The organism is Solibacillus sp. NPDC093137, assembly GCF_050280445.1.
Taxonomy (GTDB): Bacteria; Bacillota; Bacilli; order Bacillales_A; family Planococcaceae; genus Solibacillus; species Solibacillus isronensis_B.
The window spans coordinates 576,716-691,394 of record NZ_JBNNVH010000001.1 but is presented as its reverse complement, the minus strand read 5'-3'; the positions used below and the strand labels follow the sequence as shown (position 1 = coordinate 691,394).

At 35.0% G+C, this 114,679-nt stretch carries 142 protein-coding genes, 2 pseudogenes and 1 other annotated feature (2 of these 145 cut by a window edge); of the genes and pseudogenes, 33 read left to right on the top strand and 111 right to left on the bottom strand.

Features of this window, described 5'->3' with window-relative positions:
* The 9 genes from ACQKN3_RS03585 to ACQKN3_RS03545 form a co-directional block, all read right to left on the bottom strand.
* On the bottom strand, positions 1-500 hold the start of the coding sequence (locus ACQKN3_RS03585; protein WP_427711577.1) for an MFS transporter. Its footprint begins 712 nt before the window's first position; the window shows 500 of its 1,212 coding nt (coding positions 1-500); it begins with the start codon at positions 498-500; its stop codon lies off the left edge, out of view.
* A gap of 325 nt (positions 501-825) precedes the next feature.
* Positions 826-1,992 carry an acyl-CoA dehydrogenase family protein gene (locus ACQKN3_RS03580; RefSeq protein ID WP_008404007.1) on the bottom strand — a complete coding sequence of 389 codons (1,167 nt, stop codon included), beginning with the start codon at positions 1,990-1,992 and terminating at the stop codon, positions 826-828.
* Between the two features lie 268 nt (positions 1,993-2,260).
* Positions 2,261-3,031 (bottom strand): hypothetical protein, encoded by a 771-nt coding sequence (locus ACQKN3_RS03575; RefSeq protein ID WP_427709432.1) that lies wholly within the window; start codon positions 3,029-3,031, stop codon positions 2,261-2,263.
* A 154-nt stretch (positions 3,032-3,185) separates the two neighbouring features.
* Positions 3,186-3,575: a DUF2500 domain-containing protein gene (locus tag ACQKN3_RS03570; protein ID WP_427709430.1), complete on the bottom strand. Its 390-nt coding sequence runs from the start codon at positions 3,573-3,575 to the stop codon at positions 3,186-3,188.
* 180 nt (positions 3,576-3,755) lie between these two features.
* Positions 3,756-4,322, bottom strand: a complete 567-nt coding sequence (gene thpR / locus ACQKN3_RS03565; RefSeq protein ID WP_427709428.1) for an RNA 2',3'-cyclic phosphodiesterase — start codon at positions 4,320-4,322, stop codon at positions 3,756-3,758.
* Positions 4,323-4,495: 173 nt separating this feature from the next.
* Complete coding sequence (locus tag ACQKN3_RS03560) at positions 4,496-4,786, bottom strand: hypothetical protein (protein WP_340718574.1); 291 nt, start codon at positions 4,784-4,786, stop codon at positions 4,496-4,498.
* A gap of 107 nt (positions 4,787-4,893) precedes the next feature.
* The gene (locus ACQKN3_RS03555) at positions 4,894-5,265 is read right to left on the bottom strand and encodes a hypothetical protein (RefSeq protein ID WP_340718575.1); all 372 of its coding nucleotides are present in this window, start codon (positions 5,263-5,265) and stop codon (positions 4,894-4,896) included.
* Positions 5,262-5,453, bottom strand: coding sequence for a helix-turn-helix transcriptional regulator (locus ACQKN3_RS03550; protein WP_413079630.1), 192 nt, complete (start codon positions 5,451-5,453; stop codon positions 5,262-5,264). The genes ACQKN3_RS03555 and ACQKN3_RS03550 overlap by 4 nt, the downstream gene beginning before the upstream one ends.
* A 195-nt stretch (positions 5,454-5,648) precedes the next feature.
* The gene (locus ACQKN3_RS03545; protein WP_427709426.1) at positions 5,649-6,131 is read right to left on the bottom strand and encodes a nucleoside deaminase; all 483 of its coding nucleotides are present in this window, start codon (positions 6,129-6,131) and stop codon (positions 5,649-5,651) included.
* Positions 6,132-6,321: 190 nt separating this feature from the next.
* Here ACQKN3_RS03545 and pdxS point away from each other — a divergent pair, with 190 nt between their 5' ends.
* A complete protein-coding gene (pdxS, locus tag ACQKN3_RS03540) occupies positions 6,322-7,206 on the top strand; it encodes a pyridoxal 5'-phosphate synthase subunit PdxS (RefSeq protein WP_427709424.1) in 885 nt (294 codons plus the stop codon).
* A 1-nt stretch (position 7,207) separates the two neighbouring features.
* Positions 7,208-7,795: a pyridoxal 5'-phosphate synthase glutaminase subunit PdxT gene (gene pdxT, locus ACQKN3_RS03535; protein WP_427709422.1), complete on the top strand. Its 588-nt coding sequence runs from the start codon at positions 7,208-7,210 to the stop codon at positions 7,793-7,795.
* A 42-nt stretch (positions 7,796-7,837) separates the two neighbouring features.
* On the opposite strand, the gene ACQKN3_RS03530 is transcribed toward pdxT, so the two are convergent.
* Positions 7,838-9,097, bottom strand: a complete 1,260-nt coding sequence (locus ACQKN3_RS03530; RefSeq protein WP_427709420.1) for an S-layer homology domain-containing protein — start codon at positions 9,095-9,097, stop codon at positions 7,838-7,840.
* A gap of 324 nt (positions 9,098-9,421) precedes the next feature.
* Between ACQKN3_RS03530 and ACQKN3_RS03525 the strand changes: the two genes are divergently transcribed.
* A complete protein-coding gene (locus ACQKN3_RS03525; protein ID WP_427709418.1) occupies positions 9,422-9,949 on the top strand; it encodes a DUF2179 domain-containing protein in 528 nt (175 codons plus the stop codon).
* Positions 9,950-10,065: 116 nt separating this feature from the next.
* Here ACQKN3_RS03525 and hydA read toward each other — a convergent pair whose 3' ends face one another.
* The 7 genes from hydA to ACQKN3_RS03490 all read right to left on the bottom strand — a co-directional run bounded on the left by hydA (position 10,066) and on the right by ACQKN3_RS03490 (position 17,339).
* Positions 10,066-11,490, bottom strand: coding sequence for a dihydropyrimidinase (gene hydA / locus ACQKN3_RS03520; RefSeq protein ID WP_339262137.1), 1,425 nt, complete (start codon positions 11,488-11,490; stop codon positions 10,066-10,068).
* 31 nt (positions 11,491-11,521) lie between these two features.
* Positions 11,522-12,535, bottom strand: a complete 1,014-nt coding sequence (locus ACQKN3_RS03515) for an NAD-dependent epimerase/dehydratase family protein (RefSeq protein WP_427709416.1) — start codon at positions 12,533-12,535, stop codon at positions 11,522-11,524.
* Positions 12,536-12,563: 28 nt separating this feature from the next.
* On the bottom strand, positions 12,564-13,820 hold the full coding sequence (locus tag ACQKN3_RS03510) for a M20 family metallo-hydrolase (protein ID WP_427709414.1): 1,257 nt from the start codon (positions 13,818-13,820) through the stop codon (positions 12,564-12,566).
* Positions 13,821-13,840: 20 nt separating this feature from the next.
* Positions 13,841-14,896: an ABC transporter substrate-binding protein gene (locus ACQKN3_RS03505; protein ID WP_427709412.1), complete on the bottom strand. Its 1,056-nt coding sequence runs from the start codon at positions 14,894-14,896 to the stop codon at positions 13,841-13,843.
* Positions 14,897-14,919: 23 nt separating this feature from the next.
* The gene (locus tag ACQKN3_RS03500; protein ID WP_427709410.1) at positions 14,920-15,771 is read right to left on the bottom strand and encodes an ABC transporter permease; all 852 of its coding nucleotides are present in this window, start codon (positions 15,769-15,771) and stop codon (positions 14,920-14,922) included.
* An 11-nt stretch (positions 15,772-15,782) separates the two neighbouring features.
* Positions 15,783-16,535, bottom strand: coding sequence for an ABC transporter ATP-binding protein (locus ACQKN3_RS03495; RefSeq protein ID WP_427709408.1), 753 nt, complete (start codon positions 16,533-16,535; stop codon positions 15,783-15,785).
* Positions 16,536-16,664: 129 nt separating this feature from the next.
* Positions 16,665-17,339 (bottom strand): FadR/GntR family transcriptional regulator, encoded by a 675-nt coding sequence (locus tag ACQKN3_RS03490; protein WP_427709406.1) that lies wholly within the window; start codon positions 17,337-17,339, stop codon positions 16,665-16,667.
* A 205-nt stretch (positions 17,340-17,544) separates the two neighbouring features.
* Between ACQKN3_RS03490 and ACQKN3_RS03485 the strand changes: the two genes are divergently transcribed.
* Positions 17,545-17,859 carry a MerR family transcriptional regulator gene (locus ACQKN3_RS03485; protein ID WP_079527314.1) on the top strand — a complete coding sequence of 105 codons (315 nt, stop codon included), beginning with the start codon at positions 17,545-17,547 and terminating at the stop codon, positions 17,857-17,859.
* 82 nt (positions 17,860-17,941) lie between these two features.
* Here the strand turns inward: ACQKN3_RS03485 and ACQKN3_RS03480 are convergent, their stop codons facing one another.
* The 23 genes from ACQKN3_RS03480 to ACQKN3_RS03370 form a co-directional block, all read right to left on the bottom strand.
* Complete coding sequence (locus ACQKN3_RS03480) at positions 17,942-18,400, bottom strand: NUDIX hydrolase (RefSeq protein WP_427709403.1); 459 nt, start codon at positions 18,398-18,400, stop codon at positions 17,942-17,944.
* A gap of 27 nt (positions 18,401-18,427) precedes the next feature.
* Positions 18,428-18,841: a C39 family peptidase gene (locus tag ACQKN3_RS03475; protein WP_427709401.1), complete on the bottom strand. Its 414-nt coding sequence runs from the start codon at positions 18,839-18,841 to the stop codon at positions 18,428-18,430.
* Between the two features lie 420 nt (positions 18,842-19,261).
* Positions 19,262-19,918 (bottom strand): hypothetical protein, encoded by a 657-nt coding sequence (locus ACQKN3_RS03470; protein WP_427709399.1) that lies wholly within the window; start codon positions 19,916-19,918, stop codon positions 19,262-19,264.
* A gap of 213 nt (positions 19,919-20,131) precedes the next feature.
* Positions 20,132-20,623: a fructose-bisphosphate aldolase gene (locus ACQKN3_RS03465; RefSeq protein ID WP_427709397.1), complete on the bottom strand. Its 492-nt coding sequence runs from the start codon at positions 20,621-20,623 to the stop codon at positions 20,132-20,134.
* Positions 20,624-20,634: 11 nt separating this feature from the next.
* On the bottom strand, positions 20,635-21,087 hold the full coding sequence (locus tag ACQKN3_RS03460; RefSeq protein ID WP_014823579.1) for a GNAT family N-acetyltransferase: 453 nt from the start codon (positions 21,085-21,087) through the stop codon (positions 20,635-20,637).
* A gap of 23 nt (positions 21,088-21,110) precedes the next feature.
* Positions 21,111-21,290, bottom strand: coding sequence for a hypothetical protein (locus ACQKN3_RS03455; protein ID WP_427709395.1), 180 nt, complete (start codon positions 21,288-21,290; stop codon positions 21,111-21,113).
* A gap of 125 nt (positions 21,291-21,415) precedes the next feature.
* Positions 21,416-22,288, bottom strand: coding sequence for a pirin family protein (locus ACQKN3_RS03450; RefSeq protein ID WP_427709393.1), 873 nt, complete (start codon positions 22,286-22,288; stop codon positions 21,416-21,418).
* Between the two features lie 67 nt (positions 22,289-22,355).
* A complete protein-coding gene (locus ACQKN3_RS03445; RefSeq protein ID WP_427709391.1) occupies positions 22,356-22,778 on the bottom strand; it encodes a VOC family protein in 423 nt (140 codons plus the stop codon).
* Between the two features lie 58 nt (positions 22,779-22,836).
* A complete protein-coding gene (locus ACQKN3_RS03440) occupies positions 22,837-23,313 on the bottom strand; it encodes a helix-hairpin-helix domain-containing protein (protein ID WP_427709389.1) in 477 nt (158 codons plus the stop codon).
* 87 nt (positions 23,314-23,400) lie between these two features.
* The gene (locus tag ACQKN3_RS03435; protein WP_427709387.1) at positions 23,401-24,174 is read right to left on the bottom strand and encodes a class I SAM-dependent methyltransferase; all 774 of its coding nucleotides are present in this window, start codon (positions 24,172-24,174) and stop codon (positions 23,401-23,403) included.
* A 113-nt stretch (positions 24,175-24,287) separates the two neighbouring features.
* Entirely contained in the window at positions 24,288-24,785 is a 498-nt protein-coding gene (locus ACQKN3_RS03430) for a GNAT family N-acetyltransferase (RefSeq protein ID WP_427709385.1), read from the bottom strand.
* 195 nt (positions 24,786-24,980) lie between these two features.
* Positions 24,981-25,115: a hypothetical protein gene (locus ACQKN3_RS03425; protein WP_427709384.1), complete on the bottom strand. Its 135-nt coding sequence runs from the start codon at positions 25,113-25,115 to the stop codon at positions 24,981-24,983.
* 380 nt (positions 25,116-25,495) lie between these two features.
* Positions 25,496-25,948, bottom strand: a complete 453-nt coding sequence (locus tag ACQKN3_RS03420; protein ID WP_427709382.1) for an SRPBCC family protein — start codon at positions 25,946-25,948, stop codon at positions 25,496-25,498.
* Between the two features lie 82 nt (positions 25,949-26,030).
* Positions 26,031-26,225 carry a hypothetical protein gene (locus tag ACQKN3_RS03415; protein ID WP_427709380.1) on the bottom strand — a complete coding sequence of 65 codons (195 nt, stop codon included), beginning with the start codon at positions 26,223-26,225 and terminating at the stop codon, positions 26,031-26,033.
* A gap of 271 nt (positions 26,226-26,496) precedes the next feature.
* Complete coding sequence (locus ACQKN3_RS03410; protein WP_427709378.1) at positions 26,497-26,955, bottom strand: GNAT family N-acetyltransferase; 459 nt, start codon at positions 26,953-26,955, stop codon at positions 26,497-26,499.
* A 338-nt stretch (positions 26,956-27,293) separates the two neighbouring features.
* Positions 27,294-27,611: a hypothetical protein gene (locus ACQKN3_RS03405; protein ID WP_427709376.1), complete on the bottom strand. Its 318-nt coding sequence runs from the start codon at positions 27,609-27,611 to the stop codon at positions 27,294-27,296.
* Positions 27,612-27,845: 234 nt separating this feature from the next.
* Positions 27,846-28,508: a hypothetical protein gene (locus tag ACQKN3_RS03400; protein ID WP_427709374.1), complete on the bottom strand. Its 663-nt coding sequence runs from the start codon at positions 28,506-28,508 to the stop codon at positions 27,846-27,848.
* Between the two features lie 103 nt (positions 28,509-28,611).
* Positions 28,612-29,298 carry a DUF3600 domain-containing protein gene (locus tag ACQKN3_RS03395; RefSeq protein ID WP_251687352.1) on the bottom strand — a complete coding sequence of 229 codons (687 nt, stop codon included), beginning with the start codon at positions 29,296-29,298 and terminating at the stop codon, positions 28,612-28,614.
* Positions 29,282-29,815: a sigma-70 family RNA polymerase sigma factor gene (locus tag ACQKN3_RS03390; RefSeq protein ID WP_251687350.1), complete on the bottom strand. Its 534-nt coding sequence runs from the start codon at positions 29,813-29,815 to the stop codon at positions 29,282-29,284. Before ACQKN3_RS03390 ends, ACQKN3_RS03395 begins: the two co-directional genes overlap by 17 nt.
* Positions 29,816-29,985: 170 nt before the next feature.
* Positions 29,986-30,420: a DMT family transporter gene (locus tag ACQKN3_RS03385; protein WP_251690002.1), complete on the bottom strand. Its 435-nt coding sequence runs from the start codon at positions 30,418-30,420 to the stop codon at positions 29,986-29,988.
* Positions 30,421-30,487: 67 nt separating this feature from the next.
* A complete protein-coding gene (locus ACQKN3_RS03380) occupies positions 30,488-30,955 on the bottom strand; it encodes a DinB family protein (RefSeq protein WP_427709371.1) in 468 nt (155 codons plus the stop codon).
* Positions 30,956-31,045: 90 nt separating this feature from the next.
* Entirely contained in the window at positions 31,046-32,245 is a 1,200-nt protein-coding gene (dpaL, locus tag ACQKN3_RS03375; protein ID WP_427709369.1) for a diaminopropionate ammonia-lyase, read from the bottom strand.
* A gap of 31 nt (positions 32,246-32,276) precedes the next feature.
* Entirely contained in the window at positions 32,277-32,810 is a 534-nt protein-coding gene (locus ACQKN3_RS03370) for a helicase (RefSeq protein WP_427709367.1), read from the bottom strand.
* 189 nt (positions 32,811-32,999) lie between these two features.
* On the opposite strand from ACQKN3_RS03370, the gene ACQKN3_RS03365 reads away from it, so the two are divergent.
* Entirely contained in the window at positions 33,000-33,647 is a 648-nt protein-coding gene (locus ACQKN3_RS03365; protein ID WP_427709365.1) for a DUF421 domain-containing protein, read from the top strand.
* A 94-nt stretch (positions 33,648-33,741) separates the two neighbouring features.
* On the opposite strand, the gene ACQKN3_RS03360 is transcribed toward ACQKN3_RS03365, so the two are convergent.
* The 10 genes from ACQKN3_RS03360 to ACQKN3_RS03315 form a co-directional block, all read right to left on the bottom strand.
* Positions 33,742-34,272 carry a D-glycero-alpha-D-manno-heptose-1,7-bisphosphate 7-phosphatase gene (locus tag ACQKN3_RS03360; RefSeq protein ID WP_251687340.1) on the bottom strand — a complete coding sequence of 177 codons (531 nt, stop codon included), beginning with the start codon at positions 34,270-34,272 and terminating at the stop codon, positions 33,742-33,744.
* Positions 34,273-34,438: 166 nt separating this feature from the next.
* Positions 34,439-34,915 (bottom strand): CarD family transcriptional regulator, encoded by a 477-nt coding sequence (locus ACQKN3_RS03355; protein ID WP_251687338.1) that lies wholly within the window; start codon positions 34,913-34,915, stop codon positions 34,439-34,441.
* A gap of 262 nt (positions 34,916-35,177) precedes the next feature.
* Positions 35,178-36,122 carry an alpha/beta hydrolase gene (locus ACQKN3_RS03350; protein ID WP_427709363.1) on the bottom strand — a complete coding sequence of 315 codons (945 nt, stop codon included), beginning with the start codon at positions 36,120-36,122 and terminating at the stop codon, positions 35,178-35,180.
* Between the two features lie 50 nt (positions 36,123-36,172).
* On the bottom strand, positions 36,173-37,819 hold the full coding sequence (locus tag ACQKN3_RS03345) for a flavin-containing monooxygenase (protein WP_427709361.1): 1,647 nt from the start codon (positions 37,817-37,819) through the stop codon (positions 36,173-36,175).
* A 740-nt stretch (positions 37,820-38,559) separates the two neighbouring features.
* Complete coding sequence (locus ACQKN3_RS03340; protein ID WP_427709359.1) at positions 38,560-39,477, bottom strand: phosphotransferase; 918 nt, start codon at positions 39,475-39,477, stop codon at positions 38,560-38,562.
* Positions 39,478-39,566: 89 nt separating this feature from the next.
* On the bottom strand, positions 39,567-40,052 hold the full coding sequence (locus ACQKN3_RS03335; protein ID WP_427711574.1) for an HIT family protein: 486 nt from the start codon (positions 40,050-40,052) through the stop codon (positions 39,567-39,569).
* 44 nt (positions 40,053-40,096) lie between these two features.
* Complete coding sequence (locus ACQKN3_RS03330; RefSeq protein ID WP_427709357.1) at positions 40,097-40,564, bottom strand: GNAT family N-acetyltransferase; 468 nt, start codon at positions 40,562-40,564, stop codon at positions 40,097-40,099.
* A gap of 145 nt (positions 40,565-40,709) precedes the next feature.
* The gene (locus ACQKN3_RS03325; protein WP_427709355.1) at positions 40,710-41,258 is read right to left on the bottom strand and encodes a hypothetical protein; all 549 of its coding nucleotides are present in this window, start codon (positions 41,256-41,258) and stop codon (positions 40,710-40,712) included.
* 189 nt (positions 41,259-41,447) lie between these two features.
* The gene (locus tag ACQKN3_RS03320) at positions 41,448-42,701 is read right to left on the bottom strand and encodes a DUF4179 domain-containing protein (protein ID WP_427709353.1); all 1,254 of its coding nucleotides are present in this window, start codon (positions 42,699-42,701) and stop codon (positions 41,448-41,450) included.
* Positions 42,698-43,195: a sigma-70 family RNA polymerase sigma factor gene (locus tag ACQKN3_RS03315; protein WP_427709351.1), complete on the bottom strand. Its 498-nt coding sequence runs from the start codon at positions 43,193-43,195 to the stop codon at positions 42,698-42,700. The genes ACQKN3_RS03320 and ACQKN3_RS03315 overlap by 4 nt, the downstream gene beginning before the upstream one ends.
* A gap of 216 nt (positions 43,196-43,411) precedes the next feature.
* Here ACQKN3_RS03315 and ACQKN3_RS03310 point away from each other — a divergent pair, with 216 nt between their 5' ends.
* Positions 43,412-43,642 (top strand): hypothetical protein, encoded by a 231-nt coding sequence (locus ACQKN3_RS03310; RefSeq protein ID WP_251687326.1) that lies wholly within the window; start codon positions 43,412-43,414, stop codon positions 43,640-43,642.
* 54 nt (positions 43,643-43,696) lie between these two features.
* On the opposite strand, the pseudogene ACQKN3_RS03305 reads toward ACQKN3_RS03310, so the two are convergent.
* Positions 43,697-44,041 (bottom strand): annotated as a pseudogene (locus ACQKN3_RS03305) (phosphoribulokinase); the annotation flags it as partial.
* 147 nt (positions 44,042-44,188) lie between these two features.
* Between ACQKN3_RS03305 and ACQKN3_RS03300 the strand changes: the two are divergent.
* Positions 44,189-44,356, top strand: a complete 168-nt coding sequence (locus tag ACQKN3_RS03300) for an aspartyl-phosphate phosphatase Spo0E family protein (protein WP_251687323.1) — start codon at positions 44,189-44,191, stop codon at positions 44,354-44,356.
* A 203-nt stretch (positions 44,357-44,559) separates the two neighbouring features.
* Here ACQKN3_RS03300 and ACQKN3_RS03295 read toward each other — a convergent pair whose 3' ends face one another.
* Positions 44,560-45,759, bottom strand: a complete 1,200-nt coding sequence (locus ACQKN3_RS03295; protein WP_427709349.1) for an MFS transporter — start codon at positions 45,757-45,759, stop codon at positions 44,560-44,562.
* Positions 45,760-46,459: 700 nt separating this feature from the next.
* On the opposite strand from ACQKN3_RS03295, the gene ACQKN3_RS03290 reads away from it, so the two are divergent.
* Both ACQKN3_RS03290 and ACQKN3_RS03285 read left to right on the top strand, forming a co-directional pair.
* A complete protein-coding gene (locus ACQKN3_RS03290) occupies positions 46,460-46,612 on the top strand; it encodes a YrzI family small protein (protein ID WP_427709347.1) in 153 nt (50 codons plus the stop codon).
* A 240-nt stretch (positions 46,613-46,852) separates the two neighbouring features.
* Positions 46,853-47,047 (top strand): DUF4017 family protein, encoded by a 195-nt coding sequence (locus ACQKN3_RS03285; RefSeq protein WP_427711572.1) that lies wholly within the window; start codon positions 46,853-46,855, stop codon positions 47,045-47,047.
* Positions 47,048-47,127: 80 nt separating this feature from the next.
* Here ACQKN3_RS03285 and ACQKN3_RS03280 read toward each other — a convergent pair whose 3' ends face one another.
* Together ACQKN3_RS03280 and ACQKN3_RS03275 are read right to left on the bottom strand one after the other, a co-directional pair.
* Positions 47,128-48,153 carry a CAP domain-containing protein gene (locus tag ACQKN3_RS03280; protein WP_427709345.1) on the bottom strand — a complete coding sequence of 342 codons (1,026 nt, stop codon included), beginning with the start codon at positions 48,151-48,153 and terminating at the stop codon, positions 47,128-47,130.
* A 683-nt stretch (positions 48,154-48,836) separates the two neighbouring features.
* Entirely contained in the window at positions 48,837-49,190 is a 354-nt protein-coding gene (locus ACQKN3_RS03275; protein ID WP_427709343.1) for a hypothetical protein, read from the bottom strand.
* A gap of 426 nt (positions 49,191-49,616) precedes the next feature.
* On the opposite strand from ACQKN3_RS03275, the gene ACQKN3_RS03270 reads away from it, so the two are divergent.
* Positions 49,617-49,883 carry a YesK family protein gene (locus ACQKN3_RS03270; protein ID WP_427709341.1) on the top strand — a complete coding sequence of 89 codons (267 nt, stop codon included), beginning with the start codon at positions 49,617-49,619 and terminating at the stop codon, positions 49,881-49,883.
* 242 nt (positions 49,884-50,125) lie between these two features.
* On the opposite strand, the gene ACQKN3_RS03265 is transcribed toward ACQKN3_RS03270, so the two are convergent.
* Entirely contained in the window at positions 50,126-50,518 is a 393-nt protein-coding gene (locus ACQKN3_RS03265; protein WP_427709339.1) for a DUF5412 domain-containing protein, read from the bottom strand.
* A 177-nt stretch (positions 50,519-50,695) separates the two neighbouring features.
* On the bottom strand, positions 50,696-51,532 hold the full coding sequence (locus ACQKN3_RS03260) for a DUF2268 domain-containing putative Zn-dependent protease (RefSeq protein WP_427709337.1): 837 nt from the start codon (positions 51,530-51,532) through the stop codon (positions 50,696-50,698).
* Between the two features lie 376 nt (positions 51,533-51,908).
* On the opposite strand from ACQKN3_RS03260, the gene ACQKN3_RS03255 reads away from it, so the two are divergent.
* Entirely contained in the window at positions 51,909-52,280 is a 372-nt protein-coding gene (locus tag ACQKN3_RS03255) for a hypothetical protein (protein WP_251687310.1), read from the top strand.
* A gap of 303 nt (positions 52,281-52,583) precedes the next feature.
* Here ACQKN3_RS03255 and ACQKN3_RS03250 read toward each other — a convergent pair whose 3' ends face one another.
* From ACQKN3_RS03250 to ACQKN3_RS03230, 5 genes are all read right to left on the bottom strand, one after another.
* On the bottom strand, positions 52,584-53,054 hold the full coding sequence (locus tag ACQKN3_RS03250) for a hypothetical protein (RefSeq protein WP_427709335.1): 471 nt from the start codon (positions 53,052-53,054) through the stop codon (positions 52,584-52,586).
* A gap of 410 nt (positions 53,055-53,464) precedes the next feature.
* On the bottom strand, positions 53,465-54,004 hold the full coding sequence (locus tag ACQKN3_RS03245; protein ID WP_427709333.1) for a PadR family transcriptional regulator: 540 nt from the start codon (positions 54,002-54,004) through the stop codon (positions 53,465-53,467).
* Positions 54,001-54,843, bottom strand: a complete 843-nt coding sequence (locus ACQKN3_RS03240) for a sialate O-acetylesterase (protein ID WP_427709331.1) — start codon at positions 54,841-54,843, stop codon at positions 54,001-54,003. The genes ACQKN3_RS03245 and ACQKN3_RS03240 overlap by 4 nt, the downstream gene beginning before the upstream one ends.
* A gap of 327 nt (positions 54,844-55,170) precedes the next feature.
* Positions 55,171-55,806 (bottom strand): pentapeptide repeat-containing protein, encoded by a 636-nt coding sequence (locus ACQKN3_RS03235; RefSeq protein ID WP_427709329.1) that lies wholly within the window; start codon positions 55,804-55,806, stop codon positions 55,171-55,173.
* Positions 55,807-55,913: 107 nt separating this feature from the next.
* Complete coding sequence (locus ACQKN3_RS03230; protein ID WP_251687302.1) at positions 55,914-56,300, bottom strand: molecular chaperone; 387 nt, start codon at positions 56,298-56,300, stop codon at positions 55,914-55,916.
* Positions 56,301-56,672: 372 nt separating this feature from the next.
* Between ACQKN3_RS03230 and ACQKN3_RS03225 the strand changes: the two genes are divergently transcribed.
* From ACQKN3_RS03225 to ACQKN3_RS03205, 5 genes are all read left to right on the top strand, one after another.
* Positions 56,673-57,389, top strand: a complete 717-nt coding sequence (locus tag ACQKN3_RS03225) for an ABC transporter ATP-binding protein (RefSeq protein ID WP_427709327.1) — start codon at positions 56,673-56,675, stop codon at positions 57,387-57,389.
* On the top strand, positions 57,386-58,120 hold the full coding sequence (locus ACQKN3_RS03220; RefSeq protein ID WP_427709325.1) for an ABC transporter permease: 735 nt from the start codon (positions 57,386-57,388) through the stop codon (positions 58,118-58,120). The genes ACQKN3_RS03225 and ACQKN3_RS03220 overlap by 4 nt, the downstream gene beginning before the upstream one ends.
* A gap of 9 nt (positions 58,121-58,129) precedes the next feature.
* Complete coding sequence (locus tag ACQKN3_RS03215; protein ID WP_427709323.1) at positions 58,130-58,867, top strand: MerR family transcriptional regulator; 738 nt, start codon at positions 58,130-58,132, stop codon at positions 58,865-58,867.
* Between the two features lie 150 nt (positions 58,868-59,017).
* Positions 59,018-59,227 (top strand) — a binding site (T-box leader).
* A gap of 38 nt (positions 59,228-59,265) precedes the next feature.
* Entirely contained in the window at positions 59,266-60,171 is a 906-nt protein-coding gene (locus ACQKN3_RS03210; protein ID WP_427709321.1) for an EamA family transporter, read from the top strand.
* Between the two features lie 581 nt (positions 60,172-60,752).
* Positions 60,753-61,310, top strand: coding sequence for a hypothetical protein (locus ACQKN3_RS03205; protein ID WP_251687292.1), 558 nt, complete (start codon positions 60,753-60,755; stop codon positions 61,308-61,310).
* A 259-nt stretch (positions 61,311-61,569) separates the two neighbouring features.
* Here the strand turns inward: ACQKN3_RS03205 and ACQKN3_RS03200 are convergent, their stop codons facing one another.
* A complete protein-coding gene (locus ACQKN3_RS03200; RefSeq protein WP_251687290.1) occupies positions 61,570-62,010 on the bottom strand; it encodes a hypothetical protein in 441 nt (146 codons plus the stop codon).
* Between the two features lie 604 nt (positions 62,011-62,614).
* On the opposite strand from ACQKN3_RS03200, the gene ACQKN3_RS03195 reads away from it, so the two are divergent.
* Entirely contained in the window at positions 62,615-62,815 is a 201-nt protein-coding gene (locus tag ACQKN3_RS03195) for a cold-shock protein (protein ID WP_191703434.1), read from the top strand.
* A 403-nt stretch (positions 62,816-63,218) separates the two neighbouring features.
* Here the strand turns inward: ACQKN3_RS03195 and ACQKN3_RS03190 are convergent, their stop codons facing one another.
* The 4 genes from ACQKN3_RS03190 to ACQKN3_RS03175 are packed head-to-tail and all read right to left on the bottom strand — an operon-like array spanning position 63,219 to position 65,865.
* Positions 63,219-64,085, bottom strand: a complete 867-nt coding sequence (locus ACQKN3_RS03190) for an ABC transporter permease (protein ID WP_427709318.1) — start codon at positions 64,083-64,085, stop codon at positions 63,219-63,221.
* 1 nt (position 64,086) lies between these two features.
* Positions 64,087-65,007, bottom strand: coding sequence for an ABC transporter ATP-binding protein (locus ACQKN3_RS03185; protein WP_251687286.1), 921 nt, complete (start codon positions 65,005-65,007; stop codon positions 64,087-64,089).
* 1 nt (position 65,008) lies between these two features.
* Positions 65,009-65,413, bottom strand: a complete 405-nt coding sequence (locus ACQKN3_RS03180) for a DUF3021 domain-containing protein (RefSeq protein ID WP_251687284.1) — start codon at positions 65,411-65,413, stop codon at positions 65,009-65,011.
* A complete protein-coding gene (locus tag ACQKN3_RS03175; protein ID WP_251687282.1) occupies positions 65,410-65,865 on the bottom strand; it encodes a LytTR family DNA-binding domain-containing protein in 456 nt (151 codons plus the stop codon). Before ACQKN3_RS03175 ends, ACQKN3_RS03180 begins: the two co-directional genes overlap by 4 nt.
* 814 nt (positions 65,866-66,679) lie before the next feature.
* Between ACQKN3_RS03175 and ACQKN3_RS03170 the strand changes: the two genes are divergently transcribed.
* Positions 66,680-67,024 carry a multidrug DMT transporter permease gene (locus tag ACQKN3_RS03170; RefSeq protein WP_427709315.1) on the top strand — a complete coding sequence of 115 codons (345 nt, stop codon included), beginning with the start codon at positions 66,680-66,682 and terminating at the stop codon, positions 67,022-67,024.
* A gap of 137 nt (positions 67,025-67,161) precedes the next feature.
* Here ACQKN3_RS03170 and ACQKN3_RS03165 read toward each other — a convergent pair whose 3' ends face one another.
* A complete protein-coding gene (locus ACQKN3_RS03165) occupies positions 67,162-68,055 on the bottom strand; it encodes an SDR family oxidoreductase (RefSeq protein WP_427709313.1) in 894 nt (297 codons plus the stop codon).
* 175 nt (positions 68,056-68,230) lie between these two features.
* On the bottom strand, positions 68,231-69,847 hold the full coding sequence (locus ACQKN3_RS03160; RefSeq protein ID WP_427709311.1) for a thiamine pyrophosphate-binding protein: 1,617 nt from the start codon (positions 69,845-69,847) through the stop codon (positions 68,231-68,233).
* A gap of 212 nt (positions 69,848-70,059) precedes the next feature.
* Here ACQKN3_RS03160 and ACQKN3_RS03155 point away from each other — a divergent pair, with 212 nt between their 5' ends.
* On the top strand, positions 70,060-70,611 hold the full coding sequence (locus ACQKN3_RS03155; RefSeq protein ID WP_251687272.1) for a hypothetical protein: 552 nt from the start codon (positions 70,060-70,062) through the stop codon (positions 70,609-70,611).
* A gap of 118 nt (positions 70,612-70,729) precedes the next feature.
* On the top strand, positions 70,730-71,155 hold the full coding sequence (locus ACQKN3_RS03150) for a hypothetical protein (RefSeq protein ID WP_427709309.1): 426 nt from the start codon (positions 70,730-70,732) through the stop codon (positions 71,153-71,155).
* Positions 71,156-71,255: 100 nt separating this feature from the next.
* Here the strand turns inward: ACQKN3_RS03150 and ACQKN3_RS03145 are convergent, their stop codons facing one another.
* The 18 genes from ACQKN3_RS03145 to ACQKN3_RS03060 all read right to left on the bottom strand — a co-directional run bounded on the left by ACQKN3_RS03145 (position 71,256) and on the right by ACQKN3_RS03060 (position 83,549).
* Positions 71,256-71,735 (bottom strand): GNAT family N-acetyltransferase, encoded by a 480-nt coding sequence (locus ACQKN3_RS03145; RefSeq protein WP_251687268.1) that lies wholly within the window; start codon positions 71,733-71,735, stop codon positions 71,256-71,258.
* Positions 71,736-71,919: 184 nt separating this feature from the next.
* On the bottom strand, positions 71,920-72,063 hold the full coding sequence (locus tag ACQKN3_RS03140; protein WP_251687266.1) for a hypothetical protein: 144 nt from the start codon (positions 72,061-72,063) through the stop codon (positions 71,920-71,922).
* Positions 72,064-72,196: 133 nt separating this feature from the next.
* A complete protein-coding gene (locus ACQKN3_RS03135; protein ID WP_251687264.1) occupies positions 72,197-72,607 on the bottom strand; it encodes a hypothetical protein in 411 nt (136 codons plus the stop codon).
* 79 nt (positions 72,608-72,686) lie between these two features.
* The gene (locus ACQKN3_RS03130; RefSeq protein ID WP_427709306.1) at positions 72,687-73,256 is read right to left on the bottom strand and encodes a dihydrofolate reductase family protein; all 570 of its coding nucleotides are present in this window, start codon (positions 73,254-73,256) and stop codon (positions 72,687-72,689) included.
* A 26-nt stretch (positions 73,257-73,282) separates the two neighbouring features.
* Positions 73,283-73,795 (bottom strand): GNAT family N-acetyltransferase, encoded by a 513-nt coding sequence (locus ACQKN3_RS03125; protein ID WP_427709304.1) that lies wholly within the window; start codon positions 73,793-73,795, stop codon positions 73,283-73,285.
* A gap of 129 nt (positions 73,796-73,924) precedes the next feature.
* A complete protein-coding gene (locus ACQKN3_RS03120) occupies positions 73,925-75,580 on the bottom strand; it encodes an alkaline phosphatase (RefSeq protein ID WP_427709302.1) in 1,656 nt (551 codons plus the stop codon).
* Between the two features lie 162 nt (positions 75,581-75,742).
* Positions 75,743-76,528 (bottom strand): sulfite exporter TauE/SafE family protein, encoded by a 786-nt coding sequence (locus ACQKN3_RS03115; RefSeq protein ID WP_427709300.1) that lies wholly within the window; start codon positions 76,526-76,528, stop codon positions 75,743-75,745.
* 143 nt (positions 76,529-76,671) lie between these two features.
* Positions 76,672-76,899, bottom strand: a complete 228-nt coding sequence (locus tag ACQKN3_RS03110; protein WP_251687253.1) for a sulfurtransferase TusA family protein — start codon at positions 76,897-76,899, stop codon at positions 76,672-76,674.
* 125 nt (positions 76,900-77,024) lie between these two features.
* Positions 77,025-78,152, bottom strand: a complete 1,128-nt coding sequence (locus ACQKN3_RS03105) for an MBL fold metallo-hydrolase (RefSeq protein WP_427709297.1) — start codon at positions 78,150-78,152, stop codon at positions 77,025-77,027.
* Positions 78,153-78,196: 44 nt separating this feature from the next.
* Complete coding sequence (locus tag ACQKN3_RS03100; protein ID WP_427709295.1) at positions 78,197-78,592, bottom strand: DsrE/DsrF/DrsH-like family protein; 396 nt, start codon at positions 78,590-78,592, stop codon at positions 78,197-78,199.
* 1 nt (position 78,593) lies between these two features.
* The gene (locus tag ACQKN3_RS03095) at positions 78,594-79,154 is read right to left on the bottom strand and encodes a sulfurtransferase TusA family protein (RefSeq protein ID WP_427709293.1); all 561 of its coding nucleotides are present in this window, start codon (positions 79,152-79,154) and stop codon (positions 78,594-78,596) included.
* A gap of 50 nt (positions 79,155-79,204) precedes the next feature.
* Positions 79,205-79,501, bottom strand: coding sequence for a rhodanese-like domain-containing protein (locus tag ACQKN3_RS03090; RefSeq protein ID WP_427709291.1), 297 nt, complete (start codon positions 79,499-79,501; stop codon positions 79,205-79,207).
* A gap of 13 nt (positions 79,502-79,514) precedes the next feature.
* Positions 79,515-79,856 (bottom strand): rhodanese-like domain-containing protein, encoded by a 342-nt coding sequence (locus ACQKN3_RS03085; RefSeq protein WP_427709289.1) that lies wholly within the window; start codon positions 79,854-79,856, stop codon positions 79,515-79,517.
* A 10-nt stretch (positions 79,857-79,866) separates the two neighbouring features.
* Entirely contained in the window at positions 79,867-80,364 is a 498-nt protein-coding gene (locus ACQKN3_RS03080) for a DsrE/DsrF/DrsH-like family protein (RefSeq protein WP_427711570.1), read from the bottom strand.
* A gap of 30 nt (positions 80,365-80,394) precedes the next feature.
* Complete coding sequence (locus ACQKN3_RS03075) at positions 80,395-80,655, bottom strand: metal-sensitive transcriptional regulator (protein WP_008404135.1); 261 nt, start codon at positions 80,653-80,655, stop codon at positions 80,395-80,397.
* Between the two features lie 703 nt (positions 80,656-81,358).
* Positions 81,359-82,132, bottom strand: a complete 774-nt coding sequence (locus ACQKN3_RS03070) for a GNAT family N-acetyltransferase (RefSeq protein ID WP_427709286.1) — start codon at positions 82,130-82,132, stop codon at positions 81,359-81,361.
* A gap of 408 nt (positions 82,133-82,540) precedes the next feature.
* Positions 82,541-82,870, bottom strand: a complete 330-nt coding sequence (locus ACQKN3_RS03065; protein WP_427709284.1) for a hypothetical protein — start codon at positions 82,868-82,870, stop codon at positions 82,541-82,543.
* Positions 82,871-83,048: 178 nt separating this feature from the next.
* Complete coding sequence (locus ACQKN3_RS03060; protein WP_427709282.1) at positions 83,049-83,549, bottom strand: GNAT family N-acetyltransferase; 501 nt, start codon at positions 83,547-83,549, stop codon at positions 83,049-83,051.
* A gap of 413 nt (positions 83,550-83,962) precedes the next feature.
* Between ACQKN3_RS03060 and ACQKN3_RS03055 the strand changes: the two genes are divergently transcribed.
* Positions 83,963-84,298, top strand: coding sequence for a hypothetical protein (locus ACQKN3_RS03055; protein ID WP_427709280.1), 336 nt, complete (start codon positions 83,963-83,965; stop codon positions 84,296-84,298).
* 141 nt (positions 84,299-84,439) lie between these two features.
* A complete protein-coding gene (locus ACQKN3_RS03050; RefSeq protein ID WP_427709278.1) occupies positions 84,440-84,715 on the top strand; it encodes a hypothetical protein in 276 nt (91 codons plus the stop codon).
* Positions 84,716-85,039: 324 nt separating this feature from the next.
* Here the strand turns inward: ACQKN3_RS03050 and ACQKN3_RS03045 are convergent, their stop codons facing one another.
* On the bottom strand, positions 85,040-85,480 hold the full coding sequence (locus ACQKN3_RS03045) for an NUDIX hydrolase (protein WP_251687235.1): 441 nt from the start codon (positions 85,478-85,480) through the stop codon (positions 85,040-85,042).
* 228 nt (positions 85,481-85,708) lie between these two features.
* On the bottom strand, positions 85,709-86,074 hold the full coding sequence (locus ACQKN3_RS03040; RefSeq protein WP_427709276.1) for a DUF3139 domain-containing protein: 366 nt from the start codon (positions 86,072-86,074) through the stop codon (positions 85,709-85,711).
* Positions 86,075-86,692: 618 nt separating this feature from the next.
* On the opposite strand from ACQKN3_RS03040, the gene ACQKN3_RS03035 reads away from it, so the two are divergent.
* Complete coding sequence (locus ACQKN3_RS03035; protein WP_427709274.1) at positions 86,693-87,655, top strand: S8 family peptidase; 963 nt, start codon at positions 86,693-86,695, stop codon at positions 87,653-87,655.
* 451 nt (positions 87,656-88,106) lie between these two features.
* Entirely contained in the window at positions 88,107-88,442 is a 336-nt protein-coding gene (locus ACQKN3_RS03030) for a hypothetical protein (protein ID WP_427709272.1), read from the top strand.
* A 592-nt stretch (positions 88,443-89,034) separates the two neighbouring features.
* Here the strand turns inward: ACQKN3_RS03030 and ACQKN3_RS03025 are convergent.
* The 8 genes from ACQKN3_RS03025 to ACQKN3_RS02990 form a co-directional block, all read right to left on the bottom strand.
* A complete protein-coding gene (locus ACQKN3_RS03025; protein ID WP_427709270.1) occupies positions 89,035-90,153 on the bottom strand; it encodes a hypothetical protein in 1,119 nt (372 codons plus the stop codon).
* Complete coding sequence (locus ACQKN3_RS03020) at positions 90,140-90,637, bottom strand: RNA polymerase sigma factor (protein ID WP_427709268.1); 498 nt, start codon at positions 90,635-90,637, stop codon at positions 90,140-90,142. Before ACQKN3_RS03020 ends, ACQKN3_RS03025 begins: the two co-directional genes overlap by 14 nt.
* Before the next feature lie 696 nt (positions 90,638-91,333).
* Entirely contained in the window at positions 91,334-93,253 is a 1,920-nt protein-coding gene (gene thrS / locus ACQKN3_RS03015; protein ID WP_427709266.1) for a threonine--tRNA ligase, read from the bottom strand.
* Between the two features lie 535 nt (positions 93,254-93,788).
* A complete protein-coding gene (locus ACQKN3_RS03010; protein ID WP_340735045.1) occupies positions 93,789-94,178 on the bottom strand; it encodes a hypothetical protein in 390 nt (129 codons plus the stop codon).
* Positions 94,179-94,449: 271 nt separating this feature from the next.
* Positions 94,450-95,508, bottom strand: a complete 1,059-nt coding sequence (locus tag ACQKN3_RS03005; RefSeq protein WP_427709263.1) for an S-layer homology domain-containing protein — start codon at positions 95,506-95,508, stop codon at positions 94,450-94,452.
* Between the two features lie 471 nt (positions 95,509-95,979).
* A complete protein-coding gene (locus ACQKN3_RS03000; protein ID WP_427709261.1) occupies positions 95,980-96,546 on the bottom strand; it encodes a DUF2812 domain-containing protein in 567 nt (188 codons plus the stop codon).
* The gene (locus ACQKN3_RS02995; RefSeq protein WP_427709259.1) at positions 96,533-96,850 is read right to left on the bottom strand and encodes a PadR family transcriptional regulator; all 318 of its coding nucleotides are present in this window, start codon (positions 96,848-96,850) and stop codon (positions 96,533-96,535) included. Before ACQKN3_RS02995 ends, ACQKN3_RS03000 begins: the two co-directional genes overlap by 14 nt.
* A 436-nt stretch (positions 96,851-97,286) precedes the next feature.
* On the bottom strand, positions 97,287-97,469 hold the full coding sequence (locus ACQKN3_RS02990) for a hypothetical protein (protein ID WP_427709257.1): 183 nt from the start codon (positions 97,467-97,469) through the stop codon (positions 97,287-97,289).
* Positions 97,470-97,889: 420 nt separating this feature from the next.
* Between ACQKN3_RS02990 and ACQKN3_RS02985 the strand changes: the two genes are divergently transcribed.
* The gene (locus ACQKN3_RS02985; RefSeq protein WP_427709255.1) at positions 97,890-98,078 is read left to right on the top strand and encodes a hypothetical protein; all 189 of its coding nucleotides are present in this window, start codon (positions 97,890-97,892) and stop codon (positions 98,076-98,078) included.
* A 125-nt stretch (positions 98,079-98,203) separates the two neighbouring features.
* Here the strand turns inward: ACQKN3_RS02985 and ACQKN3_RS02980 are convergent, their stop codons facing one another.
* Positions 98,204-98,890 (bottom strand): alpha/beta fold hydrolase, encoded by a 687-nt coding sequence (locus ACQKN3_RS02980; protein ID WP_427709253.1) that lies wholly within the window; start codon positions 98,888-98,890, stop codon positions 98,204-98,206.
* Between the two features lie 290 nt (positions 98,891-99,180).
* On the opposite strand from ACQKN3_RS02980, the gene ACQKN3_RS02975 reads away from it, so the two are divergent.
* Positions 99,181-99,525: a short-chain dehydrogenase gene (locus ACQKN3_RS02975; RefSeq protein WP_427709251.1), complete on the top strand. Its 345-nt coding sequence runs from the start codon at positions 99,181-99,183 to the stop codon at positions 99,523-99,525.
* Positions 99,526-99,684: 159 nt separating this feature from the next.
* Positions 99,685-100,221: a hypothetical protein gene (locus tag ACQKN3_RS02970; protein WP_014823688.1), complete on the top strand. Its 537-nt coding sequence runs from the start codon at positions 99,685-99,687 to the stop codon at positions 100,219-100,221.
* A 205-nt stretch (positions 100,222-100,426) separates the two neighbouring features.
* Here ACQKN3_RS02970 and ACQKN3_RS02965 read toward each other — a convergent pair whose 3' ends face one another.
* The 3 genes from ACQKN3_RS02965 to ACQKN3_RS02955 all read right to left on the bottom strand — a co-directional run bounded on the left by ACQKN3_RS02965 (position 100,427) and on the right by ACQKN3_RS02955 (position 102,023).
* Positions 100,427-100,690 carry a hypothetical protein gene (locus tag ACQKN3_RS02965; RefSeq protein ID WP_427709249.1) on the bottom strand — a complete coding sequence of 88 codons (264 nt, stop codon included), beginning with the start codon at positions 100,688-100,690 and terminating at the stop codon, positions 100,427-100,429.
* Positions 100,691-100,894: 204 nt separating this feature from the next.
* Complete coding sequence (locus tag ACQKN3_RS02960; protein WP_427709247.1) at positions 100,895-101,317, bottom strand: PhoU family transcriptional regulator; 423 nt, start codon at positions 101,315-101,317, stop codon at positions 100,895-100,897.
* Between the two features lie 142 nt (positions 101,318-101,459).
* Positions 101,460-102,023: a GNAT family N-acetyltransferase gene (locus ACQKN3_RS02955; RefSeq protein ID WP_427709245.1), complete on the bottom strand. Its 564-nt coding sequence runs from the start codon at positions 102,021-102,023 to the stop codon at positions 101,460-101,462.
* A gap of 498 nt (positions 102,024-102,521) precedes the next feature.
* Between ACQKN3_RS02955 and ACQKN3_RS02950 the strand changes: the two genes are divergently transcribed.
* The 3 genes from ACQKN3_RS02950 (at position 102,522) to ACQKN3_RS02940 (ending at position 104,705) form a co-directional block, all read left to right on the top strand.
* Positions 102,522-102,998, top strand: coding sequence for an RNA polymerase sigma factor (locus tag ACQKN3_RS02950; RefSeq protein WP_251687195.1), 477 nt, complete (start codon positions 102,522-102,524; stop codon positions 102,996-102,998).
* Positions 102,991-103,827 carry a zf-HC2 domain-containing protein gene (locus tag ACQKN3_RS02945; RefSeq protein ID WP_427709243.1) on the top strand — a complete coding sequence of 279 codons (837 nt, stop codon included), beginning with the start codon at positions 102,991-102,993 and terminating at the stop codon, positions 103,825-103,827. The genes ACQKN3_RS02950 and ACQKN3_RS02945 overlap by 8 nt, the downstream gene beginning before the upstream one ends.
* 443 nt (positions 103,828-104,270) lie before the next feature.
* On the top strand, positions 104,271-104,705 hold the full coding sequence (locus ACQKN3_RS02940; protein ID WP_251687191.1) for an NUDIX hydrolase: 435 nt from the start codon (positions 104,271-104,273) through the stop codon (positions 104,703-104,705).
* 181 nt (positions 104,706-104,886) lie between these two features.
* Here ACQKN3_RS02940 and ACQKN3_RS02935 read toward each other — a convergent pair whose 3' ends face one another.
* From ACQKN3_RS02935 to ACQKN3_RS02925, 3 genes are all read right to left on the bottom strand, one after another.
* Entirely contained in the window at positions 104,887-105,255 is a 369-nt protein-coding gene (locus tag ACQKN3_RS02935) for a hypothetical protein (RefSeq protein ID WP_427709241.1), read from the bottom strand.
* Positions 105,256-105,660: 405 nt separating this feature from the next.
* Positions 105,661-106,497 carry a hypothetical protein gene (locus tag ACQKN3_RS02930; protein ID WP_427709239.1) on the bottom strand — a complete coding sequence of 279 codons (837 nt, stop codon included), beginning with the start codon at positions 106,495-106,497 and terminating at the stop codon, positions 105,661-105,663.
* Positions 106,498-106,818: 321 nt separating this feature from the next.
* Entirely contained in the window at positions 106,819-106,992 is a 174-nt protein-coding gene (locus tag ACQKN3_RS02925; RefSeq protein ID WP_427709237.1) for a Fe3+ hydroxamate ABC transporter substrate-binding protein, read from the bottom strand.
* 272 nt (positions 106,993-107,264) lie between these two features.
* Between ACQKN3_RS02925 and ACQKN3_RS02920 the strand changes: the two genes are divergently transcribed.
* Positions 107,265-107,951 (top strand): HAD family hydrolase, encoded by a 687-nt coding sequence (locus ACQKN3_RS02920; RefSeq protein WP_427709235.1) that lies wholly within the window; start codon positions 107,265-107,267, stop codon positions 107,949-107,951.
* Between the two features lie 330 nt (positions 107,952-108,281).
* On the opposite strand, the gene ACQKN3_RS02915 is transcribed toward ACQKN3_RS02920, so the two are convergent.
* Positions 108,282-109,109 (bottom strand): SMI1/KNR4 family protein, encoded by an 828-nt coding sequence (locus tag ACQKN3_RS02915; protein ID WP_427709233.1) that lies wholly within the window; start codon positions 109,107-109,109, stop codon positions 108,282-108,284.
* A gap of 519 nt (positions 109,110-109,628) precedes the next feature.
* Here ACQKN3_RS02915 and ACQKN3_RS02910 point away from each other — a divergent pair.
* Positions 109,629-110,033 (top strand): hypothetical protein, encoded by a 405-nt coding sequence (locus ACQKN3_RS02910; protein ID WP_427709231.1) that lies wholly within the window; start codon positions 109,629-109,631, stop codon positions 110,031-110,033.
* A 391-nt stretch (positions 110,034-110,424) separates the two neighbouring features.
* On the opposite strand, the gene ACQKN3_RS02905 is transcribed toward ACQKN3_RS02910, so the two are convergent.
* A complete protein-coding gene (locus tag ACQKN3_RS02905) occupies positions 110,425-110,895 on the bottom strand; it encodes a hypothetical protein (protein ID WP_340735048.1) in 471 nt (156 codons plus the stop codon).
* 373 nt (positions 110,896-111,268) lie between these two features.
* Here ACQKN3_RS02905 and ACQKN3_RS02900 point away from each other — a divergent pair, with 373 nt between their 5' ends.
* Complete coding sequence (locus ACQKN3_RS02900) at positions 111,269-111,679, top strand: hypothetical protein (RefSeq protein ID WP_427709229.1); 411 nt, start codon at positions 111,269-111,271, stop codon at positions 111,677-111,679.
* 261 nt (positions 111,680-111,940) lie between these two features.
* Here ACQKN3_RS02900 and ACQKN3_RS02895 read toward each other — a convergent pair whose 3' ends face one another.
* The 6 genes and pseudogenes from ACQKN3_RS02895 to ACQKN3_RS02870 form a co-directional block, all read right to left on the bottom strand.
* Positions 111,941-112,231, bottom strand: a complete 291-nt coding sequence (locus ACQKN3_RS02895; RefSeq protein WP_427709227.1) for a hypothetical protein — start codon at positions 112,229-112,231, stop codon at positions 111,941-111,943.
* Positions 112,228-112,542, bottom strand: a pseudogene (locus ACQKN3_RS02890) (tyrosine-type recombinase/integrase); the annotation flags it as partial. The gene ACQKN3_RS02895 and the pseudogene ACQKN3_RS02890, both read right to left, overlap by 4 nt.
* A 67-nt stretch (positions 112,543-112,609) precedes the next feature.
* Complete coding sequence (locus ACQKN3_RS02885) at positions 112,610-113,125, bottom strand: amino acid oxidase (RefSeq protein WP_427709225.1); 516 nt, start codon at positions 113,123-113,125, stop codon at positions 112,610-112,612.
* A 281-nt stretch (positions 113,126-113,406) separates the two neighbouring features.
* On the bottom strand, positions 113,407-113,739 hold the full coding sequence (locus ACQKN3_RS02880) for a hypothetical protein (protein WP_427709223.1): 333 nt from the start codon (positions 113,737-113,739) through the stop codon (positions 113,407-113,409).
* A 130-nt stretch (positions 113,740-113,869) separates the two neighbouring features.
* Positions 113,870-114,313, bottom strand: a complete 444-nt coding sequence (locus ACQKN3_RS02875) for an HIT domain-containing protein (RefSeq protein WP_427709221.1) — start codon at positions 114,311-114,313, stop codon at positions 113,870-113,872.
* Between the two features lie 119 nt (positions 114,314-114,432).
* Positions 114,433-114,679, bottom strand: partial view of an NADPH:quinone oxidoreductase family protein gene (locus ACQKN3_RS02870; RefSeq protein ID WP_427709219.1) — the final stretch only. Its footprint extends 743 nt past the window's final position; the window shows 247 of its 990 coding nt (coding positions 744-990); its start codon lies off the right edge, out of view — the gene reads right to left on this strand; its stop codon occupies positions 114,433-114,435.

Sequence of the window (114,679 nt, the reverse complement as noted above, 5' to 3'; positions counted from 1 at the left end):
GCTAGTGATCCTGCAATAATAAAAGGTACTACGACTCCAAAGGGAGAAAATAACCCTCCAATAGCTGGACCACACAAAAAGCCAAGTCCATTCACTGCCCCCATTTTCGCGATAGTTTGATTTCTAAACTCTTTTCTAGTGTGATCAGCTACCATCGAAAAAGCTGCAGTTTGAGTACCAGATGATATTGCTGCACCAATTAATCGAACTAAAAGCAATTGCCAATAATTTTGAGCCAAAATTAGTAACAGGAATGCTACACCAAAGCCAAAAACGCCAATCATTAGAACGGGTTTTCTCCCTATTTTGTCAGCTAAACGACCCCATATCGGTGCAGTGATTAACTGGGAAACTGCCCAAATTATGATTAACGATGACATTTGAACTGATGAAAGCCCCAAATCATCTGCTAAGAATGGTAATGTAGGAAGTACTATTCCATAACCTGTCATCGTTAAAAACATTATGAATCCTAGTAGAAAGAACGCCTTCCTTTCCATCATCTATATTCATCTTCTTTCAATTTAATAAAAAAGCGGGGACGCTCGCTTAGCCCTGACACAAGTTGGAGACTCTGACATGGAGGCGGTTTTGCCTCCATCGGAAGAGCCGAAGCGCAAGGCGGTGCTGGCATTTACTTTAATCTGAAAAATATAGTAATGATAATTGTTATTCTACCCACACTATTTCGGATTAAATTTTTTTATTTGGCAAACTAACTATTCATCTAGAGCCACACTTATTAACTAACCGGTTAGTATTACTACCGCATAATAACTGACTAGTTAGTATGTTAAAGAAATATATGAGTAGAAGCTGCCTTAATTAAAGTAACTCTCCAACTTTTGCATGACCTTTCAATAAATTTCTTGCAATCGTTCTGCGCTGAATTTCATCTGTTCCTTCGAAAATTCGGTATAATCTTAATTCTCTATACCATCGTTCAATCGGTAATTCCTTTGTATATCCCATTCCACCATGGATCTGAAGAACACGATCGACCACTTGATTTGCCATAATTGCGCCATTTAGTTTTGCCATAGATGATTGATGACGTGGATCCATACCATTTTCAGCCATCCATGCAGCTCTAAATACGATCCATTTTGCTGCTTCAATTTCAACTGCTGAATCTGCAATCATCCATTGGATTGCTTGACGTTCTGCAATAGGTTTACCAAAAGTAACTCGTGTTTTTGAATAGTCGATGGCCATTTGCAATAAGCGTTCTGCAGCACCGATTGCACCAGCAGGAATCATATATCTCCCTTGACCTATCCACTGCATACCTAAATTAAAACCTTGACCCAGTTCTCCTAAAATATTTTCTTCAGGAACACGAACGTTATCAAATACTAATGTTGCTGGTCCCCATTCGCCCATTGTGTAAATATATTCCGACTTCCAACCCATTTCTTTATCTACAAGGAAACAAGTTACTCCGCCATTCGCGCCTTTTTCTTTATCTGTCACTGCAAATACCATGGCAAAGTCTGCTTCATTTCCATTTGTAATAAATACTTTCTCACCATTTAACACCCAATGGTCGCCATCTTTAACTGCTCTCATTTGAATACCTCTTGCATCTGACCCCGCATCAGGTTCGGTTAAAGCAAAGCAAGAACGTCTTTCACCATTAATGGTAGGGATTAAATATTTCTGTTTCTGTTCCTCGTTACCTAAATAAAGGATATTATCAGCAGAACCACCAAAGTTGAATGGTACAAATGTTCTTCCTAATTCCATTGCAATCAACACTGACATAATTGGTCCTAAATTTGCTCCACCGTATTCCTCAGGCGTATTAATGCCCCAAAATCCAATTGCCTTTGCCTTTTCTCTTAATTCTTTTATTTTTTCATTAGAGATACCAGGTCTGCCTTCCCTTTCATTTTTTAATACTTCTTGCTCCAAAGGCTTCAGTTCTTTATTCACAAAATCTCTAACTGTTTTTTGAATCATTTTTTGTTCATCATTTAGCGTAAAATCCATTAATAACATCTCCTTGTAAATGAAATTATTTGAGTACGAAATTGTTAAATAATATTCACAATTTTATAGAATACTCAGTTACAACACGTTATGAATCTAACGGTTTATATATGCGAGAAATTTTAAAGCGCTTTCATTTTTAAAACTGGACTTTTAATAAAAAAAGAAACCCAAAAGAATGAAAACTTCCGGGTTTCTTAACAGATTTCGTATCAAATTATTTTTGTTCGAAGCGTATAAAATTTGCTCTTTAAATGCGTATAAATATTTATTTAAACTTCACAATCCAAGGTAATGTATCTTCACCAAAATCCGTCATTGTGTATAAATAATTTTCCTTTTGCCATTTCGCCATTGTGCCTGTTTGTTCGGCATCTACATGTAAATAACCATAATCTTTTGGTACCGGAAGCATATTCGTTTCTAAAAATTCGACTGTTTCCTTTGCTGTGAGCAAGCTTTCCTCAGCTTTTTCCGTCAATGACCGTGCAATAATTGCCCAGCGCCCTTCATTCCAACTAGTAAATTGAGAGCCAACTCCCGCATCCTGGTAACCTGTAATTCCATATCCTAAATCGACAGCTTGTCCACTATCGAAAACGGTTTGATCAATCTCATCACTCGCCAAATCCTTTGAATCGTAATTGGTAATTGTTAATTGACCGATGTAAGTCCCATCTTGTTTAATCGCCTTATCGTTTATCGACATTTTAGAGGGCGTTTCATAGAAATTTAATGTTATGACATCACTATCAGTCGTTGTTATCGCTGTTAAATAGCTGCCCTTTGAAACAGGAAAATCAGTTGGTATATCGACATCCCAATTGCTCGGAATAATACTTTGAAAATCTTCAGTTGTTGAAGAAACTTCTGTCGGTTGACTCGAACCCGACTCATCCTTACTCGGAGAATTTGTTGTATCTACTTCACTAGACTTTGTATCTGTTGCAGAATCCTGATCGGCTGTTGTGCTATTATTCGTTTCTTCACATGCTGCAAGAAGAAAAATGCTTAATATAAATGGTACATATTTTTTCAAGATCTCACTCCTCAAGTTTGGCTTGTATAAATTATCATACAATTTTCAAACTACTTGCACAAATGATGGATAGCACATTACCACCAAAAAAGCGCTGATTCCAATACAGAATCGCGCTGTCTTTATATTGTTAGGCCTAGTGAAATTACGGGTGCTATACTCGAGTAAAGTCAAGATATCTTGTTCCTTGGAAAGTTAACTTGCCGATATCCCCTTCTGCAAGCATACCGTACTCCTTTCCCGAAACGTGAAACTCTGATCGGTCACCACTTTCGAACTCAAATGTAATAAAATAATTTGTAGAGGTACTGTGCGAGTGGTTGTTATTATCATGATGGTGATGGGTACGTCTCGTTACATTTGTACGTTTAACTTTTACGACGGCCGGAACTGTTAGCCGAGGTGAGTTCTCATTTTTCTTCCATTGCTTGAATCCACTGAATAGACCCCCAATTATTGAGATAAATATGATAATAAAAATAAGGGCGATGAATATTGGTCCAAAGTTGAATAACCAATCCCCACTTCCTGGCATGTCATACATGAAATTCCCCCCTTGCTATGATATTTAAATTATACGGATAAAATGGAAGAAAGTTTCAGACTGATGATTGAATCCCCGGCAACTTTACTTCAGCATAAATTCACTAATTAAAAACGAGTGCTGATTCTTATTAAGAATCGCACCCGCGCAGTAATACACTATAGAATTGAATGAAAACCATTATACTAATGAAAACGACACAACTGGTTCATATTTCGGTGTATTTTCCACATTTGATTTATATAGGACGATTTCATTTACTTCAAAAGATAAAGGCTTTTCTTTAAATGGGTTTTGTGTGGCTAAGTTGTCCACTATGAAATCTTCATTAGCTCCCCATTTTCGGGCCAATGTAATATGCGGATGATAAGGGCGTGTTTCTAACTTAAAACCTTCATCTAGACAAGTTTGATGAACAATTTCCTGAATTTTATATAAAGCATCTGATTCACTCACTGCCCCCCAAAATATACGAGGTGATTTTTGAGCTCCAAACACACCCAATCCTTTGATATCTAATTTAAAAGTTTTTTGATTCTCTATGGCCTCCCCAACCGATTCAATAACGGATGTTAGTTGCTTTGGTTTTACAGTACCAAGGAATGCAAGCGTTATATGATAATCATTTAAATCCACCCATCGCTTAAACTGGAATTTTGGTTTAATTCGTGTCAGTTCCTCATAAATGGATTGTTTTACCTCATCTGGAATCCGAACCGCACAAAAGTAGTGCGCCACTCTCTCCATATTCTTCACCTCTTCTATAACAGAATTGACATTATTAAAAAAACTAATACAAATACAATGATGATATGTAATTATATATCCAAAAGTTATCCAAAATCATTTATAAACTTGTCCGAAGAAAAGTAGAAATTAACAAAAATAAGCGCAGACCCTTGTACAGAATTGCGCTCATACTAGCAGATACTGGCTTCGATCACCTCAATTTCACCATTTTGATTTACGCTGTCTACCCCACGTTCACAGTTGCCTTTTATTTCCCACTCAATGTAGTATTTATTATTTTTTAATTTAACAGATATTATTTCAGTTTTACCATTATGGTTATAGTGATTATCTAAGACCAATAGTTCTGCTTCATCTTCTGTTATGACATTTTGAATAGATGAACAGCCTGCCAATACTAAGACTGCAATTAATAGATGACGTTCAAAATATATTTTCACCGCTTTATGATTTTGTTTCATTCCTTACCCCTTTTTTATATTTCACATAGATTTATGTAGGTCCTAAAAAAATAACGCGTTCTTTTTATTAAACTACGTCTGTTAATTTTCACATATGTAAAGATTCATTAAATCCGTTTCGAATAAAAAATCATCGTTAGAGGAATTGAGGTAACCATAATACAAAATAAAATCGTTAAAACTTCTGATGCAGTTAGAGTTTTAGCTAATGTAATAAATAGCAGTGTGATAGTTGCAAACAGCGTAAAATAGTTTGCTGTCATACTTTTACCTATAATTTCTTTTGTACGCTCATCTTTCGGAAACAAATGTGGCGATAAATAAGCCATCATTAATGAACTAGTTCCCAAGAAAAAGGTCATCATGCCTACTGGAAAATCGCCATTTGCAATATATGGGTAATTAATATATATACTTAATGGAATTATAATAATAGCTAAAAATAAATACCCCAGTTGATTTTTCCGAGCTTCTTTCATTCAATTTCCCCCTCATAAATAAATATATCTTCAATCTTACAATTAAAAATTTCTGCCAATTTAAATGCTAAAATTATCGACGGATTATATTTTTCTTTTTCCAGCGAAATAATAGTTTGTCTAGAGACAGAAAGTTTTTCTGCCAACTGGTCTTGTGTCATACTGCGCTGAGCCCGTAAAACCTTAATTTTGTTTTTAATAATAAATCCTCCTAATATGTAAAGTAAGTTTTACTTAAAGTAAAGTTTACTTTACACATTATCAAATTGCAAGTCACCAAAAAGTTATTTCTTCCAATTTCAACTTCAAAATAAAAACAAGCGCCGATTCTTAAAACAGAATCGCGCTCGCTTGGCTTCATATCAACCATCTACATATTTTATTCATGATTTTATTTCGTGAAACTGACGATGAAGTTGATGGACTTCCTCCGCTAACTCAGGAACAGGACCATCTATAATTGCATCATTAATAACTTCTTGAATAGACAAATTGCGTACACGGGAAGGAGCTTGGCCGAATTCTGCTAGCCACTTTGCCAACTGTTTAGATGAACTTGCATAAACAATCCGCCCTAAACCTACCCAACCATGAGCAGCGGCGCACATCGGACAATGTTCCCCGGAAGTATATACTGTCGCATTGATTCTTTCTTCAGGTTCCATATTATTCGCTGCCCATCGCGCTATCGCAAACTCGGGATGCTGTGTATGGTCACCGCCTGCCACATGATTATGATCCTCAAAAAGCACTTCTCCCTCAGCGGAAACAAGTACTGATCCAAATGGCTCGTCACCTTTCTCTAAGGCAGTTTTTGCTAATTCTACACAACGTTGTAAGTGCTTTAAATCTAAATTATTTATCATATTAGTATCCTCCTTATCCTGTAAGTAGAAACCTTTTCACCCATCATTATAACAGAACTATCAGATTATTTTAGGTATAAGTTTTGATGTATCATTGTAACTGACCTTATAATTTTATTTAAAATTGACTATTTTAACATGGTCAATTTTCATTATACTAAGAGTTATTACAGGAATGGAGGTTATTTACATGGTACAAGTTGGAACAGATCGAGTAAAACGAGGAATGGCAGAAATGCAAAAGGGCGGCGTTATTATGGATGTCATTAACGCGGAACAAGCAAAAATTGCGGAAGCTGCAGGTGCAGTAGCAGTGATGGCGCTGGAACGTGTGCCTTCCGATATTCGGAAAGCTGGCGGTGTTGCCCGTATGGCTGATCCACGGATTGTGGAGGAAGTGATGAATGCCGTAACGATTCCTGTTATGGCAAAAGCACGAATTGGTCACATTGTAGAAGCACGTGTATTAGAGTCAATGGGTGTGGATTATATCGATGAAAGTGAAGTTTTAACACCGGCTGATGAAGAATTCCATTTACTTAAGAGTGATTATACAGTGCCCTTTGTTTGTGGCTGCCGTGACTTAGGAGAAGCAGCTCGACGTATTGGTGAAGGGGCTTCTATGCTCCGTACGAAAGGTGAACCAGGTACAGGCAACATTGTAGAAGCAGTTCGTCATCTTCGAAAAGTTAACGCTCAAGTACGCCGTGTTGTTGGAATGAATGTGGATGAATTAATGACAGAGGCTAAAAACTTAGGTGCGCCATTTGAATTACTATTGGAAATTAAGCGTTTAGGTCGTTTACCTATTGTGAATTTTGCCGCGGGTGGTGTGGCAACTCCTGCAGATGCCGCGTTAATGATGGAGCTTGGTGCAGATGGTGTGTTTGTTGGTTCCGGTATATTTAAATCAGAGAATCCCGAAAAATTTGCGCGTGCCATTGTGGAAGCAACAACGCATTATACAGACTACAAACTGATTGCTGAAATCTCAAAGGAACTTGGAACGCCGATGAAAGGAATTGAAATAGCTACCCTGAATGTTAATGAACGTATGCAGGAGCGTGGCTGGTAGTATGGCAAAAATAGGAGTGCTTGCATTACAAGGTGCGGTAAAAGAGCATATTCAACAAATTGAAACTCTTGGTCATGATGCTGTTGCAGTAAAAACATGCGATGACTTACGTGGTGTTGACGGTCTAATTTTACCTGGTGGAGAAAGTACGACAATCGGTAAAATGTTAGAACGAAATGACATGGTAGAACCAATAAAAACATTGGCACAACAAGGTGTTCCAATGTTCGGGACATGTGCAGGTCTTATACTATTGGCCAAAAATATTAAGAATTCCAATCCCCCTCACCTCGGTTTAATGGAATTGGAAGTAGAAAGAAATTCTTTCGGTCGACAAATAGACAGCTTTGAAGTTCCATTATCTATTCCATCAATTGGTGATGAAATAACAGCAGTTTTTATTAGAGCTCCACATATTGTATCGGTCGGTGAACATGTTGAAATACTTGCTACATATGAAGAACGGATTGTACTAGCTAGAGATGGGCAATTTTTAGGGTGCTCTTTTCACCCCGAACTGACCGATGATGTACGGATACTAGAATATTTTATCGGTATGGTAAATGAATTTATTAAGGTCTCTAGATAAAACAAAAAGAAGCACAATACTGTGCTTCTTTTACTTGCTGGATTATTTGTTCAAGCCTTTTTCATGTATCCGATAAATCATAGCTGCCATATGTGCCCTTGTTGTCGGATTATTTGGACCAAAACGGCTAGCGGTATAGCCAGCCATAATTCCTTCTTGTTTCATCGTTTCAATCGCAAGAGATGCCCAAAAATTTTGGTCCACATCTTTAAATGAATTTACACCTTTGTTCGCAGATTGGCTATAAAATTCTGCATTATAGAAAATTTGAGCCATTTGCGCCCTTGTTAAAGACGTATTAGGTGAAAAACGTCCATCACCGATGCCGTTGATTATTTTATGTTGCGCTACTAAACGAATTGAGTCTGATGCCCAAAAGCTCTTTTCCACATCACTGAATGAAATATCTTTATTTGTTGTAGTCAGCGCTAAAAAATTACTTATAATAGCTGCTGCTTGAGCTCTTGTTATCGATTGATTCGGTTTATATGTACCATCTGGATAGCCGGAGATCCAGCCTTTTTCAGTTAAGAATAGAATCTGTTGTTCGGCCCAATGCCCACCTATGTCTTTTAAATTTCTATCATCAAATTGATATAAATCACGTTCGTCCATGATGGCGCCTACTTTATTTCGATAGTATGCCCCACCCAAATGGATATAGCCGGCGTTGGCAATGTCGAACAAATATTCTTTAGATGCTCGCTCATAACTCCATCCTTTTTTCAATCTTTCTTCGTAATTGTTTTTTGCGAACCGATATCTATCGTTTAACAGTAAGTTTCCTGCCAAATAATCGACCGCTTCTTTATAGGTACTAAAAGCCCGATACCAGTTATCCCTTCTTTTGCTTTCATCGTATATTTTACGGTCTTGTCCGTAATCAGTAAGTACAGGAACCGGTTCATAATCTTCATCAGGTTGTCCCTTCAACTGCCAGGCATTCTTCGGATTATATCCCCAAACCTTTATTCCGAAAAGGTTATTTGCATTCATTGCTATTCTTGTTGTTCCAAAGCCGCTTTCCAAAGCAGCCATTCCAATAATGGCACTAGCAGGGATTCCCCACTTTTCAGTTGCTTTCATCGCATATGTAGATATTTCATCAATAAAGTCTTCCTTCATTTTAGTTGAAGGAAATTCGTATGTTGATAAGTAAGCGTTACTGTTTCTTCCAGACTTTTCATCTTCAAAAGGGAGAAGATTAACGCCTTTAGCACTCGTGGTCAATGAGCTGCAATTTAAAACTAGTATAAAAATTGATAGTGATAGTAATGCTCGGATTGATTTCGCCAAATTCATAACTCCTTAAATATTCAAATAATAATCTCAGATACTTCCATCATAGCAGTTTTTTATTAGAATTATTGTATAATATATCATTTTATTAATACTAATTGATGGGTATATTTCCGAACTTTACCTATATTAAACCCCCTTTCCAAAACAAAAAACCATCATTCATCTTGATGGATAAATGATGGTTAGAAAGAATCAATTTTATAACAGCAATTGATTCTCACTTCTTTTTATAGCATTAACTCAAATAATTAATAAGAATATAAATTTCATATTAGGGTAGAAGTAGAAAAGTAAAGTAAATTTTTAAATGAAAGAGGGGATTTTATGCAGGAAATAATCCTAATTCTGGTCATACAGCTCGTTTACGTGCCGTTAATGACATTGCGTACAATTTTTTTAGTTAAAGATATGAGGCTTCTTGCTTCCATTTTCGGGTTTTTAGAAATTCTTATTAATGTATTTGCACTTTCAATTATTTTTAATGGGGATCAGAACATCATACCGATGCTTGTATATGCACTTGGTTTCAGTTTAGGGATACCAATAGGAACAATGATTGAAAACAAGCTGGCTATTGGTTTTGTATCTGTTACAATCAATACGCAGCAAAAAAATCAGGAATTGATCGAAACATTAAGAAACAGCGGCTTTGCCATCACGACATCTGTCAGTGAAGGTCGTGACAGTGAACGTTATAAATATGAAATTCTCGCTAAACGAAACCGAGAAAAAGAATTATTCGCCCTTGTCGAATCAATTGAACCAAAGGCATTTATCATTTCATATGAGCCAAAATCATTCAAAGGCGGTTTCTTAGTCGATCGTATGCGTAAATTTAAGCTTCGTCGTTAAAATAAAAATGAGCTAGATTCAATGATTCTAGCTCATTTTTTATGTTTTTTTAATTTTGTAGTTTCTTTAAATATTCTATAATGGTCATAAATTGGGAGAACACACGCTTTAACCTTTTATAGTACGCTTTCTAACTCCCCTTTCTTTTCAAAACCTTCATAGCATAAGCCGTATGGTTTCCCAGGGATAAACGTCCCTTGACCTAAGCATCCAACATATTTGCCATCTTCAACGGCTAATTGACCACGCAAGAATACTTTGTCCACCTTCCCTTCTTGTTTAAGCCCTTCGTAAATATTGAAATCTACTCCTTGTAAGCTTGTTTCATTCGAGATAATTGAAACAGGCGTAGGGTCGTAAACTACAATATCAGCATCAAACCCAACTCCAATATGGCCTTTACGGTGGGCAATACCATTTATTTTCGCTGGGGTTGTTGCATATAAGTCTACTAAACGTTGACGAGAAATCTTGCCGGTATTTACACCATATGTCCATAATATTCCGAGACGGTTTTCAACACCTGGCGAACCATTTGGGATGTTTGTGAAATCATCAATCCCCATTGTCTTTTGCTTCTCCCAGTTAAATCCGCAATGATCAGAGCTAACAGCATTTAACCAGCCTTTATTAATGGCATTCCATAATGCTTCACGGTCTTCTTCTTCACGTAGTGCTGGTGAGCAGACATATTTTGCACCTTCAAAATTAGGACGGGCTAAATCTTCTTTGTCTAACATTAAATAATGGGTACACGTTTCACCATATACCGGTGTTCCTTTGATGTACGCATCCCGAATGACTTCCATGACTTCTTTTGCCGTTACGTGAACAATATATACAGGTGCACCAGCTAAATTCGCTAAATGAATGACACGCTGCGTAGCCTCTACTTCAACAAGTGTCGGTCTTGAAAGTGCATGATAATAAGGATCCGTTAAACCTTTTGCTAAATATTCCTGTTGAAGAATATCGATAACATCTGCATTTTCTGCGTGAATCATTACTGTTACACCGACATCTTTAGCCGCTTTTAATGCTTTAAAGATGGCTTCATCATCACTATGAAATGGTAAGCCTTTATACGCCATAAATAGTTTTAATGTTGGTAGCCCTTTGTCTACTAAGCTTGGAATTTCTTTAAAGAGTTCGTCGGAAGGTTCGCAAACAATTCCATGGAACGAATAATCGACCATTGCGACATCTTTTACCTCATCTTCTTCATATTCAAAAATAGTTTCGGCAATGCCCTTGCCTGGTGCTTGGTTCACGAATTCGATAACTGTAGTAGTACCTCCTACAATTGCTGCGTTACTAGTATCGAAGCCTTGTACGCGTGCACCTTTATAATCAAAAGAATAGTGGACGTGCTGATCGACTCCTCCCGGTAAGACATACTTTCCTGAAACATCTATAACCTGGTCTGCTTCAAGTGAAAGATTTTGACCAATTGCCGCAATTTTTTCATCTTCAATTAAAATATCTCCTACATATTCATCTGTACTTGTTACAATAATCCCGTTCTTTAATAAAATACTCATACATTACGCCTCCCAGTGTTCTTTAATTTTATTATTTGTTCACCATTTGTTGATCTGCAGGTATCGACCAGAATAATGACGTTTGTGCCAACCAATCCATATAGTTTTCAAATGCTTCATCTAAACTGTACTGCGGTGTGTAACCTTCTGCTTTCAAACGATCAACTGCTAATTGCTGAATGTCTCGTTCACCGAAATAATCTACATTCCATAACTTTGAATCTTCCTGTAATTGATAGTTAAAGTCCGGAAATTTCCGTTTCAAAAGCTCACACCAATCTACGATGCTCCATAACTGGCCAGAGCCAATATTATATATATCTTCTTTTAGCTCCTTAACTTGTATTAAGTGATAAATAGCTGCAGCAACGTCCTTACTATAAATCCAGTCTCGTACGCCTGGTCTTGGTAGATGAATCGTTGTTTTTTCATAAGCTGCTTTAGTCACTTGAAATGGTACGGATAACGTTTGACGTAATCCCGTATAATGCTCCCAAGCCCCGTATACGTAGCCTAACCGGCAAACGGTCAATGGTAAATCGTATAGGGTTTTATAGCGAAGGGCTAAACGCTCCCCCGCATATTTTGTTATTTCATATAAATTGACTGGTAATGGAATTGATTTCTTCTCATCTAGTAACGGATCGATATAACCCGTCTCACCATAAACGGTACAGGAACTAATATAGAAAAACTTTTCAATTCCTACTTTTTTAGCTGCTTCTAATACTGATAGCGTACCGTTGTAATTAATAGAAGAAATTTTTGAAAATGATTTCATTTCATGTTCAATATCCGGAGTGATAGCAGCTGCATGAATCAAGCTTTTAATGTTGAATTGATTCAGCGTTTGTATGAGTGTATCTCCATTTAAAATATCTCCTTCAATATAGAAATAATGGCCTGCTTTACTTTGAAATAATGTTTCCGCTTCTGCTGGAACAGGTGTAAGTGAATAATTCACTACATCCATTCCAGCACCCAAAATCTTTTCTATAATATTTATTCCTACAAAACCTGAACCACCTGTAATTAAAACTGTCATCTGCCACCCCTCCTGCCACTTAAACGTATTATTGTGGAACTAATTCAGCAATTTTAGATGCAATATTTATAGCCGATTGATATAGCAATTCTGTGCCCAATGCTAAATCTTCATAGCTTGCATATTCAGCAGGGTTATGGCTGATGCCATCTTTACAACGGACAAAAATCATTCCTACATCACAAATACTTGCCATGACAGTTGCATCATGGAATGGACCACTCATCATAATTGGACAGTCCAGACCAAGTTGCTCACTTTCTTCTTTAATAGCAGCTTGAATCCAGTCTGCGATGGTTACCGGCGATTGATTTGTATCTTCTACTATCGAAGAAGATACATTATATTCGGCTGCTACTTCATTAATCATCATACGTATCTGTTCTTCATAAGCATTACGACGTTCTAAATCTATATCCCGCAAGTCGATTGTAAATTCCACTTTTTCAGGAATAATATTTGGTGAATCCGGGAATACGCGGATACTGCCTACTGTTGCTACGGTTGGTACGTCCTCTTGAGCCCTTACAATTCTATTAATTTCTGTAACCATTTTAGAAGCTGCCAATAAAGCGTCCTGGCGCATATTCATCGGTACAGAACCTGCATGTCCAGCAAAACCTTCTACTTCAACAGTTAACCAAAGTGGACCTGCGATTCCTTTTACAATTCCAATCGGCTTATTATTTACATCTAAATATGGGCCTTGTTCAATATGAAGCTCTAAAAATGCACCTACTGCCCCTTTTGGATAAACAGATGCTTCTAATTTATCCGGATCACAACCGAAGTCGATTAATGCTTGACGTCTTGTAATTCCTTGTTTATCTGTTCGTTCGAGCTCACCTTCTTCAAAAAGACCTGCGATTCCTCGCGATCCAAATAGCCCCTTCTTAAAACGCCAGCTTTCTTCATCTGCAAATGAGATCACTTCAATCGGAACTTCCGGCTGAATTCCTTTATCAACCATAGTCAGTAATACTTCAACTCCAGCTAACACACCAGATGTGCCGTCAAAACGACCTCCATAAGGTTGTGAATCTAAGTGTGATCCCATCACTAACGCCGGTGCATGAGGGTTTTTCCCTTCCAATCGACCAATTAAATTACCAAAGTTATCAACATGTACACTAATACCTGCTTTTTCCAACCAATCCGTAACTGTCTCAAACGTCTGCTTTTCTTCTGGGCTTAACGTAGCTCGGCAAAGCCCTGTTTGGCCGATTTTTCCAAACTCTGAAACTACTTCAAACATATTTTCTAAACGTTTTTTATTAATCTCCATTTAATATCCCACCTTCAGTTTTATTTTAAAGCGTCTGCTGTAATTAACTCAGGGAACACTTCTTTTAATAAAGTAAAGTCATGATATGATTCGACATCAGGTTTCTTAGGAATGTTGCCAACACTTAAGAAGTAATCCATGATCCCTTCACTGTTACTGTCATTCCAGTACGTATTGTCTACTTCCATTGAATAGAAGTTACGGTTCATGATTTCTGATAACTCTTCTTCTGTTAGACGTAATTCAGGTGATAAGATTTTTACAGCCTCTTCACGATTGTCATTAATGAAGTCTGTCCCTTTTTTCAGTGCACGAATTAAAGCCTTAATTGTGTTTGGATTTTTTTCTAAGAAATCATCAGTTGCAATTAATGTTGAGTGAACACTTAACCAGTTCACTTCACCTTGTTTTTCAGGTAAATTACTTTGACGTCCACTTAAAATAAATTCTCCACCTGCTTGAGTACCTTTAGTAATAAATGGTTCCCACGCAGCTAATGCATCAATATCACCTCGTTGTAATGCAACTAAACCGTCACTTGGTGCTAAGTTGATGTAATCGATTTTACTGACATCTACACCTAATTCTTCACCCATACTATTTATTGCGTAATAAACTTCAGCACCATTAGGCATCCCTACTTTTAATCCTTCTAAGTCTTTTGCACTTTCTAATTTCAAACCAGGTCGGCTTACCATCGCTTGTGTACCAGCCATTTGGTCTAATACCGCAACTACTTTTACATTTACATCTGAAGCTGTGATTGTTAATGGTAAAAAGTTAGACATTAAACTAATCGGTGCACTTCCACCAGCAATCATTGACCCCATTTCAGGACCATTTTCGATTAAATGGTTCTTAACTTTTACACCCTCTGCTTCAAAATAACCTTGTTTTTCGGCAATAATTTGAGCTGCTGAAATTTGAGCGTCACGTACCCCCATCAACGTCAACTCTTTTTTTTCAACCTCTGCGCCTTTAGCTGAGCTACTTGAAACTTCCTCTTTTTCATTTCCACAAGCTACTAGCAACATTGTTAAGATTAATAAAGTAAAGATATGTTTAAATTTCTTCATCATTACCCCTCCTAGGTCAATTCTTATTTTTCAATGGCAGCATGTGCTCCACCTTTACGCCAGAATAAAATTCTATTTTTAAATTTGCGCAATAAGTAGGCAAATAAACTGTACTCTAAACCGATTAATACAATAGCGACAAACATATTCGAAATTTTGAAGTAATTTCGGGCGTCAACAATTATATAACCTAAACCACTCTCAGCTCCCATCATTTCAGAAACTACCAACGCGGAAAACGATAAGCCTAAACTTACTTCAACCCCTACAAGAATACTTGGAATCGCTGCTGGGATTATTACCCGAGTAAATATTTGTTTCTGACTAGCACCTAAACTTAAAGCTGATCGTACTAGCGTAGAGTTCACTGACTTTAATCCGTCTAGCGTATATACTAAAACTGGAATAAATGTTGACCAAGCAATTAATAGCACTTTAGGAAACTCGCCAATACCAAACCAGATAATGAATAGTGGCAACAAAGCTAATGCAGGAATCGGCCCTACTAAATTGATAATAGGTGCAATCCACGTTTCAACGAACTTGAAGCGTACCATTACAACACCCATTGCAATAGCAGCCATAACACCGATTGAAAAACCAACGATGATACGAAGCGTACTCGAAATAATACTGCTCGTAAGCATTCCTGTTTGTGCAAGTGCGTAACCATCAGCAACTACTAAAGTTGGAGGCGGTAAAAATACGGGGTTAAACCAAGCAAAATTCTGATTTAAGCGTCCAAATAATTCCCAAACAATAAAGAACGCTACGATTGGTAAAAGTGCTTTTAAGGCAACCTTTGCATTAAAACTCTTTAACTTCACACTCTTTTTTTCGCGTGGTAAACTTTCAGTTAATGCTGCATCTTTCATATGCTTCCCTCCTAATCTCGTATTACTTGACTTACATCCACTTCATCCATCAGCAATCCTTCAATTTCTGTCATCAATTCCGAAAAACGAGGATGATTGTAAGTACGAGGATGCTCAATACCCACATCGTAAACTTTAGCAATTTGACCTTTTTTCATAACAACAACTCTGTCCCCTAAATGAATTGCTTCGCTAATGCTATGAGTAACGAAAATCACCATCGGCTTAAGCTCTTGGCAAATTTTCAATAATTCTTTACGCATCGTATCCCTCGTTAAAATGTCCAATGCTCCAAAAGGCTCGTCCATCAATAATATTTCTGGTCCGCTTGCGAGAGCACGAGCAATTCCTACTCGTTGTTTCATCCCACCCGAAAGCTCATCTGGATAATGGTTGGCATAATCTTTTAAACCAATCATATTGAGATACTGCTCCGCTAATACTTCTGCTTCTTTTTCAGGCATCCCTTGTACCGTTAAACCAAAGGCAATATTCGTTAACACGTCATACCAGGGAAATAAAGCATGATCTTGGAAAACAACTCCTCTTGATTTATTAGGACCTGTTATGTCTACTCCATCAACTTGTAACACCCCGGAATCAGCTTTCAAAAAACCTGCAATTAAATTTAAAAGTGTCGATTTCCCACATCCACTATGTCCTAGTACACATATGATTTCACTAGGCTTAACTGTAAGATTGATATCATTCAAAACCTTTTTAGCTCCGAATGATTTATTAATGCTTTCTACAACCAACTGCATAACATCATCCACCCTTCTCACTTACTAGTCTGTTACATCATATTGTCTGACTTATTCACGGTAATGGATAAGCTATAAGAGTTATCAGCAATAAATCTTATAATCCGACTTATTGATTCTAGAAAACACTTATAACTTTTCCAGTAAACCTTTGACCTTTCGAAGATGTCTTTTCATATATATTTTGGCCAATTCAGGATCTTTCGAATTAATACTTTCGATAATCTTTCGATGTTCAACTAATACGTGTTCTAATCTACCAGGTAAATAAATCGTTCTTTCCTGCAAGCGATCCATTGTCCCTTTCAGTGATTTCACAATATTGAACATTACTTCATTACGACTCATCCGTGCTAAAGCTAAATGAAATGCAACGTCCGCTTCAGCTGCTTCTTCCGGATTGTTCTCCATCCATCCGAGTAAATTCTCAAGCTCTTGAACATCTTTAGGGCTTGCTCTTTCTGAAACTAGTTCTACAATCGCAACTTCTAAAATTTCACGTGTTTCCATCAAATCCAAGAGACTTTCTTCGTCAGATCGTGGCAAGTAGATATTAGCCATTTCTAAAATTGAAAGTTTTCGGATAACCGTACCACTTCGCTTTTTCCGATCAACAATTCCTTGAATCTCAAGAATTTGTAAAGCTTCTCTAAGGGAACTCCGACTCACCCCAAAGATCTTCGATAAATTTTCTTCAGACGGTAAAACTTCACCTGGTTGCAGGCTACCATTGATTAGTTTTTTTCGAATTTGTTCTACGATATTTTGGGAGATTTTTTCTACCGCTACACCTTCAAACTTCAACTTTATCACCTACTTCACTTTTCTAAAAAAGTATTAAGCTATGTATTGAATTTAAACGATTCACAATTCGAAAACATTAAATATGTCAGATTTTCTTACACACTTTTTCTAATTTTTCTAAATATTATTTATTTTTAGATTTTTTGTGTTATATTAAGTGACATATAATACTTTGCTTTTCTCTTATAAAAAGGAGGGATGTTATATGAAAGTAGACGATTCATTTAAGTATAAGAAAGTGATTAATATTGGTGTAGTTAGTGAATTAACGGGGCTTACCGAAAGAAAGATTAGGTATTACGAGGAAAGAAAACTTATATTTCCTGAGCGTAATGCTAGTGGAACACGGAAGTATTCCTTTCAAGATGTGGAAGTTCTAGTTGCTATCAGCAATGAAGTAGAGGACGGTGTCAGTACATTTGAAATCCGTCAAAATATTATTAAAAAAGAAAAAAGAGCCAAAAAAATTATGACTCAAGGGCAGGTGAATGCACATTTTAAGTTATATAAAAATAATTAAAAACAGTTGAGTGTGCAATGAATAGCAACACAATAAAGTAACTGGCAAAGTAACTAAGAAAACAAGCAGTATAATCCCTGTCTTATTTAGCTAGCTCATCTTTACTTGTTTTCTGTTTTAGTCCTTCTTTAACTGCCCAAATCTGGTGGGCATGTATTAAGAGATCCCGGGCTTTATCTGTCTCAATCCATTTTATAAAATGGTCGTCATCAATGGGATCTTGAATTTTATTTAATAATTGTGCGAAGTAGAAATAGCCATCATTTAGAATAGGCTTTTTTTTGGTTGAGAGAAAAAAGCACTTTGCGTTCCCTATAAAAGGGCCGATCACTACGTTATATCCTGTTTCTTCAAGTATTTCTCTTTCGAGGCATTGCAAATGGTTTTCATGATTTTCAATCCCGCCACCCGGCAAAAAGTAATCACCCCTTGAAGTTTGGACTGTCAAGACTTCATTCATTTTTGAATTAAATATAACGGCATAAACCCCTTTTCTTAATTCATAATTAAGGCCATTTAATTTTTCTCCAAATACTTTCACTATTTTCACCTACTGCTAATCGATTTGTTAGCTTGATTTTGCATCTACTGCTATATATGTATTGCTGTATGGAAGCGTGTGAATTCTCTTTACATCCCAAAGCATTTTAAACTCTTCAATCGGAACTTTTCGATTATAGTTCTGCTGTTCTCCTTCATCATTTACTAAATGACTCAATGATTCCGAAAGGTAAATGTACTCTTTGTCATACCCTACTACCGGAACAAAATGCAGATTTTTGAGTTCCTTCTGTACTTTAATAAAAACAATTACTGGCGTTCCTTTACTGACTTCGGACTTTAATGTATTTATACTACCTTTATAATAATTAGTCTTAAATCCATAATTTCTTAACACAGTACGTATCCCTTTTGGATATACATTGCCTGCTCTTGTTTTGTTGAGAAAATGCTTATATAACGCTTCACCTTCAGCATCCATACCAAAGTGACGCAGCAAGTACGCTGTTGAAAACGCCGCGCATTCCGTACCTTTTGGAAATCAATTCGATTCTCGTGCTGAATCATGTAGGTAGTCGGAAAATCCTTTTTTCGTATAACCGGTATCGGTAAAGTCATTAAATAAGTATTAATGAACATTGAGATAATTACCCATAATACAACTGAATTAATTATAATCATGTTACTCCCCCAATATATGACTGCAATGTGTAACTACTTTTCTCTTTTTATCTTCTCAGAGTGTGCCAATAGCACAATTACCTAGAAATTAAATCTTCTCGAACTAGAAATTGAGAAGCAGTTAAATACATTGAAAAAAAACATGAGGATTCTAATTAACACATTTCTCCATCTCATCTTTAACAGCATCCATTAAAGATAGTGAGTTACTATATTTGATTTAAATCGTGTGTAATAACGTTTTCATTCTCTCTTCAAAATCTGAATGTCCCCAATAAAGCATTGCATTTTCAATACCTTTTTCACCTGCTAAACGTTTTACTAAAAGATAAGCAATATAATAACCAATCCGACTGTAGCCAAAAGTTTGCCCCCCATTAATCGAGAACCATTCTTTAAATATTTCTGCTGATGTACTTTGAATTAAATCTTTTTGAAAAGCATTGATAATGGTTGCTATATTTTTTTCACAGAATGAAAGCCACTCCGGATCACGTTTATATGCAAAATAAATATCTTGGTCTACATTTACTACTAAAGTTGATAAAAAAGTCGCTACCCCCTCTTGCAATAGCCAGGTGAACGGGTTATACCATTGTATATCTTTTGCATCTATCCCATTATGTGTTGTGTAAAGATGATGGGCTGTATGGCCAAACTCATGTGCAATTATTACATTTAGTCCCTCTTCATACGGTTCAAACTTTTCAACACAAAAAGCAATATGAGGATCCATGGAACGATAAGTATAAGCATTCGAACCACCTAGACCGACAAAAATATAAACATCTTTTAAAAATATTATCGGAAACCGCTTTTCGTATTCCTTTGTAATATGAGGTGTTAGCGATTTTAATTTGTCTGTAATCCAATTCATTTGTTCAATCTTATTAGGATGGGCTTTTAACGCATTTTCAAGTTTCAGTTCTTTATTGTGACAATGGTTATCAAAGTAATAACTATAAATTTCAGGATGTTTGTTAAAATAATTTTCGTATTACTCTTTTGAAGATTCATATTGATTTAGAAATGTACTTGCCAGATCGTATATTTTCATGAAGATTTCTCCAATCATTTTTAAATATTACTATCAATTAAATTCAACTAAATCCCCGACTTTATATTCTTCTGTCGTGATTTCTCCATCGTTGTCTATGTTTACTTCAAAAATAATCGTGTTTAATGCCTCCTTCATTGACTCTTCATTTAATCCTTTAGAATAAAAGACAAATTCCTGAGCATGCTTTGCGACATTCTCACCCACATTATTTTGTTCACTACCGCCTCCAAACCAATAACGGTCAGTAGTATCAAATGAATCGATCGCATCTTTCCAACTATCGCTAAATGAAAATTCAACTTTCTGTCCAGCTACATTGTCTACTTCCACGTTGAATGTAAATTTCCTGAAATCATCTATTAGAGGATTTTTTAACTCATGAGTCCCGACACTTTCAAATTCACCCTCTGTCAACTGTGAAATTGCGGCTTCAATTGTTGTAATAGGTTCATCTTGGTTACTGCAAGCAGTCGTGATGTGCAAAATGGAAAACAAACAGAATAAAAACAATAATTTTTTCATCCTTATCCCCCTTATAAATCTTGCGATAACCTAATCATATCGATACACTGAATGCCATTCTCGTAAATTTCGTCTGAATAGTGCTTAATAAAATAGTTATGATCAACTGAAACGATTCGAAAACCGCATTTTTGATATAACACCAATTGCCCAATACTTGAATTTCCCGTACCAATTTCAATCGTTTTATACCCCTGTGTTTTGGCTATACGAATCGCATGACTTACTAATAATTTTCCGATTCCTTTTCCCTGATGATTTTCAGCTACTGCTACATTGACAATTTCCACAGTTTTCGGTCTTGTCGGCAACAGGACATAGACGCCAATAATTTTCTCTTTACTTACAGCTATAAAGCAATCGCCCTTTGCTATATAATATTCCACGATACTTCTTGAAGGGTCCGCCAGTAATAATAATTCCATTGGCACTTTTTCATGTTTTTCCAGCCTTTTAATCTCCACACTTATCCCCCTTTATTTCTCGGTTAGTTTTGTTTATCGCTATCCTTTTCTTCATTACTTAAGTTAGATTTTTCTTCCTCAATCATATACTTCTTTTTAATTAAAACTCCAAAAAGTTCCGAATAATTAATGCCATGCTTTACCGCCAGAAATACAACGATGTAAAGTAAAAACCCTAAAAAGGCAAATGATAATAAATCCATGTAATCCTCTCCTTATATTATAAATTTTACCATAATTGTAGAGTCGAACTTGATAAAATCAAAAAACCAGATGGCTAAATTCCATCCGGTTCATTATACTATTTGCTATTAATTGCTAATTAGTTTTACTTTTTCACAGCTGGTGGGCCAAATTCACCTAGCTGTAAATCACGGAATGCTTCTCTGATTTCTTCTTTTGAATTCATCACAAACGGTCCACCTAGAGCGACTTCTTCTCTAATTGGAACACCTGAATAAATCAAAACTTTAGACCGTGTTGATGCTTTAATTTTTAATTCGCTTGAATTTGCTTCTGAGCCATCTTCGTTAAATGAAATCGTTGCTGCTCCCGTTTTCGTTATTTTTGTCTTGCTTTCCCCAAATTCCATCTCTCCTGCCAACATAAACAGGAATGAATTATGGTTTTCGGGTAAAACATGAGTGTATTCAGCACCTTCACGAAGAGTAATTTCTGTCATCGTAATAGGAACTAAACTTTGCATAGGTCCTGTTACACCTGCAATATCCCCTGAATAAACTCGAACGAATCCGCCATCGATATTGACTACAGGTGCATCTTCAACAAAAATATTTTGATAAGACGTTTTTGTAGCCTTTAAACTTTTCGGCAGATTTAGCCATAGCTGCAATGTATGAATCAAGTCGTCCTCGAACGCTTCTTCTGCATGTCTAGCTGCCCAACCGGCATTCATATATTGGACATCCCCGGCATTTAAAATGCTGTAACCGCCAGCATTATCAATATGTTCTAGTCTGCCATCTACAACATATGTTACAGTTTGAAAGCCACGGTGTGGGTGATCAGAGAAAACGCCACGCTTATACCAATCTTCTGCCATTAAAATAAAAGGATCGAATTCAGCGTTTCGATCAGGGTGAAGAATGAATCCTTGTTGCACATGAGGATATCCATTTTTATTGTACTCTGGGTACCAAAAACTTTTAATATCTCTTTGAAAGACTGCATTAGTTGTCAATATTCTATTCCTCCCACCAAGGTTACTATGAAAATGTACTATTAAGTTGAAATCTTTCACTTAAAGTTTATCTCATTTTCTCAGCTAACTCTAAAGTTATGCCTTCTGGTCCCTGAACAAAGCATAATTTATATATATTATTGTAGTTTTGGATTTCACTAATTATTTCCGCGCCTTTCTTTTTCAATTTAACAACGACCGTTTCAATATCTTCAACGGCAAAGGCAATATGATTTTTTAAAGATTGCTGTATACTTTCTATCTCTGAGTCTGTATGAAACTTGACCAGCTCCAATTTTGCCTGGCCATCCGACATCCCTAAAAGGACAATGGTTGCTTTCACATCAGTAAACCCGATAATTCGCTCTGCCCATTTCCCATCCACTTCCCCTTCACCAAGCACTTCCAGCCCAAATTCGATGAAAAACTCTTTAACTGCAGTAAGATCGTTTACTATGATACCTACATGATCTATTCTATGAATTGCCAAACTTAGCCCTCCCATGGTCCTGTAACTTTCTATCTTTATAATTCTGCTTAATCTTACTCTATTTGCTTTTATCTTTCTTATCATGCCAAGATGTCGCTGGTCTTGAAACAGGGTATCCATTTTTCTCCCGATATTGTTTCCGTTCATCCGTAAAATGCCACCAACTTTTTTCGCTGCCTGAATGGTTAGCATGATGTACGATACATCTTAACGAATCCTCTACACACGGGTCTTCCCAATAACCGAAGTGTTCCTCCAATCGATTAGTTAATTCAGCACCATTTTCGTTTTTCAAGTCCTCTAAAGAATAAAAACCTAATTCAGTAACCCATTGAGCCAACTTTGGTCCAATCGAAGGGATAGTTTGGAATTGAGCTAGTGCGCGAAGGTATTTAGCACGTTCGGAAGTTGATTGTAAACATGCAGTTAATTGTGGTATGTCCATAAGTGCGATCTCATTCAATTTCACTTTGCACTTTCTTAAATTTATTCTTTCTTCAGATGTTAAAGGAAGCTTTGGAGAGGACTTTTTCATCTATATTCACCTAACTTATACTTAATTTATATTTCAATTAGTTATTTACTTACTTCTTCAATATAAAACAAAGGCAAGGCGAACTACTTATTTAATTCCGACTACACGAATCCTTTTATAATCTGCCACCCAAATGCCTTCACGATACAAAACATCCTTTAAGTTCATTTCTACATTAGCGATTATGTGATCTTGTATTTGTTGGGGAATTCCATAAAATAACATACTGCCAAACATTTCAATCCAATTTTTTAAACCATTTTCACCATCTAAAGGCGTTGGTCGATCATATAGTTGAGCAAAAGTCACGTGGAATCCTGCCTCTTCCATCAGCTTTGAGTACTCTGCAATACTCGGATAATACCAGGGAAATTGTGCTTCTTTAAATTCGTAGCCTGCATTTTTTATTTGTTGAATAATTTCATCTGTAATTGTTTGTACATTGCCTTTCCCTCCAAATTCAGCAACCATTCTGCCGCCTTGTTTTAAGCTTTCATAAATACATTGCACAGCTTCTTTCGGCGGGTGCACCCAATGGAGTGTTGCGTTTGAAAATACCGCATTAAATTCATTTTGATAGGTTAATTTGGTAGCATCTTGAACTGTAAATGGAATCTGCGGGTATTTACTTGTCGCTAGTTTCACCATATTTTCAGATTTGTCGACACCTACCACTTCCACGCCACCCTCAAATAAAGTATTTGCTAAATCTCCTGTTCCACAACCAAGATCCAGTATTCGCTCTCCTTCCTTTGGAGCTAACAATTCCACCAAACTATTGCCATATTTTGAAACAAACGAGTGCTTACCATCGTATAAACTAGCATTCCATTGATGTTCTGTAACTTTTGAAGTACCCATATTATTCACTCAATTCTGTATAAATTTGTTAGTTCCATTATAATGGAAAATGCTGATATTGAATAACCGAAAATAAAAAGAGGATTTCACATTACATTGAAATCCCCCCATAATTAATCCATATTCTCTTGCAGTTTGACCATGTTATACCAGCTAACACCGCCATGCTGTGATTCAGAAATGCCGTGGTTTACAAAGCCGAGTTTTTCATAAAAAGAAACCAATTCCTGTTTACATGTTAACGTAATTCCTTGTCGTTCATTTTCTTTTACCAACTGCTCCATTTTATTGATTAAGATTCGAGCAATTCCTTGATTTCTCGCCTCTTTAGAAACTGCTACTCCTAATATACTTTGGTAGCCGCCTTTTTTTGGATTTTCATTAATTTCTTCAAAAAGGTCATCCGTTATGTATAGTTGAGGGATTACAGGACCGTTAATATAACCTACGATCTTTTCATCCTTTTCAGCGACTATAAATGTATCGGCAATCAGCTGAATTCTTTCCACAAATGCTTCCCTTGTAGCAGCCTCTTCTTTTGTAAAGCCTTCATTTTCAATGACAACCAGCTCTTCTAAATCTGTTTTTTGCACATTTCTTAATGTAATCATGTTATTCCTAACTCCTTTATATAGCCAATTACTTGTTTTCTAATTTACTTTCAAGTGCCTCAACTCGTTTTTCTAATGAATACAACTCGATTTTTAATGCTGTATCACTTTTGTTTGTTGATTTTAATGACTTAAATAATCTGTTAAAACTCCAATAAGCGATTAAAAAGCTTCCTATGATTATGAATAACGCAATTAAAGTCCCGATTCAAGATCGATAGCCCATTGTTGGAAATCGCTATCGCTATATTTCCTTTTATCCTTTTCCGATAACGTGTTCAAGTCAGAGGTATCGCTAAAGTGAAACGTTCCAACTAATAGAATTTCCATATAAATCCTCCCTCTATTCAACGTTTATTACTAATTATTCACTTCTTTAATAGAAGACTTTTTCTTGTTAACCTCTTGCTTAATAAAAATAAAATCAGATTATAAATGCTGAAACAAACCATTGCAAAGATAGCCTCTCTCGTCAAACTAATTGGTTCATAACCGCTATGGTAATTAATATGTACTTCATTCCCTTTATAGATGAACCAAATAGCAATAGATATGAGACAATATAAAACAATTAAGAAAATATAGTGACCGTAAAATATGATTTTGTTATGTGAAGAACCGAATCTTGCGGTATATAAAAAAAGACCCCCATAAACTAACATTATGATCATAATTTGAGAGACTGCCATTTATACCCTCCTAATAATTCATTAATTATTTTCTGCAAGCTTCTTCAATTCTGCTGATCGTTTTTTAATGAAACTTTCCATATATCTGTACAAAAACAATTTGTCAGCGATACTTCCTAATGGACCAAATGGCGACTTATATTCAAATATATCGATCATTAAAGTGCAGTCTTTTTCTTCTACAAATTTATGAGTATGGGTAAATGATTTAAATACGCCTTTCACCATTATGTCCACAAATATAGTTGGTTGTTGCATATGTATAACCTTTGCCGTCAGTTTTTGTTTAATTCCGAAGTGAGTAGCTTCCCAAGTAACGGAGTCACCTGCATTTAATAAGCCATTTGTTACCCCACCAACAGCCTTTTCGTTCGTTTTCGCAGTCGTCTTTATATGAATGTCGACGTTTCTGGCAAGGTCAAAACATACTTGTATAGGTGCATTTACAAACTGCTTGTGGATAATAATCGGCATCGAAACTCTCCTTAAAAAACTTATCAATTTTTGCTCCGCTATTCCTTTACAATGAATTTCTGTGAGGCATCGTACAATTAATTTACTGAACAACTATATTCCCAACAAATTGAGCATTACCTTTGTCTGTTTCAATGTCGACAACGAGTATATACTTTCCTTTTTCTGTAGGTAAATTAAAGGTTTGATTCACTATAAAATATTCTAATTCTATTTTGTTTTCATTTTGCAAAACAGAAACCTTTATTTTATTCGGATCAAAAGTTCCGTTTTCCATATTTAACGCGACCAATTCCCTAGGTTCAAAGTAAATAATATTTTGCTTTTCCGCTTATTTTCTACTATACTTTTCCACAGTAATTTGAATGATATAAAGAATCAACAGGCCAATTGTCATCCAGAACGAAAAGAATAAGGCATCGCGCCACTTAGTTTCCTGGAATGCTTCGTAATTATATAATCGAATAAAAAATGACAATATAAAAATGATGAGCAGTAAAAAAGCATCCTTTTGTGTTTAATTATTTTCACTCCTCTTATTGCAAACTTCAATCTGATAAAAATTTTTTCTCAAAATAGGTTAAGGATAAATGTTCATTTACTTGGACTTCTTTCGTAACCTGAAAACCATTTTTCTTATATAGAGTAATCGCTGGGGTATTTTTAGACCCAGTTGCGACTATGATTGTCTTTATATCGAACTGACCTTCAATAAAAGTTAACAGTTTCTGTGCGATTCCTTTTCGGAAATGGTCCGGATGAACGATTAATCTATGTATATCAACTTCATGATCACTAACTTTCACCGATATGGCCGCACAAAGTTCTTCTTTTATATAGTAGCCAAAGAAAGTTTCTCCGCATTGTTGTAGAGTATTTACTGTATCTTTCAATGGCGGGATATCCTCATAATCGATGACTTCGGCTTCTACTTTATAAGATGGTATTTGTATCTTTAAGAGTTTTTCCGCATTTTTTGTATTTCGAATGTCAAATTTCTTTATCATGAAACCGCCTCCCTCAACCATCTTAAACTTTCCACTATTTTTCCAACCGTAATGTTTCCAGTTACCTGCCTACCAAAGAAACAAGCGATTGTTAACTCTTCAGTAAAATCACGCTCAGTAAATGATTAGAAGTGTGATAAACCCTATTCTTTGTATATTTTTCCCACTTGTTTCTGAAACTTTACCTCGCTCTTTCCCTATGATTAAGCTGCCAATAATGAAATTAATCCTACTTAGAATTAACGGTAAAACAGCTACTGAAAGCTGTACTCATATCCCCCTTGTCAACCTAAAATTAAACATGACAGAACTAACTATGGGAAGTTAACTACAGGTTGTCATTTGCCCCATGGCTGTTCACCATATTTTTTAAGCATAACGATCTCTCCATTTTTATTATTTAATCTGTTATAAGTATACTTAATTTTGTATTCATTAGTTTTATCTAACTCTATCTTCATATAGAAATCCCTCGATAACGATAATTCATAACCGTCAAGTAACAAATAATGTTCACCATTTTTTTCAATAATATTTTGTTCTTCGAGTTGATAGTTACCATCGACAATTACATTAAGAACAGATGTAAAACCAAATATATATAATGCACCAAAAGTAATTAAGATAAAGCTTATGAATAATTTACCTTTACTCATGCATCCGCCTCCAGTCTTATTAATTTATACGAGTTAACAAACGCTAAAGTTTCAAAATTTTCCCTTTCCATTTGAATCTCTAAGGGCTCCTCCTCATTCATAGTTATTAATATTTTTTCGCTACTAACCTACCAAAGTTTTAAGATAAAATTCACAGATACTTTTACACTAATAAAATAGCGCTGATCCTAATTTAGGATCGCGCACGTATAGTGGTTTTTAATGAAATTTTTCTTATAAATCTAATTCATTAACAATAGAAGTTACGAATGTTTTTAAAGGATTCGGGATAGATCTGCCTGTCTTTGCTTCAACAAGCTGTGCTGCATCCGCCATTGATAATTGAGCAACGGAAATTATTTTATCATCATCAACAAGTTTTTCTAACATCCTTGCTACTTCCTGATTGTATTCTTTTTTACGTCCTTTCATGATTAAATCAAACGTATTGTTTAGAATAATAACCTCGATGTTTATCGATTTTTTTTTAGTAGCTGCATAGAGTTTAAGTCGTTCAATTGTCCCTTCAACGGTTGCCGGATTTGTAAAAAGTACAGTCTGGGGTTGCTGAATATTACAGATGAAATCAAAGAATGATTCATCCAATTTAATAATTGGCACTGATATGGAAAGTTGATCTTCCTGTAAAATGGCAATATAGTTTGTACAAGTAATTAAAATTGCATCAATATTCGATTGGGCAATCCATTCTATCTGTTCTTTTACTTTTAGCTGCGCATCTGCTTCATGGAAATTCTGATCTGAAGTTAATCGATCCATTAAACCTGGATCAACAAAATGGACTAAATCGATGTTATATGGAGCAAGTGCATTTTCTATGTATTCAATATTTGTATAATGGGCGTGTAGACAACCTAGTCTTTTTTTCAATTTCATTCCACCTGTAATTTATTTCTAATTATTCTATCAGTTTGTGAATACAGATGTCTATTTAAATAAAAAACGAAATCAGCTTGAATATTCCAAGCTGATTTCGCCATTAATTCCCCATTTGTTTTTCATTCACATAATCCAAAACGGCACGGGCCTTTAGAAATTCTTCTTGTGCACCTTCAGGAACCATCTCAATTGCGGGCGGTGATGAAACACCTAATTTTGCCATAACAGTTTCAAAGGTTAATAACGCCTGAATATATTGCTCATATTCTTCCGCTGTTAAAATCTCTTTACTGGATGGTTGATTGTTTAATTTATCAAAGTAAGGTTGGATTTCATAAATGGCCGCTTTAATTTCCGCCAGTTTTTCTTCAGACACATTAGAATAATCGATATTTCCGTTTTTATCGCCAAATTCCAGTTTTGCATCTGTAATGACATAGAGGATTTCTTTAAACTGTTCGAATTGTTCTTTTCCCAAGTCACCTTTTGCCTGGGACAATTTTGCATCAAACAATAAATAGCTTTTAATTGTAATATTTGCTATATGTTTTTTTACATTATCAAACGATCCGTATAAATCATCTGCAAGTAACGACTGATAAGCAAATGCTCCTGTTGGAACCATTAAACAGGCAGCCATGATTGTAATCGCTATACGCTTTTTTACAAAACGTTTCACTTTTCCGCCCATTTCTGATTTAGCTTCCTGAATCCCTTTCTTACTTCTTTCATGAAGCTGAAACGGGATTTCGATATTCTCTATATCCTGTTTAAAATGATTCCCCATAGTTCTCTACCTCCTTTAAATTTTGACGAAGTTTATTCAGAGCACGATATAAGGTGGATTTTGCTGTTCCAAGCGGGATTTCAAGAATTTCTGATATTTCCTTTAACGTACGGTCATTATAATACTTTAGTAAAATCACGCTTTTCTCATCTTCCTGCAAAATATCCATTAGTTCCCGTAAGGATAAAGACATTGCAATATCTTCAACTCCTTCTCCTGTATGTACTTCAAACTGAGGTATTAGTTGAACTACTTTTTTATTTTTATTTATTACGTTCAAGGCACAATTGATCGTAATTTTCATAAGCCATGTCTTGAAATATTCCGGTTTATTTAAAGTGCTAATATTTTTGAATGACTGATACGCTACTTCTTGTACAACATCCAAAGCATCATTTTTATTTTTTACATAGACATAGGCCATTCGATAAATATCAGCTTCATATTGTTGGAAAAGCTCTAAATATGCTTTGTCATTTCCTTTTTGAGCTTTTTTTACTAAGCGTTTAATATTCATCGCAATTCCTCCCTTCATTTTCGTTTTACATTTATTAGACATACGAGAAGGACATTTGGCTTTGAAATTTTAAAATTATTTTTTCTACCTTTCAATTTTAATTCTTTTCATGAAAAAAGACGGTTTCTTATTAGGAAAGCGTCTTTTGGGTTAAAAACTATTTATCTCAACTATGCTTTATTAAACAAATAAATCCCGGCAAACATTAACGCAAGGGCAATGAATTTAGCCAAATTCATTGGATAGGTAACCCCACCAAAAAGGCCAAAATGGTCAATAATCGCTCCGACAAAAATCTGACCAATGATAACCGCCATAAAGGTTGCAGCTACTCCGATTAAATTTACAGAATAGATATTTATGACAATAAAGAATGCGCCTAATAATCCTCCAATTAATTGCCATTTGGGAACAGTAAATACATTTAAAAAATTACCCTTTCCGAAAAAGAATGCTAAAAAGAACAATGCAAGCGCGCCTACCATGAAAGAAACGGTGGCGCTTTCCAGTACGCCTACTTTCTTACTAAATAAGGCATTGATTTGACTTTGTATCGCAACGGCCGAACCGCCGACCAACGCTAAAAAAGCAATTATCAATTTCATCATCAACAGTTCTTCCAATTTGAATACCACGAAACAATGTAATATTAATTTATTAAGCTAGTCTGATTTAGATAGTAGAATTCATTTGATTTATATGATGTAGATCATGTTCCATTAAGCCTTTTAAGTACTCGTAAAACGTTAACCTAGAGTGGTTAATCTGTATTGGAACCAACCAGTCATCTTCAGGAATTTGCTTTATCTGACTTAATAATTCTTGCCGTATGTGAATACATTTTTCCAATGTATTTTCTACATCTTCTGTTCTGGATTGTAAAGAAGATTGGTTATTTAGCTCATCGATACCCGGAGCTTTCGGAAAGTGTTCGTCTGAAAATAGATATGGAATTCTTTGCTGTAACACAAATTCATCCCAAGGGTAAAAGTGTCCAACTATTTCTATAATGGACCATTTCCCTTCCCCAATCGGTTTTCTTAATAAATTTTCATCTATAGATTTCAAACTATGTATAAAAGTTATGAAGCTTTGATGATGTGCTACTATTTCTGATTTTTCCTTCAGCAGATGAACCACCTCGATTTAGTTATTCGTTACTAAACACGAAAACACCTACATAAAAGGTTCACATTCCAGAATAAAAATACGAAACGCAAACCATTTCCTTTAAATTGAGTATGCACCATCCCAGACTACTTTCTTAAAATGCGCCGCGTCCGTATCTCCTTCTGTACTGAAGAACAAAATTTTCGAATCCGGATTAATCCTTAACTGTTTCTTTAAATCCACGTATTCGCTGCTTTTTAGTATTTCATTAACTGCACCTATCCCAACAGCACCCGACTCACCTGAAATAACTTGAGGGTCGCCTTTTAATGGGGCTGCTAATATTCTCATACCCTGCGCCGCAATCTTATCTGGACATGAAAGGAACGCATCGGCATAGTCATTTAAAATTTGCCATCCTAATGTGCTTGGTTCGCCGCATGCTAGACCGGCCATGATCGTATCCAAATCACCTTTGACGTAATGCAGCTTCCCATCATTTGCTTTGGCCGTTTGGAAAATACAGTCCGCTTTATCCGGTTCCACAATAACGGTAATCGGGCGGTCCTCCCCGTAAACATTGGCAAAGAAACCTTGAACGGTAGCTGCCATTGAACCAACACCAGCCTGAATGAATACATGCGTCGGCTTTTCGTCCAACTCTTTCAGCTGTTCATAAGCTTCCGACACCATCGTAATATACCCCTGCATTATTTTCTTAGGGATTTCTTCATAGTGTTCCCATGCCGTATCTTGCACGAGCACCCAATGATTTCCCTCTGCATCTTCAGCCGCTAAGCGAACGGTATCGTCATAATTCAGCTCCGTAATGGAAGCATCCGCACCTTCAGATTTTATATGGTTTAATCTTTCCACTGATGAACCTTTGGGCATATAGACAACCGATTTTTGCTTCAGCTGATTTGCCGTCCATGCGACTCCCCTACCGTGATTGCCGTCTGTAGCTGTGATAAACGTAATTTCTCCTAATGCTTCTCTTACTTCTGAGGAAACAAGCATGTCATATGTAAGCTCAGCCGGATGAATATTTAATCTTTCCGCAAGATACTGTCCGATTGCATACGAACCTCCTAAAGCTTTAAATGCATTTAAACCGAAACGGTAAGATTCATCTTTCACGAAAATCTTACTGACATTCCATTCCTTTGACAAATTGTCCAATACAGCTAAAGGTGTAGGTTTATATTGCGGGAAGCTTCTATGAAAAGCGGAAACTTTTTTGGCAACGTCCGCATTCAGAAAATCAATATCAAACTTCTTTTCCTTTTTCCGATCAAATTTTACTAATTTTAATTTCACTGACCTCGTTTCCTATTTTACCTGCTTCGATTTAATTATCTTTGTTGGATTTAAAGATAAACCGGTTATCAGGATTCCACACATGCAAGTTGTCAGCTACATATCCGCGCAGCCATAATACGCCATCAACTTTTCTAACATAAAATCCTTTTGGAAAACTCTCTTCATCACTTATTAATTCTGATGCGATTGTGACAGATCCAGAAGGTGCCTCATTTTTTTGTGAAAGATTACCTGAATCCCCCTCAGCTTGGTCTACATATTCCAGTCTTAAGTAAGGTCCTAGCTCAGGTGGACATAACTGTAAGCCAAGTTCGTTCGCTTGTTTAAAGATTTCAGGTAATGTTGCGCCATTCGGAAAACCAAGGTCCCTAACAGATAGTTCAACTATTTCCACGCTATATGTTGTTTCGGTAGTAGTAAACCGATCATCAAATAATAATTTCTCACCATATTGGTTCAGTGAAATAGACGATTGTTGCAGTTTTTGAATAAGGTCGTCTTTCGACAGCCCTCCTACCTCAATTGTTTTTGTAATAACAGGACAATCAGGGTATATTCGCATTTTTTCCCTCCTCAATGTTTCGAGTGAATATCTTTGTTACAAATCTTGCTATTAAACCCCTACTAATCATTTCTATTAATCTCATTAATACTCCTTCATCCCTTTTAAAACAGTGAATCCTAGTGATTTATGACCAGCTTAAATTGGTAGGCTTCAGGGTATTCAAAGGTTAATAGGAGAGTGAAATAAATGATTACAGCTATTACTATTAAAATTATTGCAGGGTTTATCGCACTTATGGTTGTTATCCGCTTTATCGGAAAAAAAGAACTTAGTGAAGTCACCCCATTCGATTTTGTGTTTATCGTTATTCTCGGTGGAACACTGGAAGAAGGAGTATACGATGAAAAAGTGAATATATGGCATGTCCTTTATACGATTGGATTATGGACCGCTCTCTATCTTTTAACCGATTTTCTGGTCAGGAAATTTGAAAGGCTGCGTCCGATTATTAAAGGAGAACCATCTTTTCTCGTAAATAATGGGAGATTGGATATTAAAGAATTAGCGAAAAATAAAATGGAATCCGAACAACTACGTTCCTTGCTGCGGATGCAAGGAGTTTTTTCAATTAGTGAAGTAAAATATGCTCTTCTGGAGCCTGGTGGACAAATTAGCGTATTGAAAAAGGAGTCACCCGAGGAAGAAACAGGTGATGTGTTAACTCACTTGATTATCGATGAAGGGCAGATTGAAGAAAGAATTTTGGCACAAATCGGGAAAGATAAGAAATGGATCATTCATCAATTAAAAGAAGAAGGCTATGAGGATATTAAGAAAATATATTATGCGGAATGGTCTGAGGAAAATGGACTTTATGTTCAGATTTATGATTAATTGTTAGCGGTTGAAAAATGGCTACTTCAACTGCTACAAAGAGAAACGACATTAAAATATAACCCACAAAGGTACTCCTTTGTGGGTTATATTTCTAATCATTATTTATATCGCGAATAATCCATTGTGCTGCTTCTTTTAAATTGGGTAACACTGCATCTGCTAAAGGATCACTATCACCAATATAAACGGTTTTTGTCCCTGCTTTTTTACCTGCCTGAATATCTGTATCCGTATCACCAACCATATAGGATTGCTCAAGATCTATTTTGTATTTTTCACCTAAATCTAAAATCATCTTGCTATTTGGCTTTCTGCATTCACACCCAGACTTTGGTTTATGCGGACAATAGGCAACTTCATGAATCGTTGCTCCCTTTTTCTTCAGTTGAGCAACCATATGGTCATGAACTTTCTGTAACTGCTTTTCTTTCATATAACCTAAACCGATTCCGCCTTGATTCGTTACGACAAACACATAATCAAAATAGTCATTTAAACTTTTGATGGCTTCTTCTGCTCCAGGTAAGAAATAAAATTGTTTCGGTTCATTTACAAATTTCACCCGCTTAGTCAGCACTTCATTAATTACGCCATCTCGATCTAAAAACACTGCTCTTTTCAATCCATCAACACCTTTAATTTTTAATCTTACTTTTAGTATGTTAAAAATTATCGGCTTTAAGCAATCTTATTTCGAGTATTCAATAATTCTCTTAATGAAATCCATCAACTATAAAAGGCACAATTCTTTATAAGAATCGCACCCTTTTAGAAGTCTTAAATTATCTTTAGCCGAAACTTTTAATTTGATTTTCAGTAATCCCTTTAATTAATCCCAGCTCACTAATCAAAAATTGATGCGCGCTATTTAACATTTCTTTTTCACTTGTATTTAGTGCTTTTTCTTCTTTCATACGCATTAAATCACGTACTACTTCAGCACATTCTAGTATTTTACCCGTTTTTACTTTATCCGTGTTCACTTTATACCTTTGTCTCCACGGCAATAATTCATCAGATTCCCCATGCTGAAAAATGTGAATGATGTGTTTCAAATCAATTATATCAGTAACAGGACGTATACTTGAACTCAATATTTTATCCTTCGGGATTGTGATTTGCACATTACCGATCGACATTTTTATGACATAACACTGTTGTTTTTCACCTGATATTTCCTTTTCTTCTACGGCTTTAATTATACCTGTTCCGTGCATTGGATATATAATGTTTTCACCAATTTGAAACAAATAACCCACCTCCATGTATGGCGACCATAAGGTAACCTATTTAACCTTAACACGTTTATGGATTTTTAACAAATTTTTAATAATATCATAAATATTATTAAACTGTCAAATGATTTTAATTTGTTATTTAAAAAAGCAAAAACAATAGGAATCGTGTCGGATTATCAATAATGTGGAGGTCCGTTTTGATATTTAAAGATGAAAAGGATGATATTTTAAGCTGAAAAAGTAAAATAAGTGCTGGACTCGCAAGGAGCCCAGCACCAACTTATAGTTTTTATAAAACTTTTTCTTCCTTTGTGAATGCACGTTTTAACGCTTCTGCCGCTTGGTTAACGGCTTGCATTCCTTGTTCTAAAGTACCTGGCATCCAGAAAAATCCATGAATCATTCCATTATAGCGAGTTGTTTCTACTTGTACTCCCGCTTCTTTCAGACGTTGAGCATAGGCCTCTCCCTCATCACGTAATGGATCAAATTCCGCTGTTATGACCAGTGCAGGAGGTAAGCTACTTAATTCCGCTGCGAGTAGTGGTGAAGCGTACGGATTTTTCCCGTCCTCTGCATCACGTAAGTAATGATTCCAAAACCAGACCATACTATCTTTCGTTAACAGATAGCCATCTGCATTGTCGCTATAAGACACTGTTTCATAAGAATGGTTTGTAACAGGATAGATTAACAATTGGTACGCTAATTTAAATTCATTGTTATCACGGGCCATTAAAGCAACGACCGCTGCCAGATTGCCGCCCGCACTATCGCCACCAACCGCTACACTGCTAGGGTCTACCTGAATGGATGGACCATTTTCAACTACCCATTTTGCCGCAGCGTATGCATCATCTGCAGCCGCTGGAAATTTATTCTCTGGTGCTAATCGGTAATCCACAGATACGACAACACAGTTCGCACGATTGGTTAACAGTCGGCATGGAACATCGACAGTATCAAGATCTCCAATTACCCAGCCACCTCCGTGGTAAAAAACGAGGGCTGGAAAAGGTCCCTCCCCCTTAGGTGTATAAATACGAACAGGAATTTCACCATCTGGCCCAGGAATTGTACGATTCTCCACCTTGCCTACAGTTTCAGGATTTCCTGCTAATGCACTGAAATCCGATGTTAACCTAGCTTCCTCTGGGCTAAGGGAACTCATCGGCGGTGCGCCCGTTGCCCCCATTTGTTCTAAAAGAAACTTCGCTTGAGAATCAAGTGCCATATTTATAATTCCTCCTAATAGAATAATCAATTTTATTTATAAATACCGTTTTAAATCACTTTGTTTGCTTTCCCAGTAACTAAAGTAAATCCATCGTAACCATTAAGTACTACATCATCGCAGATTTTACGGTATTCATTATATCCGCCTACATAGATTTGGAAGCCTTTTGCCTTCCCTTCAATATTTGCACCTGTATACCAAGATTCTGTCTTCGTATAAAGTGTTGAATCTGCCAGCTCTCTACAATGTTGACTCCATTTTTCCTCTGACTCTACTTTTGCTTCTAATACTTCTATCTCATTGTTCTGAAGATATTCGATACAATCCATTACCCACTCCACATGTTGTTCAATAGCTGCTGGCATATTTCCTAATACAGAAGGACTTTCAGGACCAGTAAGCATAAATAGATTTGGAAATCCTGCTGTCGTTAAACCAAGATATGTTTTCGTCTTGGCACCATTCCCCCATTTTTCTTTTAATGCCACATTATCACGGCCTCTGATGTCAATTTTAAACAATGACCCTGTCATTCCATCAAAGCCAGTAGCAAACACGATTACATCTAATTCATACTCACCCTCTTCTGTACGAATACCATTCGATGTAATTTCTTCAATTGGTGCTTTCTTTACATCTACTAAAAGTACATTTTCACGGTTGTATGTTTCAAAGTAGTCTGTATCAATAATTGCTCGCTTTGTACCGTAATAATGATCTGGTAATAGTTTTTCGGCTGTTTCCGTGTCCTTAACAATCTCACGAATTTTCGAGCGTACAAATTCAGCAACGAGCAAGTTTCCTTCTTCATTTATAAGGAGGTCATTATATGCGGACAAAACAGCCCATCCTCCCTTTTCCCATGCCGCTTCCAGTACTTCACGGCGTTGTTCAGGCGTATGATCTAATACGGAATTTTCACCATATTTAAATGCCATACCCCCTACGGAATTACGCATTAGCTCTCTCATGCTATGATAGTTTTCTTTTGATTTTTGCAGAAACTCTTCCGTATAAGGATGGTTTTTTGCCGGAACACTATATTGCGGTGTACGTTGGAAAACCGTCAGATGTTTTGCCTCTTTCGCAATAACCGGAATCGACTGAATGCCACTTGAACCAGTTCCGACCACACCGACTCGTTTCCCTTTGAAATCTACCTTTTCATGTGGCCAGTGACCAGTATGATACAGCTCACCTTCATAGTTATCCATTCCTTTAATATTTGGTATGTTAGCTGTCGATATACAACCTACACCTGTGATGAAGTATTTAGCTGATACTTGGTCACCTTGGTCGGTTTGTATGTTCCATCTATTAGTTTCTTCATCAAAGCTTGCTGAGGTAACACGAGTCCTAAATTGAATATCAGGACGTAGGTCAAACTTATCCGCCACGAAATTTAAGTACTTTAATATTTCAGGCTGCTCAGGGAATCGTGAAGACCAGGACCATTCTTTATAAAGCTCCTCCGAGAAAGTATAGTTATAGCAGATACTTTCTGAGTCACAACGTGCCCCCGGATATCGATTCCAGTACCATGTACCACCAACACCTTCACCCGTCTCGTACACTCTTGTAGATAACCCTGCCTCCCTTAACCGGTAGAGCATGTACAATCCTGAAAAGCCTGCCCCAATAACGACCGCATCAACATGAACAATTTCTCCTTGATGTTCATTAGTGATTCTCATCTGTTACCTCCTTCAATTATGAACAGAACTATTGACAAGAATAGTAATTCTTGATTACTATCTCTACTATTTAATCTATGAGTACGGTTATATGCTTAGACCTAATAATATTATTTATTTAATAATATTTAACTGTAGTAACTTCCTTAATTAGTCGCTTTGTGCAGGTGAAATTCCTATACTGTTGACGATAATCTAATTAGACTATCGCAAAGGAGTAAAAATAAAATGCTAATATTTTTTTATGTTAGGGCAATCCAATATGGCAGGACGCGAATTCTTATATGAGGTAAACACATCAAATACGGCCAAACAATAATCGTGATATTCATACCTTAGAAATCACATCTTTAGGAATAGAAGAATTCAAAAAATTATGGACAAATAAGAAGCTAAATCTGAATATGTAAACTTACAATTCGCAGAAATTTCGATAAAAATAAATTATAAGAATTTATTTAATTACAAATTGATCAAATTGAAACCAGGATTTCTTCTCGATGAATACCTGGCTAACAATAAACAATTACCTGATCAATCTGTTTTTTTTCGTAGCATGAACGAAAACTCTCGTCTCACCATCTAGTAAATTTAAATTGGTTTAAAGAATTGAAGCTAGACATGTAAAACAAGGAATAATCAGGTGTTCTAATTTGTTTAACCTTTCAAAAACTTTTCTTTGCTTTTTACAGACGACCTCCTAACGGTAAGAAGTGCTAGGTAGTTTTGCCAAGTTTCCTTTAGAGTCTATAGTTAGCACTATCTATCATGAAATGAATTAAGCTATTAAATAACTCTTGCTGAGAAGGTTTTTGCCAATCCTCCTCATACTCAGCCATTAACCACATGCCTTCATCTAAAAAGACATGCTGTTTGGCCTTTTCCCAATATCTTTTTTCTTCATCGGAAATGTCCATATACTCCCTATATCCTGTTAAGAATAATTTCCATTCATTTGTTGTAAAAACCCGATCCGGTGCTTCTTCATGTTCATTATGAAAAAGAAGTAATGCAAGTGCCAGATCAAATATTTTTGGTATCCAGGCCGCATTATCTGGATCAATTAAATATGGATCGGGGGTTAATATTAAATTATTCGCTTTAAAATCATGAGGCGTTGCAACATGTGGTAAATTAGCACGGTAAAGCTCCTGTTGATTTGCAACACTTTCCAGCAACTTTATTTTTAGGGCTGGATCAATCTTTAATCCGGCTTTTTTTGCATGTTGAATAATTGCCTCCATACTCTCTTCAACTTCTTCTTCATTAAAATCATAGACATCGTAGCCAAGAAGGTTATAATCATTTGAAGCAGGTGAATAGCTGTGAATCTGTCCTAACAATTTACCAGCTTCATAAATTTCATTGTCTTTGCCTGAATATTTCTGACCTTCTATAAATGGATAAACTACAAAATTTGTATCTTCGTATTTTTGCGGATTATCAATTTTCAACTTTACTGGCGTTACAACATTTATCCCCTTACCCTTTAGCATATTAGTATAAGACATTACACTTGCTGCTCTTTTTTGCGTACGTTTTACAACAACATCCTGTTCACCGTATTTCACTCGGTATACTGGCGAATATGGGTAAATGCTTGCAGGCTCTTCTTCCACTCCAAATCCAAACATATTTAAGATTTCGGTTCCTTTCATTACTTTAACCACCTTGTATTTATAAGTTTAACTAATTCTGAATCGCGTCAGATTTTTATGTATCCAAGAAAGCAATTGATTATCAAAGATCAATTATTTAAATCTTTTTTTAATAAGTCGATTGCTGTCATTACTTCCTCTATATTTTTAGAATCATTCATATGGTTGCGGGCGTGAAGCAGCGTCGGTCTAACGGACTCGACTGAGCGGCCAAACTTATACATCCACTCATATCTTGGAACCATCCAAGTATGGAAATGGTGAGTAGTATCTTCATTATAAAAGTAATAAACGTTCTCGATATTTAATACTTCTCTTTGAGCTTGTCTTATTCTTGTTAAAGCCTGAATATAATCTAATTTTTCCTCTTCAGTTAATTCATCAAAAGACTTGATATGTCTTTTAGAAGCTAATATGATTAACCCCTTGATTGGATAAGCTACATCTTGATGAGCGTGGAAATATTTCGTTTCAAATACAACCCCGCCATCCGGTTCTATCAAACCACTTGTTAATGCACAGCTTAAACATTCAACTTCAACAATTTTTCCATTTGATAATGTTATTTTCTTTATACAATAACCCCCTTTATTGATACCAAAGTTTAAAATTAAATGTATTAAGACTTTTCATAGAAAACTATCGTTATCTTCTCATTTATTATTTTGGATTTACCCGTTTTTTTATAACCTAACTTTTCATAGAGGTAACAAAGCCCTTCTTCTTGCATAATGGTGTCCAACTCCCATAATCTTGCGTCATGATATATTTCCTCTATTATTGCAAAGACTTTTTGAGCAATTCCTTTTCCTTGATGCTCTGGCAAAATAAATATAGGGCTGACACGATAAGATTTATTACTCATTTTTACAACTCTAATACCACCAATAGTATCCTCTAGATATTCAATTAAATAATAATCTGTGAATGGTTGCTTGAATCGAGTAATAACTTTCTCTAAAGATTCATTAGCTGGGTTAGTATCGTAGTCCTGATATTTTTCAAGTAAAGGCATAAATGCTTTCACTTGAATCTCATGAAGCTTAGCTGCATCATCTAAAGTTGCTTTAATCAATGAAATCCCCATAGACCCTCCTTTATAAAACCTCAATTCATATTAACATATTTATCCATATCTAAATCAACCCTATACAGCCTATTTGTTTAGATCCTGATAATATCTCTAGGCCTTCACATTAGTTCCCTATATAAAAATAAGCGCTGATTCTAGTTTAGAATCGCGCCTCATTCATTTCCTTCTTATTCGAAAATCCTGTAAAGATAAAACACAAAATAAACGCAACTGTTGTGACCACAATACCCATCACTATCCCAATTGCTCTCATAAGTGTATCATCACCTGGATAGGAAGGCTCAAGTGTAACTAACATATAAATCAAAATAAGAGACAGTATCAAATAAAAACTACTCCCGACTGCTGCCATTTTCAAACAGTTACTCCTCGTACCTTGCCAAGCTTTGTTAATTATTATCCATAAAAAGATACTTCCAATTACAGCGAGTACCATCACAAACAAATATACATATGGAATTAAGAAATAACTCAACACATAAATAAGAAGAGCAGTTGAAAAAAATAGGATGCCATTCATAATAAACAGAAACATTCCAGCCAGCCAATAAATTTGAAACCATCCAGCATTTTTCAAATTAAATATTAGAATATGATCTTCTCCAAATAAGTTGATTAGTGGTGTTTTAAGGAATGTTAAAAAGAATACGCCAATAAGGCCCATAAATAAGAGTAAAGTTAAAGACATAGCCTACCCCCTAATTGTAAGTCTTTTGCTTGTACAGTAAATAAAATTAGAGTATTTCTTAAAATACCACCTCATTTATAATAATTTAACGACATAAATGGAATAAAGTTCCTAAAACAGACAGTAAAAGAAGCATCGTTTCCTGAAGAAATCGATGCTTCTTTTAACTAAATAAACTGCGATATTTCGTTATTGAGTCAAATCTATTTTGAGCTCAACGTCCGTTGCTATCGGGTTATCAATGTAGTTGATCCAAAGTTTTGCTCTGCCATTGTATGGCTCATAGTACTCTCTATAATTAAAGCCTTCGTGGGCAGACGTAAAGTAACTGCTTCCTTCAGATTCAAGTGATTTACCATCCTCTTTTTCAGCAGGAAACAAGTGTTGGCGGTCGTGGTCGTCTTTGACTGGTACATTTAAATATACATCGTTGCCGACAACTTTAATATCCCAGTCAATAAAGTCTGGTTTGAAAAGTACTTCCTTTGTTTTGAAATCAACTTCGATATAATCTTCACCTGTTGGAATAGCTTGTAGTTCTCCGATTCTGACGATGAGTTCATCTGAATCATAGAAGTAGTTGCTTTGTAAGTAAAACGTGTACTTACCTTCTCTGAACGAACCACTACCAACTAAACCGTTGCGTATAAGTTCACGTTTACTACCATTTTTAAGCTCAAGCGAAATGTTATCGAGTGCGACGATTTGCATCGTATTCGTTGGATCTGGCTTTACTTCGATATGGATGCGTAGTGGTGTCCGAATAATTTTATTGATTACTAGGCTTTGACCTTGTGCTGTAATGCTCGTATTCGGTTCTACTACTTTTGCTTTGGCAATCGGCTTTTCTAGTGAGAATGGGATCGAGATCGTTTGTTTATCACCATCCCTCATTTCAAATTCGATACGGAAATTAGGGTTTGTCGTATCAAGCGGTTGGTCGAGCGTCATTTCAAGCAAATGATTACTGTGCGCAACCGGCTCGTTTAGGTCGTCCATCGTCCCGTAAGTTACGCTGTTTTCAAGCAGTTGGTCGCCTTGGTATATGTTCACGGAATAGTTATGATGATCACTTTTTTCCGACGGGTAATCAAAATCATACATGAGCATAATACCGTACTCATCGATAATTGCGCCTTGAAGTGTAATCGTAACATCCTTGTCTTGGACAAGGATGCCCAGCTCCTCGTAGTATTCATTGGCGATGGCATCTTTTATCCCTTCATTTTCCTGTATAAGCTCGACGATAACACTTAGGCCAGGGATTTTAGCGGCATAGCTGGCAATCGTAGGTGAGACACGGACCGTTAGCAAAAAACTTAGGAAGATGATTGCCACTGTAGCGATTCCCTGCCACTGCTTCTTTCGACGCCGTTCTTTTTTTAGTTTCGTCAATGCATCAATACGTCCTTGGCGTAGCTTATCTTTTGGAATATCAATCATAGCCAATCCTCCTTTTGTCCAGCGGCTTTACGCAGTTTTTTTAAAATGGCGTGCAGTCGTGATTTAACGGTGCCTTCTGGAATGTTTTGCAGTTCGGCAATTTCACTGTTTTTCAGCTGTTGGAAATATTTTGCGTAAACTAACTGTTGTTCTGTGAGCGTAAGTAAGTTTAGAAGACGACTGATGTCTGAATAAACCGGGGCTTCACTATGTCTGATTTCACCAATTTCCACGGTTTGGATCCGTTTTTTCAGCATATCGTTACAGCAGTTGATGAGAACACGTACGAGCCAAGTACGCGCAAATTCAGGCTGTTTAATGGTGTGCATTTTTTTCAGTGCCTTATAAGTCATTTCTTGCATTGCGTCAAGTGCGTCCTGCTCATTTTTCAAGTATGTATAGGCAATCGGGTAAAGCACTTCCTCGTCTTGTTCAATCAGTTCCATGATTGCTTGTTGGTCCCCAGCCGCAGCTTTTTCGAGTATGTCTTCCAACGTGTGCCACCTCCTTATTTATTAGACTGTAAAAAATCTGAGTTCGTTCGAACGGAGTAAAATAATTTTGGGGAAGTTAAAAAGTGTTGAATAGGTTAGATTTTATCTTTAACTATAAATAAGTACTTGTAAAAATAAAGAAAGGTCAGCGGAGTTTACATTTATGAAGTAGGCACACCCACTTTTTCAAAAGCATAAAGTACATAGAAAGGGTTGATGACAATGCCACCATGGCAACATAAGGTTAGTTACTTAATAGGACAACCAATTGGTATATCTTTCGTAAATGGTCAAGGGACATCTGGGGTACTTTGTGGTGTATCAAACGGAAAGTTACTTGTTGTTGAATACCTGTATCAAACACAGTTCGCAATGAAACAGTATGAATTTTCAATGATTGCGGATATTTCTGGTTTTCCCCCTTGTAATCAACAACGCTTATTTTAACAATCAATGGGTACAAAATTACAGCTCAATTTGGGCTGTTTTTTCTTCAATATCTTAATTTTCTAAAGAACCATTTAAATTAAAATCAAACGTATTTACTTCAACAATACTAGTTTCCTTAGTACTTTTAATAATAATGTCGAAATTTTTACTGTATGGATGCATAAACACTTCGTACTGTATTCGTCGTTCATTGTGAGATTGCATTAAATAATTGGTATCCATTCCTCTTTCCTCTATATCTCGACCTAATCTTCTCTCAAGCTCCAAATCATCATTTGTATAAAAATAAATTAAGAGATCAAATAGTTCGGGCTTTGCAAAAGCAACACTCATACCTTCTACAATGGTTAATTTGTTTTGTGATGAGAGGATTTCACTTTTTAAATAATGTGTATCCCCTAACATCTACTTTCTAATTTTTATTTGGAAAATTTTTTCATACTTAAGGTTTAATTTTTCGCTTAATTGTGTATTTACATAATATATGTTTTTTGTAAATTAATGTATCTAATAAATAATATTAAAAATGAGGAGAGATTTCTAATGCCAAATGTTTTAAATAAAATAAAAACTCAACAAAATGTTGAAGCACTTAGATCTGCAATGATAAAGTCCGGTACTGAAAATGGTCTAAATCATCCTACCACTATAAAATTAAGTCAGAACTTGGATAAGTTGCTAAATGAATATACTTTAACTTTCAGCAATTAACTCCCGAATTATGTTTTAGGAGATAAAAAAATTAGCCAAAAAGACACGAATGCTGTAATAACTACAATGTTCGTCTCTTTTTGGCGGGATCTATAATTTATTAATTCTTCCTTCTTTTTTAAACCTCAGTAGTTCTTTATCTTATACCACTTAAGAGTCCTTAAACGAATAAAGACACATTTCTTATAAAGAAATGTGCCCTATCATTCCCTCTCATTTCCGAATTCGTAACGTTTATATTTAAACATTGTTATAGTTCCGAGAATAGGTCCTATCGCTAGTATTATAAATGCCCATTCCCAACCAATCATTCTCTGAATAACAGGGATCAGATTTATCGAAAATATAGTAACTAAGAAACCGATACACATTTGAAAAGTAAGCGCTGTTCCTACATACTCCTCTTCGGCTATTTCTGATACAGCTGCAGAAAATTGAGCGGAATCAGAAATAACGGATATCCCCCAAACAATCGAAATTAATAACGTTAACAATATAAAATGACCAAATGTAAAACCGATTATGATCGAACAACTAGCACTGATTAACATTGAAATCATTGTTAAATTTGCTCTTCCGATTTTATCTGAGATTATTCCACCAATCACACAACCAATACCACCTGCAATCCCAATCGAAATAAAAGATGACAGTCCAATGACCCAATGTGGAATTTCTGGTGAATAGGTTGAAAAACTAGCAGTCATAAATACAGGAAGCCATGTCCACATCGCATACAATTCCCACATATGGCCGAAGTAACCGTAGTTCGCAAGCATTACTGGTTTATTCTTCATCACCTTTTTTAATACTTTTAAAGAGAAGGGCAATTTTTTGGTTTTCACTGGGGCATCTTCTAGAATAAACAAAATAACCAAGGCTGATAATAAAGCCAATACTGAGCTACAAATAAGTACGAATTTCCAACTTAATGAAGAAAAGAATATTACAATAAAATGGGGTAACGATGATCCTAAAGTTAATGCGGCAATTAAGATTCCGATCGCCAATCCGCGTTTTCTTGGAAACCATTCTGATAACATTTTGACAGCGATTGGGTATATACCAGCGAGTGTTATTCCAGTTAATATCCTTAGTAGAATTCCGATAAAACTAGAATCGGTAAAAATTATTAAGGCATTTAATATTGCACCTAGAAATGCAGAAATTGCAAAAACCTTTCGAGCATTGAAACGGTCAGCAATCCCAAAGTAAGCACTAAATAATGCACCTATTACAAAACCAATAGGCACAGAAGCCGAAAGCCAGGCCTCTGAATTGGGGCTGAGATTCCAGATGTCCATTAGATCTGGTGCAATAACTGACGCACTATACCATAAGCTTAAAGCACACAATTCTGATAATCCAATCCACATTAATGCTCTCCAAGAACCTTGAATCATCATATCCCTCCAAGTAAAATAGAAAAACGCGCTCCTATCCCCTCTTTTAGCCTTCAACTCATCCTAATCGTCTTCATTTTACAATACTTCACTTTTCTTCAAATCCCCATTTTTAAATCAGGGATATTCCTTAAAAATAATCTTGATTGCGTGATATATAAATATATGATTCTTTTCTCAGAAAAAGCTTTTATTTATGAGAAAAAGTACAATTCGTTGCCGCAGAGTTGCCCCGATTGTTGTTGAAGACCTTTTCAACTAATGCCCTTAAAATTCATACATTAATGATAATCATAATTATGCTTTAAGTCGTCCATTTCTCTTGCGAAAAATTAGGTCACTCACAAGGAAATAAAGCTGAAGTATATTCAATATATTTACACTTTTTTAAAAATTTGTAAAATAGTTGTTTACAATTTAAATGGATGTGGGTATACTAACTCAGTAATCAAAAAATTCTAAGGAGGTCGAAGAAAATGATCGTTATCAATAAATTAATGTCAGTAGTAGTTACAGCTAAAGCGAAAATCGCACATTCGACCAGACTGGAATGGATTGCTTAAATTTTTTTATTAATTAAGTATGCCCATACCGCAGGGAGAAGTGTGCCCCTGCGGTATTTTTGTGCCTTTTTTACCGCAGGGGGAGTCTCTCTGCGGTTTTTTCCATTTTAGGGGCCATTTTAAGGAGGTGATAATCCATGATATTAAACTTTTTTACCCTTTCAATAGCTATTACAAAACGTGAGCGTGAAATCTCTCGTGAGAAAGCAATTCATGAAGAAAAAGTAAAAAAAATCTTTGAAGAGAACCGAAGGAAAGTAGAAGATTACGTTCGTCAACGTCATTATTAATTAAATTTAAAACAATGAAAGGTGGGAAATGAAATGATTTTTATGAGTAAAAGAAGGTATGCAGTTTTATGGTTGGAGAATGGCTCCACTTAGCTACCAAATAAAGTAGTGGATTTTAAAATCTTCATAAGTAAGGGGCTGTACAAAAAGTACTTTTCATACAGTCCTGTATGAGGTTGTTATCTAGCCGCGTTTGTTAGGTTATAATAATTGTATTGAAAGGCGGTAATTAAATTAATGATCAAAACAATTATTCCATTATTAGCTTATTCAATAGTTTGTATAATTGCAGTTATGCTACCTGCTTCAGATGGATATAATGCGATAGGATGGAAATTGCTAATTGGACAAATTTACGCAATACCTGTCTTAATCGTTGCAATTTTAATTACTTTATTTTTTAATAAAAGACATTCCCATAAAACTAACTTTTAATTTTTTGAGTAAAAAAAAGTTAGGCTACTTAACGCCAATAAAAGTTGGTCGCTAAGTAGCCTAACAATGATGTTATATTTTTATAGTTGAATAAATTGTTGTGTCCAATAGTAACCATCTTCAACAAAACCTACACCAATATGTGTGAAGTTGGCATTCATAATGTTTTGACGGTGTCCTGGTGAATCCATCCATGCTTGTACCACTTGTTGTGGTGTTCTTTGACCTTGTGCAATATTTTCACCTGCAGAGCGATATGAAATTCCTGCAGATTTAATTTGATCAAACGGGCTTCCAAAAGTTGGGCTTGTATGTGAAAAGTAATTATTTTTCGCCATATCTGCTGATTTTGCATGAGCTACAGCCATTAATGGAGAATGTATTTCAAGCGGTTTTAAGCCTGCTTTTGTACGTTCTGCATTTGTTAAGTCTACAACTTGTTTCTCAAATTTAGAGACTGATTGACTAACATTATTAGTCGTTGTTTTTGCTGGTGCTTCTACTTGTTGATTATTTGAGTTTGATGGTGCTTGTGTATTGTTGTTATTTGTCACAGGTGTAGCCTGTGCATTTGTATTATTATTTGTTTCTGGTGCAGTTGTTTCTTTTGCTGGTGCTTCAGGTGCTTTTGCATTATTGTTATTTGTTACTGGTGTAGCTTCTTCTTTTGCTGGTGCTTCAGGTGCTTTTGCATGATTGTTATTTGTTACCGGTGTAGTTTCTTCTTTTGCTGGTGCTTGAGGTGCTTTTTCCTCTTTTTTTACTGTTTTATTAGTAGATTCTTTTTGAGTTTCTTTATTAGTAGTAGCCTTTTCTGCATGCACTACTTTGCCCTCTTTAATTATTTTATTAGCATCTAGATTTTTAAAAGCTTTATTGATTAGATCTTTCGATAAATTAATCCCGAATTCACCATTTGGTGATGAAATTTGCTCTATTATTTTTAAAGCCACCCCTTGATAATTATCGCCTTTAATAATTTGGATGTGTTGAGTATCTGCACCTTTCTTTTCCTCTGTATTTAAACTTGCTGCATCAGCTGCAGTAATAGATGTTGCAAATAATGTTGCTGCACATAATGATGTTGCTAACCATTTTTTATTCATTTTTGAATTCCTCCTCTTCTACAAAACCTATGTTACAGTACAAAATGCGTAATAAAGGGTCCATATACTGGTAAGAGTAACAATCTATAACTAAACTCCGTAAAATCAAAGGTTTAGAAACTATTAATTTCACAAAATCATCCAGAAAAAAAGTATACTGCCACCGAATAAATATTGACAGATTTTTAGAATTATAAAATTTCACCTTACTATTACGTTTGTTACAAATTGATTACAATGTATGAACCTCTCAATACAACAATAGAAGTAGTACTAGCTGCTGATTATGTGATGAGATTACAGAATGCACAATCAAAAAAAAGACCCCTTCCTTATAATAGGAAAGCGCCCGATGACCCAAACATTTATTTGGGCTCGTTATTGGATTAAGAATTATATAACTTTACTTCGTTTCATTTTCTTATAACGAAGACCTAAATCAGCAATATATAGAACTGTAAAAAATATCGGATTTGTAAAGTCAGCAGAATTGTACCAAACAACAGCATAAAAAAATATTAGTCCTAATAAACCCATCCATAAAGCACGAATAAACTTTTCCTTGTTGTCTAATTGCCAAAAGAATAACTTCATAGTATCACCTATCCTTTAGTGATTTTTTCGATAAATAATATTTCGATAGCGAATTAGGACGTTTACCATTAAAGTTAAACCTTATTGAATCATTCTGTTGCACTAGATTTAACTTCATAGATATACAGCTCATTCCCGTCCAAAAACAGCAACTTACTCTCACGGTTATTCACTAATTGTGGTTCAATGGACTTACCATTCGGCTTCATCAGTTCGATTTTACGGACAGTCTTATATTCATCACCATCACGTTGTAACCCAAGGAGTGTATGTTCCCCTCTGCCTGAGTACGCAACAATCGTTTCACCCTTCACCGCAAACGCCCGAATATTAATATCTTCGGGTGAATAATACGATGTGAGACGTTCTTTCCGTACGCCAATCTTCGAATCGATGCTGAAGAAAAACCAAATTCCTTCATCAGCTATACCATTCAGTGCCAAACAATCAAAAATATAATATTCAACCTTTCCTCTATAAAGAATTACTGCACTAAATACTTTTCTTTCATCGATAGTTTACATACGCAAAAAGAACTGAAGTAATAATCATTTTAATTCTTTTTCATACAATTGATTAATTCGGATTTTTAATTAATAATTTTAAAGAAAATTTTACCATTTTTTTAAAAACACCGAAAGCGCCGTTAAGTATAAAAGACGCTTTCATACAATTTTGTTTAATCAACAATCATGTTTTTCGGAACACTCCCTTTATAAGAAGGCAGGAGTTGCATTTACGGTTATAGGCGTTTGCTAGATGGTAAAGTGAATGTTACTGCTATATAGTTTAGGGTAGTTGGTAATATAAATAATAAATAATTCTAGCAATTTCCCCAGGTTACGGAAAACATAACAGGAGGTAATTAAATGAATGCTTTGATGTTAGAGGGATGGACACCTATATTACTTTGCGGAATTGTGTTTGCAATTGGGATGTTTATTATATCCCGTAAGGTTTCAAGAAAAGTTTTATTTTTAACCGCCACATTATTAAGTCTAATTTGTATTGGATTAATTATTTTTAGCAAGGATATAGTTGGTGGTTGGGATGGGATCCTTTTGGCTTATTTCGCCATTACTATTTTTGCAGGTGTATGGGTCGGTACTTTTATTGGGGTTTCCTCAAAGAGGTAAAATGAATACTTTAATCTGCGGCTATTATAAGTTTAATAAAAGTTCCAAAAAGAAAGTTAGGGAATACATCAGAAAGACACAAATGTTGATATATCAACGTTTCGTGTCTTTTCTTTAGACTATTGGTTCTGAAGCATTTTATACAGATAACGAAAACAACCGATTGACCGGAATTAGTACAAATGGTGTTTAATGAAAAGTGACGCGACCCTTATTAATTAACGCTACTTTGTCTTTTTCTACTATTTCTCGTTACGAAAATCGAATTTTCCATTAGGAACTTCAAGAGTATGTCCATTAATTACAACTGTTTTATTATCCAGCCATTCAATTTTGGCTGTTGATTCTCGATAATTCCAATAGATATTTTTTTTACCTTTGGACTCATTAAATACTAATTCACCTCGTACAGCATCCGCACTTAAGCTTGGACTCGATACATAGGCTTTTAAAGTATACGTACCATCAGGAGAGGTTTCTTCCGTAAGATATTCACCAGTTGGCAACCTTTTCATATCGAAAAATGCCCAATAAACTCCATATCCAATAAACCCCATAAATAAAAAGCTGATAATTAGTGCAATCTTTACTATCTTTTTTCGCCTTGCCCCTTTTATTGTTGAATTAGCAGTCATACCATACACCCCTTTTTTTATTAATAAGGAGAAGTTAAATAATTCCTTTTATTAAAGACTTTTTTAATTTTATTTTGTTCCCGCTGCATCGATTGGTGGGATGCTTTATATATCACAAGGCCAAAAATGTAAAAAGAGCCCTTCCCTATTCAATGAAAGTGCCCGATTGTTGAAGAGTTAGTGCAATCTAATTTGATTTTTTGTGCTATGTAACTTATATGTCATAACAAGTTCTTCCGAATCTATTTCAAATAGTTGATTTAAATTTTCAATTGGATAACGTTTTATATAATCCATTACAGCATTGTAGGCAAACGAATAACCAGCCATATAAGGAATTTGTTGTTTTATGCTTCCGAAGCAAAGTGGTCCTTTAATTGAATCATCATTTGTATTTAAAAATCTTTTTGCTTCCGCAATATAATGTTCTTCTACTTCTAAAGTAAAACTTTCTTTCCACCAGCGTTTATCTTCGAATAGTTGCAAGCTAAAATATTCAGCTGTCCCCTCCATTTTGTACCAATCTTTTAGTGGGAATTGATCTAGTGTTAACTTATAAATGGGATTTTGCGGTGCTGCATGATGTAGTTCGTGTGCCAGTAAATAGCGTAAGAATAAGATGTCCGGATCAGCAGGAATAGCTATCCAAATGCTCTGACTACTATTCGTAAATCCATTCGTCCAAATCGATTGATCTATATTCGAAAACCAAGGAAAAGGAAGTGCAGGTACAATTGTGATTTGTAAATTATCATCGAGTTCAATATGCTGTCTAACAAGTTGGACGGTTTCATTAACAACCTGTTCAATAAATTCCTCATTCCAACTGTGAGTAAGTATATCCTCTATTGGCAAGTCTAAAAATTTAAAGAGTTGAAAACGTGATACAATATCTTGCCATTGATTCATCCAACTATTTGAATTGATCGTGGGATGAATCATATTATTTAAAAAAATATGACTGTTATGTTTATTTTCATTTAATAATTGAGGTGTTAATTGTATTATTTTCATTTAAGTAACTCCTTCATGTGACTCTCATAGTATGATTTTCATTATATACATATATTTACATAGGAGTTATATTTTTACTTCAATACAATATTTCGCGGTATACAAAAAAATCCCTTAAACCGCCTTTTGTTAACATTTCCTCTAAAGAATATTATTTAATTTGTCTCCTTTTAATAGCTCTTAATCTTAAACCTATATAAACACTCTTCTAATAAAATAAGTGCCTAGATTATTTCACGTAGCTATTTATTTAGCTAATAGGCTAAACACCATTCAATAATTCAGAGTTACCTAAGATATTCGTCCACAGTCTTTTTCAACTAAAGCATAATCTAGTGACGTAATACAAAATAAACTCGAAAGGAGATGATTATTTATGCCGGTTACTGGAAACCAAAATACTGAAGACAATCTAGAAGTAATTCAAACTCAAAATCAAGGGTTATTAATTCAAAATTCTCATACTGTTGACGTAACTCAAACGGAAGTACAAGGTCTTGTGGTAGTTCAAGCTGCCCTACAAGCTGCTATCGAAGCTGCTGTTGTAGTTTTAGGCTCCAATGAAAATGCTGATATAAGCAATCTTCAAAGAATAGCTCAAAATTTAGAAGTTACTCAAACCGAAACACAAAACGTTACTATTATTGACTCTGATGCAATCACTGTAAGACAAACCGAAGTTCAAATTGATGTAGTAGTTCAAGCAGCTATCCAATTATTAGCTCAGTTAGCTTTAAGAGTCGCTTAAAAAGGCATTTACCCTCTTAATTTTTACAATATTGATTAATTGTAAGAGCTATCCTATAAACTTATGTGGATAGCTCTTACCTATTATAGATCTACAAAATCATTGTTCTTATTGAATTGTATTTAATCTTCTACTGCAATAATTCTTTGAGACTTAATGGATCGCTTTCTAAATCCCCTACAAATTCATCATCTGCTAAATCTTCCTCATTTCCCGCAACAAAACTGTATAATTTAACAGGACTATCTTGTAATTCTCAAATAAGTAATATCATTTTGTTTCAAACAAAATTAAAAATATAAATTATTTCTCATGAACTTTTACATATACACTTCCAAACAGACTTCCACCTATATAAGTATCTAACTTCCATATTCCGCTTTTAGGTAATGACATGTTAGATGGGGCGTGTTTGTCTGCCCCATTATTAGCAGCACCTAGTGCTCCACCAGTCACATAGATTTCTTCATCTTCATTTTCATGCGTGGCTACAATTTTCAGTTCTCCTTCTAACTCTTGTTCTCCCCCCCAAAAATGCCACATGTACTTTTGCACTTTATCAGGATAAAACCTAACAACTTCGCTATCATCATAAATAAAACCTAATCGTCCCTCTTCTCCAATCATTGTGTAACCGCCTGATTCAAAAAGTGAACTTTCATTCCAATTGTGATTAATTACTTTTTCATTTTTCTCAATGGATTCCTCATCATTACAGCCTGTAATTGCTAATGATAAAATTACTGCAAAGATTAAAAGGATTCTATTTTTCAATATAAATACCTCCCTGACTTTTAATGTTAATTCTCTACCTAACACTGATACCCCTTCATAAAGTTACCAAATTTTTATTCTTTTATAAAAGAATGTTATTTCACAATATGACCTAAAACGCCAAAAAGGGACATCCTTTAATTTCAGGATAGTGCCCTATTGTTGAACAACTTGAATATAATTTCTGCCTCCTATTAATTACAATTGTACTTTGTCTAATAATTTATAAATAAGCTATAAGTGTATAAACGCTGCTACTTCAACTGTTTATGCCATATGTATAGAAACTGTATAATCTACAGTCCAAGCGAAAAGGCACAAATGTTGATTTAACAACATTCGTGCCTTTTTAGTGGATTCTCAAACTTGCAGCGGCCATTTTTATTTTCTGATATTAGTATGGTTAGTTTTTATTCAATATCTTCTTCTAGATTTGCCTTCAATTCTTTAAACCAATTTAAGTTTACTAAATGGTGGGAACGAGAATTTTCGTTCATGCGACGAAAATAATCAATTTTATGAGGTAATTCTTCCGAGTAAGCGAGGTAGTCATCGAGTAAAGCAATTCTCGCTTCAGTTTGATTAATTTGCGATTGAATTAGTTCTAATAATTTATTTTTATCGTATTCATCTGCAAAAAGTAAAGCCCCATAGAATTGTAAGTTTACATACTCCGATTTCGTCCCATATTTATTCATTAATTTTTCAAATTCTTCTCTTCCTAAAGACGTGATTTTAAAGGTTTGAATTTCACGACCATTGTTTGGATTGATTTGATGTGTTTGTTCAATGAACCCTTTTTCTACAAGCTGTTGCAAATTGTAATAAAATGAACCTTTCGTAAAGTTCACAATATATTTATAATGTCTTTTTTCCATTAAACTTAAAAGTTCGTATCCATGAGCGCCAGGGTTTTGAATAAGTAAACCAAGGATAAGTAACGGAATCAAGGTTGCATCACCTTTGCCATTTGCGCTTCAAATTCAGCGTATGTGATTTTACCTAGAGCTAAATTCATACTATGAATATAAATTTGTTCAGATTTTGAATAGGTACTGTTTATATTTAGTGATTGATTTTCATCTGAAAGTGGCTCCAAGATATGACGCTTTTTCGAAAATGCCTCGAAGTAGCGATAACCGAATTTCTGCTGGGAAACGGCATTCAAATGGATACCATCTGGATTAGCAGTTAAACCTTCTGCTGTAACAAAATAACTATTTGGCAGGTTTTCTGCATAACGGCGTAATTGTTCATTAACTAGCTTGTACTCAGGCGAATATTTTCCAAAGCCTGTTTTGCCTAAAAAGTCACCGAGTTCACCAATAATTAATGGAATATTTTCAAGATTCAATTCATCTCTTAATGTCGTCATAATAAAACTTAATTTATCGTAGTAAGTATCATGTTGCCCATTATTACTGTCACTTTCACCTTGATGCCACAGTATGCCACAGATTTCACTCGTTTCAAGAGCAAATCGTGCTTCAGACAAAGCATGTTGAAAAAGAGTACCTTCTGGATGCCAATCGTTCAAGGAACTGCCGCCTTCCGCACAAGGAATCAAACCAACTTCTTCATCCGGATTAGCTTTCGACCATGCCTCTGCAAAAGATGCTGCCAGGCTTACACCAGCAACAGGACGATCATAATTAACGGGCTCTGTCATCATTTGCCATTGACCATTGCGAAGCATTTTTATTTTTTCATTATAGATAGGTTCTACCTCATCCAAAAATCCGCGACCTGCCATATTTGATTGTCCTAACATTAAAAAAGATTTTATCATTTATTTTCAATCCTTTACTAAACAGTCTAATTAGATTCCTAATTATATAGTCTAATTAGACTGTTATCAACTCATTATTATTACGAATTAATACTGAACATTCTCGAAGCAACGTTTGGGAGTATGATTAGACACATAATACTAAGAGCATTCGTTATTCAACAATCGTGCGCTTTTCTTAAATAAGAAAAGCGCTTTATTCAATTATATACGACCATAACATTGAATAAGAAAACACGAAAAAAGCGTGAATGGATCACGCTTATGTGTAATTGTTAAAGTTAGAAATAAAAGTCCAAGTCCCCTATTGAATAGAAATATTAAATCCTAATCTTTTATTATCAATCCCAATAGTGATGCAAACTGAATAGCCTGGTACCTTGATACTTTACAACCAACTAAATCCTTTACTGATACCGTAAGTGACTCAAAAGTAGATGAACTTATATCTATTTCTTTAAGAGAGGTTTGTTCAAAATTTGCTTCATTAAGATTACATGATTCGAAATCAACTTTCTTTAGTTTACAGTTGAAGAAATCTGTATTTTGTAAAGAAACATCTTTAAAAATAACTTTTTCAAATTTTGAATCGCCGAATATAGCCAAATTTAATATTGAGTTTTCAAATTTTACGTTGCCAACACGAGATTCAGTGAAGTTACTACCAAGCAATTTACTGTTAATAAATTCAACTCTATGGATGGAAGAGTGTTTCAAATTAACATTCGACAAATCACAATTTTCAAAACGGGTATCCATAATATCAATATTACTGAAATCTGTATTAGTAAAGTTGCAGTTCTTTATCACTGTATTATAGAGTCGTACTCTATGTACAGCTTCATTTGTGAACTCGGAGTCATTTATAATACACTTTTCAAGCGTTGGGTCTTCTTCTAAAAAAATATCACTAAAGTTCGCTACAGTTAAATTTAGTGGGATTTTTGGGGTATCAATTTTCATAAAAAACCTTCTTCCAATATAAATTAGTTAGCTAACTAGCCTCCTAATTAATTATATATTAATGCATGGTCTTTCTACTTGGATTACGCAGTATTTAAATCTCCAATTTAACTCGACTGCTCATACGTATCACCAAATTCACGGTTAGACATTGCTTTAAAATCCAATGATTTAAAAAACGGAACATCCGTACGTTCTTTTTCCAGCGCTTTATGAATGGCTAATAGCACTTCATCATTTGATACAATACCAAATAAGCTTTCTCGCTTAATCTCACCTGTCGTATATATTGATAGGTCATCGTAAACTACGAAATCGATGTAACGAACAACATTGAGGAAGCTGCCCCGATGTGTCATAGCAATTCGTAACGGATCCTTTAAAGATATGATCTTATTTTTAAATTGAAACTGGATGCCCCCTGCTGGTATGTAAATGATTATGTTTTTTTCGGTTTCTACGATATTTTCAATTTTTAAAAATTCAAGTTTCATTATTACTCCTCCTAGTATTACACCTAACATATACCCTGTTTTCCTAATTATTAATATGGAGGTCATTGTTATTTTAATAAAATAAGCGTAGTTTTGGGGATGTTTGGTAAGCAGAGAATTACAACTATGCAGCAATAAGGGGAAATAGAATGATTGTTTAAACCTCCTTTGGAAATTTTCCACAAAAGAATGTATGTTCATAATCTGGTCATTAAAATAAATAAGACGCGTTTCTTATTAAAGAATCACGCCCTTTTGACTTGAACTTTTTATTGCTGTTCAAATTTCACCTTTATACAACCCTCCAATAATACACCACCCTCACTTCCCTTTGATATAGTAAATTCCGAATCTAATAAAGGAGGCACTAATATGATATTAAATGTCAAAAACTTATCAGTCACATACGGTGCTAAAATAGCTGTTAATAACGTTAGTTTTAGCGTTGAACCCGGTGAGGTATTTGGCTTACTTGGAGCAAATGGTGCAGGGAAATCATCTACTATTGCGGCAGTACTTGGGATTGAAAAGAGTAATTTCAAAGAACTCACAATGCTTGGGAAATCACCAATCGTTCAACGTAAGGAGGTCTTTCAAGAGGTAGGGGTACAGTTTCAGGAAACAAATTTTCAAGATAAATTAATCGTACGTGAGGCATTCGAGCAGTGGGGGTCACTTTATAAACAAACTGCTGATGTACCATTACTGTTACAAGCATTTGGTCTAGCTGGTAAGGAAACTCAGCTTGTAAAATCTCTTTCAGGCGGAGAACGTCAACGTTTAGCAGTGTTATTAGCTCTAATTTCAAACCCTAAGCTTGTTTTTTTAGACGAACTCACAACAGGGTTAGATACAAGGGCTAGACGCATGCTTTGGAAGCAGCTTTTAGCGATGAAAGAAAAAGGTTTGGCAATTGTCCTAACATCACATTACATGGATGAGGTTGAGATATTATGTGATAAAATCTTGATTTTAAAAAATGGAGAAACAGTCTTTCAAGGTACAATCCAGGAGGCAATCCAAGTAAGTGAGAAATCCACATTAGAGGATGCGTATTTACATTTCTCTGGCGAGGAGGATTGGATATGACTACATTTTTAACACTTTTAAAAATCGAGGGTAAACTCGTTTGGAAGGGTATCGATATTCTTATTTTCGGTATTTGCTTCCCTATAATTTTAGCCACAGTATTCGGTTATTTACTGAGCAAGGACGGCTCAATTGGTGCTTCTAACTTTGAATTATCGTACGCGGCTGTCATTACGATAGGTGTACTAGCGACAGGTGTTATGGGAGTACCACTAACCATTGCAGATTACCGTCACCGAGGAATTTTAAAGCGATTCCAAGTGACACCAGTATCCCCTCTCCAAATTTTATTTGCACAGGGATTGATTCAACTTTCTTCAGCACTTGTATCATTTATTGGTGTTACACTTGTTTACCATCTATTATTTGATTATGAACTAAAGGGATCGTGGACACTATTCCTTCTGACTTATATTTTTGTCATTTTAGCGATGTATAGCATCGGTATTTTTATTGGAAGTATAGTACCTGATCAAAAGTCAGCAAATGTTTGGAGCTCAGTTGCTTACTTTACAATGTTACTGTTTTCAGGGGCAACTATTCCGTACGAAGCTATGCCTCGAATATTCCAATGGATAATGAATATTTTACCGCTTTCTCATGGTATTCATTTATTAAAACAGACAAGCACTGGAGCGTTACTAACAGATGGTCTTTTCCATATTTTGATTTTAATTTTATGTATTGTAATTGGATTAGGGGGAGCAATAAAATTCTTCAAATGGAAGTAGGTGTGTGGGGTGTACAAAACAAAAGAAATTGCAGCACTTGTTGGGTTACACCCCAACACGGTACGCATATATGAGGAATGGGGCTTTATTTCCCCTGTTCCAAGACAGGCAAATGGCTACCGTATCTATTCAAATACCCACTTGTTTCAGTTAAAAGTCGCACGAACCCTCTTTCGGTGTGAAATTGTACAAGGAGATATTCGAAAAAAGGCGCGCGAAATTGTATATGCTTGTGGTAAAGAAGATTTTAGTAAGGCTGAACAACTAACGATATACTATCTTACTAATTTAGAACACGAATATAATCATGCTCTATCTGCTACAAAAGTTGTTGAGAAATGGCTGAAGGAAGATTCTACTGTTAGTTCTTGTACTTACTCGCGAAAAGAAGTTGCACTACTTCTAGATATCACACCTGAAGCTGTACGAAATTGGGAACGTAACGGACTCATTACAGTTCCTAGATTGCACAATGGTAAACGAGTATATGGTGAAAGGGAACTTGAGCAGCTACGAGTTATTCGCAGTTTAAGAAGTGCTCATTATTCTATTAATGCTATTTTACGTTTACTCAGACGAATTCAACAACCTAGCCCTGATATTATCGCAATTTTAAATACACCAACGGATGAAGAAGATATCGTGTCAGTTACGGATCAATTAGGTAAATCATTACTAGATGCCATAGCAGATGCTAAAGATACATTAGATTTGCTTCATGAAAAAACCACTTTCCAAAAACGATAACGGAAAGTGGTTTTTTACAAGATAGGTTTATTGAAGGAACGGAAGGCTATAGTGTAACAACCATTTCGAAATGTGCCCAAAAACCGCTTTGGGAAATTAAAACAGGTCTTTACAATAACAAACAATAAGTGTAATATCTGGATAATTATAAAATAAACGTTGATTGGAAGTAGTAAGGAATAATTATTGTTTAGAGAGCTGTTGGTTGGTGGAAAACAGTCAGTAAATTCCCGAACTCGTCCAGGAGGATTTATGCTGAAATTAAGTAGGGATAAACGGCAGCTACCGTTATAGCTTAAGTGGGTTAATTTAAACATTAACTAATTAGAGTGGTACCGCGAATTGAACTTCGTCTCTTTTTTGAGACGGAGTTTTTTATTTTTTAGGAGGGGAAATCTATGGAATTAAAATTTGATAAATCTATTTACAAGATGGGTATTTACGCCTTGCTCGGCTCGGCAATATTAACATCTGTTAGCCAAGTCTTTTATGCAAATCAAGTTCAATCCGTACACCCTTTTATATTTACTGGAATAAGTTTCTTTATTACAGCTCTTTATTTTCAAACATTTGCATTTAAACAAAAAACAAAGATCAATTGGACAGAAGACAAAAAGCCATTATTAAAATTAAATATAGCTTCTGCTATAACATTTATGGGCTTCTATTTTGCATTAAAGTATGTTGAGCCAGCAATAGTTAGCTCATTAGAAATGGGGATAGCTCCATTATTTATCTTGATTTTAATGATGCTTCAACGAAAAATAATCTCAATAAAAAAATGGGTTATATCGATTGGAACATTAGCAGCGTGCTTAATTTTGATTTGGGCAGTCATAAGCGGTGAATCGGGAATTTCTTCTCAAATTTCATCTGAAATGTTTATAGGGATTATTGCTAGTATTCTTTGTGGGATAGGAGCTGTTTTTTGTTCGGAATATTCGAAAGAGTTAAGTAATAGAGGGTGGTCAAGTTCCATGATTTTATCTAAGCGATACATCGCGATTATTTTGATTTCATTTATTTTTACATATGATTTAATAATACCCTACTTCATAGATAATATCATTTGGATTCTAATTGTCACAGTAGGCGGTGTTCTCATTCCCAATTATTTATTACAAAGAGGCATTCAATATACAAACACTTTTTTAGTCATGATGTCACTTAGCTTTATACCCGTATTCACGTTTTTGTTTCAACTATTCGACACACGTATTCAATTTTCACTCGTTACATGCATAGGCGTATTTTTTTTATTTATTTGTGGATTTAGTAGTTTAAAAGATGACGGAAAGAACTAATTCAAATTTGCATGCATTATACGTATTCTAAGAAATAACGTTCCCAAATGAAATTTTGGGGTCAACAAAAAAACCGGTAAACGTTGTTGTAGCAACGTTTACCGGTTTTTTATTGGAACATTGTTTAAATGAGCATTTATTCAAGTCAATGAAACTTTACTAAAGCAGATTTTATACTGGTTGGTCCATGATCTTTAATTTGCATAAAAACTTGGATAGCCATTCTTTCATCAATATAAATCTGCATCTTCTCTAGGACTCCCCCAAGAAAAAATGTTGCTTCACAATCTGGCCCTATAATTGAATAAATCACGTTCTTATTCAAGAAAAGCGCACGTTGTGGAATAAGCGATTGCTTTTCGTACTTATTTTCCTTTCTTTTTCATGCCCTTTTCTCAAAATTAATCCGAGTGTAGTAAATTTAACAAATAAATGTTTCCCAATAAATTTTTATGTCTTTATGACAAATGGTGACCAAACGATGTTTGATGTATGTTAGAGAATATTACAGCAGCGTTTTACTTAAATAAGAATTGTTATATCTAAACTGGACAAAATAAAACTAAATAAAATTTAGGGTGATGAAGTTGAAAAAAGTTTTCCCTCTTTTCTTATATTTATTAGGTTTCTTAATTTTGGGAATAAATGATGATGGACATGTTTCTGGGAATACAAACGATACTCCTCCACCTTTTGAGGAAATACTTCTTGAAATAGGGTACAAATCGGTAGATGTTGCAGTAGACGATTTTGAACAACATTTTAATCAAGAACTTATATTGCCACTTAGAGTACCACCAATTAGCTTTACGCATTACCTTGGCAGGTTTAATGATCTAGAAGGCGAAGTAAATGATACCCTTGAAGTTAAATTTATAAGTGAACATTCTCTTGATAATCACTTTAAAATTGATGTACGACCTCTTCAACACAAAATTTCATTTGAAAAGTATAAATCTAAAGTCTTTAAACTAAAAAATGGAAATGATGCAATCTATATTGAAAATCAAAGATTTCCTGTTAATTTTTTAGTCTTTGAAACAGTTCATTGGCAATATGCGTTTGGTGTTGATAAAAATATCTCTGATGTAGTAACTCCTGAAATACTCGTTCAGATAGCGGATTCTATTGATTTCTAAAAAAAACCTTAGTTTATAAATCCTACAAAATAAACCTTATAAATGTTCTCAAATGCAAGTTTGGAGTTAATAGAAAAATCGGTAAACTTTGTTATAGCAGCTTTTACCGTTTTTTATTGGAACATTGTTTAAATGAGTTTTTATTCAAGTCAATGAAACTTTACTAAAGCAGCTTTTTTTATAACAGAAAAACGCGATCTTCTTATTGAGGAATCGCGCCCGATTGTTGAATAAAGAGGGACATACGTTAATATATTTTTTATGCGGATACTGTAACATTCTTATTAAAATAATTTGTTATTCCGAAAACAATTGCATAGAACAATGATAACAATAGTGAATATGACCCGTAATCAAAATTGAATAGTAGATTGCCTCCAAATAAGGGTGTAGTAAAGATTAGGTAAAAAGGATACTGTATTGAAACTATAACATCTAAAATACCATTACCAATCATAGCGGATTTAAAGGTTGAGATTACAAATACAATTACCCCTGATATTACACCGAATACAGAGAAAATCTTTAAAAACTTACTATCTTTTTTAGAGTACATTAGTAAAAATGACATAAACAATATAGTCACACTAATATTGAAAATACCCATATTTATATCTGGATGTTTTAAGGCAGGCATAAAATTTATTGAAAAGGCCAAAAAATATGTTCCTATTAAAATTATTAAGAGTTTATTTTTCATAGTAACTCTCCTCCTTTTTTATGATGAATAATGGTTTAATCATCTCCAAAAGATTGTCTGACTGAAACACTCTCAAAATGACTTAATAGAGTAATTTTGCATCATTTAGTGTAATTATACACTAAAGATTTAATTTGTAAATATATAACAGATACTTCATGGAATTAAGTACCTAATTGAATAAAGCATTTTTTTGATTAAATTAGTTAAATTGAATATATCTTTGGGTAAACGAATTTACACGAAATATGAAAGGCTTGGTTAGCGTATATGCTTCAATCCACGACGAACGTACTCAAATGTAAAACCTTTTTTAATAAAGCTGGGATTGAACCTCTTTCATTAGCAAAATGTTACTGGATTTTTAGAAATTGCTCATAAGAAAAATCAAGAAACATGATTCACCGTATTTAATGTTTTTGCAGGATTGGACAAATGTAATTTTTTGTTATATACTATATTTAATAAGATGGTTCAAACAACAATAAATTCACCTATTACAAAATGTATTCGTGTTTTATTTAGTACTTTTTGTAATATGTGAATTTTTTTCTTTATGAAGAATTGTGATCTTATTAAATTTAATTAAATGGAGGTCATTTAAATGACACAAGGTACAGTAAAATGGTTTAACGCAGAAAAAGGTTTTGGCTTTATCGAAGTTGAAGGCGGAAACGACGTATTCGCTCACTTCTCAGCAATCCAAGGTGACGGTTTCAAATCTTTAGACGAAGGTCAAAAAGTTGAATTCGGAATCGAAGACGGTCAACGTGGCCCACAAGCTACAAACATCGTAAAACTTTAATTTTAATGATGTAACCATAAAAAAGAGGTATCCTTTTATTAGGATAGCTCTTTTTTCTTATGTACTGTTAACGCCTAATTAAGTTAGGTAAATGTATGATTCAATTGTTATCTTTGCTCATAAAAAGAAGCAACCATCATTCCACAATAAGCTGCCTTTCCTTCATGTATTTTTATTGAAATCTTATTCTATTTTTCTTTCTCGTATAGAATCTGATTTTGCTTAAGAATTCTAGATTTTTATTCTCCTACAATACTATCATTATCTCTATCAACCATACGTAAGTGTAACCAACAAAACTCGCCATAGTATTGGCGAGTCCTCTTTTACCTCAGATTCGTTTTATTCCAACTTTCATACGTCATGTGGAACCGTTAAATTAACTAGTTCCTATTTCAAGAACTCACTTATGCTTTAGGCGGAATAGAACAGCTGCAAAAATGGCTATACCAACAATCGAACTGCAAATATACAACACACTTGATTGCGTCCCTAAAATACTGCCACCTATTTCGTAAACAACTCCGTAAGTTAACATATAGGAATCCATTGCCTCTTCCGCGTTTCCAAACACCGTTCGCAAAGAATCTTCCATCAAAAGCTGACGTAATAATACAGCGACGTGACTGACAGGAAATAATTGAATGACCGTTTGAATTGCTTTCGGTAGTACCCCCATCGGAACATAGACTGCGCATAAGAAGCCAATTAGTGTACCAACCAGGGAATTTAACGTTGAAAATGCTTTTGCTGATTTCGCCAAAAGTACAATCACTAAATTAATCATTGCACTCAGCAACACGCCAAGCATAATCACACCGATTAGTTGTATGAGCTTCCATACACTCGGCAGCTCTGCACCGAGCGTCAATAAATATATTTCACATACAATAAAAGCGATAGTCGTCATAATGAACCCGATCATGACTGAGCTAATGACATAGCTTAGCTGAATTGAAAACCGGGATGCGGAGGTAACAAGAAAATCAGCTGTACGCTTTGATTCCTGATCACTTACGAATATAGCAAATACTGCTAGTGTAGATGTCATGGCTGTCATTGTTAAAATCCCAGCAATCATCCATTGACTTACAAATATTTCAACTGCTGGCGTCATTTTAATTACCTGACTAATTGCATCTATTTGCAGTTTCTGTAAAAAGACAATAAATAACCCGATTGAAATCAATACAGACAGCACCGAGAAAAAGACGAGCATTCTGTCTCGAAAGAAGATTTTATTATTGCGAACGATTAAGCTCGTCAGCATATTAGTTTTCCTCCCCCGCTTCATTTGTTTCGATAAATACTTGGTCAAGCGATCCTTTAATTACTTCAAATGATGCAATATATGGCTCGAGTTGTGCTAAAACCGGAATCGTAGAAATTGTAGAAGCCACTTCCACCTTCCACCCGTCTTGCTGCTTTTCAGGCGCACCAGGTAAAATGGCTGATACTTCATCAATTGCAACAGTCTGCTTTAATACAAATTGCAAATAGTCCTTCGCATACAGCGCTTTTAACTCATTCGGAGATCCCTGTGCAATAATTTCACCATTTTTCATGATGACAATATCATCTGCATGGGCTGCCTCTTCCATATAATGTGTTGTCAAAAATATGGTCATGCCTATTTCCTTGCGCAACCGCTCAATAGTTGCCCAAACAAATTGACGTGTAAATGGATCGAGTCCGGTCGTCGGCTCATCTAAAAATAACAGCTTGGGCTTATGAATTATTGCCCGCGCAATATCTGCCCGACGACGCTGCCCGCCTGAAAGCGAACCGTATTTTTTATGCTCGATATCTGCAAGCTGTAAATACAGCTGCACAAAATTATAATTTTCCTGTAATATTGGCTTCGGTAAACGATAAAAACGACCGCGATGCAGAATATTTTCCTTCACCGTCAATTGATGATCTAAAACACTTTCCTGAAATACAATACCAATTGTTCGGCGAATCGCCTCATTGCCTTTCAGTGTACCAAGTGCATGCCCATCGATTGAAACCTTTCCGCTCGTTTTCTCCAAAAGCGTACATAACATTTCAATTGTCGTAGATTTACCTGCACCGTTACTCCCAAGAAAAGCAAATAGCGCACCCTTTTGCACTGAAAAGCTGATTCCTTTTACGGCTTCTAATTCTCCGTACCGCTTTGTTAACTGTTGGACATCTATCAATACTTGCATGTTACTCACCTCGATGTTGAAGTTGACTGTTCATTTTTCGAATTGTACGCTTTTCACCGGTATAATAATACAGCCAAACGATGAGATAAATAACCGAAGCGCGAGCGTATAATAAAAAGATGGATTTCCCGTTATCAAGTTCAAACCAGCTGCCATAATACCCTATGATAAAAACTGCGGTTACAGTTATTGCATAATGAATTAAAAGTACAACGAACATTGACCAATCCAATTTATACAGTTGATTTGCTACTGCAATGACAATTCCTAAAATGACTGCATAGAAAAACTGATGTACAATCGTTTCACTCATCCAGTAATCTTTTGGAGACTTTAATGAGATGAGCATGATGATGAAATAGGACGAACATAAACTTATCAAAATGCTTTGTATTAAATTTTTCATTTGCCGTTCCCCCCTAATCCAAACGCCTCTTTTAACGCTTTGAAATAAGTGCGGCTGACTGGAATTGTAACGCCATTTTCTAGCGTAAGCTGCGGATTTCCTAGCACCTTCGACTGAATGGAAGCAATCTTATCAAAATGTACAAGTGTCGCTTTATTGACACGTAGCAGCTGTGTTGAAAAACGTGCCTCAAGCTCATACAGCTTTTGTTTCACTTCCAGTTCCTGCTCTTCTGTTTGGATATAAACTTTCCCTTGCTCGCTGTATATACTGTAAACATCCTGCATTTTAATCAAATGAATATCCCCATCAATGTAGCCCGCGATTGTATCATTTTTCGTTGCTTGATTGAGCTTTTTCATCAGCTGCGCCACTTGCTCATCGTATTCCGGCGCATGCACATGAACTTCGATTTCCGAAAGTTGCTGCTCAATATGTAAATGAATTTTCATAAATCCTCCCTCTTGATTTGTAGTATAGCACCGCTTTTTTTACGGATTTTGTATTTTGCGCTAACACGTATAAAGCTGTATGTATGGTGTAAAATTTGATTTGTAACATGCATTTTTATTATAAGTATTATTTTCCAACAATTGTTAAGGAAATTTTAATTTTCATTTAAAACACTTATCCAAATAAGATAAAAATAGCAACCTCCCATATGATCAAGAGATTGCTGTTCTTATAAAGATATTAAACCTTTGTTCAAACGAAATTTCCCGGAAATTCTTTTGTTAAGCTTCTACAGCGCTTTGAAGTTCTTCCGTTAATTCCAAGCTTCTATAGTATTCTTGAACCACTAAAGTTCTTCGGAATTCAGCAGTGGAATCCAATTCTTCAACAATATTTTGAAGTTCATCAATATTCTGCGAGGAACAGCGCATTTGTAGGAGCGATTGAAGCGTTCCCTTCCGCAGTGATAGAGAATAATAGCAACGACCAATGTTATTCCGTAAGTCGCAAAAGAAAAAACTTCCATCAAAATAAAGGAGGTGTATCGTACTTCTACAAAAACATCAAACAACAACGATATAGTCATTCTACTTTAAGATAATATTACTCTGTTTATGGTTAAAATTTATTGAAGCCGTTTCTTACTTTATGGTAAAAAGTGTTGTTTCAACGAATACAATAAATTACTTAAACGTCTAAAAATTTTGACTCCTAAAAATTTTTTTATATTCTAGGTTCGTTTAGAAAATTCCAGATTAGATGAAAAGGGGAAACATACTGAAAACAAAATGGCTTTTAAGTAGTAGTGCAGGGATGATGGGTTTGTTGGGGTTGGCAGGAACTTTTATACCCGAAGAAATTTCAATAATATTAGGAATTACCCCCACACCCATTACTCTAATTCTTCTGCAGATTATCGGAGGATTATATTTAGGGTTCGCAATGTTGAACTGGTTTACACGTTCTGCTCTGATGGGCGGCATCTATAATAAACCGGTCGTCCTAGGAAATCTGATGCATTGCGTTGTCGTCTTTTTTGCCCTATTGCGGCAGTTGGCTGAGCACTTTCATTTCTTTTTGGCTATTGTGACAATCATTTATCTTGGATATGCCGTGTGGTTTACAAAGGTTATGCGCTCGAATCCTTTAGACAATTAACTATGCTTTCACATGAAATTCCGAACTTGTTATTATGTAATGAATAAAACAGCAACCTCCCATATGATCAGGAGATTGCTGTTCTTATTAAGATAGTTCACTTTATTCAAACGAAATTTTTCGGATGATTCTTAAGTTTACAAGTCAATCGGCTCCCCGCCTGTTACCCCGTAAATCTGTCCGGTAATGTAGCTTCCTTCATCGGATGCTAGAAGGACATATACTGGGGCAAGCTCTACCGGCTGTCCTGCACGACCAAGTGGTGCATTTTGGCCAAATTCAGGGATTTTGCCGTCCGGTTGTCCATTATCCAACTGCAGCGGTGTCCAGATCGGGCCAGGCGCAACTCCGTTCACACGTACACCTTTAGAAGCAAAGTACGCAGAAAGGTTTACTGTAAAGTTGCTAATTGCACCTTTTGTAGAAGCATAGTCCATTAAAAATGTGGATGGATTGTACGATTGAACCGATGTCGTCGTAATAATCGCACTTCCTGGTTCCAAATGCTCTTCTGCTGCTTTAACGGCTTCGAACATGCTGATAATATTTACTTTGAATGTATCTTCAACTTGTTTGATTGTTAAATCACTTAGTGTTGTCTGTGCAATCTGCTGCCCTGCATTCAGGACGAGTGTATCCAATCCGCCAAATGCTTCCACAGCTTTTTTTACCATTTCTGTCGCCGCGCCATCTTCACGCAAGTCAAACGGCAGCAACAATGCTTTTGTTCCGGCTTCTTCAATTAATGCTTTTACTTCATTTGCATCTTCTTCTTCACCAGGGAAGAACTGAATTGCGACATTTGCGCCTTCACGTGCATAGGCAATCGCGGCAGCACGACCAATTCCGGAATCGCCACCGGTAATTAATGCATTTCGCCCTTCCAGACGACTATGCCCTTTATATGATTTTTCTCCACAATCAGGTTTTGGACTCATTTCATTTTGTAGCGCTGGAGTACTCTGTTCTTGATCCGGGAATTTCTCCGTATGAAATTTTTTTCGTGGATCTTTTAAATTTGGGTTTCCCATCAAAAATCATCTCCTATATAGTTAGTACATTAATTGCAAGGATAAATCCTAAAAAGTTTATAACTGCTTAAAAGATTTTCCTTCACAAAAATTGTTACATTTTTTAAATACCCTGTATGATTTACTTTAAACAGGTACGGATTTTATTCTTCGATTAAATCCATTGTGCTCATTTTTATTGTGTTTCCGGGAAAAATACTTGGGCTGTGCTGATATCCACCAGTGTAGGTCCTTTCGTATTAAGTGCTCCTTCCATTATGGACTCCAGCTCGGTATCTGAAGCAGGTCGTAATCCTTTCCAACCGCAAGCTTCTGCCAATTTCACAAAATCAGGGTTCGTTAAATCCACTCCTACTTCTTCCTTTTTCGCAACTTTCAGCTTATCCCTTTCCATTTGCAGACTTTCATTATTTAAGACAACGACTGTAATATCCAGTTCATAGCGGGTTGCTGTCAATAGATCTGCAAGCACCATTTGAAGACCTCCGTCGCCTACAATCGCAACTACTTGTTTTTCTGGCTTGATGAGCTTGGCGGCCATCGCTGCTGGAAGACCGAAGCCCATTGTCCGCCAGTAACCGGAAAATAATACAGATTGATCTTTTTGTTTGAAGTTACGATTCGTCCATACCGTATTATCCCCCGTATCCAGTGCGAGAATAGCATCCGGCGCTACTGTTCGGTCGATGGCGCGGATAATTCGGGAAGGATGAACAGGATAACCTTGAGTATTGCCCTCTTCCTCATTTTGCGCTGCCCATTTTTCTTTTGCTTGCTGTAAATGGACTACCCAATCCTCAGAGCGGGTGAATTCTTGCAGACTCTCCGTTAATATTGGAATAACTTCTTCGGTTTTTCCCATAATTCCAAGTTCTGTAGGAATTTCTTTTACAAACTTATCAAATTGGCGGTCAATCTGAATAATTCGAGCATCCGTTGGCACAAACCCTTCCGGCCACCAAGTCGTGCCCGCAAGAAGTACTACATCTGCCTGTTTAAATACATCAGCAGCATAAGGATTCCCGCCTTCACCAATCCCTTGTAAAACAAGTGGAGAAGACTCATCAAACAAACCTTTTCCGCCTAAACTTGTAAGAATCCCGGCTCCCCATAAATCCGCCAGTTTTCCCAAATCTGTTGAGACAGAAGTGGCACCTAAACCAGCCAGAATCATCGGTCGCTTGGCCGTTCTCATAATGTCTGCTGCGTGTTTCAGACTTTCATTAGTAAAGCTTGAAGTACCTTCTATTACGTCAGGTAATCGACGCGGTTCCCCTTTAGCAGGCATCATTAAAATATCCTTTGGTATCGAGATATGAGTAACAACCCTCTGTCCGAGAGATGTCCGTGCTGCTTTTTGCAGAACTTCAATCGTCGCATCTGGGTGTGCCAGATTTGCAGAATATGCAGCAAAAGGCTTCACAAGCTCCTGCTGGTCAATATATTGCGGATATTCCGTACCAATTTTACTACTTTCGGCCTGACCAGTGATTGCAAGTACAGGCGCCCTGTCTGCATGCGCATCACCAAGTCCATTTATAAGATTTGCTGCACCAGGTCCCATTGTTGCGGTACAAACACCAAGGCCACCAGTGAGTTTAGCTTCTGCTGACGCCATAAACGCAGCTGTCGACTCATGTTTGACAGCAATGTACTTAATTTTATCCTGCTTTGCCAGTGCATCGATGAGTCCGAATGTCGCATCACCTACTACCCCATATATCCGTCGTACACCGAACATATACAATTGATCGAGCATTAATTCTGAAACTGTTCGCTCTGTTTTCCCCATGACATATGAACCTCCTTGATAGACCTTCCTAACCTGCCAGTTATAAAGTCTAATTTATATTTTTTGTTCATCTTTTTTAACTTTCCCTAAATCATTCGAGTTAATCTTCCTTTTTTTAAAATACAGGTTATGTACTATCGCGTTGGGAAATTTTATCAAGTAATATATAATGAGTGAACATTTAGAAAAGACATCTTGAGGAGGAAGTAATTGTGGCAAATCATATTATCGAGCAAGCGAAACGTGGCTTGAAAGGTTTTGAAATAGGCTATTATCATACTAGCGGTTGTTATGGCGAGTATGAGGAAGAGTTTTATAAATATTTTGCAGACGAAGATTTTGAAACTAGAAAATATTCGATTACCGCCTTTACTTGTATGCTGGGAACTTGGGAAACAAAATTTTGTCAGGTTTTTATGCCCGTAAAGGAGTGGGAGGAAAATATAAATCAGCGTTACCCTCTAAATAAAAGTCAGTTTTATTACTTTGAAGATTATCTTCAAGCCCTTTTAGAGCATCACGAGCAGATAGAAAAAGAATTTCCTTATATGTTTGAAGAAATAGTAGACTGTTTAATTAAAATTGAACAAGATAGAGGGATTAGTTATGAAGATTGGTTTCCTGAAATCAACTCCACTACTATTAATCGAGTAAGACAAGAAATATTAATTCCTAAAAAACATTTAGCAGGTAAAAATAGCCCTATGAAATACTTATTAAAAGAAATAGGTATTGAACCTTTTTTTGAAACAGATAAATATTAAATACTTATTCCTTAAATAAATACATAGATAAAAACCTTACCTAAACAAACAATAGAAACATTTTTCCTTCGTGATTTTTTAGAGGTTGTGCTATATTCAAATTGTCAGGAGTGATTCGATGAAGAAATTTTTAACTATTACTGTAATTATTCTTGTTTTACTTGGAGCAGCCGGTTATGCTGTGTGGCATTTTGGGACAAATATCGCTTCCGAAAAAATCGTCGAACAAGTAGAAGCTAATTTAAATGATGAAGATAAAGAAGAAGTGAAATCCTATATTGCAAAAGATCCGAAGCTTCAGGAAATCGTAAACGAAGCAGCAACTACGAATCCCGATTCTCTTCCCTTCCAAACGAAGGAAGAAGCAACTCGTCTGTTAATCAAAAAAGTTGGCATTAATCGTTTACTAACGATTCAGGAGCAGGCGCAAAACGGTTCAATTAGTATCGATGAAGTAGTTTCTGAAATGGAAGGTACGCTGTCAGAAGATGAAATTTCTGCGCTAAAATATGTTCTATATAAGGAATTGTATAACCAGAATTAGTCAACCTTGTCAGTCTATAGCGACAGCTTCATATCGGTAATGCAAAATAAAACTCGATTTCGAATAAACGGAATCGAGTTCTTTTTTTATTAATTTATCTTTACATTATATTATGTATTTGGAGATTCTTTTGCATAGTTACAGCTGGAATTTCATCACCATTTTTATTAATGATGATTTCTTCCTTCACGATTTTATATCCCATTTTTGAATAAAGCGCGATATTATTCTTTTCACTTTTTCGAACTTTGCATTTTGAAACAAATATATTATTTTGCACAGCGTAGCTTTCTAAATATTTCACCAAGTTAGTTGCTACGCCCTTCCCTTGGTTCTTAGGTAACACAGACAATCTTGAAAAATAAATAAACTCATCATTTAAAATGCATTTCACGAGTGCTATTAATTCATCGTTATCGTATACCCCGAACATTTCCGTCCCTTGTTTTACCTCAGTAATAATGGAATCTGCTGTTTCATTTAAAGCACTGGAAGGTTGAGGATCTGTTTCGTAACGCTTGAACGCTTGATGGATCACTTTCACCGCTTTTGCTGGTTCAATATTCATTTCAACTTTCAAATTAACACCCCTTCTAATAAATATAAATCTATAATTATAATTATACATATATTGTAAAATAAAGTAAATTCAAAAAAGAACACTTTCCATATATCAGAAAAATGTTCTTTCAAGTCATATTTATTTAATCTCAAAATCACTTAGCAGATGCCTTGTATAGTAATGCTTGGTGAATGACGAGAATTCAATTCTTATAAAGAAATTCAGCGATCGAATAAACTATAGAAATAAAGGGTAGCGCAACAAAAAAGAAAAACCAGAAGAAATCCGCATTGTTAATTTTAAGCCTAGGTTTAACTTCTTTTTTTGCTTTTACACCAATCTCCATTACTACACTCCTTTACTACATAATTTTGAAGAAGATTCACTTCTTATTTATCCAAAACTGTAGTAAATCATATACCCTTTCTTTTAGGAAAGCAACCTATTTATCAACATAATTTTAAATGCATTTTTTGGGATTATCTTTCAATATAGATTACATCATCTGAAGGCTCAAGGTACTCTTTATCGCCTAAAGAAAAAGTGGTATGTAAACGTTCAATTTCTGCATACTGAACAGCTTTATCCTCCTTGACAAAAACCAATAGATAAATATCATCTCTTGAACCAATGTTGCTTGGATCAGTGAATTTAACGCCGGTCTGTTCTTCTATACCTGCCTGTGTCGTATATGGCTGAACTAAAAACGCCTTGTCCCATTCAAAATCTTCAAATGTGTTTAGATAGGTTTTGCTGGTACTATTATCGGATACCATAATAATCGATGAATGCAGTCTTTTTTCAATTTCTGTATTTCGTATCATATCGCTATTATTACAACCGGTTATCATTAGTAAAGTCAACAATATAACTGCAATTTGTTTGATCAATAGTAAATCTCCTTTTGGACCATTTCAGAACCTCTTCAGCTTACTGATTCAAGTCTGTCACCTGTAATTTACGATGCGATTAGTTCCCCTCATAATGATAAATGATTTGTACAACACCGGAAGAGAATGTTTTTGTATTCACGACTTTTAAATTTAACCTCTCTTGAATATCGATAAACAGCGGTTTGCCTTCTCCCAGTACGACTGGATGAATGGATAATCTAAATTCGTCAACAAGCCCTAAATTGATAAAAGTTGTAATGAGGCTTGCTCCGCCATATAGCCAAATATCTTTACCAGGTTTGTTCTTTAATTTAATCACTTCTTCACGGATGTTATCATTTATAAATATTGCTTTTTGATCGGTCCCGTTTTGAGTTCTGGAAAACACATATTTCTCTTTACTATGAACCAAATCCCACATCTCTTTGTCAGTTTCGGAGCCCCCTTCTTCAGGAATAAATTGTCCCCATAAGTCATAGCTTTTTCTGCCGTAAAAAATTGTATCTACTTGATTCAAAAAATCGTTAAAGTTCATTTCCGGATCCATAATGCACCAATCTATTTCACCGTTCTTTCCTTCAATCAATCCATCTAAAGTAATTGCCAAATCTAAAATTACTTTTCTCTTAGTTGTATAATCTGCCATAATCTTTTCTCCTTTTTTAATGCAGCTTACTTCCACTCTTCACCTAAAATCGCGTAGTAGTATTCATCCCACCACTCATCCCCGTTTGGAATGCATTTTTTGAAATACCCTTCCCTTCTCATGCCGATCTTCTCCATTACACGATACGATGGCGGATTTTGTGGCTGGCAAGTTGCGATCACTCTATGTAGTTTCATTTCTTCAAAGGCATATTGTAACATTGCGTGAGCCGCTTCAGTAGCATACCCTTTATTATAAAATTTCGGATTGAATACCCAACCAATTTCATAAGTATGATCGCCGAAATATTTACCGAAAAATAGATGCCCAATCAAAATATTTTCACCTTTCAATTTGACCGCGAACTTCTCCGCTTCCTCCCCCAAGTTTTGTTCGATAAAATCTTTTGCCATTTCTTCTGTAAAAACCCCTTCAGGTATATATTTCATCACATTGGCATCGGATGTATATTCATATACTACCTGTAAATCGGTCATTTCAAATTTCCGTATTAATAATCTTTCAGTTTCGACGTGCATTCCCTTACCTCCATGTTAACTAATATTTTCTAGTTTCGACATCGAATGATTGATTACCTTTAAAAAATTCCCCTGATTACTTTAAACAAAAAATCCTCACCAAACGAGCCGGCGAGGATAATTTAGCATTTACTTCAAATTCTTGATTGTTTCTTTTGAAATATAGAAACCACTTTCATTATATACGCTGATTGTATTTGTCTGAATTTCATTTGTAGTCTCTTTGCCTGATTTATCCGTTGTTTTTTTAATGATAACATCTTTATTTTCAGGAATTTCAAAAGTAGTCGTGCCTTTTTTCACTACAAGTACCGCATTTTCCTTATCCGAAAGGTCGATTGTAGTCGTTATTCCTTTGCCATTCAGTGCTGCTTCTGCGTTAGCGTAAAGATCTTTTGTTAATTTATCTAACTTAATGCCCATGAAGTTGGCCATTTCTTTTGCTAAATCAGTATTATCTACTAGTCCGGAAATGCGTTTTGGTCCATAAGAGTACAGGAATACGTCATCGCCTGTATGTCCTCCAGTAGTGTATCCTAAATCCGCACGTTTTGATAAAAGATTGACGAATGTACCGGCAAGCTTCTTCGTTTCTGTTGCATTCAGGGCAGCCGTTTCTTCTCCAGTTAAATGATCCAGTCCATATAGTTTCGCTACTTCCACTAAATTCGAACGATCTGGCTTTAAGTGGCTGAGTGCGCCTTCGACTGTCATCGTTGCCTTCTTCAATGGGTTAATATAATTGGAAATATTAATTTTGTCATATGTAGAGTTTGTGTTTTCATTACCAATCGTAATCCCGCTGTTGCCGTGGTCTGTTACAGCTATAACCATCGTATTTTTGTCTTTCTTCGCAAATTTCAGCGCTTCATTTACCGCATCATCGAATGACAAAATATCCGTCACCATTCCGATTGGATCATTCGCATGGGCTGCCCAGTCGATTTTACTGCCTTCGATCATCAGGAAGAATCCATCCTTGTCTTTGTTCAGCGTATTAATCGCTGTAGACGTCATTTCTGCTAACGAAGGCTCATTTGGATTTGTTTTCGTACGATCTAGTTCATATGCTAAAGAACTACCGGCAAAACTTCCGTAAATTTTATCGGATTTAGTTGTTAATAACTCATCACGTGTCGTAATGAGGTCATATCCTTTCTCTTCAATCACACTAACTAGATTTTCGCCATCTTTCCGGTTTTCTGATTTTAAATAATCATATCCACCGCCAAGTATCACATCCATATTTTGATACACTTGCTGCTCACCGATATCGTCATAGTTGCTGCGGGACGTTACGTGGGAAGAGAAACTGGCAGGTGTCGCATGCTGAATTTCAGAAGTTGACACGATTCCTGTAGCCTTGCCTAGTTGTTTCGCTCCTTCTAACACATTTGCAACTGGTTTAAATGCATTGTCGGGGTTTCCTTCTACGCCCGGCATATCAACTACGGATGGCAGTACCCCTACATACCCGCTGTTTGATTTGTGACCCGTAGCGAGAGCCGTTCCAGCCGGTGCCGAGTCTGTAATCGCTGATTCGGCCGAGTGTGTTGTCACACCACCTGTTAAAATTTCATCCATTGCGAGACTCTCGCCTTTGTACCAGCGTGCCAGCGATACCGCATTATTGCTGGAACCGTCCATCACAAGCATGATGACATTTGTCGGATCCTTTTTCGCCTGTTTTGCTTCAGCCTCTGAATTGAACTGCATAACCGAAAGTGATGATACTGCTACTGTCCCTGCAAGTGCATAAGTAAACCATTTTTTCTTGTTCTTCATCAATGAAATATCCTCCTAAGCAACCGCTAATTTGTAATTCGATTTCATTGTAAAGTTCTTTTGTAAATCTGGAATGCTAGATTTGTAAAGATGTATTGAGCCATTGTGAAAATGCAAAAAGAGAGGAGCTTAAACTGACGCTCCCCTCTTTCTAGTCTATTATTATTGTAAAATATCTACCCAAATTTTAATAGCTGTGGCACCGATCATAATCGCAAGGAGCCATTGCAGGATTTTAACATTCATTTTCTGTCCGACCTTTGCCCCAAGCGGAGCCGCGATAATACTTGCAATAATCATGATGAAAGCCGGCCAATATTCTACTTGGCCAGTCATCACTTTGCCGATACTGCCGCCGATTGATGAGATGAACGTAATGGCCAAACTTGTTGCAATCGTGATGCGCGTTGGAATTTTCAGCACCGTCAGCATAATCGGAACGAGTAAAAATCCGCCTGCTGCCCCGACAATTCCGGAACCTACTCCGACAATTAGCGCAAGGGAGCTCGCCAGTACTTTGTTGAATGTAATTTCTGTTTGCTCTTCAACTGTTTTCTTTGGAATCAGCATCATTACAGCCGCAATGGCAGCGAGTAGTCCGTACACAATATTGACGGCATCTTCAGATAAAAACCCTGAACCGTAACTGCCAATAAAGCTGCCGACCAAAATCGCGGCGCCCATATATATAATGAGATCCTTGTTCAGCAACCCGCTTTTCCGGTAAGCCCAAACCCCTGCAATTGAGGCGAATAACACTTGAACGGCGCTAATTCCGGAAACTTCATGTGCGGTAAATGCAACTAAACCGAACAATGGCGGAATATAAAGCAGCATCGGGTATTTGATGATCGAACCGCCGACACCGAGCATGCCTGAAAGAAACGAGCCGATAAAGCCAAGTCCAAATATGACCGCTATATACATCAATGATAAATCGATTTCCATATGTTTTCCTTCTTTCAAAAAATTCAATTATGCCTAGGCTGAATTTGTTACTTCAACCGGGGCCTATCTTTATTCAACGGGCGTGATCTACACCCGCTGAATAAAGATAAAGCGGATAGAATCAGTCTCTATCCGCTATTTTTTTATGCTTTTTGAATATAGAAGTACAGAACGCCCGCTTCTTCTTTTTGTTCTACGATAGAGTGGCCGCCTGCACCTGCCCATGCTTTGAAATCATTTAAAGCACCTTTATCCGTTACTAATACTTCTAGTACTTCACCAGAGTTAATTTTATCGATTGCCTTTTTCGTTTTTACGATTGGCATTGGACATGCTAAGCCTTTTGCATCTAATGTTTGTGTAATATTCATTTGAAATTCCTCTATTCTTAAATTTGTTTGTTGTAAGCGATCTATAAGTTTCCCGTGTAACACGGTTGTGTGCCTCTTTAGCGTGAGGCACACATAGGTTTAACATTTCAATTTCCAGCTTTCAATTAGCGTACTGCGCAACGGTTAGGACCGATCTCCATTTCCGTTTGCTCGTCGTTATCAGGTGTAATTTTGCCCATGTTAACGTGGCGAATTTCTTGGTAAGCGTTTGGCTGTGGTGGTAAGTTATCTGTTACCATTGAGCGGAATCCTGCTTCGTCTTCCACGTTTAAACCGTGGTTTTCAGCAAATAAATCTCCAAGGCGTTTTGCTACTGTTCCGTCTTCGTTCAGCTCGTCAATGATCATAAAGTGAGCTGGTAACACGATTAAGTCTTCTGCTAATGTGCGGTAGCGAGAATATAATGTTTCGCGTAAGTCTCCAACCCAGTCTTCGGCAAGTCCTGCTAAGTCTGGACGACCGATTGAATCGATGAATAAGATGTCACCTGTTAATAAGTATTTACCGTCGATGACAAATGATGTTGAACCGATTGTGTGACCAGGTGAATAAAGTGCGCCTACTTCGATTTCAGAAGCACCTAATTGTACTTTTAAACCGTCTTCAAGTGGTGCATAGTCAAATACCACTTCTTCTGCATCTTTAGGTGGTAAGTAGTATGTTGCACCAGTAGCTGCAGCGATGTGACGACCACCAGAAATGTGGTCAGCGTGTAAGTGTGTATCGAAAACGTATTTAATCTCAACACCTTTTTCTTCAGCGAACTTCGTGAATACTTCTGTGAAACGTACTGCGTCGATAATCGCCGCTTCGCCTTCAGAAATCGCCATGTAAGAAAGACAGCCTTTTCCTAAACGTACGAACTGGTATAGTTCACCTCCGTTTGCTAAATCGCCGACTTTAATTGGCTCAAGGTACATTGACCAAGATTTCATACCGCCTTCAAGGTAAGCTACTTCACGACCTGCTTCAGCTATCATTTCTGCGACCATGATAGAAGAGCCTTCTTTCGCACATACAACCAATACCTCTTTGTCTGTTGGGATTTGTGGTAAAATTTCTTCTACACCGTCTAATAAATCGAAGTAAGGAATGTTTAAGTACTCGAATTTGTGACCGTCAATTTTCCAGTCTTTAAATGCGTCTTCATTACGAACATCTAAAATAAACAATTCTTTGTTTTCAATTACTTTACGCGCCACTTGTGCGGCTGTCCATGCTTTTACTGTCATCTAAATTACCCCCATAGGTATATTTTTGTTTAAAATTTTTTATATTAAAACGTTAAAGTTGGTGCTGCATCCTTTGCGTATTCAAGGAATGTAACTGCACCGCCTACTTCAATACCATCCACGAAATCTTCTTTTGTCAGACCCATTACGTCCATTGTCATTTGACAAGCGATGAACTTCACACCTAAATCCTGTGCCATTTCTACTAATTGCGGGATTGCCGGTACATTTGCATTGGCAAAGCCTTCCGCAAAGTGTTCTTTACCTGCAGGCATTTCAAGTGCATGCATCCCTTGCTTGTGGATTAAGTTTAAGCCTTCGAAAGTGAAGAAAATTTCTACTTCCTTTTCAGAAGCTGCTGCTGCCGTTGCGATATTGAATACTTTATACGCATCGAAAAGTCCGCCATTCGCTGCGATGATTGCTACTTTGTTTGTCATATTACTCTACCTCTTTCTGTAATTCGCCTTCATAACCTGTCATTCCAGGCAAGACGTTGTATACTTTTGTAAATCCAGATTCAGCCAGTTGTTTTGCTGCCATATCTGAGCGTGTACCTGTACGGCAAATCACATAAATAGTTTGGTCTTGGTCCAGTTCATTCAAACGCTGTGCCAATTCACCCATCGGAATTGATTTTGCCCCGGGAATATGACCGAAAGCGTATTCTGCTGCTTCACGTACATCCAGAATCATGCCTTCTTCTTTTACAGCATCTTCATTTGAAATCGTATGTTCAAAAGATTTTTCCGCTGCTTCACTGATTTCCGGATTACATTTACGGATATAGTGATAAAACACACCGTTTACTTCATTTGATCCGATATATTGGTGGCCGACTGTTTTCGACCATGCCGCTAAATCTGCTACCGAGCCTTTGTCTGTTGCCTGAATTTCCAATACTTGTCCTTCTGCCACGTCATTCATCGCTTTTTTCGTTTTCACAATCGGCATTGGGCAAGCTAAACCTTTTGCATCAAGTTGTACGTCTGATTTAATCATCTTTATCCTCCACTCATACCAGTAAGGGTATAATTTATTTTAAAATTTTTTTATTTTACTTCGCCGTTCCATTCAAGCATACCGCCTGTCATATTCGTCACATCAAACCCTTGTGACTCCAGAAATGCTGTTGCCTGACCACTGCGGCCACCTGAACGGCAAACCATAATATACGGGATTTTTTTATCCAATTCATGCATGCGGAATTCCAGTAATCCTAATGGAATATGTGTAACGCCTGGAATATGGCCTGCTTCTACTTCCGCCACTTCGCGAACATCGATTAAATGAATCGCTTCTCCGGCTTCTAATTTTGCTTGAACTTGTTCTGCTAAAATTGTTTTCATTACATTTTCCTCCTTAGTATGCACTCATGCCGCCACGTACATTCGTGACTTTTTCATAGCCTAATTTTTTCAGTTGATTACATGCCTGTTTCGAACGCATCCCGCTCTGGCAAATGACAACAATTTCCTTATCCTTTGGCAGTTTAGAAAAATCGGAGCCAAGCGGGATATTTTTAAATTGCTTCACATTGCGCGCTTTATACTCAGCAGGTGTCCGTACATCGACAAAAACTTTATCTTTGTCATTGAGCACTGCTTTAAGCTGTGCCGTTGTCATCGTATTGACACCTTTTGCCGGCTTCATACGCCAGATCAAAAATGCTGCGATTACGGCGATTAATAAGATTGTTTCCATAAGTCACCTCTTAAATAAATAAGTTTACGTTTCCATCTTCAGCATCCGCCAAATAAGCGGCCACACCAGCATACTCGATACCGTCCAGTAATTCTTCTTTTTCAAGTCCCAGTAAATCCATTGTCATTGTACATGTCACAAGCTTAATGTCCTGTTCCTGCGCCATTTCAATTAACTGTGTCAACGTCAATGCATTATGCTTATTCATAACGTGCTTGATCATTTTAGGACCCATGCCTAGCATTTGCATTTTTGATAAACCTAATTTCTCTGCACCTTTTGGCATCATCTTGGCAAACATTTTTTCAAGGAAACCTTTTTTAACCGCTACCGGTTCTTGTTTTCTTAATGCATTGATACCCCAGAAGGTATGAAATATTGTTACTTCATGATCATATGCTGCCGCACCGTTTGCAATAATGTAAGCGGCCATCGCCTTGTCGTAATCACCGCTGAATAATACGATTGTTGTTCTTTTCTTTTCCAATGTATGTCCCCCTACCCCTATAGGTATATAATATTTAAAAAATAAAAAGCCTTATCGACTTTTTACTAGTAAATCTACTGCCTGTTTAACCATGGCATTTTTATCCATCGTTTCAGCATCTTCTTTTGAAAGACACTCCACTAAGTTATCCGTTACGATCACACCAATTGTACGGTCAACAGCAGAGCGGACAGCACTTAGTTGTGTAATCACATCTTTGCAGTCCTTTTCTTCTTCCATCATCCGTAAAATGCCGCGAAGCTGTCCTTCGACCTTTTTCATACGAGCCAACACTTTTGGATCATATTGCATACGCTCACCTCTTTTGAAATGATTTGTTACTCACACTATACTACCCCTTGGGGTATATGTCAAACATTTAATTTTGATAAAATTGCTTCCGAATAGCCATCAGTATGTCGGCTATTTCTGTCCTTATAATATACCCCATGAGGTATAATGTCAATGAAAAAGAAATCCTTTTTTTACACAGCTTATAAACACTTAGTAAGTCCTTACTTTAAAATTAGTAGGAAGTACTTTCAAATATGGTTTTTATATAAAAGAATTATCATTTTCAACTTACGTTACTTCATATATGTTTATATACCGTGCATAAAAAAACTGCCTAGGTAATGTTCTATAAAAAAAGCTATGAATGCTAATTTAACAGTGTTCATAGCTTTTCGGTGTATTCCCAACGTTTATTGGGTTTATTTTGTATACTTTATAAGTGCTTCTTGCTCTTTTATAAATTATTTTTTTATGTCCTTTACTGACATCTTTCACAAAATACATTGTTTGCAGTTCTTGCAATTGCATTATCTAATCTTGAGACCAGCATATTTTTTTCAGAAGGCATCGTTATATTAGCTGTAAATCGTTCACCTTCTTCAACTCCTAACTTCCATTTCATATAATTGGGGAATTTATTTACCTTCATAATACAGGAAAACGCGATTTTCTTATTGAAGAATCGCGCTCAATTGTTGTAAAGGGAGTTAGTTTAATGCTTCTAAACGAAAATTGAATAGTTAACAGGAGTAACAAACCCTAATTTTCCTGCTAATTTTATAGAAGAATCATTTGATACATCACAGTCCCATTTAGGAATGATACCACTTTCCAAACAAAACTCTATAAATGCGGTTGCGGTTATAGCTGCTAATCCTTTTCCTCTATAATCTTTGTGAGTAATGATATCAATCTCTGCAAATTCTTGAGATGAAAAAATTGCAGAACATTCACTAATAACTTTCTCATTATGTAAAATACAGAATCCAAAACCCTTTTCAATAAAATTTGACGTGGACCCCCAATATTCTTTATAGTAATCTTCATTAAATTCCAAGCTTTTCTTTATTATTTCTTTGTTTATTTTTTCTATAGTATATTCACTGGATAGTGCCACTTTTCTATCTATTTCTTTATCAGTATGTTCAAAAGAAAATCTGCTTAGTTGCTTTATTTCATCCTTTAACTGATTCATTATTGCACAATTCCATTTTTCCGATGTAGAAAATAAACTGAATCGTAATTTATTATTTTTCCTATGCCTATACAGTTCAAAGAGAAATTTATTAAAATCCAAGTTATCTACCTCTCCTCCCACAAAATAAATACCTGAATTTGTTCCAATCAGAACTGACTTAGGAGATTTAGAGTCTGCATAAACTGTTCCTTGTATATAGCCATCCATAATTGAATATACGAAAGTCGGACATGTTATATTGCTTTTGTTTAAAGTACTTTTTAACTTTTCAAAATCACTTTGATTAAGTATTATCACAAGTACACACCTCTATATTTTATTAAATTGTGCCATTTACTCAATTGTTGAATACCGGTAAGTTTTAATTAGCAATTTTGATTTAGTGAATATCGCTTTATATTTTATTTTGATATAACTTATTCCACTTCTTTTAATGTCTTTATAAATCCAGTTATCATATCTATATCAATATTTACTGATGGGCGAACATATAATTGATAAGTATATTTTCCAATTTTCCAATGAGCATACCAACCATAATATTGTGTAGTTTGTTTATGTAAAAACAATGTACCAATATTATCACCTTCTTTATTGGAGAGTTTGCCGCTCGATATCAAGATAATGCATAATGATGTTCGATTTGTAGATCATTTTTATACTGCTTACTGACTTATATACTTGTTAACTTAATTAAAGGATTTTTTAATGATAATAATCCCATCTAAAAAGCATATCAATCCACCTAAATAACTTAGTATCGGTTAATAAAGGCTTTATAATTAATAATGAAAGTATGAAAAGCAGATTCCTTAAATAAAATTTTTCTTTTTTATATTTATTACCCAAGAACAGCAGTAGTGCTAGATTAACAAAGTTCAGATAATACAACAAAATACCAATATACATCCCTATTACGCTTTGGAAATAAAAAGCAAAAGACCCTATGAAAAGCAAAAGCCAAGGAACAATTGTAAACACCCAACCCCAAATAACTATCTGTGTAGATATAGTTTTTAATTTTTGTTTTCCCATTATTAACCTCTTATTTATTTTACAGATATTCAAAAAGCTGAATATTTCTTATTCAATTAACTGGCCTTTTAGCTGAAGAAAATGCAATACTTTTTTCAAGAATTACGCCCGTTTGTTGAATATTATCAGTGATTACTGCTTTTTACTTGTACATCTAAGCATCTGTAAAATTAATTCGTTATTTTCCCTTCAGATTTTTAATCGCATGCACCGAATTATCCTGAATGATGCCTGTTTCTTCAAAACCTAATGAAGCATATAATTCTTTAGCTATGACATTATTTTTATGATAAAAGAGATTTACATATTGTGATTCACCATTTGGGAGACTTTCAATATCCACCAACATTTTTTCAAAAGCAAGCTTGCCATAGCCTTTCCCCTGATAACGTTTATCAATCATAAAATGCCAAATGAAATAGGCCTTTTTCCCGTAATAAACTTCATTTTGAAATGATTCATGATCCGTCGTATCATAAATATACATCAGAAATCCAATCATCGTATTATTCACATAAATAGCTAGTGGAGTAGCTGGTATACCATCTGTGTTCAACATATGCGCGTCTGCGAAGCTTCTAAGATTAGTAGTTTCTATAAATTCTTTCTGGTTTTCTTCAACATCAAGCGCTATTACTTCATCTATGTTATCCCCATCTATTTTTCGTAACTCAATCATCTTTTTTTCTCCTCTCATAAATCAAGTTACTTGATTTTAACATAAATATACAAAAATTCCTTATTGAGAGTTACTCCGTAATATGGCCCGAATGTTGAATAAAGTGTTTATATATAAATTAAGAATTAAAAATAATGCAATAAAAAAGAAGACCGTTGTCATAACAATGGTCTTTTACATATGTCTTTTATGGGTGGAGGTACACTAACGCCGCAGTGATGGGTAATACCTTGTGAAACGCGGAATAATAATTCTTCAAAAGCACTTTTCTTATTCAAGAAAAGCGCCCGATTATGGAATAAGCATGGCACTATGCTGATATACAACGTTAGTGACAAAATGTTACCAAACGACTGTTTGGTTGCGTTTTAGATTATACTGGTTTTAATCAACCTAACACGTAAGGAGTAACTATGAACGCTAAACGTCAGTATTTCAAATTGAATGAAGTTGATATCTTAGGTATTGTATCGGATTATTTAAGTACACAAGTGGATTTTGAGACCTTTAATTCAAGGCTTGCATTTGTAGAAAATGAAGATAACGAGTACAGAATCATTGCAGCTTATTGTGAATTAGAAGATGAATCAATCGATGAAATAGATTTTGAAGTATTGGATAAAACTCTAAAATTCAACGGTGAACGCTCAACAATGCCCAAAGAATTTCAAATAGATGTTACAAATCCTGAACAAAAAGCGATACTTCAAATGCTAATTACCAAATTAGATACAGAATCAAACGAATAACTACACTTTTCAAATACCAAAAAATGCACCTAAACAACGCTTTGGGTAAGTTTTTTAAAATTATTAACGTAAATTGGTAAATAAATAGTTTAAAGAGTAGGGTATAATTTTTGGATAGTGATTAATTAGGAAGAGGTTTATATGTTTCAAAATTTTTTTGAGAGAGCATTTGTAGTGACACTACATTTATTAAAATGGTTGTTTATAATATTAATTTGTTGTAGTGGGATTATTATCGGGCTGGTATTATTAGCGATTTTGGGTTTTGATATACCTGATATGGAGCCATTCATAAATATAATTTCAATACCTCTAATGTTATTTGGAAATAAAATTTCGCTAATAATATTAAATATTATTATTGCTGTTGTTGTTATTGTGAATCTTTTTCTTTTAAGAAAAAAATTAGAGGAATAAAAATTTATAAAGAATACAAATCTATACAAATAAACGTTCCCAAATCTAAGTATGGGGACACATTAAAAAGGCACGAACGTTATTATATCACCGTTTCGCGCCTTTTTGTATGAACATTCTGCAGCATTTTTTACAGATGACGAAAACCGTTGATGGCACGGTTATTTATACTTGCTGGGCTTGTTCTTTAATTTGCATAAAAACTTGTATAGAAAAGATCTTATCGTTATTAATTAGGATTTTTACTTACTCAACAATTTGGCCCGATTACGTAAAAAGCACAATTCTTTTCAAGAATTGCACCCGATTATGGAATATGAATAACTAATATTTCATCTGCAAATTACCTTGTAGTGTTTTCTCTGCAAGTTTAATGTTTTCTTTTAGAAATAAAGGTAGTTCCGTATGTGCAAGAACCTCAGATGTAGTCATCCAAATAACATCATCCACTTCTTCAGTACTTTTAGCGTAAGGTTCTCCAGATTTATGATGACATAGGAAAACAATATCGATCACATTTATCCCTGATTCTGTCACGAAGGAGGAGCTATTTACATATTTAATGCCTGTAATTTCGCTACCTACTTCTTCAAAAACTTCTCGTTTTAATGTTCTTTCCAGAATATCAGACGAAGCACCTTCAATTTCACACTTTCCTCCTACTAATGAGAGACCTCCACCAGCATGCTCTTCCTTTTCGCTTCTGCGGATTAAAAGCCATTTCTCATCGCGACGAATTGCCCCTTCTACATTTACTACAAACATAATATACCCCCTGAAATTTATACTTTTAAACACTTGGCCCATTTCATTTCGAAGACGCTTTTTTTCTGCAGAAATACGCCCGGTTATAGAACCTTTAATCAATATCCTATTAACAATATAACATACCAATTATTACCATTCTATAAACCTTGTTCAACAATCTGGCCTTATAACGGAAAAAAGCGATCTTCCTACTGAAGAATCGCGTTAAATTTATAGAAATATGTATTATTCTATACTTATATGTGTGTTTTCCACAGGATCGTAATTTTTCAAATTTTCGGTAAGAATGGTTTTCCCATCAATTGTATAATACTCGAATTGCCCCTTTAAATCATTAGCTAAGTATAGATAGATTATATTCGGTTCGTTTTTAAAAGACACTTCTACATAATACTTGGGTATACCAAAAAAGGTCCACTCGCTTTCAATAGTAACGATTTCCGATTTCTCATAGCCCTTAACTTCTGTTAAATACTCCATAACAATATCAGAAGCACGATGTTTTTTGAACTGAATGAATCCAAAAGTAGCGGATATCACTAATACTACCAGCATAGCAAGGATAATAATTAATCTTTTAATTTTAACCACTCCCCAAATACTGTAATAGTTTTAAAGGCTACTAAAGGATGTTATATAAGTCATAATACTAGAATTTTTAACATGTGATGGCGTTACCCACGACTTACTTGAACCTGTCAATCCTATATGTGTTAAATCAATTGAGCTATTATAATAAAATGCTTGCCAAATATCTTTTTCAATTAGAATTCCTCCAATCATATTATGAATAGTTCTCAATAAAGTTTGTAACTTGATAGTGGGTCTAGCTATTTTAAATTCTTCAAAGAGTAGCAATCGTTAAAACTTTTTCATATCCCCCTTTTAAAAAACCCTTTAATATTATAAGGTAATTTTTATGCACCACCGAATGAAGCAACGCCTAGCCGCTTAATCTGGTATAACAATGGGCCGTGGAAACGAACAATTGCCTATCGTGATGAAGTGCCTCACGACTTCCCAGAACCCTCAAAGACCCCTTATTATGTGTGATTGACTAATAGATACCAATACTTTTTTCACTTTTAAAATTCAGTTAGTTAGATAAAAACACATCTATTGTAACTTTTAATAATTATTCAGAATTGTTAGACTATTATCAACTACCATGAATACACTTAAAACTTAATTCTTTCAGGAGGGATACAAATGGAGAAAAAGTTACACTTATTACCATATCAAGTGGATGAAGTGGTCGAAATGGTCGAAGTGGTGCCAAAAGGTATTGAAATAATTGCAGCACCAGAAATTTGGGAGAATTCTAAAGGGCAGGGAATCACTGTTGCGATATTGGACACAGGCTGCGACATCACCCACCCTGATTTGAGTGAGCGTATTATCGGCGGACGGAATTTCACTCGTGATGATGATGGACAACCTGATGTATACATCGATTATAATGGCCATGGAACCCATGTGGCTGGCACAATTGCTGCAATTCATAACGGCACGGGAGTAGTTGGTGTTGCACCTGAAGCAAGTTTATTGATTTTAAAAGTGCTTGATAAAAGTGGATCAGGACAATACGACTGGATCATAAATGGTATTAACTATGCAGTTGAACAAAAGGTGGATATCATCTCCATGAGCCTCGGAGGTTCTGTCGATGTACCTGAGTTACACCAGGCTATTCAAAATGCAATCACTAATCAAATTCTAGTAGTTTGTGCCGCTGGTAATGAGGGAGATGGACAGAGTTCTTCAAATGAATTTGCCTTTCCCGCCTGCTACAATGAAGTCATTAGCGTCGGATCCATTAACCTGCAACGCAGTTCTTCTGAATTTTCAAATTCGAATAATGAAGTCGACTTAGTAGCCCCTGGTGAAGGAATCCTTTCAACGTATTTAAACGGAACTTATGCAAAACTAAGCGGAACTTCGATGGCAACACCGCATGTATCCGGTGCACTTGCACTCATAAAAGTGAATGCCAATAGAAACTTTGAACGAAATCTGACAGAGACTGAGCTGTATGCACAATTAATAAAGAGAACCATTCCTTTAGGAAACTCGCCAAAACTCGAAGGTAACGGATTGCTGTACTTAACAACAGAGAAATACTTATCGGAGGTGTTCAACCAAGAATTATCTGCAAAGGCGTTGAAAATATAATGGAAAAACTAAATTGGATATACTGTGAATGGGAAACGGCCAAGTCAGACTTTTTAATAAGGTAAATCGCTCCTTATTATGACGAAAAGAAAGATGAGGAAGTCAGAAATCAATACTATCAGAGCATTTCATTCACAGACGCCAATCTTTTAGATAGCATTCACACACTGCTTGAAAAAACACATACAAATCGGTTAAACCGTTCGTAAATGAAAGTTTGTTAACATTTCAAACAGCGACAAGCACTGTTAATTCAGTGTTTGTCGCTATTTTTATTAGAAAATAACGCTCTGAGATATCATTTTAAAAAGAACTTCTCAATTCACTCGATTTGAATGGAGGTAACATATAAATAGAATCACATTGAAAAGATACAAAAGGACGCTTTGGTAATCAACGAATATTACCTAATAACCAATAGTTTCATGGTAAAATTTCGAAGAGGTGTTTTATGAAAAGAATACTATTATGTTTAATTTCTTTAATTTGTTTAGCTTCACTAGTTGGGTGTATCAAACAGGTTAAGGAGGTGGACGGTGAATTTTTATTAGGGCAATTCGGTACTGATTGGAAAAAAGAAACTTTTTATTTGGTAGCCCCAATTCAATGGACAGGTGAATCCCCGATAACACTAAAATCGATTGAATTCGTTAAAGATTATCCCGACTCGCTTACTACATACGAAGAAGATGGTATAAAGTATGAGATTTTCGGAGCAGAACCATCAATGAAAACTGGTTTATATGATGAATCGTATGGAAGAGAATTAAAAAACATAAACGGTTAAGAAATTAATGGTGAAGGAAAAATTGTTATAAAATTTTCGCTGGGTGATGTAAAAGTAGATAAGGCACGCAGATTAAAAATTAAATTTGATAGTGACGGAGAAGAAGTTGAAAAAATTGTTGTATGGAAAACACTTGAATTATTAACAACGGAGACTCGTTAAAAATTATTTGTTTTGTTCTCAGCAATCTTTAAATTGTAGAGATTATAATATATATAAACAAGATCTTAATAACGTTCCTAAATCAAAGTATAGGGTCAAAAAAAATCGGTAAACGTTGTTGTGCAGCGTAAGATTTTTATTCAAGAACTGATCCTAAAACGGAAAAACGCGTTCTTCTTATTGAAGAATCGCGCCCAGATTGTTGCATAAGGTATACTCATATATATGATGCTTTACAACATTAAGCACAGAAGACTTCCCAAATACGATTTTGGGAACGGGGTTGAATTATAATAGCATGGAAATGAAAATTGCCAAGAGACGCTTTGGGATGGTTTTTACTTCATAAAGGATTTTTGATGCGCCCAAACAGAATCAGAAGGACATCAATGCAAGCATTTAAGAGTGAATTGATGTCCTTTCTTAAAAGCTAATAGATTCCTCTACTAAAGGCTGGCTGCCAAATTCCTTGTGCATTTTTCTCCATACCTAGCTCTGTTTGTGTTCCTTCAATTGAAATAAATTTTACAACCCCGATTGTATCTGTTTGTTGCTCAAACTCTGCATTCTCTAACCCCGTAAAGAGGTTTGCAATAATAAGGCGATTTATTTCCTCTGTAAACAACTCCTGACGTACGATTTTTGTTTTCTCATAATATCTTCGAACACTTTCTGTTTCTTCGTTAATATTTGTTGTAAACAATGCTTCATATGTTTCATAATCTTTTTCAATATCGCTTAATAAAAACATTTTAGTAATCGCTTGTGGTGTCATATTTTTTAACTTTTCAACATTATAATCCGTTTTAAAGGCAACAAAAACTTGCTGCTCCTGTTCAGTCAATTCAAATGTTAGCTCAAAATTTTGGAATCCTACGACCTTACCTACTAATTGCCCTTCATTAATTTTCATAATCGTGTGGCCTTCCTCATTGTCATAAACAACAAATTCTTTTTCTTTAGTAGAAATCGATTTGTCAATGAATGGCTCTGGCTTTGTTCCCCAATTATGAAATAAGTAAGAATTATTAAATGGATCATTGATATCCTCATTTTTTATTTGCTCATTTAATCCATGAACTTTTAATGCGGTATTATCTACTAAAATTTGCCCTTGATTCATTGTTACATTATCGTCACCTAATCCTAATACAGTTGAAACTACAAGCCCATCAGTACCATAAAAGGCAATATAATCTCCATACGTAATCGTGGCTTCCTTATCGATAATCATTGGCAAAAAATGCAGCATCCATTGTTCCCCAAGTAGATGGGCATATTTCGGTTCAATTACGTCTAAAGAGGAAACATCATCAACAATCGGTAGTAGCTCATTTTGCTGACTAGCTGTTTGTAGGTTATTCTTTTGAGAAAATTCAACGAATAGCATTAACCCAATAAATAAACAAGCTACAATAGATACCGAGACGACCTGCCAGTTACTCTTTCTTTTTAATGGTTTAGGTTGCAAAATGCGTTGCTTTATGTCGTTTGTAAATGGGGCATCTTGTCGTAATTCCTCTTTTAGCTTGGCTTTAAATTCCTTCATAAAATATTGCCTCCAGTTCCTGATTTGTTTTCAACAATTCTCTCGCTCGACGAATCCTTGTACGAACGGTGTTTTGTGATACATTTAATAAACTTGCAATTTCAGAAACATCAAATTCTTCATAATAAAACAGTATAGTGACTTCCCTATAATGAAGTGGTAATGCGAAGACAATTTGCTTTATAGTTGTATAATCTTCGGTTGATATATACGTTTGCTCAACTGATGGTTCAGTTCTGCCTAGTGGTAAAAGTTTCGAAATAAATGATTTTCTCTTTTGTTTTCGTAGTTCATCATGACAACAATTAATAGCGATACGAGTTAAATATGTTTTCAATGAAGCATCATTTCTAAAATCGTCTTTATGTAATTGATACTTCATTAGTACGTCCTGTGTAACTTCCTCTGCAAGCTGAAAATCCTTCATATACAAATAATTAAGATGATATAAATATTCACCATATTGTTCTACAATTTGTTCCAACGACAACTCACCTCGCTTCAATTCTACTACTTAGACGCTTATTTCCTAAAAAATTGTTCAATCCCCTGAAAATATTTTTAGAATAGCCTTTTAATATTTACATTTTAAGGGGTTACTTAAAGAAGAGTGCGGTTTTAGCAGTATTTGATGCGACTTATAGTCATTTAGATGATGTAACAGTTACCTCTGCATTTCCCCAACTTCAGAATGTTAATTTAAGGAATAATTAGTTATAGAAGGTATTACTTAATTAAGTGTTACAGTGTAAACTAACGGTGCTTAAGTGCATTAATTATTTAAATAGTATACAAAATAAACCTAAATAACGTATCCAAATAAAAATTTGGGAATACACCAAAAAGGCACGAAGGTTGTTTAATCAACGTTCGTGCCTTTTTGCGAGGACTATTATTTATACAGATTTTTATACAAATAACACAAACAGTTGATGCAACAGCATTTATACTTGCTGGGGTTTTTCTTAATTTGCATAAAAACATGTACAGTATATTTCTTATCGTTGACGCTACCCATAAATAATGTTATTCCACAATCTGGCCCGATTGTGGAAGATTGTTTTTCAATTATGACTCCTTAACGTTATAATCGAATTTAAAGTCAAGGCACTAAACGAAAAGAATACGTTTGTGCCTTTTTATTTCTATGTGAGTAAGGACTATTCTAAAACATTAAAATTTACAGAGGTAATTTTTTATCACGTAGTTCTTTTTGAATCTGTTCATTAAAAGCATCAATAGATATTGTATTCAATCCATTCTGTTTATACGCTCTTACAGTGACAGTTTCATTTTGTTGTTCTTGATCACCTAATACAAGGATATACGGTATTTTTTGCAATTGAGCATCTCGAATTTTTCGACCTAGCTTTTCGTTACGTTTATCAATAGATACTCGAATATTTGCTTGACGCAAATGTGCTGTAACTTTTTCTACATATGCAGTATGAGTGTCAGACACGCCAATCACCTTTACTTGTTGTGGTGCTATCCATAATGGGAATGCACCGCCAAAATGTTCGATTAAAATACCTAAGAAGCGATCTATAGAACCGAATACAGCTCGATGAATGACAACTGGACGCACTTTCTCATTGTCTTCATTCACATATGTTAAATCAAACTTCTCTGGTAGTTGAAAATCTAACTGTACCGTTGCACATTGATGGCTACGTTTTATGGCATCTCGAATATGAATATCGATCTTCGGTCCGTAAAATGCACCGTCTCCCTCATTAATTTTATAAGGAATGCCGAGTCTGTTTAAAACATTTTCAAGTGCTTTTTCAGCTTGATTCCATAAGTCAAGTTCTCCCATATAATCTTCAGGACGTGTGGATAACTCCACTTCATATTCAAAATCGAATACTTTATATACGTGATCAATAATCTGTAATGCGAGTGCAATTTCGTCTTCTATTTGTTTCGGTGTGACGAAAATATGTGCATCATCCTGACAGAATGTTCGTACGCGCAGGAGCCCATTTAATGCACCACTAAATTCATGTCGATGCACTTGACCAAACTCTGCCATACGAATCGGTAAATCTCGATATGAATGTAAATCATTTTTATAAATCAGCATATGTCCAGGACAGTTCATCGGTTTTAAAGCGAACTTTTGCTCATCCACTTGTGTGAAGTACATATTTTCTTTATAGTGCTGCCAGTGTCCTGATTGTTCCCAAAGGCGTTGATTCATCATTAATGGTGTACGTACTTCATTGTAATCGTAAGTTGCTTGCAAATTGCGTAAAAAACTCTCTAGTTCATTACGAATAATTTGACCATTCGCTAAATAAAACGGCATCCCCGGTGCCTCTTCTGAAAACATAAATAATTCTAATTCTTTCCCAAGCTTACGGTGATTACGTTTATCAGCTTCTTCAAGGAATACAAAATAATCCTCCATATTCTCTTTCGTTGCAAAGGCTACCCCATAAATGCGTTGCAACATTTGATTATTGCTATCGCCACGCCAATACGCACCTGCAATATTCATCAACTTAAAGTGCTGCAAACTATTTGTCGATGGCACGTGTGGCCCTCTACATAAATCAACAAACTCTCCTTGTTCATAAATTGTGATCACTTCATCTTCGGGAATCGCTTCAAGCAGTTCCAACTTTAGATGATCACATGCAAAAATAACCATTGCTTCTTCTCTCGATATTTCTCTACGAATTACTGAATGATTTTCACTCACAATTTTTTTCATCTCACGCTCAATTGCTTGTAAATCCTCCGGCACGAGTGTATGACTCATTTCGATATCATAATAAAAACCACTTTCAATAACAGGTCCAATGCCGAATTTTGCATCTGGATATAAACGTTTCACAGCTTGGGCTAACAAATGTGCTGTTGAGTGACGAAGTACCCCTAAGCCTTCCTTTGATGAAGCATCATACAGCGAAATTTCAGCGTCCACGTGAATTGGTCGTGTCAAATCGGTTGTCGTAGTATTTACACTTCCCACAATTGATTTTTTCGCTAAGCTCGGACTAATTGACTTGGCAATTTCGGTTAGCGTAACACCTTTGGCAAAGCGTTTTTGCTCGCCATTTGGAAATTGAATTGTTACTTCTTGATTTGACATACTACCTCTCCTTTTCATAAATTAGTAAATTAAAAAAGCATATATTCATCCGCAAAGGGACGAATATATGCTTGCATACCCGTGGTTCCACCCAAATTCCTACTGTCTGAAATACTTACAGTAGCTCATTGATACAGATAACGCCTGTACACGTTACTAGTTTCCTAGCACAGCTCCAAGGGAGTAAAACGAATTATCCAATCAGGAAACTTTCAGCCGGTGATTTCCCTCTCTTTTGACCTTCACTAAAACGATTCATATCCTCTTCATTGCTTTTTAAAATTGAAATTAATATGTAATTTAATACATTACCAAATTAATGTCAATACTCTGTCTCCAATAATTAACATGATAAATACCCCATATTTGTTACTGTTATTGGATTTTTCATTACATAATTTTTCTTAAATATATAGAGAAGCTCTTTTCTTATTCAAGGAAAGCGCCCGATTGTTGAAGATCGTTATGGGTGCCCCCAAACTTTTATATGGGATCAATTGCAATGTAAATTGCATATTTGATATACAATGAAAAGTTACTGCTCAACAATTAAAAATTTATTATCTTTTATATCGTAGTTACCGTATTTCCTTGAAAGTATAACTGTTTTTAGGGCATATTTTTCATCAGCAAATACTAATAAAAAACGGTCTTCTAAAATATCAATTCCCCCGTTATTACCTTTAAATTTAATTTCCATAGATTCTTCAATAACTTCATTTGTTGTATAAGGTCCAAACGTAGCGACTTGAGTCCAATCGAAATCGGTAAGCTCACTTAAATCAATTTGTGTTTCACCATTTTCTAAAAGGGAGCCAATTTCCTTAGCTAAAAGCGTGTCTTGGCTAGCTCCATTTTTTTTCAATACAGTAACAGCTAAGCCTAGAACAGCAAAAATTAGAATTACATAAATCATTTTTTTCATAACTACTTAAACCTCCTAAATTTCCACATTCCATATTTTAGAAGACGTTAAATAGTAAGTGATAGTTCCAAAAGCGTCTTATGGTAATATCCCTTTAACAGATTGTTATTAAACAATATGACCCTTTAATGAAAAGTGACGCAATCCTTATTAAAGAATCGCGCCCGATTGTTAAATAACTTAATTTATACTGATAAAAAAATCTTTCGAGTCAAGCTTATAAATTCAAGCAACAAAAATGGGTTGTCAAGCATCCCATTTTTATTGTTTCTTATTTTTCTGGTGTTACATCTTTATAAGAAACTTCAAAATTACCCTTTGTTCCTGTAACAGTAATTTCAAGAACTTTTTCCTTACCAGTTCCACCATTATCAAATCTTGCAAAAGTCTTACCAACTTTTTTAGGCTCAAGAATGGCATATTCATTGTTTACTGTTCCTGCACTAGCCCATCCATGAAGTAATCCTTGTGTTTCATAGTTAGAAATTTCCTTAATAGAGATAATTGAAGAGTCATCAATTATAGCCTTATCATCTTTCCATCCTCCACCTGCTCCAATAGAGACACTTCTATTAGTTATGTCAAAGTCTTTGAAGTATAAATATTCATATTGAGTTCCTTTTTGCATACTGTTAATCATCAATGCTAACTGAGAACGCTTAAGGGCTTCTCCTTGTTTAAAATTTACTACCTCAAAATCATGGTGTTCATCTTTATATCCTGCTTTATATCCAGAAACAAATCCATAATAATTCATCGTTTCAATCGCTTGACTGAACTGACCACCAAATCTAAGCCAAACATCACCACTCTCAACGGCACTATTATCGCCACCACCAGTATAAAACGTAGTATCACTAAAGAATTTGAATCCTACATCTTGAATACCGATTAATGGAATTTCAAATCCTTTTACTAAAATTGAAGACATTTGCCCACGAGTTAAAGGGTCGTTAATGCCGAATACACCGTTGCCTTTCCCTTTAACAAGCCCTGCATTCTCTAATGCGGCAATATATTTATAGAATTGATGGTCTTTTGGAACATCCTTAAATTTAGGGTCTTTAACATTTTCAATATCAAGTTTTAAAACTTTTGCGATTATACTAGAAGCTTGACCTCGTGTTACATTCTCGTATGGTCTAAAGCTGTCATTAGTTCTGCTAATAGCTTTTTGTTCTATCAAGCTTTCTACTGCTGAATAGAAGTTGTCAGATGTCTTTACATCTTGGTAATGCACTGAACTAGCACTTGCATCTGCACCTGTACCCATCATACTTGTGAAAAATAAACCTGTTGCTAACCCTGCTGTAATTAATGTCTTCTTCATTTTCCTTCATCTCCTATAACACTTATTCCATTTTAAGTTTGTTTATATTTCTGTACATCGTCTTATGATTGACATACCTACACATACCTATCCTGCTGTACAACGCTGTACAGACGGAAAAAATGAAAATTAGTTTCAAATTTATTCTAATTTTTTTAGCAAGTCTTTTAAAACTATGGAGGGAGAAGAAGATTAATCACTAATATGCTCCAAATTAACAACGGCCTTAACTCAATTATCATAACAATGAGGGTCACTATGAATTGTACAAACCGTTTACTTGGGGAACTCCTTTACATCTTTAAAGCACTGCTTGGTAACAAAAATGACTGTTCTTCAACAATATGGCCCTATACCGGAAAAACGCGATCCTCTTACTGAAGAATCGCGCCCGATTGTGGAAGACACGAGGATAAAAGTAAGATAGACTTTTGCTCAACATGTTATTTAAGACATTATGACCTTTTCGTATTATTGCTCTTTTAATATGGAATGTATTCGATAAGCTTTATAAAAACTGCTACCTAAGAAAATTGTTATGAGAGCGGGACACGACCTTAAAAGGGCAAATGGCGTTTCAAATAAAAAAGCTTTCCAAAATAATGCCCCTTCCATACTCCAAAGACCTTCCGTTAAATATAAGCCCGAATCTTTGTAAATCATATAAGAAATAAAAAATGATACTACAGTTAAACCAGATGTATAATTCATCACTCTTTTATAATAATTACTCTTGGATTGGCGATCTGAATAGAGTTCATTTACAGCATCAGCTTCTTTTTGCCAATACTGTAATCCACGCTGGGAACCCTTTATACAGTTCCATCCAAAATCCTCATACATCCCTTTGTAGTCTTCAAACTTTTCCTTTGGTAAATACTCTTGATAATCCAGTCGCATCACATATCGCTTATCAGTCTTTTCGAATGTATATATGCCTAATCCACTAATATTCTTACATTGAAAGCCATTTTGTAATTGCTTATTCAGCCATTTCTCTTCTTTATCAATATCAAAAAAGCTCTTAATTTTTATCATTCAAATCACTTCCTTCATAAAGGGATAGAATATGGTCCAATCTGTTTTTTTCCATTTCCAAAATTGCAAATCCTTCGGCAGTAATCCTAAACACTTTTCTACGGCCATCTTCACCAACTGGTTCAATCCAACCCTGCTTATTCAAGTTTTCAATCGCACCGTATAATGTTCCTGCTGCTAAAATTACTGTGCCATTACTCATCTGTTCGATTTTCTGCATTGCGGCATAACCGTGAAGTGGCTCACGTAGCGCTAATAAAATGTAATGCATCGTTTCAGACAATGGCAATAATTTATGTTTCATATTTTTCACCCCATATTCAGTTCAACTATTCAGTTATACTTAGTAATAACATAATACAGTTCAACTGTATAGTCAACTTATTTCCATATTCGTAAAAAGTTTATTAGTATAAGCGTTAACAGAACACAATAAAAAAACCGCTTTCCTTTCAATATGGATAGCGACTTCTGTTTAATCTTTTTGAATTAAATGGCCCTTTAACGGAAAAACGCGATCTTCTTATTGAAGAATCGCGCCCGATTGTGGAATAACAATTGGTTTCTATTAGCAGCCTTAATTAAGCACTAATATCAATTTATTTCCATGACTTTAATTGCATTGTCTATATTTTACAGGTGTAAGATGTTGCCACTCTTTATAAACCCAGGCTAATGCGCCAATACTTAGGGAAAGTACAAAAATAATAAATTCATAGGACCATGAGTTATCCTGCTTTTCATAATTTCTTTGCCATTGTATCAAAAGTGCGATATTCACTATTAGTAAGGCTTGACTTATAGATTATTGGCAGCAGCCAGTCAGTTTGATTTTTTTCGCTAGAATCAATATTCCAATATAAAACAACTAGTAAAACACTACTAATAAATGTTATGCCCTTTGCCCATTTTGATTTTTTCATTATTCTCACTCCAGTGGTATTTCGCTACTTCTAATTATTTTTACAAAGTCATCCATTTACATTGAAAATGAGTTATTCAACAATATGCCCCTTATCTGAAAAGGGTAGCATCACATCTATAAGCACAAGGATTTCCCAAATACAATTTTAAAAACGTAGTTGATAATACGAACCAATTAAAAAGGGCTGTTTTATCACCGTTGTCAAATCAATATTTCCCCATATTTCATAGAGCATATAAGGACAGGAACAGAGAGTCGTAGATTGGAAAAGAAGCTATTTCGTTCACCGAAAACAGCAAGCCCTTACCCAGTAAACAACTAGAATAATCAAAATTCTGAAAATGATACATAAATTTAATATAAAAGTTGCTTTCAATCATTTATACTAAAAATATAGTCATTCTGAGAGGTGAATTTAGTGATTATTAAAGATAAGAAATCATCCCATTTAGATGAACACCTAAAGAATAATTCTGAAATTAGTAGTAATGAAGATAAAGAAATGCTTGAAAACATCAAGCTTACAATAGAGGAAAATAAAGAAGTAATAGAGCAAAACCGTAAAATTCTTGAATCAAAGAAACAAGAAGAAGCCACTGAAGAATGATCTCAGTGGTTTTTTGTTCTTATTGCTCTTGGAATTCCTTATAAAATCACTTTAGGGTCTTCCTTTTTTCCAGGAAAGCGCCCGATTGTTGAACAAAAATTACAGATTAATCATATGAAAAATCATTAGTTAAGAAAACATTTTACCGCGGATAAAAATGCTGTTAAATTATCATCATGTACATGATGCCCAGCATTCTCTATTGTTAGCAATTTACAATTCGGGATAAGTTCAGATACTTCATGTAATTTGTATTGCGGAATATGACTGGAGTCACCACTTAAGATAAGAGTCGGCACGGTAATATCTTTAAGACGACTCCACCACTCAGGATTAGGCTCATTAAGTTGCTGAAGAATCGAAGGCACAACCTGCCAATCAAAAGGTAAAGGTTCAGAAGGTCTAAAAGGTATTTCAATGTGCTTCTTCTGATAAGGAGGTGGTGTGTCTTCAACAACCAGTCGTTCTATCCTAGAAGGGTATGATTCGGCGAAAAGATAGGATACAGTCCCCCCCATAGAATGACCAATTAGCGTAAACCGTCCCAAATTCAATGCATCGACAAAATAAAGTAAATCATCACACATCAATTCAAAACTATATGTATTAGCTTCTCTACTTCCTCCATGACCTCTTTGATCTAAAGCTAAAACTCTATATTTTTCACCTAAAACAGTGAAAACTTGATCCCATGATTCCGAAGTTTTCCCTAGCGCATGAAGTGCTACAATTGGTGGTGCAGAAGCTTCTCCAATTTCACGGTACATAAAAGTGTGTCCATTCAACTTAATTTGTTTCTCCTGTATTTCCATTTCGAATCATCTCCCATAGGGTAGTGTTATTATCCATTTGTATAAATTTCGATCTCTATTTAGATATTTCCTTCTCATGTTCAACAATCTGGCCCTTTAATGAAAAGTGACGCGATCCTTATTAAAGAATCGCGCCCGATTGTTGCATAAGGTAGGATTAGATTTATACATTTACAATGTTAAGCTATGAGATGATATCAAAAGACGCTTTGGTAAAGTTTATTCAACCATTAATTATTCAGGAAATTTATAGTAGTATTATGATTAACAATAATAAGAGGTGGTTGCTAATGCCCTTAACACACGCATTTGGAATTATAAAAGATATTACCGAAAAATCCTACAAGAACTATGCACCTGAGAAGTCTCAATGTATTTCTGTAGACGATGAGATAATTACAAATTTAATGAAGCCCTTATCGTTAATGAAAACTTATTTCCATTCTTTAAATCGTCCTGAATACGGATTGGCATATCACGGTATTACTATTATTCCACCAGAATCATTACCCACGTTTTTAGATATAGTTTTTTCTGCTGATGATTTGAAACAATTTGACGATTTAAATGAACTGGGCCAAAAAATAATGCAAGCAAAAAATGAAAATAAATATATGATTCATTACGGGATTTAAACGTATATTTAAAGATACATGGCCCTTTTACGCAAAAAAGGGTGGCATCAGATTTAACCATTTACAATGTTCAGTAAAAAGATGTTACCAAACTCGGTTTGGAGACGTTCTTACTTAATATTAAATTTGGTATTATTGAAAAAAAGAGGGGGGTTATCTTTGAGCTCAGAAGATAAAAAAATTCAAAAAGAACTTACAACGGAAGAAAAAAGTATGATTCTTACTGAAATAAACAAAGTATTGAACAGTGGCTTTCGAATATTAGGTTTTGATGGTGGAATGGCATTTCCACATTATCCATATTATTCGTATTTCAGTGATTCTGATAAAGAATTGAGACGTTATTCTATTGGTATATTTACTATTTGGCTTGGCTATTGGAATACAGAATGCAGTTTCCGTTTTACTAAACAAAGTGAGTTATATAAGTATATTAAAGCTTTAGTTGAATACCAGGAAGAAATCGAAAAAGATTTCCCCGTATTATTTAATTATATTGTTTCCTTTCTAATAGAGCTTACCGAAAATTATGGTTATGGGGAGCAGACACGTATGAAACCATATATCACTAATATTGTTAAGGAAGATTTTCTCAGTAAAAAATCATATTATGGAAAAAAATATAGAAATAGAATAAATTTTATTGAATTCCTTAAAGAACTTAAAGTTGAGGATTATGATAAACCATATGAATAAAATACACATAGGTATATTTAAATGTAAATAAATACACCTTGTAAATCCTCCCTTGAAGGTTAATAAGAAGCCTCCCCGAAAAAATATTATTCCACAATAGGGATCTATTGTTGAAAATCCTTTTTAATTTAACCCCTAAAGTAAAATCCTAGCTTTCATTTAGGAACGTTATTTACTTTTGAAATTTATAGATATCCTAAATAGATTAAAGAGAATACTCTATAGAAATTAAAGCAATCAAACATAAAACTAAGCCTACTATGAAAGTTAACAAATACCACCGATTCTCTTTAATAGGCTTTGTAATAAAATTTGTATATAGAACAAATATGTATGCTAAAGCTGGGGCAAAAATAAGCATTGCAATCCAATGTTTTTGTAATGACCAATTAAAATCTGAAAGTCCTGGTAAAAAGAACAGCAAGCCAAATAAAATACCTAAAGCGTACGACTTAAAATAATTTTTCAATTTAACACCTTCTTAATAGTTAAGTTAATCCAAGATACAATTATAAACAAAATAGCTACGAAAGTATCGCAAGGTTAAATTTAAAAAATGAAAGTTATTTAATAATATTGCCCTATAACGGAAAAACGCGATTTTCTTATTGAAGAATCGCGCCCGATTGTTGAACAACGTTATTAAACTAAAGCCCCCAATAGTTTATTATCGCTACATTTTTCTATCTTGTGTAGTTCCATCTGGATTTACTTGATACTGCCAAAGTTCCCCATCTTCTCCTCTGTAAATATACAGATACATAAATGTTTCGTCCTCAACAAAATTTATATATAACTGATAATCCACATTGCCTTCTCTGATATCATCAAAGGGGACTATTTGTATACTTTTTTCATATTCGAATTCGTCTTTCACCTTATCATACACCCATACTTCATTGGTCTCGAATTCACCTTCTCCAGAGAAATATTCTGTTCCGAATATTCCTTCTACTTCATCTTTAGTTTGACCTATTTCTGCATTTGCTTCAACAAACTCTTTGTCTAATATTGGACTCGATTCTGATTCAATATTTACATCTGAACAACCAAATAATATAAAACTTAATAATACAGTCAGTAATAACCTATTCATTCAATTTCCCCCCTTGTTAAACTAATCTGCTCCGTTAGTTCAATAAGAAAAAAGAGCTGCATCTGCAACTCAATGATCTTCAAGTAAAGCCCCCGTTAGTTTAAGTGCAATCATTAACATACTAACGGGACCGTCAGTGGAATTAACCTTTGACTTGATTCCAATCTCTTTTTAACAATGAAAAAGAGTAGTGGTCATAATACTTACCTCTAAATAAATGCTTATCTCTATAAACCCCTTCATTCTTAAATCCTAGCTTTTCTAATAATTTAATAGAATTGATATTTTCCAAAGCTACAAATGCGTTAATTCTATTCAGTGCCATATTATTAAAGCCACTTTCAATAGCACTTATCAATCCTTCTTTCATATAACCCTGTCCCCAATATTCGTGCCATAAATCATAGCCGACCTCCGCTATATTGTTCGTTCTATCCCAACAATGAAATCCACACGTTCCAAGTTGTTGATTATTACTTTTCTCGACTAATATCCACCGATTAAATCCTTTTTCTTCAGGATTTGAATTCCATTCAACAAACTCTGTAGCTTCATTTCTAGTCGTAAACAATTCTTCATCATATAAAAATTCACATACTTTTTCAGTGCTAAATAGGTGATAAATAAAATCAATATCCTCATTACCCACATTCCGCAAAATTAATCTGTCTGTTTCTAAATTCGGGAATTTACTATGTACAGTCAATTTAAGCACTCCTCCTTATGATAACTAATTTAGGAACATTTCTTCACATACCCTAAAATTACATTAACATTGCAATCCTAAATCAACAATATTTACTACTTAAATTGATGAAATATCCAATGAAAAAATCATCCAAGCTCTAAGAAATATAGGGAGGAGAGGTAATTTTAATCAATCTTTATTATTCAACAATCTGGCCCTATAACGGAAAAACGCGATCTTCTTATTGAAGAATCGCGCCCGATTGTTGCATAAGGGTGGCATCAGATTTATCCATTTACAATGGTAAGCAAAGAGATGTTCGCAAATACGATTTTGGTAACAAAACATTTCACTCACATTGATTTGGCTGTTTGCTTTTGGATGCTTAAAATATTTATGTTTCCAAACGTCATCTTAATATACTAAGATTCTTTTTTATAGTTAATGATAAAATTATTTTAAAAAGATGTAACGTTCTTCGTTATTTTTAGATATATAAGTGAAAGGAGGAACGGTGTGGGACATTTAACTGAAATATATGAAGAAAATTTTGAACTTGTTTTCAAATATTTGATGACGTTATGTAGGGACACTGATATAGCAGAAGAAATAACTCAAGAGACATTTTATAAAGCAATTCACTCTATAGACCGCTTTAACGGTGCTTGTAAAATATCTGTTTGGTTATGTCAAATTGCAAAACATACATATTATCAATACGTTGATAAGCAAGTGAAACAACCAGAATTTTCAGAACTACAAGATGGTCCTTCGATTGAGCAGCTATTAATGGCACAAGAGGACAAAATAGAGCTATATCGCCATATCCATCGACTAAATGAACCGTATCGAGAAATTCTCCATTTACGGTTATTAGGTGGTCTTACCTTCCAAGAGATAGGTGATATTTTAGGTAAAAATGAAAACTGGGCAAGAGTCACATTTTATAGGGCTAAAGTGAAACTACAAGAGGTGTTAAAACAAAATGAATAATTGTGAAATCGTAAAAGACTTATTACCAATGTATATAGATGGCTTATGTAGCGAGACAAGTAATAAATTAGTAGAACAGCATCTTTCAACTTGCACACAATGTAAACAAATTTATGAGCAAATGCTAAATGAATTTGAGGTTGAACAAATCGGGTTAAATACAATAGCTATACAACAAAAACAACCATTTGAAAAATTGAATCACATTTTTAAGTCTTATCGAGGTTTTTCAAAAATGTTAGAATGGCTGACAGTACTTGCTGTTGTTATTATGATTATCCTTATTGGGAAAGGTTTTATAGATACACAAGGCTTGGCAGCTAATATCAAACATCAAGAAAACATCGAACAGGAACAACAAAACATTATGAACGCTGCTTTTGAAAATTTTGCTACTGATGGAGCTTCTGGACTAGAAAAGGTTTCAACTGATTATCAGAATAGGATTAAATACATTGCTGTTTTTAATACTGCCGATGTAGAGCCTCTAGCTAAAGATTATGACAAACCAAAAGCAATTTATCCCCTACCATATGAAAGAGCGAAAGTTATTTATGAAAGTGGACAATTAATAACAGACAATATAACACCTTCTGATTACGATATTGGCACGATGGTTATGGAGAAAGATGGGTATATTGTTCAATTTGAATATGCTAGACATTATTTGCATGAAGTAGAAAGAGCATTTCAAACAAAGCATTACAGTCCAACCACTTTACAATTATGGATTCCTGCACTTATAGCTATGATCGTCTCACTTTGTTCATTCTTCTTATATAGAAAAATAAAAGATACAAATAGAAAAGTTCAAAAATTGATATCCTAATTTTATACAAACCTATTCAAAATAACGTTCCCTAATGAAAGTTTTGGGACACATAAAAAGGTACGAACGTTGTTAAATCAGCATTTCGTGCCTTTTTAATGTGAGTATTGGTTATGTAGCATGACGCAAACCGTCGATGGGACGGTGTTTGTACTTGTTAGGCTTGTTCTTTAATTTGCATAAAAACTTGTATAGCAAATCTCTTATCGCTATAAATCTGCATCTTGTCTAACACTCCCTAAAAAAATGTTATTCAACAATCTGGCCCTATAACGGAATAACGCGATCTTCTTATTGAAGAATCGCGCCCAGATTGTTGAAGAACGAATGAAATTAATTTTATGCCTAAACAAAGGTATATACAAAAAAACCAAAAATTACTTTTGGGACGATTATTATGTTATAATAATCTCCTTTAATTCCAATTTTAGGGGGTGTAAATTGTGGAGATTTTTGGTGAACGTAATTATAATTTAAATTATTGGAAAAGAACTGGAGCGTATGCAGTCATTCAAAATGACCTTCAACAATTTTTATGTGTAGAAGATTTAGAAGGAAATTTATTTTTGATTGGTGGAGGTGTTGAAGAAGGAGAATCTCCAGAACTTGCATTATTACGAGAGAGTATTGAGGAGACAGGTCATCAGGTCCAGATTATTGAAGTAATCGGTAAAGCCGAAAGACACTGGGTTTCAGAAAAATATCCTGATGATTCTCAACATAACATCGGCATATTATACGTTTGTGAGCTATTAGAAAAAGTAGCTGAACCGATTGAACAAGAAACAATGCGCTGGGTCGACTTCGATTATTTAGAAAAGCATCTTTTCCACGACCATCATTTATACTTAATAAAACAGTTCTTAAATATTGCATAATTAATATAAAGTTTTATACATAAACCTTCCCGAATTAAGGTTTGGGCATACAACACAAAGGCACGAATGTTGTTAAATCAACATTTGTGCCTTTTCGCTTGAACGATTTATTATACAGTTTCTATACATATGGCATAAACGTTTGAAGTAGCAGCGTTACAATAACGATGCTTTTCTAATTTTAATCACGGGAAGTTTCAATTCTCATGAATAACTTATGTGAAAAGAGTCTTACTATTAATTGTCCTATTAAGAAAACTAGCGAAACAAATATCACTGCGCCGTCTCTCCCTAAAGGTTTAAACCAGCCGCCATCATCTGCAATAAAATATGAAGCCAAAAAAACTGACAATAACGCTGTTATGATATTCAAAAAGAAAATATATCGTAATTTTACACTACCAGCTAAAAAACCAGCTACTAGAACGAACAGAATAGAACTAGTAAGGAGAAATGATGCTTCTTCGCGTTTAATGTATTGCCCATATTCATAATAGTGAAAAAGGAATGCAACAGGTATTAAAGAAATAATTAACCATAAAGTTCTCATGAAAATCCCCCAAGAAATTTTTTCATTTGGTCGTCCTCAGACAACTTCAATTATCAAAAATCATTTATGCAAGTGTAATTTTACACTATTAGTGTTATTAGTCAATACTTTTGAAATATATGCATGTTCAAACACAAAGAAAAAAGCAAGGAATACCCTTGCTCTAATAAGTAAAAAAAACGTTAATAATTTTTAATTTAAAAACAACCCCTTTTTCTAAGTAAACTCTTACAATTACAATTTATGACATACCATGTTATTCCACAATATGGCTCTATAACGAAAAAACGCGATTTTCTTATTGAAGAATCGCGCCCGATAGTTGAACATCGCCTTAGGATATAAAAAAATTACATTTAGCATACATAAATCCAAAGTATATTTAAATTACGCTAGGTAGAACAGTTAGTCTTCGTCAAGTAGATTAATCCAAATACCACCACCGCTTACAGTAACATAATAGTTAATTTCGGTACCGTCAGTATTTTCAAAGTGGATGAAAGTATTACCATTCTGTTTTGCTGTCAAAGTGGCATGGTTGTCATCTGTCATCTCTATCATGACAACGGACTCATCCTCCATCGAGTAAGTCCAACTTCCCTCCTCAAGAAATATTTCCTCCGTCTTATCTGGTCCAGTAAAGAGACCAAAAACAATTAGTAACGCAGCTAAGACCGAAAGAGCCGCAATGCGATGTTTTTTATTATCTAGTAAAACAAAAATAAAGAAAATCGCTAAGCCAAGGGCAAATATAGCGCTGAGGAGATGATTCGGAAAATTTGTCATTGCAGCTCTGTAATAATCGACGCTAGCGTAAGCAAGATAACCTGTTGCCACGGATAAAACTAGAACGCTAAGCCAGTTTTTCTTTTTAAGTTGGAATGCTATCACAGCACCTGGTAAGGTCAGAAGTGTGATTTTAAACCAGTAATCATAGTAGCGGAATATCTCCCACCCTTGCGCGTAAAACGGCACCTCAATTAAATAAATTAAGGGCTGGCTAACAAGGAAGAATACAAAGCATTTAAGTGCTGCTTCCCACCACTTTTCGCAGTTTACAATAATGAATACAGCAAAAAGAATCCACCAGTCAACATAAATAGCGATATCTTGAAATGAGGTATCTTTTAAAAATGACACCTGATTGATAAGTGCAGTATATACCGCTGTAATAACAGCTAAAAGAAATACTCTCGACCAAGTCATATTCAATTGACCGAAGTATTTTTTAAATTTATCCATGATTTCCCCTCTATTCTAAAACCTATTGAAATCCCAAAAGGCTTGTATTTTTTTGGGTTTATTAAACATTAAAAACTTTATTTTGTCCATATTTAGTTAGAAAATTATTAAGGGATTTAGATATTTACATTACACACATTGGGACTCTTTAAGTGAATAAAGGGCTGTTCCTTGTGACAGAATCTGGTCCTATAACGGAAAAACACGATCTTCTTATTGAAGAATCGCGCACAATTGTAGAACAAGACACTTTATGAATAAATATTTAATAGACTGCGCGCTTTCCTTACACAAGGAAAGTGCGCCATAATTCTTTAACATTTAATTAGTTTTTTGATTATAGCAATCCTCACAAATTAGTCTTCCTTCATTTTGTATATAGGCTTTAATTTCAGTCATACCTTTTCGTTCTGGATAACGCATTTTTACAAAAACTACATCGTTTCCTTTAATTTCTTTATCGCATTTAGTACATTTAGGCACAATATCAAACAATGTATATCTCCGCCTCTCAATTATGTTAATCTTTATTACGTTTAACTCTAAAGAAAAGTTTCGTATTCCATTAAATGGCCCTATAACGGAAAAACGCGATCTTCTTATTGAAGAATCGCGCCCGATTGTGGAATAAGCATGGCACTATGATGATATACAACGTTAGTGATAAAATGTTACCAAACGACGCTTTGGGAATCTTTTTACTATTCAGTCTATTAATTTGGTAAGATTAATATTGAGTGAAAATTTGCCTATGGGGGAATTCTAAAATGTTTAAAGCTGTATTATTTGATTTAGATGGAACTTTATTGAATCGTGATAAATCGGTTGAGCTTTTTATAAACCAGCAATACGAAAGATTGTATGAGTTACTTTCCCATATTCCAAAAGAGCAATATATTTCGAGATTTATTGAATTAGACAATCACGGATATGTTTGGAAGGATAAAGTATACCAACAACTAATTGATGAATTTAATATACCTTCCGTAACGTGGGAAGAACTCCTCCAAGATTATGTGGAAGAATTCAAACATCATTGTGAAGGATTTCCTCATATTCATGAAATGTTAGAGGAGCTAAAAAATAATAAAATTACTTTAGGCATGATTACAAATGGGTATGGTCAGTTCCAAATGGATAACATTAAAGCTTTGGACATTGAGAAATATTTTGATGTAATCTTAGTATCCGAATGGGAAGGAATCAAGAAACCTAATCCCCAAATCTTTATGAATGCATTAGAAAAATTAAATGTAGAGCCTTCAGAAAGTGTATTTATTGGTGACCATCCTGAAAATGATGTAAAAGCTGCCCATAACGTAGGAATGAAGGGGATTTGGAAAAAAGATAATCAATGGACTGATATAGAAGCCGATGCAATAATTGATGATTATTTAGAACTTCCTTTGATTTTAAAGAACCTAGATTTTAGTATACATAGCCATACAAAATAGCGTGCCCAAATGCAAGTTTGGGAAGACACCACAAAGGCACGAGTGTTGGTAAATCAACATTTGTGCCTTTGCGCTTTAACAATCGATTATACAGTTTTCTATACAGATGACATAAACAGTTGAAGCAGCAACGTTTATACTTGCGGAGCTTGTTCATAAATTTGCATAAAAACTTGAATAGCGTTTCTTATCGGTAAAAGTGTTATTCCACAATATGGCCCTATAATTGAATAAAGCACTTTTCTTATTCAAGAAAAGCGCCCGATTGTTGAAGATTAAGGGCTTTTTAAAATTACAGCCAATCTAAACTCAAGTATACATGTACAAACCTTAGTCCTTTAGGTTAAGTCTCTTATTTAATTCTTTTAAGCTATAAATAGCCAAAGCTTTGGCATCCTTATTTTTACTATTGGAAATCTCATTCAAAGCCTCTAGTAAATAGTCGTCTTCTATCATACCCTTGTTGTCTCCTTCTGCACATGCAGATAAATATAACATTAAATATAACTGCACTTTAGGTTTTTCGTGTTGTCTCATTTTCTCAACCATATATCTGATCAATTCATTATTGATTGACAGAATCTTTGTAAATAAACGATCGATCTCTGATGGTTTTCCCTTTACTATTACATCATCAATTTTATTGTAGTATTCTTTTATTTCTCGTTCAGAAAGCCCTGTATCATACAGGCTAATTTCCTCTTCTTCAATATAATCGACAAGACCATTTATAAAACTTTCAAAATCCTCCGCTAACTTGATCTCTTGATTTTGATCCACATCAATAAAAATAACAGACGGATTTTTTCTCTTTCTATAATCTAAACATATAAACATGGGTGCGTCTGATGATATAACTAGTAATTTTTTATTCCGTATTCCCCATTCTTTCCGTATATCCATATTATCTAATAATCCTGGCCCTTCGCCTATTCCATATAAAAAATCCACATATACCGAATTATTAGCCCAGCTGTTAGGTGTGTCAGTAGGGAAATACTTATTTTTTAAATAAAACCCATTTCTTTGTCTCATCAGATTTATATAAGACTCAGGCAAATCTGCTTTTAATTCCTGTTGAATTTTTGTTAACATCTCTAAATCGATTTGACCTTTGAAATAATCATCTAATTCTTCTTCCCATAATTCTAAATTCATTTTCTTCCACTCCTATAAACAATAAAAATAATTCAATTTCCCCTTACTTCTACTTAGTATTCAAAGAAAAGAATATCCAAAAATTCACTAAACTGTCCATTAGTTTATGAAAAATATTCGGAACTACTCTCTAGCATTGCTCAACAATATAGCCATTTAACGGAAAACGCGAACTTCACATTGAAGAATCGCGCCCGTTTGTTGAAGACCAAAGGCTTTTTAAGGTGGGCCGCACTTATTGAACTCAAGCTCCTATAACTTTAAGTACATTTTTTCACCCTCTCAAAAGAGTAAAATCTTTTGGGACATAATCAAGATACTTATTTATCATAACAACATCCATTCTGGGTGTTTTTTTGTTTTTCAAATTTCAGAAAAATTATTCCTTTACTAAGTTATATCCAAGTCATCTATAAAATCTATTATTTTTACCGATAAGAAAAAGAGAAGAATAAAGATAAGGAGTCATCGTATAAAGAGTTTGAGATGAAAGATGGGGATTCTAGGGCTTCTATTCTGGTGTCAACATATCATGAGGGAACGCATTTAGATTTTGTTTACGACTCGGATCTTAAATTTAATGAAATAGAAGGAAAATTACAGTATATTTATATCGTAGCCGGAAAAGAGGGTACGCCTATTGATTCCTCGATTATGAAAAAAATATTCAAAGCGATTTCTACAGGTTTAGGGTATGAATTGAACAATAATCAAATATCAGATTTGACAGATGCACTTAAAAATGAAAATAGTGTTTCTCCGTACCCGAACCCCTATCTAACGTATTATCACCGAGAAGAAAGGGCAGGCGGTGGAAGCCATTTGACATGGTCTGACCAAATTATCCACTCGGTCAAAATAGAACTTTTAGAAGATGAAGAAGTCGAAAAAGCATTTAAAGTTCTTTATAACATTAAAAAATAATATTTTAAAAAAAGGTTGACGAACAAAGATAAAAAAAGCATGTTTGGAGAATTTATAATCCAAAACATGCTTTTATAATTTAACTTTCTTTATAGTATGATTTAAGTATTTTTCACGTTACTTTAAGTACAGCAACTTCACAATCTCTTCTATACTTTAACCTAGAAATTCAATTTTCTTTAAAGACGTTCCTCCACAATATGGCCCTATAAAGGAAAAACGCGATCTTCTTATTGAAGAATCGCGCCCGATTGTTGAATAGAGTGGCTAACATTTTTAATGCATTTATTAATTTTAGATGACTTTATTAGCTATACATCATCAGGAAAAAAAGCAAATTTACAACGTTAAGAATATCCACAATTTTATACAGCAACACCACTGTAGTACTTTACTGAATAACTAAATATCCTACATACTGTGCATTTCCCCTGCTAGTATCAACGCCGACAACGAGTATGAATTCACCTTTTTCCATAGGTAAGTTGAAAGTTTGTTGTTTTCCATTGTACTCTAATTCAATATTATCTTCATTTTTTAATAAAGAAACACTGATTCTATCCTGATCAAAGTCACCATCTTCTAGGTTAATAGATACTGTATCGCCAGCTTTAAAGGATATAATATTTTGCTCTTCAGCTAAGGCTTTAATATCTTCTGTTTCTTTATTATAAATTTGATCTTCATGCTTCCATTCTATGTTGGCTTCCGCTAAAGTTTGTTGCGAATCAATATCATTAGGATTATACACATTTACTGTTGGTGGTGAAAAATCATAGTCTTCTCCGATACATCCAGCTAGTAAAAAAATAAAAACAAAACCTACAAACAATTTTAAGTATCTATCCATTGTTTCTGTCACGCTCCTTATCAAAAGAAAAACCGCTATAGTTTAAATATTTGGTAAAATGACGTTAATGGCAGTTTCCACTATATCACCTAATTAACATTAATTCCATCTTCTTTAATACTTAATTAAACCAACAATAGATTACCACCTTTTTTAAAAGAAGTTATTCAATAATTTGGCCCGATTGTGGAAGATCCTTTATATTGTCAGATTGAAAACAAATTCCCATTCATTAACTAGAAACAGTTAATAATCCTTTAAGCTCTAGTTTTCTTATATGTATAGGAAATGGTAAAATAAAGGTAGTAAATAGTTGCTTATTAAATTAACCCAGTAGTTAATTGTAGAATTTTTAGGATAATATTTAAGGAATGGAGGCAATCATTTGTTTTTGTATCATGTAATTATTCGAAATGATGATCTTGGTGAATATTTTAGCCCCGCAATCGTTTTAAAGGAAGGGTTAAATCGTAAGACGGCTACAAAGTGGTATGGCAATAGCGGTAATTTTTTTCCAGATTTAACTATCCGTTTCAGACCCGCAAATTTACCGAAATGGGTTGACTTTAATGTTGCTTTCGGTGCAGGTTTGGAAGAGTATGATATTCCTCACTATCGATTTCCAGTGTTTAGTGATAAAATTTTGGTTTTTAACAGAGATATAGCAAGTGATTTATTTTCTTATATTGAAGATATTTATGATGGTGGCAATGGTCGTATTGTTGAGGGATTACCTTCAAAGGAAGATTTAATGAAAAATTATTGGGCAAGTATGAACACTCTTGAAGAATTTTAAAAAAATAAGCCTTATAATAACCCAGAAATTTATATTTTTGAACAAGTTCCATCAAAGTTAATTGATTATATAGAGTAAATTCTTGTTCTGTTTCTTCCACCTTTCAATAGAGGTGGTTTTTTACTCCCCAAATTCTATAATCGAGAGGAATAAACCTTTCCTTATATACATTAAAATAAGTTTACTAAATTAAATGGCCCTATAACGGGAAACGCGATCTTCTTATTGAAGAATCGCGCCCGATTGAAGAATATCTTTTACTCACGCAAAGTTCGCACCAAACCAGAAAAAGAAAATCACCACCCCTAAATTTAAGAAAGTAAATATGGCAGCTATACTAGGAATCAATTTCCGTTCGTACTTGGATGTAAATGTTAAAATGCCCAGTAAGACAGACACGACATTCCCTGCCAATATAAGAAAAATTATACCCCCTGTCAGCTTTTCTTTTGTGGCTACTCCAATTGGGTCTAATAAAATCATAAGAACCGTAACTATCACGCTAACAGTTAAAAAAACATAGCTTTTCCAAGAATGATGCTTCGTTTTCAAAAAATCTCCCCCAAAATAGACTCACTAATTGTTATTAAAAAGCGTTTATATCTCAAATTATCAATGCTCATCCGCCTTTTAGGTTTCCTGTTCGTAATAAATAAACAAGGATCTTCATCCTCTCGTTCGTCTAAATATCCTTTTAACGAAATGGAGCAGCGAGTATTAAAGTATACTTCTCTTTCTTTATCACCTTTCCCTTGTACAATGACTGAATTTGTTCGAAAATCAAAATCATGACGATCTAATTTTACTACCTCCCCAATACGGCAGCCGGTTGAATACATTAGCGATTTAACACAGCGAATCCTATGCCCTAAACTAGAAGGCTATACAACAATCGCGCCCGAATATTGAATATCGTTTTTCTGAATAGATTTATAACATTTTAACCTTTTCAAAAATCTCTTTGAAAAGGACATCTAATCCTTTTTCATCATTTAAATAGAAATACCAAACATCTTCTCTATTGGCATCTTTATCGGATAAATAAATTGTCGTATGTGAACCGTTTTTCAATGCTTCCCATCGCGCTGTTTCGTATGTATACCCAACTTTTGTAAATGGAAGATCCCTTTTTTCGGAATCAAAAAAGATATAGGGGATTTCAGAGTTATTATAAACTTCAACAAATCGATCATTAGAAGCTTCTTCAAACATCAATGGTGTTATCATAACTGCATCAAAATTTGTTGAAATCTGTACTGTATCTTCGCTAAGTTCATCTAATGAAATTTTTTCAAAACTAATTTTTTTATTATTTAGTTCAGGAATATGACCAATTACAGCGATTTTTAAAGGTTCTCCATCATATTTAACTTCTTCTTTTGAACATGCGCTTAGATTTAGTAGGAATAAAATAGATATAATACTTAAAATCTTATTTAATCTCATTGTAGTGCCCCCTAAATAATGTATGTCATAATATTACCATTTAAGGGTTATTTTATATAGTTGTTGTTTGAACAAGTTATTTTGATAGCTGGTAATATATTAGTTACCTAAGCGTCTTTGGTAGACTATTACTTAAAAGTGTAATTCAATAATATGGCCCTATAACGGAAAAACGTGTTCTTCTTATTGAAGAAATGCGCCCTTTAATGGAATAACTATGATCTTAACAAATCATTTTACTTGTTCTTTCTTTTTAAAAGGTCAGGATGAACAAATGTTTATTACGCGGGCGGAATGGCATTTGTAACTAGCAAAATAAAGAAAATCAATCCGATGCAAAAGTAAACAACGGAAGCGAAAAACACTGCACCTTTTTTAAAAACAAAGGCTTCTCTTTTTTGAATGATTCCTGTTATGCCCGCGTTTCTCGCAGTAAAGAAATTCGAAATTGGCCCCCCTCCACTTGTTAACAAAAGAAACAATCCGCTACATATTGCCCCGATAATTCCCATTACTTCAATAAATCGAACAGAGAACGTACTTGCAACAAAATAGGTGATAACCGCCTCGATACATAAAGTTAGGAAAAAAAGAAAACCATTCTTTTTGTTCATTGTTCTACACCTCCGTTTATTTATATTTCTAATTATGAAATAAACTTCTTTGCGGACGAACTGAAAGAGGCTTAGTTAATTGGGATTATTGATAAATCCCTTTATTAAAGTACCTGTTTACCTGAATAATTTATAATGATTGTTTTAAAAGAGAATATGTATATTTAAGTGTCTCTGAATTAGCAACTTCTTTATCAGTTGGAAGTTTTAATTCTATTTTTTCATTATGATGTCTCGGTATGATATGGAAATGAGTGTGCATAATATCTTGTTGTGCATTTAATCCATTATCATTGAGTATAGTAAAGTCATTACAAATACCAGAAGCAATGAGCAAATTTGATACCTTTATAAGTGCATTCATTAATCCTTTCATAATTTCTTCATCGTTTATAGTATCTAATCTCTCAAAATGTTTGTTTGGGATTACTAATATATGTCCCATAGCCACAGGATTAATATCAAGAAATGCAGTAACTTTTTCATCTTTAAATATTGTGTATGAGGATAGTTCTCCCCTTACAATTCCACAAAATATACAATTCTCCATTTTTTCAACCCTTCCATTTTTCAATAAGAAATTAGTCACCTTTGAATAAATCAGCCGCTAAACGGAGTCATTTTGAAATAACGAACGCACTCCCATATAGAAGTGCGTTCATCAGAAAAATTCACCTTGTCAAAGTGCCACTCTCATAGCTTCACGATCGTTCTTCCTTTTGCCTGACCCTTCAACAGCGTTGGCAGAACTTCCGGAAGCTGCTCGAGCGTTATTTCTTGTTGAATTAATTGCTCCAAGTTATCCGGTTTAAAATCTGTCGCTAAACGGTGCCATACGTTTAATCGCGTCTCCATCGGGCAGTATACAGAATCAATTCCTAGTAAGTTGACCCCGCGCAATATAAATGGAAAAACAGTTGACGGAAGGTTTGTCCCTGCT

Coding starts and splice junctions, on each gene's coding strand:
- ACQKN3_RS03035 (WP_427709274.1), top strand. CDS start 86,693: ATGGAGAAAAAGTTACACTTATTACCATATCAAGTGGATGAAGTGGTC.
- ACQKN3_RS03395 (WP_251687352.1), bottom strand. CDS start 29,298: ATGGGGAATCATTTTAAACAGGATATAGAGAATATCGAAATCCCGTTT.
- ACQKN3_RS03505 (WP_427709412.1), bottom strand. CDS start 14,896: ATGAAGAAATTTAAACATATCTTTACTTTATTAATCTTAACAATGTTG.
- ACQKN3_RS03225 (WP_427709327.1), top strand. CDS start 56,673: ATGATATTAAATGTCAAAAACTTATCAGTCACATACGGTGCTAAAATA.
- ACQKN3_RS03500 (WP_427709410.1), bottom strand. CDS start 15,771: ATGAAAGATGCAGCATTAACTGAAAGTTTACCACGCGAAAAAAAGAGT.
- ACQKN3_RS03075 (WP_008404135.1), bottom strand. CDS start 80,655: ATGCAATATGATCCAAAAGTGTTGGCTCGTATGAAAAAGGTCGAAGGA.
- ACQKN3_RS03370 (WP_427709367.1), bottom strand. CDS start 32,810: ATGCGAATATACCCTGATTGTCCTGTTATTACAAAAACAATTGAGGTA.
- ACQKN3_RS03240 (WP_427709331.1), bottom strand. CDS start 54,843: ATGATAAAATCTTTTTTAATGTTAGGACAATCAAATATGGCAGGTCGC.
- ACQKN3_RS03115 (WP_427709300.1), bottom strand. CDS start 76,528: ATGGAAATCGATTTATCATTGATGTATATAGCGGTCATATTTGGACTT.
- ACQKN3_RS03515 (WP_427709416.1), bottom strand. CDS start 12,535: ATGACAGTTTTAATTACAGGTGGTTCAGGTTTTGTAGGAATAAATATT.
- ACQKN3_RS03130 (WP_427709306.1), bottom strand. CDS start 73,256: ATGGCAGATTATACAACTAAGAGAAAAGTAATTTTAGATTTGGCAATT.
- ACQKN3_RS03125 (WP_427709304.1), bottom strand. CDS start 73,795: ATGCACGTCGAAACTGAAAGATTATTAATACGGAAATTTGAAATGACC.
- ACQKN3_RS03350 (WP_427709363.1), bottom strand. CDS start 36,122: ATGGCACTTGATTCTCAAGCGAAGTTTCTTTTAGAACAAATGGGGGCA.
- ACQKN3_RS03150 (WP_427709309.1), top strand. CDS start 70,730: ATGAAGAAATTTTTAACTATTACTGTAATTATTCTTGTTTTACTTGGA.
- ACQKN3_RS03110 (WP_251687253.1), bottom strand. CDS start 76,899: ATGAATATTACACAAACATTAGATGCAAAAGGCTTAGCATGTCCAATG.
- ACQKN3_RS03120 (WP_427709302.1), bottom strand. CDS start 75,580: ATGAAGAACAAGAAAAAATGGTTTACTTATGCACTTGCAGGGACAGTA.
- ACQKN3_RS03060 (WP_427709282.1), bottom strand. CDS start 83,549: ATGATTGAGTTACGAAAAATAGATGGGGATAACATAGATGAAGTAATA.
- ACQKN3_RS03485 (WP_079527314.1), top strand. CDS start 17,545: ATGAAAGTAGACGATTCATTTAAGTATAAGAAAGTGATTAATATTGGT.
- ACQKN3_RS02880 (WP_427709223.1), bottom strand. CDS start 113,739: ATGAACAAAAAGAATGGTTTTCTTTTTTTCCTAACTTTATGTATCGAG.
- ACQKN3_RS03385 (WP_251690002.1), bottom strand. CDS start 30,420: ATGAAATTGATAATTGCTTTTTTAGCGTTGGTCGGCGGTTCGGCCGTT.
- ACQKN3_RS03525 (WP_427709418.1), top strand. CDS start 9,422: ATGCAGGAAATAATCCTAATTCTGGTCATACAGCTCGTTTACGTGCCG.
- ACQKN3_RS02930 (WP_427709239.1), bottom strand. CDS start 106,497: ATGGATAAATTTAAAAAATACTTCGGTCAATTGAATATGACTTGGTCG.
- ACQKN3_RS02935 (WP_427709241.1), bottom strand. CDS start 105,255: ATGAGAACTTTATGGTTAATTATTTCTTTAATACCTGTTGCATTCCTT.
- ACQKN3_RS03255 (WP_251687310.1), top strand. CDS start 51,909: ATGCCGGTTACTGGAAACCAAAATACTGAAGACAATCTAGAAGTAATT.
- ACQKN3_RS03220 (WP_427709325.1), top strand. CDS start 57,386: ATGACTACATTTTTAACACTTTTAAAAATCGAGGGTAAACTCGTTTGG.
- hydA (WP_339262137.1), bottom strand. CDS start 11,490: ATGAGTATTTTATTAAAGAACGGGATTATTGTAACAAGTACAGATGAA.
- ACQKN3_RS03065 (WP_427709284.1), bottom strand. CDS start 82,870: ATGGGAAAACAAAAATTAAAAACTATATCTACACAGATAGTTATTTGG.
- ACQKN3_RS03325 (WP_427709355.1), bottom strand. CDS start 41,258: ATGTCTTTAACTTTACTCTTATTTATGGGCCTTATTGGCGTATTCTTT.
- ACQKN3_RS03105 (WP_427709297.1), bottom strand. CDS start 78,152: ATGACAGTAAAAGCATGGACAGCCGCACAAGTGGCGCGTAAAGTAATT.
- ACQKN3_RS03555 (WP_340718575.1), bottom strand. CDS start 5,265: ATGAAAGAAGCTCGGAAAAATCAACTGGGGTATTTATTTTTAGCTATT.
- ACQKN3_RS03180 (WP_251687284.1), bottom strand. CDS start 65,413: ATGAAAAATTTAATACAAAGCATTTTGATAAGTTTATGTTCGTCCTAT.
- ACQKN3_RS03185 (WP_251687286.1), bottom strand. CDS start 65,007: ATGCAAGTATTGATAGATGTCCAACAGTTAACAAAGCGGTACGGAGAA.
- ACQKN3_RS03025 (WP_427709270.1), bottom strand. CDS start 90,153: ATGAAGGAATTTAAAGCCAAGCTAAAAGAGGAATTACGACAAGATGCC.
- ACQKN3_RS03440 (WP_427709389.1), bottom strand. CDS start 23,313: ATGAAAAAGTCCTCTCCAAAGCTTCCTTTAACATCTGAAGAAAGAATA.
- ACQKN3_RS02885 (WP_427709225.1), bottom strand. CDS start 113,125: ATGAGATTAAATAAGATTTTAAGTATTATATCTATTTTATTCCTACTA.
- ACQKN3_RS03270 (WP_427709341.1), top strand. CDS start 49,617: ATGAATGCTTTGATGTTAGAGGGATGGACACCTATATTACTTTGCGGA.
- ACQKN3_RS02920 (WP_427709235.1), top strand. CDS start 107,265: ATGTTTAAAGCTGTATTATTTGATTTAGATGGAACTTTATTGAATCGT.
- ACQKN3_RS03290 (WP_427709347.1), top strand. CDS start 46,460: ATGATATTAAACTTTTTTACCCTTTCAATAGCTATTACAAAACGTGAG.
- ACQKN3_RS03090 (WP_427709291.1), bottom strand. CDS start 79,501: ATGAAAACAATTTTAGCAGAACAAGTTCAAGCAAAATTAGAAGCCGGA.
- ACQKN3_RS03160 (WP_427709311.1), bottom strand. CDS start 69,847: ATGGGGAAAACAGAGCGAACAGTTTCAGAATTAATGCTCGATCAATTG.
- ACQKN3_RS03415 (WP_427709380.1), bottom strand. CDS start 26,225: ATGGAAAACGGAACTTTTGATCCGAATAAAATAAAGGTTTCTGTTTTG.
- ACQKN3_RS02980 (WP_427709253.1), bottom strand. CDS start 98,890: ATGGAAATACAGGAGAAACAAATTAAGTTGAATGGACACACTTTTATG.
- ACQKN3_RS03085 (WP_427709289.1), bottom strand. CDS start 79,856: ATGGAAACAATCTTATTAATCGCCGTAATCGCAGCATTTTTGATCTGG.
- ACQKN3_RS03210 (WP_427709321.1), top strand. CDS start 59,266: ATGGAATTAAAATTTGATAAATCTATTTACAAGATGGGTATTTACGCC.
- ACQKN3_RS03055 (WP_427709280.1), top strand. CDS start 83,963: ATGAACGCTAAACGTCAGTATTTCAAATTGAATGAAGTTGATATCTTA.
- ACQKN3_RS02990 (WP_427709257.1), bottom strand. CDS start 97,469: ATGAAAAAATCAAAATGGGCAAAGGGCATAACATTTATTAGTAGTGTT.
- ACQKN3_RS03365 (WP_427709365.1), top strand. CDS start 33,000: ATGATTACAGCTATTACTATTAAAATTATTGCAGGGTTTATCGCACTT.
- ACQKN3_RS03465 (WP_427709397.1), bottom strand. CDS start 20,623: ATGAAAAAATTATTGTTTTTATTCTGTTTGTTTTCCATTTTGCACATC.
- ACQKN3_RS03170 (WP_427709315.1), top strand. CDS start 66,680: ATGATGGGTTTGTTGGGGTTGGCAGGAACTTTTATACCCGAAGAAATT.
- ACQKN3_RS03390 (WP_251687350.1), bottom strand. CDS start 29,815: ATGAATATTAAACGCTTAGTAAAAAAAGCTCAAAAAGGAAATGACAAA.
- ACQKN3_RS03260 (WP_427709337.1), bottom strand. CDS start 51,532: ATGAAAATAATACAATTAACACCTCAATTATTAAATGAAAATAAACAT.
- pdxS (WP_427709424.1), top strand. CDS start 6,322: ATGGTACAAGTTGGAACAGATCGAGTAAAACGAGGAATGGCAGAAATG.
- ACQKN3_RS03175 (WP_251687282.1), bottom strand. CDS start 65,865: ATGAAAATTCATTTACATATTGAGCAGCAACTTTCGGAAATCGAAGTT.
- ACQKN3_RS03200 (WP_251687290.1), bottom strand. CDS start 62,010: ATGAAAAATAAACTCTTAATAATTTTAATAGGAACATATTTTTTGGCC.
- ACQKN3_RS03410 (WP_427709378.1), bottom strand. CDS start 26,955: ATGATAAAGAAATTTGACATTCGAAATACAAAAAATGCGGAAAAACTC.
- ACQKN3_RS03045 (WP_251687235.1), bottom strand. CDS start 85,480: ATGTTTGTAGTAAATGTAGAAGGGGCAATTCGTCGCGATGAGAAATGG.
- ACQKN3_RS03235 (WP_427709329.1), bottom strand. CDS start 55,806: ATGAAAATTGATACCCCAAAAATCCCACTAAATTTAACTGTAGCGAAC.
- pdxT (WP_427709422.1), top strand. CDS start 7,208: ATGGCAAAAATAGGAGTGCTTGCATTACAAGGTGCGGTAAAAGAGCAT.
- ACQKN3_RS03330 (WP_427709357.1), bottom strand. CDS start 40,564: ATGGGGATTTCATTGATTAAAGCAACTTTAGATGATGCAGCTAAGCTT.
- ACQKN3_RS02960 (WP_427709247.1), bottom strand. CDS start 101,317: ATGAATAGGTTATTACTGACTGTATTATTAAGTTTTATATTATTTGGT.
- ACQKN3_RS03205 (WP_251687292.1), top strand. CDS start 60,753: ATGAAGTTGAAAAAAGTTTTCCCTCTTTTCTTATATTTATTAGGTTTC.
- ACQKN3_RS03425 (WP_427709384.1), bottom strand. CDS start 25,115: ATGGAAATTCTATTAGTTGGAACGTTTCACTTTAGCGATACCTCTGAC.
- ACQKN3_RS03405 (WP_427709376.1), bottom strand. CDS start 27,611: ATGAGTAAAGGTAAATTATTCATAAGCTTTATCTTAATTACTTTTGGT.
- ACQKN3_RS03545 (WP_427709426.1), bottom strand. CDS start 6,131: ATGATAAATAATTTAGATTTAAAGCACTTACAACGTTGTGTAGAATTA.
- ACQKN3_RS03165 (WP_427709313.1), bottom strand. CDS start 68,055: ATGGGAAACCCAAATTTAAAAGATCCACGAAAAAAATTTCATACGGAG.
- ACQKN3_RS03310 (WP_251687326.1), top strand. CDS start 43,412: ATGACAATGCCACCATGGCAACATAAGGTTAGTTACTTAATAGGACAA.
- ACQKN3_RS03030 (WP_427709272.1), top strand. CDS start 88,107: ATGAAAAGAATACTATTATGTTTAATTTCTTTAATTTGTTTAGCTTCA.
- ACQKN3_RS03530 (WP_427709420.1), bottom strand. CDS start 9,097: ATGAATTTGGCGAAATCAATCCGAGCATTACTATCACTATCAATTTTT.
- ACQKN3_RS02915 (WP_427709233.1), bottom strand. CDS start 109,109: ATGAATTTAGAATTATGGGAAGAAGAATTAGATGATTATTTCAAAGGT.
- thrS (WP_427709266.1), bottom strand. CDS start 93,253: ATGTCAAATCAAGAAGTAACAATTCAATTTCCAAATGGCGAGCAAAAA.
- ACQKN3_RS02975 (WP_427709251.1), top strand. CDS start 99,181: ATGCCCTTAACACACGCATTTGGAATTATAAAAGATATTACCGAAAAA.
- ACQKN3_RS03280 (WP_427709345.1), bottom strand. CDS start 48,153: ATGAATAAAAAATGGTTAGCAACATCATTATGTGCAGCAACATTATTT.
- ACQKN3_RS03420 (WP_427709382.1), bottom strand. CDS start 25,948: ATGCCGATTATTATCCACAAGCAGTTTGTAAATGCACCTATACAAGTA.
- ACQKN3_RS03430 (WP_427709385.1), bottom strand. CDS start 24,785: ATGATTACATTAAGAAATGTGCAAAAAACAGATTTAGAAGAGCTGGTT.
- ACQKN3_RS02995 (WP_427709259.1), bottom strand. CDS start 96,850: ATGAAACATAAATTATTGCCATTGTCTGAAACGATGCATTACATTTTA.
- ACQKN3_RS03570 (WP_427709430.1), bottom strand. CDS start 3,575: ATGTATGACATGCCAGGAAGTGGGGATTGGTTATTCAACTTTGGACCA.
- ACQKN3_RS03470 (WP_427709399.1), bottom strand. CDS start 19,918: ATGAATTGGATTACAGACAAATTAAAATCGCTAACACCTCATATTACA.
- ACQKN3_RS03140 (WP_251687266.1), bottom strand. CDS start 72,063: ATGGAGATTGGTGTAAAAGCAAAAAAAGAAGTTAAACCTAGGCTTAAA.
- ACQKN3_RS03510 (WP_427709414.1), bottom strand. CDS start 13,820: ATGGAGATTAATAAAAAACGTTTAGAAAATATGTTTGAAGTAGTTTCA.
- ACQKN3_RS03300 (WP_251687323.1), top strand. CDS start 44,189: ATGCCAAATGTTTTAAATAAAATAAAAACTCAACAAAATGTTGAAGCA.
- ACQKN3_RS03230 (WP_251687302.1), bottom strand. CDS start 56,300: ATGAAACTTGAATTTTTAAAAATTGAAAATATCGTAGAAACCGAAAAA.
- ACQKN3_RS03455 (WP_427709395.1), bottom strand. CDS start 21,290: ATGGATTTATTATCATTTGCCTTTTTAGGGTTTTTACTTTACATCGTT.
- ACQKN3_RS02945 (WP_427709243.1), top strand. CDS start 102,991: ATGAATAATTGTGAAATCGTAAAAGACTTATTACCAATGTATATAGAT.
- ACQKN3_RS03345 (WP_427709361.1), bottom strand. CDS start 37,819: ATGAGAATCACTAATGAACATCAAGGAGAAATTGTTCATGTTGATGCG.
- ACQKN3_RS03050 (WP_427709278.1), top strand. CDS start 84,440: ATGTTTCAAAATTTTTTTGAGAGAGCATTTGTAGTGACACTACATTTA.
- ACQKN3_RS03095 (WP_427709293.1), bottom strand. CDS start 79,154: ATGATTAAATCAGACGTACAACTTGATGCAAAAGGTTTAGCTTGCCCA.
- ACQKN3_RS03295 (WP_427709349.1), bottom strand. CDS start 45,759: ATGATTCAAGGTTCTTGGAGAGCATTAATGTGGATTGGATTATCAGAA.
- ACQKN3_RS03265 (WP_427709339.1), bottom strand. CDS start 50,518: ATGACTGCTAATTCAACAATAAAAGGGGCAAGGCGAAAAAAGATAGTA.
- ACQKN3_RS03355 (WP_251687338.1), bottom strand. CDS start 34,915: ATGGAGGTGGGTTATTTGTTTCAAATTGGTGAAAACATTATATATCCA.
- ACQKN3_RS03320 (WP_427709353.1), bottom strand. CDS start 42,701: ATGATTGATATTCCAAAAGATAAGCTACGCCAAGGACGTATTGATGCA.
- ACQKN3_RS03400 (WP_427709374.1), bottom strand. CDS start 28,508: ATGAAATTGAAAAAAAGACTAGGTTGTCTACACGCCCATTATACAAAT.
- ACQKN3_RS03495 (WP_427709408.1), bottom strand. CDS start 16,535: ATGCAGTTGGTTGTAGAAAGCATTAATAAATCATTCGGAGCTAAAAAG.
- ACQKN3_RS03580 (WP_008404007.1), bottom strand. CDS start 1,992: ATGGATTTTACGCTAAATGATGAACAAAAAATGATTCAAAAAACAGTT.
- ACQKN3_RS03475 (WP_427709401.1), bottom strand. CDS start 18,841: ATGGATGCTGAAGGTGAAGCGTTATATAAGCATTTTCTCAACAAAACA.
- ACQKN3_RS03190 (WP_427709318.1), bottom strand. CDS start 64,085: ATGCTGACGAGCTTAATCGTTCGCAATAATAAAATCTTCTTTCGAGAC.
- ACQKN3_RS03005 (WP_427709263.1), bottom strand. CDS start 95,508: ATGAAGAAGACATTAATTACAGCAGGGTTAGCAACAGGTTTATTTTTC.
- thpR (WP_427709428.1), bottom strand. CDS start 4,322: ATGGAGAGAGTGGCGCACTACTTTTGTGCGGTTCGGATTCCAGATGAG.
- ACQKN3_RS03100 (WP_427709295.1), bottom strand. CDS start 78,592: ATGACAAACAAAGTAGCAATCATCGCAGCGAATGGCGGACTTTTCGAT.
- ACQKN3_RS03010 (WP_340735045.1), bottom strand. CDS start 94,178: ATGAAAAAAATGATTTATGTAATTCTAATTTTTGCTGTTCTAGGCTTA.
- ACQKN3_RS03560 (WP_340718574.1), bottom strand. CDS start 4,786: ATGAAACAAAATCATAAAGCGGTGAAAATATATTTTGAACGTCATCTA.
- ACQKN3_RS03195 (WP_191703434.1), top strand. CDS start 62,615: ATGACACAAGGTACAGTAAAATGGTTTAACGCAGAAAAAGGTTTTGGC.
- ACQKN3_RS03435 (WP_427709387.1), bottom strand. CDS start 24,174: ATGGGTACTTCAAAAGTTACAGAACATCAATGGAATGCTAGTTTATAC.
- ACQKN3_RS03000 (WP_427709261.1), bottom strand. CDS start 96,546: ATGATAAAAATTAAGAGCTTTTTTGATATTGATAAAGAAGAGAAATGG.
- ACQKN3_RS03340 (WP_427709359.1), bottom strand. CDS start 39,477: ATGAAAGGAACCGAAATCTTAAATATGTTTGGATTTGGAGTGGAAGAA.